Raw genomic sequence first — 85728 nt, forward strand, 5'->3', positions numbered from 1 at the left:
CGGAAGGCGGGCACGTCGTGCAATGCTTCTTCCATGGCCGGGTCGCTGAGCTTGAACCACTGTTGCATGAAGTGGATGCGCAGCAGCGTCTGCACCGCAAAGGGCTGCTGGCCACGGCGGCCACTCTCGGGCGCGTGGGGCTCGATCAGCGAAACCAGCTCGCCCCAGGGAACCACCAGTTCCATCGCATCAAGGAACTCGCGCTTGCGGGTCCGCTTGATGGTGTTGCCCAGGCCCAGGCTGCTTTGCTTCATGCGCGTATTGTCTCGGCTTCAGGATTGCGCACGCACATCCCGATGGGATTCGTGCAGAGAATCCCTAACGGTATTTATTTGGGCAACAGGGCATACGTGCAGTATTTACTGGGCAAGCCTCAGCAGGCCGAGGATGATTTCTGCGCTGCGCTACAAATCCCCGAAGGAGGCGATCGAGATTTGTACGAGGCTACGCTCAAAGACCTGGATATACACCCTATTCCTGAAGACCAGGGCATGCGGAAACTGGTGGAGCGGGCATGGACGAATTACCAAGGCAAGCGCGTCAGTCCTCGCGGTGTGACGTGATACTGCGGATTCCAGGCAGGTGCTCACTGTCAGCGCCTCAGCATGAAAAATGAAAAGCTCGCCCGCCCGGCAAAAGCGCACACTGATTTGGATGGGTTTTCCACCGCCGTGAAACTGTTGCGCCATCCGAGCCCGAACAGTTTCCTGTTCGGGCTCTTTCATTGACAAAGCGCTGAATGCTTACTTCTTCTGCGGCGGCACATCCGTGCAGGAGCCGTGCGCGATCTCCGCCGCCATGCCGATGCTCTCGCCCAGCGTGGGATGGGGATGGATGGTCTTGCCGATATCCACCGCGTCCGCGCCCATCTCGATCGCCAGGGCGATCTCGCCGATCATGTCGCCGGCATGGGTGCCCACGATGCCGCCGCCCAGGATCTTGCCGTGGCCATGGGCCTCGGGCGAATCGTCGAACAGCAGCTTGGTCACGCCCTCGTCGCGGCCGTTGGCGATGGCGCGGCCCGAGGCCGTCCAGGGGAACAGGCCCTTCTTGACCTTGATGCCCTGGGCCTTGGCCTGGTCTTCCGTCAGGCCCACCCAGGCCACCTCGGGGTCGGTGTAGGCGACGCTCGGGATCACGCGGGCATTGAAGGCGGCGGAGGCCAGTTCCTTGTTGCCCTGCAGTTCGCCCGCGATCACCTCGGCCGCCACGTGCGCCTCGTGCACCGCCTTGTGCGCCAGCATGGGCTGGCCCACGATGTCGCCGATGGCGAAGATGTGCGGCACGTTGGTGCGCATCTGGATGTCGACGTTGATGAAGCCCCGGTCCGTCACGGCCACGCCGGCCTTCTCGGCGGCGATCTTCCTGCCGTTGGGGGTACGGCCCACGGCCTGCAGCACGAGGTCGTAGACCTGCGGCTCGGGGGCCGTGCCGCCCTCTTCCGCGGCGGCGAAGCTGACCTTGATGCCTTCCGGCGTGGCTTCGGCGCCCACGGTCTTGGTCTTCAACATGATGTTGTCGAAGCGCTTGGCGTTCATCTTCTGCCAGATCTTGACGAGGTCGCGATCGGCGCCCTGCATCAGGCCGTCCATCATCTCCACCACATCGAGGCGCGCGCCCAGCGTGGAATAGACGGTGCCCATCTCCAGGCCGATGATGCCGCCGCCCAGGATCAGCATGCGCTTGGGGACCTCCTTCAGCGCCAGGGCACCGGTGGAATCGACCACGCGCGGATCGTCGGGCATGAACGGCAGGCGCACGGCCTGCGAGCCGGCGGCGATGATGGCGCGCTGGAAGGCCACGACCTTCTTCGCGCCGGTCTTCTCCTGGCCGGTGGTGCCGGTGGTCTCCTCCACCTCCAGGTGGTGGGCACCGACGAACTGGCCGACACCGCGCACGGTGGTCACCTTGCGCATCTTGGCCATGGCGGCCAGGCCGCCGGTCAGCTTGGAGATGACCTTTTCCTTGTGGCCGCGCAGGGTATCGATGTTCACCTGCGGGGCACCGAAGTCGATGCCGGCCGCCTTCAGGTGGCTCACCTCGTCGATCACCGCCGCCACGTGCAGCAGCGCCTTGGACGGGATGCAGCCCACGTTCAGGCACACGCCGCCCAGGGTGGCGTAGCGCTCGACGATGACGACCTTCAGGCCCAGGTCGGCCGCGCGGAAGGCGGCCGAGTAGCCGCCGGGGCCGCCGCCCAGCACGAGCACGTCGCACTCCAGGTCGGCGTTGCCGCCGAAGCTCGCCGCCTCGATCCGGGGCGCCGCCTGCGCGGGCGCCGCAGGGGCGGGAGCCGCACCGGCCGCGGGTGCGGCAGGCGCAGGGGCCGGCGCGGCCGCCGCGCCGGAAGCCTCCAGCGTGAGCACCACCGAGCCTTCGGCCACCTTGTCGCCGATCTTCACCTTCACCTCTTTGACCACGCCCGCGTGGCTCGACGGAATCTCCATCGATGCCTTGTCGGATTCGACGGTGATGAGGCTCTGCTCCACCTTCACGGTGTCGCCGGGCTTCACCAGCACTTCGATCACGCCCACTTCGGCGAAGTCGCCGATGTCGGGAACCTTGATGTCCATGATTGCCATGTTCCGGTTCCTTTGCTTACAGCAGCACGCGGCGGAAGTCGCCCAGGATCTGGCCCAGGTACGCGTTGAAGCGCGCGGCGGCGGCCCCGTCGATGACGCGATGGTCCCAGGTCAGCGACAGCGGCAGCATCAGGCGCGGCTGGAAGGCCTTGCCGTCCCACACGGGCTCCATCTGGCTCTTGCAGACGCCCAGGATGGCGACTTCCGGCGCGTTGATGATGGGCGTGAAGTAGCGGCCACCGATGCCGCCCAGGCTGGAGATGGTGAACGTGGCGCCGCTCATGTCGGCCGGACCGAGCTTGCCGTCGCGGGCCTTCTTGGCGAGTTCGCCCATTTCCTGGCTGATCTGCAGCACGCCCTTCTTGTCGGCGTCCTTGATCACGGGCACCACCAGGCCGTTGGGCGTGTCGGCCGCGAAGCCGATGTGGTAGTACTGCTTATAGACCAGCGCATCGCCGTCGAGCGAGCTGTTGAACTCGGGGAACTTCTTGAGCGCGGCCACCGAGGCCTTGATCAGGAAGGCCAGCATGGTGACCTTGACGCCGCTCTTCTCGTTTTCCTTGTTGGTCGAGACGCGGAAGGCCTCCAGGTCGGTGATGTCGGCGTCGTCGTGGTTGGTGACGGCCGGGATCACGATGGCGTTGCGCGTCAGGTTGGCACCGCTGATCTTCTTGATGCGGCCCAGTTCCTTGCGCTCGATGGGGCCGAACTTGGCGAAGTCCACCTTCGGCCAGGGCAGCAGGTCCAGGCCCACGCCCGAGCCGCCACCACCGGCGGGCGCCTTGGCGGCCTGTGCCTGGGTCTGCACGGCACCGGCCATCACCTGCCGGGTGAAGCCCTGCACGTCGTCCTGGGTGATGCGGCCCTTGGGGCCCGTGCCCTTGATCTCTTCGAGCGGCACGCCGAGTTCGCGGGCGAACTTGCGCACGGAGGGGCTGGCATGCGGCAGGCCGGCGGTGGGCGTGCCGGGCTGGTGCGCAGGCATGGCGGCGGGGGCCGCCGCAGGGGCCGGTGCAGAAGCGGCAGCAGGCGCAGCCTGGGCGGCAGGGGCCGCGGCCTGTGTGGGGGCTGCCGCTGCGGGGGCCGGCGCGGAGGCGCCCGCGGCGCCCTCCAGCAGGGCCACGAGGTCGCCCACGTTGACCTTGTCGCCGATCTTCACCTTCAGCTCCTTCACCACGCCGGCGGCGGGCGACGGGATCTCCATCGAGGCTTTGTCGGACTCGACGGTGAAGAGCGATTGCTCGACCTTCACCGTGTCGCCCGGCTTCACGAGCAACTCGATGACGGCCACGTCCTTGAAGTCGCCGATGTCGGGCACGCGCACTTCGAGCGGGCCGGCGGGGGCGGCTGCCGGCGCCGGCGCCGGCGCAGCAGCTTCAGTTTTGATAGCAGAAGATGCAGGCGCGGCGGCGACCTGGGAGCCCTGGGGCTCGGACTTCTGCTCCGGGGCGACCTCGCCGGCCGTTTCCAGCACGACGATGGCGGAGCCCTCGCTCACCTTGTCGCCGATCTTGACCTTGATCTCCTTAACCACGCCAGCGTGGCTGGAGGGGATCTCCATGGAAGCCTTGTCGGATTCCACGGTGATGAGCGACTGCTCGGCCTTCACCGTGTCGCCCGGCTTCACGAGCAGCTCGATCACGCCGACGGTGTCGAAATCCCCGATGTCCGGGACCTTGATGTCTATCAGTGCCATGTTGTTGTCTCCGGTGGGGTCAGGCGTGCAGCGGGTTCACCTTGTCGGCCTGGATGCCGTACTTCTGGATGGCCTCGGCCACCGTCTTCGCGGGCAGCGTGCCGTCCTCGGCCAGGGCCTTGAGCGCGGCCACCACGATGTAGTGGCGGTCCACCTCGAAGTGCTCGCGCAGCTTGCGGCGGAAATCGCTGCGGCCGAAGCCGTCGGTGCCCAGCACCTTGTAGGTGCGGCCCTTGGGGATGTAGGGGCGGATCTGCTCGGTGTAGGCCTTCATGTAGTCGGTGGATGCCACCACGGGGCCCTCGGTCTTGGCGAGCTGCTGTTCCACGAAGGACACGCGCGGCGTCTCCGTGGGGTGCAGCAGGTTCCAGCGGTCGGCCTCCTGGCCGTCGCGGGTCAGCTCGTTGAAGCTCGGGCAGCTCCACACGGAGGCGGCCACGCCCCAGTCCTTCTCCAGCAGCTCCTGGGCGAAGAACGATTCGCGCAGGATGGTGCCGCTGCCCAGCAGCTGCACCGCCGGGGCGCCCTTCTTGAGCGCCGGGGCTTGCTTGCAGAGGTACATGCCCTTGAGGATCTGCTCCTCGGTGCCGGGCTGCAGGCCGGGCATGGCGTAGTTCTCGTTGAGCAGGGTGAGGTAGTAGAAGACGTTCTCCTGGCGCTCGACCATGCGCTTCAGGCCCTCGTGCATGATCACCGCCACTTCGTGCGCGAAGGTGGGGTCGTAGCTCACGCAGTTGGGGATGGTGTTGGCCAGGATGTGGCTGTGGCCGTCCTCGTGCTGCAGGCCCTCGCCGTTGAGCGTGGTGCGGCCCGAGGTGCCGCCCAGCAGGAAGCCGCGCGCCTGCATGTCGCCGGCCGCCCAGGCCAGGTCGCCGATGCGCTGGAAGCCGAACATCGAGTAGTACACGTAGAACGGCACCATGATGCGGTTGTTCGTGCTGTACGACGTGGCGGCCGCGATCCAGCTCGACATGCCGCCGGCCTCGTTGATGCCTTCCTGCAGGATCTGGCCGGCCTTGTCTTCCTTGTAGTACATGACCTGGTCTTTATCGACCGGGGTGTACTGCTGGCCATGCGGGTTGTAGATGCCGACCTGGCGGAACAGGCCTTCCATGCCGAAGGTGCGTGCCTCGTCCACCAGGATGGGCACCACGCGCGGCCCCAGGGCCTGGTCGCGCAGCAGCTGCGTGAGGAAGCGCACATAGGCCTGCGTGGTGGAGATCTCGCGGCCCTCGGGCGTGGGCTCCAGGATGGCCTTGAAGGTGTCCAGCGTGGGCACGGTGAAGCTCTCGTCGGCCTTGGTGCGGCGGTGCGGCAGGTAGCCGCCCAGGGCCTTGCGGCGCTCGTGCAGGTACTTCATCTCCGGGGTGTCGTCGGCCGGCTTGTAGAACGGCAGGTCGGCGATCTGGCTGTCGGGGATCGGGATGTTGAAGCGGTCGCGGAAGGCCTTGATGTCCTCGTCGCCGAGCTTTTTGGTCTGGTGGACGGTGTTCTTGCCCTCGCCGATCTTGCCCATGCCGAAGCCCTTGACGGTCTTGACGAGCAGCACCGTGGGCTGGCCCTTGTGGGTGTTGGCGGCGGCGAAGGCGGCATACACCTTCTGCGAGTCGTGGCCGCCGCGGCGCAGGTTCCAGATCTCGTCGTCGCTCATGTGCTCGACCATCTTGAGCGTGCGCGGGTCGCGGCCGAAGAAGTGCTTGCGCACGTAGGCGCCGTCATTGGCCTTGAACGACTGGTAGTCGCCGTCGTTGCACTCCATCATGATCTTGCGCAGCGCGCCGTCCTTGTCGCGCGCGAGCAGGCCGTCCCAGCCCTTGCCCCACAGCAGCTTGATGACGTTCCAGCCGGAGCCGCGGAACTCGCCCTCCAGCTCCTGAATGATCTTGCCGTTGCCGCGCACCGGGCCGTCCAGGCGCTGCAGGTTGCAGTTGATGACGAAGACCAGGTTGTCGAGGTTCTCGCGCGCGGCCAGGCCGATGGCGCCCAGCGACTCCACCTCGTCCATCTCGCCGTCGCCGCAGAACACCCAGACCTTGCGATTCTCGGTGTTGGCGATGCCGCGGGCGTGCAGGTACTTGAGGAAGCGCGCCTGGTAGATCGCCATCAGCGGCCCCAGGCCCATCGACACCGTGGGGAACTGCCAGAACTCGGGCATCAGCTTGGGGTGGGGATAGCTGGAGAGGCCCTTGCCGTCCACTTCCTGGCGGAAATTGAGCAGCTGCTCTTCGGTCAGGCGGCCTTCGAGGTAGGCGCGGGCGTAGATGCCCGGGGAGACGTGGCCCTGCACGTAGATCAGGTCGCCGCCGTGGTTCTCGCTCTCGGCGTGCCAGAAGTGGTTGAAGCCGGCGCCGAACATGTTGGCCAGCGATGCGAAGGAGCCGATGTGGCCGCCCAGGTCGCCGCCCTCGGGCGGATGGTGGCGGTTGGCCTTGACCACCATCGCCATGGCGTTCCAGCGCATGTAGGCGCGCAGGCGGCCTTCGATTTCGAGGTTGCCGGGGCAGCGCGCCTCCTGGCTGGTCTCGATGGTGTTCACGTAGCCGGTGTTGGCCGAGAACGGCATGTCGATGCTGCTCTGGCGGGCATGCTCCAGCAACTGCTCCAGCAGGAAGTGGGCCCGTTCAGCGCCCTCGCGGTCGATCACGGCCGACAGCGCATCCATCCACTCGCGGGTTTCCTGCTGGTCGGTGTCGGGGGTGGGCGAAGCGGTTTTTCCGGCCTGAGGGTCGGTCTGAGCGGTCATGCCTGTCTCCTTTTTGAGTCGCTGGCGTTGGGGATAAATCCAGTCGAGTTTCGCACACTTTTTCGGCATTTCAAATGGCGCCCAACAACACCACAATATGAAAAAATGCTGCAACCGCACATAGGCCCGGCAAAGGGCTAACGAGGCCACCAGGGCCCTCCCCTACACTCGCGGCATGGACCACCCCTCCCCCGCGCCCGCCGTTGCCGCGGAGCCTTCCGTGGTGATCGCGCCCGCCCGCTGGTGGCGCACCTGGTGGCGCAGCCTCTCGCCCACCCGGCAGGACCGCTTCGCGGCCCTGGCCCCGCTCGCCGCCGTGCTGATGTTCCTCGCCGCCATCATGGCGGCGTTCTGGTACCTGCGCGCCGAGGAGGCCGAGCGCGAACAGGAGGCCCTGCGGCGCGACGTGGAGTACGCCCAGCAGCGGGTGCGCCTGCGCCTGCTGGAGCGGCAGGAGCAGATCATGCGTGTCGCACGCGATCTCTCGAACCAGGACCTGGAGCGCACCGACTTCGTCTCCCGCGCGGAAGGGCTCATCAGCCAGTACCCCGAGCTGCAGGCCATCACCTGGATCGACGATCGCCGCCGCATCCGCGCCAGCCACGCGGCGCCCACCGTGCCCAGCGGCCAGTTGCGCGTGGCCGGCGAGGTGCTCAAGAGCGGCGACACGGCCGACACCTTCGGCATCGCGCGCGACCTGCAGCAGCCCGTCTATGCGCAGCCGCTCGCCAGCCCGGGCGACGGCGAGGCCACGCCGCTGCTGCAATTGCAGGTGCCGCTGGTGGCGCAGGGCCGCTTCACGGGCGTGGTGCTGGCCGAATACTCGGTGGACAGCCTGCTGCGCTACGGCACGCCCACCGAGGTGCTGGCGCGCTACGCGGTCACCATGCTGGACGGCAAGGAGCAACTGCTGGCCGGCACGCCGCTCGCCCCCCGGGGCCGGACCTCCGACCTGCTGCCCTGGGCCGCGCGCCCGAACCAGTACGAGGTGTTCGTCTCGCCCGTGGGCAACGGCCTCGTGCTGCGCGCGCAGGCCTATCGCACCTCGCTCGGCGTGGTGGGCAGCGGCCTGTTCTGGCTGGTGGGCACCCTCAGCGCCATGACGGCCTGGATGCTCATCGCCAACTGGCGCCACACGCGGCGGCGCCTGCGCACCCAGGAAGCGCTCGTGGCCGAGACCAACTTCCGCCGCGCGATGGAGAACTCCATGGTCACCGGCATGCGCGCGCTCGACATGAACGGCCGCATGACGTACGTGAACGCGGCCTTCTGCCAGATGACCGGCTGGAGCGCCGAGGAGCTGATCGGCCAGTCGCCGCCCTACACCTACTGGCCCGAGAACGAGCACGAGGCCCTGCACGCCAAGCTGCGCGACGAGCTGAGCGGCAAGCAGACCGTGGGCGGCTTCCAGGTGCGGGTCCGGCGCAGGAACGGCTCCCTGTTCGACGCGCGCCTCTATGTCTCGCCCCTCATCGACGCCCACGGCCAGCAGACCGGCTGGATGACCTCGATGACCGACATCACCGAGCCCAACCGCGTGCGCGAGCAGCTCACCGCCTCGCACGAGCGCTTCACCATCGTGCTGGAATCGCTCGATGCCTCGGTCTCGGTGGCGCCGCTGGGCAGCGAGGAGCTGCTCTTCGCCAACAAGCTCTACCGCCAGTGGTTCGGCTCGCAGACCGGCGGCCACCTGCAGCTCGTCGCCCAGGCCGGCGTGCTGCCCGCCAGCCCCCCCAGCTCGGGCAGCATGGACGACGAGGACGCGCTCATGGGCCTGCCCACCGACTCCCTCACCGACGCGCGCTCCGAGAACGCCGAGATCTACCTGCCCGACCTCGGCAAGTGGCTGGAGGTGCGCTCGCGCTACCTCAACTGGGTGGACGGGCGCCTCGCGCAGATGGTGATCGCCACCGACATCACCCCGCGCCGCCAGGCCGAGGAACAGGCCGCCCGGCAGGCCGAGCGCGCGCAGTCGGTGAGCCGCCTCATCACCATGGGCGAGATGGCCTCCAGCGTGGCGCACGAGCTCAACCAGCCGCTCACCGCCATCAGCAACTACTGCAGCGGCATGGTCTCGCGCATCAAGAGCCAGCAGATCACCGAGGAGGCGCTGCTCTCCGCGCTGGAGAAGACGGCCCACCAGGCCCAGCGCGCCGGCCAGATCATCCAGCGCATCCGCGCCTTCGTGAAAAAGAGCGAGCCCAACCGCACCCTGGCCGACGTGCAGAGCATGGTGAGCGAGGCGGTGGAACTGGCCGACATCGAACTGCGCCGCAACAACGTGCGCCTGACCCACTACGTGGCCGCGCGCCTGCCGCCCGTGATGGCCGACACCATCCTCATCGAGCAGGTGCTCATCAACCTGATGAAGAACGGCGCCGAATCGATCCAGAACGCCGCCCGCCCGCCCGCCCGCCGCAGCGTGGAGCTGCGCGTCGTGCCCCGCCAGCTCGAAGGGCGGGACGGCATCGAGTTCGCCGTGCAGGACACCGGCCGGGGGCTGGCGCCCGAGGTGCTGGAACACCTCTTCGAGGCCTTCTTCTCCACCAAGCAGGAGGGCATGGGCATCGGCCTCAACCTGTGCCGCAGCATCGTGGAGTCGCACCAGGGCCGGATGCAGGCGGAGAACCTCTACAATGGTCCGGAGGTCACCGGATGCCGCTTCTCCTTCTGGCTTCCGCTTGCCCAGCCTACGGATGACACTACCAATTCTGTAGCAAAAGCATCTATCCCAAGGACTCCCGCATGAGCTTGATCCCCAAAAAAGGCACCGTCTATGTCGTGGATGACGACGAGGCGGTCCGAGATTCGCTGCAATGGCTTCTGGAGGGCAAGGATTACCGCGTCCGCTGCTTCGATTCCGCCGAGTCCTTCCTCTCGCGCTACGACCCGCGCGAGGTGGCCTGCCTGATCGTGGACATCCGCATGGGCGGCATGTCGGGGCTGGAGCTGCAGGACCGGCTCCTGGAGCGCAAGTCCCCCCTGCCCGTGGTCTTCATCACGGGCCACGGCGACGTGCCGATGGCCGTGAACACCATGAAGAAGGGCGCGCTCGACTTCATCCAGAAGCCCTTCAACGAGGAAGAACTCGTCAGCCTCGTAGACCGCATGCTCGACCGCGCCCGCGAATCCTTCGCCGGCCACCAGCAGGCCGCCAGCCGCGACGCCCTGCTCTCCAAGCTCACCGGGCGCGAGGCCCAGGTGCTCGAGCGCATCGTCGCCGGCCGCCTCAACAAGCAGATCGCCGACGACCTGGGCATCAGCATCAAGACCGTGGAGGCGCACCGCGCCAACATCATGGAAAAGCTCAACGCCAACACCGTGGCCGACCTGCTCAAGATCGCCCTGGGCCAGAACGCCCCGAAAGCCTGATCGCTATCATTTCAGTAGCTGCCAACCCAGGCGATACGCCGACATGGCGGCTGTTTCATTCACAAACCCTTCTCACGCAGCCTTTTTCCGCCCCATGACCGCCCAACTGATCGACGGCAACGCCCTCTCCCGCCAACTCCGCGCCGACGTCTCGCGCCGCGCCGCCCTCCTGCGGGAACGCGGCACCACGCCGGGGCTGGCCGTGGTGCTCGTGGGCGACAACCCGGCGAGCCAGGTGTACGTGCGCAACAAGGTCAAGGCCTGCGAGGAAAGCGGCCTGCACTCGGTGCTGGAGAAATACGACGCCGCGATGACCGAGGCCGAGCTGCTCGCCCGCGTGGAAGCCCTCAACCAGGACCCGGCCATCCACGGCATCCTGGTGCAGCTGCCCCTGCCCGCGCACATCGACGCCACGCGCGTGATCGAGGCCATCTCGCCCGCCAAGGACGTGGACGGCTTCCACATCGCCAGCGCCGGCGCGCTCATGACCGGCACCGCGGGCTTCTGGCCCTGCACGCCCTACGGCTGCATGAAGATGCTCGAATCCATCGGCTACGACCTCAAGGGCAAGCACGCCGTGGTCATCGGCCGCAGCAACATCGTGGGCAAGCCCATGGCGCTGATGCTGCTGCAGAAGAACGCCACCGTCACGATCTGCCACAGCGCCACGCAGGACCTCAAGGCCCAGACGCTGCAGGCCGACGTGATCGTCGCCGCCGTGGGCAAGCGCAACGTGCTCACGGCCGACATGGTCAAGCCCGGCGCGGTCGTCATCGACGTGGGCATGAACCGCAACGACGAGGGCAAGCTCTGCGGCGACGTCGATTTCGACGGCGTGCGGCAGGTCGCCGGCCACATCACGCCCGTGCCCGGCGGCGTGGGCCCGATGACCATCACCATGCTGCTCGTCAACACCCTCGAAGCGGCCGAGCGCGCCACGGGCTGATCGATATCGATACAGTCGGGCTATCGAAGAGATTGCGCACGCCGCTTGAACCCTATCATTCCGCCGCCATCTGAACGCGCATGAGCAATCCCCTCCTCGACTTCCAAGACCTCCCCCTGTTCGACCGCATCGCGCCCGCCCACGTGGCGCCAGCGGTGGACACCCTGTTGGAACGCGCGAACGCCGCGCTGGAGACCGTCACCGCGCCCGGATTCCCCGCGCGCTGGGATGCCATCGCCAAGGTGCTGGACGTCGCCACCGAGGAGCTGGGCCGTGCCTGGGGCGCCGTGAGCCACCTCAACAGCGTGGCCGACACGCCCGAGCTGCGCGCCGCCTACAACGAGGCCCTGCCCCGCGTGACCGAGTTCTGGACGCGCCTGGGCGCCGACGAGCGGCTCTACGCCAAGTACAAGGCCATCGATCCGGCCACGCTCAATGCCGAGCAGCTCCAGGCCTGGAAGAACGCCGTGCGCAATTTCGTGCTCTCCGGCGCGGAGTTGCAGGGCGCGGCCCGGGAGCGCTTCGCCCAGATCCAGGAGCGCCAGGCCGAGCTGTCGCAGAAGTTCAGCGAGAACGCGCTGGATGCGACGGACGCCTTCGCCTACTACGCCCGCGAGGACGAACTCGACGGCCTGCCGGGCGACGTGAAGCAGGCCGCGCGCTCCGCCGCCCAGGCCGAGGGCCGGGAAGGCTTCAAGCTCACGCTCAAGATGCCGTGCTACCTGCCGGTGATGCAGTTCGCGAGCAGTTCCGCCCTGCGCGAGATGCTCTACCGCGCCTACGTCACCCGCGCCTCCGACCAAGCCGAAGGCGACGCCCGCCGCTTCGACAACACGCAACTCGTCCGCGAGATCCTCGCGCTGCGCCAGGAAGAGGCCCGGCTGCTGGGCTATTCCAGCTTCGGTGAGGTCTCCGTGGTGGCCAAGATGGCCGAGTCGCCCCGGGAGGTCATCGACTTCCTGCGCGACCTCGCCCGCCGCGCCCGGCCCTACGCCGAAAAGGACGTGGCCGATCTGCGCGCCTTCGCGGCCGAGCACCTGGGCCTGTCCGACCCGCAGTCCTGGGACTGGCCCTACATCTCCGAAAAGCTCAAGGAAGCGCGCTACGCCTTCAGCGAGCAGGAGGTCAAGCAGTACTTCACGGCGCCCAAGGTGCTGGCCGGGCTCTTCAAGATCGTCGAGACGCTGTTCGACGTCGCCATCCGCCGCGACGCGGCTCCGGCCTGGAATCCCGCCGTGGAGTTCTACCGCATCGAGCGCGGCACCGAGCTCGTCGGCCAGTTCTACCTGGACCAGCCCGCGCGCACCGGCAAGCGCGGCGGGGCCTGGATGGACGACGTGCGCACGCGCTGGCTGCGCCCCGACACCGGCCGCCTGCAGACGCCCGTGGCCCACCTCGTGTGCAACTTCGCCGATGGCGTCGATGGCAAGCCACCGCTGCTCACGCACGACGACGTGATCACCCTCTTCCACGAATTCGGCCATGGCCTGCACCACATGCTCACGCAGGTCAACGAGCGCGACGTCTCGGGCATCAGCGGCGTCGAATGGGACGCCGTGGAGCTGCCCAGCCAGTTCATGGAGAACTTCTGCTGGGAATGGGACGTGCTGCGGCACATGACGGCGCACGTGGACACCGGCGCCCCCCTGCCCCGCGAGCTGTTCGACAAGATGATCGCCGCCAAGAACTTCCAGAGCGGCATGGGCACGCTGCGGCAGATCGAGTTCGCGCTCTTCGACATGCTGCTGCACACCGAACATGACCCCGCGCGGGACTTCATGCCCCTGCTCGACCAGGTCCGCCAGGAAGTCGCCGTGCTGCAGCCGCCGGCCTTCAGCCGCAGCGCGCACACCTTCAGCCACATCTTCGCGGGGGGATACGCCGCCGGCTACTACAGCTACAAGTGGGCCGAAGTGCTCAGCGCCGATGCCTACGCCGCCTTCGAGGAAACCGCCGGCGCCGACGGCCAGCCCAGTGCCGAAACCGGGCGGCGCTACCGCCAGGCCATCCTGGAAGCCGGCGGCAGCCGGCCGGCCATGGAATCGTTCAAGGCCTTCCGCGGACGGGCGCCGACCCTCGACGCCCTGCTGCGCCACCAGGGCATGTCCCAGCCTACCGCCTGAGCCGGTACAGGGCGGCCGCCATCCCCACTCCGTCATCCATGCCAGGAGACCATCGCATGAAGCCCACCCCCATCGCCGCCGCCCACCTCGCCGCGGCGCTGTGCCTGGCCGGGGCCGCGGCCCTGCCGGCCGGTGCCCAGACCGTCTATCGCATTGTCGGCCCTGACGGCAAGGTCACGTTCTCCGACCGCGCGCCCGACACCAAGACGGCCCCCGCGCAGGTCGGCGGCACCCAGGGCTCCAGCGGCCCGGCCCTGCCCTATGAACTGCAGCAGATCGTGAACCGCTTTCCCGTCACGCTCTACACCAGCAACGACTGCGCGCCGTGCACCAGCGCCCGCAACCTGCTGACGGGCCGCGGCGTTCCCTTCACCGAGCGCACCGTCAGCACCAATGAGGACATCGAGGCGCTGCAGCGGCTGAACGGCTCCGCCAGCCTGCCGTTCGGCACCATCGGCTCGCAGCAGCTCAGCGGATTCTCCGACGCCGAGTGGACGCAGTACCTGGATGCCGCCGGCTACCCCAAGCAGTCGCAATTGCCGCCCGGATACCGCCGGCCGGCGGCCGCGCCCCTGGTGGCCGCCAAGCCCGTGGCACCGGCTCCCGCGCCATCCGCCGCGCCGCGGGCCGCGCCCGCAAGACCCGCGCCGGCTCCCGCTCCATCGCCCAGCAATCCGGCCGGTATCCAGTTCTGATACAGCGCGGCGCCCTCCACCGGGGGCGCCATGGAATGCGGGCTCAATAGCGGAGGGTGCGCACACCCTCCGGCGCCCCGATCAGGGCCACGTGGGCCTTCTGGTGCGCGAAGACGCCCACCGTCACCACGCCCGGCCACTGGTTCACCTCCGATTCGAATGCCAGGGGATCGGTGATCGAGAGCCCGCGCACGTCGAGGATGTGCTGCTGGTTGTCGGTGACCAGCGGATGGCCCTGGGCATCGCGGCGCAGCGTGGCTTCGCCCCCCTGGGCCGCGAAACGGCGTGCGATCTGCTGCGCCGCCATCGGGATCACCTCCACGGGCAGCGGAAAGCGGCCCAGCGCCTCCACGAGCTTGGATGCATCGGCGATGCAGACGAACTGCCGCGCCAGCGCCGCCACGATCTTCTCGCGCGTGAGGGCCGCACCGCCGCCCTTGACCATGTGGCCGCGCCCGTCGATCTCATCCGCCCCGTCGATGTACACCGACAGCGACTCGACCTCGTTCGCATCGAACACCTTGATGCCCAGTGCCTGCAGGCGCTGCGTGCTGGCCTCCGAGCTGGAGACCGCGCCGCGGATCTTGTCCTTCATCCCGCCCAGCGCCTGGATGAACTGGTTGACCGTGGAGCCCGTGCCCACCCCCACGATGTCGCCCGGCACCACGTATTGCAGCGCGGCCCGGCCGACCAGGGCCTTGAGTTCGTCTTGGGAGAGGAGGGAAGAAGTGGTCATGGGAGAGAATCGGAGTGAATCCCGAATTATCCCCATGTCCCTGATTCCCTACGCCCTCACCCGCCCGTTTCTCTTCGGCATGGACGCCGAAGCCGCCCACGAATTCACCATGGACATGCTGGCGCGCGGCCAGCGCACGCCACTGCAGTGGGCCTGGTGCAGCGAAACCGTGTCCGACCCGATCGAACTGGCCGGGCTCGCGTTCCCCAACCGCGTCGGCCTGGCCGCCGGGCTCGACAAGAACGCCCGCTGCATCGATGCGCTGGGCGCGATGGGCTTCGGCTTCGTCGAAGTCGGCACGGTGACGCCCAAGGCCCAGCCCGGGAACCCCAAGCCGCGCATGTTCCGGCTGCCCGAGGCGCGCGCCCTCATCAACCGGCTGGGCTTCAACAATGAAGGCCTGGACGCCTTCCTGCACAACGTGCAGCAGTCGCGCCTGCGGGGCCAACCCCGCGAGCAGCGGATGCTGCTGGGCCTGAACATCGGCAAGAACGCCGCCACGCCCATCGAGAACGCAACCAGCGACTACCTCCTGTGCCTGGACGGCGTGTACCCGCATGCCGACTACGTCACGGTGAACATCAGCTCTCCGAACACGCAGAACCTGCGGGCCCTGCAAAGCGACGCGGCCCTGGATGGCCTGCTGGGCGCCATCGCCGAGCGGCGCGAGGCCCTGGCGGACCGGCAGGGCCGCCGCGTGCCGGTCTTCGTGAAGATCGCCCCCGACCTGGACGAGGAACAGGTTTCCGTGATTGCCGCGACCCTCCAGCGCCACGGCATGGACGGCGTCATCGCCACCAATACGACCATCTCGCGCGATGCCGTCCAAGGCCTGCGCCACGCGCAAGAAACCGGGGGCCTCAGCGGTGCGCCGGTGCTGGAAGCCAGCAACCGGGTGATCCGCCAACTGCGGCAGGCCCTGGGCACGGGCTTTCCCATCATCGGCGTGGGTGGCATCCTCAGCGCCCAGGACGCGGTCAGCAAGATCCAGGCGGGCGCGGATGTGGTCCAGATCTATACGGGGCTGATCTACCAGGGGCCGGCCCTGGTCAGCCAGGCCGCGCGGGTGATCCGCGCCCTGCGCTGACCCCAGCCTTCCAAGCCCCTGCGAAAAAGGCTCCCGAAGGAGCCTTATCCGATGCCGAACGCGCAGTCCGTCAGCGCCTCATCTTCATCACAAGCGGCATCAGCATGCCCACCCACCGGATGATGCGCGAAGGCCCCGCCGCCACGGCCACCCCGGCCGCCACCACCACCGCGATCGGATGCTGGCGCGCAAACCACAGGAGGCGCGCCGACCACGGAGCATCCGGATCGCCCGGTGCGGAGCCGTCTTCGCGGGCCTGCGCCCGAAGTTGCGCCGCCTGCGCGTGCGCGGCCCGGCGGCTTCGCACCCGCTCGCGCTGCACGGCGATGCGGTCCAGGATTCTCTGCTGCTCAAGTGTCGGGACGATATGCGGCCCAGTGGCCGGAAGGCCGGGCTTGCGAGGAGACGTTGGAGGGTGGGCCATGGTGGGCTCAAAGCCTTTCCTTGATCTGGCGCCAGTCCTCGCCCAACTCGCGGCGGGTGAGAACGAACGCATTGCCGGCCTGGCGAGCCGTGGTGATGAGGCTCATCAGGGCGACTGCCCAGAGGGCCAGCCATGCCCCCGCCACGATCCAGGCCACCATCGCGCGATGGGGGGAATCCCAGAAATGCACCAGCACGGCCATGGACAGCAGCACCAGGGCCACGACGGTCAACCCCCCCACCGCCACGACCAGCACGACGATGCGCGCCAGCCTGCGTTTCTCTTCGGCCCATTCGAGGCGCGCAAGATCCCATCGGTCTTCGGCGGCGATGGCACTTTCGATGGCGGCCGCGCGCATGCGCGCGAACCAGCCCTCCAATCCCAGCAGCGCCAACCAATTCATGCGAGCCTTTCGTGTCGTTGTAGTGTGCTTCAGCCTCCCCTCCCTATCTTGCGGATGCCGCAGAGGGAGGCTGAATGGGCCGGCTCAGCGGCGGGCCAGCAGGAAGCCCACGAGCGCGCCGGCGGCCAGCGCGGCCGTGGCCACACGCCAGGGCTCATCGTGGGCATAGCGGTCTGCGGCGCGCGCAGCTTCCTTGGCTTGATAGGCGGCCTCCTGGGCCGCACGAACCGCGGAATCTCTCACCGTGTGGATGCCTTCGTCCAGGCGTTTGCGCAGCTGGCGGATTTCAGGAACGCTGTCCAGATCCTTGCTGGCGAGCAGTCCGCGCAGATCGGTGACCAGCTTTTCGAGTTCTTGTTGCGCGTTGGAGAGAGGTTCGGATGCAGAGGTCATAAAACAAGCCTTTCATAGCAAGGAACAAAGGTAATCTGCCGCCTGCGCACCCACTGTAGGCGGATGTCCCATATTACCGGCATGGGCTTCGGCATGGCGGATGACCATGCAAACGGCCAGTGCAAGCACCTGCGCCACGGTCACGTTTTCAATGCGTCCTTGACGCTTTCGGCGATGGCCAGCGCGCTCGTGAGCCCTGGCGACTCGATGCCGAACAGATGCACCAGGCCGGCGATACCGTGCACGGCCGGCCCATGGATGGCGAAGTCGGCCGCGGGCTCCTGGGGGCCATGGATCTTCGGGCGGATGCCCGCATAAGCCGGCTGCAATGCACCATCGCGCAGCGCGGGCCAATACTTGCGCACTTCCGCATAGAACGCGGCGCCCCGCGCTTCGTCCACGGCGAGATCGGACGGATCGTCCACCCATTGCACATCGGGGCCGAATTTGGCCTGCCCGCCCAGGTCCAGGGTCAGATGGACCCCCAGCCCTGCCGCTTCCGGCACGGGGTACACCAGCCGGGAAAATGGCGCCTTGCCCGACAGCGAGAAGTACTGGCCCTTGGCGAACCAGGCCCTCGGGAGCGCCGCGTATTCCGCACCCCTGAACCGGCGCGCCAGGTCCAGCGCCTCCAGCCCCGCCGCATTGACGACGCAGCGCGCCTGCAGCCGCGTGCCGTCCATTGCTTCCAAAAAGATAGCGCCCTGCGTATATTCCGCGGCGACAAGGGAGGTATTGAGCGCCACGATGCCGCCCGCATGCTCCAGATCGCCCTGCAGCGCCAGCATCAGCGCATGGCTGTCGACGATGCCCGTGCCAGGAGAGAGCAACGCGGCCACGCACTCCAGCGCGGGCTCCAGGCCAAGGGCCTCCGCGCGCGACAGGCGCTGCAGGTCGTGCACGCCATTGGCGCGCGCCCGTGCCTCGATGCCCTCCAGTGCCCCGACCTGCCCCGCAGACGTCGCCACGATGAGCTTGCCGCAGCGGCGATGCGGCACGCCACGGGCCTCGCAGTACGCATACAGCATCTCCTTGCCCTGGACACACAGCCGGGCCTTCAGCGAACCCTCGGGGTAGTAGATGCCCGCATGGATCACTTCGCTGTTGCGGGAGCTGGTGCCGGTGCCGATGGCAGACGCGGACTCCACCACCAGAACCTCGCGCCCCTCCAGCGCCAGCGCGCGCGCCACCGCCAGCCCCACCACGCCCGCGCCGATGACGACGCACTCCACGGAATCGCTCATGCCGGAACGCCTCCTGCGCTTGCCTCTGTAGCGCCCTGCTCGAAGCCTTCGAGCACGTTGACGGCATTCACGCCGAGTTCCGCGGCAGCGTATCCCCCCTCCAGCACGAACACCGTCGGCAGGCCGAGGCGGGACAGGCGCGCACCCATCCGGAGGAAATCGGCCGATGCCAGCGTGAAGCGGGAGATGGGATCACCCTCGAACGTGTCGAGCCCGAGGGACACCACCAGCGCCTGCGCGCCACACGCCCCGATCCGCGCGCAGGCGGCATCGAGCGCAGCGCCCCACGCCGGAAAATCCGTTCCGGCGGGCAGCGGCAGATTGAGGTTGAAGCCCACTCCCTCGCCTTTGCCGGTCTCGTCGGCATGCCCCAGGTAGAACGGGTATTCGGTGCGCGGATCGCCATGGATGCTGATGAACATCACGTCCGAGCGCTCGTAGAAGATGCTCTGCGTGCCATTGCCATGGTGGTAGTCCACGTCCAGCACCGCCACGCGCGTGGCTGTGCCGCGGTCCAGCAGCAGTTGCGCCGCCACCGCCGCGTTGTTGAGAAAGCAATAGCCGCCCATGAAATCCGGGCCGGCATGGTGGCCCGGGGGACGGGTGCTGCAGAACGCGGCCCTTGCGCCCGCAGCCACCGCGGCAGCAGCGCTTGCGGCCGCATCCGCACCGGCCTTCACGGCTGCCCAGGTGCCTTCCGCCATGGGCGTTCCGTTGTCCATGGAATAGAGCCCCAGGCGTGCGGTGAAATTGTCAGGCTCCACATCGTCGCGCAGCGTGCGGACCGGCCAGACCGAGGGAAAAGGCTGCAGATGCGCATTGGCATGGTCCAGGGCCACCCACTGCTGCCAGGCACTTTGCAGGAACGACAGGTAGCGTGGCGCGTGGACACGGGCGAGCAACGGAGCGCTGTCGACATCCGGATCGCGCAGATCATGGCCCTGCTGCTTCAACCGCGCTTCGACGTAGTCGGCGCGGTCAGGCTTCTCGAAGCACGGCACGCGCTCCCCCCGGAAGAATTCATGCGCGGGGGCGTGCGAGCGATGCAGGGGGTTGTGGAAGACGATCATGGGGCCGGCAGATGGACAAGGGAAAAGCCGATTGTGGCCGAGCCCCATGCCCGGAAGCGGGCCCATTTCCACGGCCCAACCGAAAAGCCGATACCAAAGACAAAAGCCCTTGCAGGCAGAACCTGCAAGGGCTGTGTTGGTGGGTGATACATGGATCGAACATGTGACCCCTGCCGTGTGAAGGCAGTGCTCTACCGCTGAGCTAATCACCCTCAAGAAATGCTTTTATCGGAAAGCATCTCTCAAGAACATGGTGGGTGATACATGGATCGAACATGTGACCCCTGCCGTGTGAAGGCAGTGCTCTACCGCTGAGCTAATCACCCATGTCGTTGTTGCGACAGCCTATGATTATGGCACAGCTTTTCAGCCGGCCAGAGAGTTTTTCCAAATAGTTTTCCCGCCGCTGGCCTTGTCGATCTGGGCCAGGACATCCTCGTGGGCCGCCAGCTCCTGTTCGCTGGGCACAAGCACGGGCAGCGTGAACGCGGACAAATCCACGGACGCCATCCGCGCTGTGCCGCCCTCTCCCTCCTGCGCGTCGTCGGAGATGAGCAGCGCATCCTGGCCACGGGTGAGGTTGATGTACACATCGGCCAGCAGTTCGGCATCGAGCAACGCGCCGTGCAGCGTGCGGCCCGAGTTGTCCACCTCCAGCCGGTCGCACAGCGCATCGAGCGAATTGCGCTTGCCGGGGTACATCTCCTTGGCCATCGCCAGGGTGTCGGTCACGCTGGCAACCCAGGTCTTGAACGGCGCCCGGCCGGTCAGCTCCAGTTCCTTGTTCAGGAAGCCCACGTCGAACGCGGCGTTGTGGATGATGATCTCGGCGCCCTGCAGGTACTGCAGGATGTCTTCCACCACTTCCGCGAACTTGGGTTTGTCCTTCAGGAACTCGTTGCTGATGCCGTGCACCTTGAGGGCATCCTCATGGCTGTCGCGCTCAGGATTGAAGTAGAGGTGCAGGTTGTTGCCGGTCAGCTTGCGGTTCAGCAGCTCGACGCAGCCGAGTTCGATGATGCGGTCCCCGCCTTCGGCCGACAGGCCGGTGGTTTCGGTATCGAGAACGATCTGGCGCGTCATGCCCCGCTCCAACGGTGCGATCCACACACGCGCTCAGCGCCGCCGGCGAGGGCATTGCGGCACCCTCGGCTTTTCATGTCCTGGCGCATCAGTGGTTCTCCTTGGCGTGGTTGATCGTGTACTTGGGGATCTCGACGGTCACATCGCTCTGCGCGAGGATCGCCTGGCACGACAGTCGCGACTGGGGCTCCAGCCCCCACGCGCGGTCGAGGAGATCCTCTTCCTCTTCCTCCGCCTCGTTGAGCGACTCGTAGCCCTTCCGCACGATCACATGGCAGGTGGTGCATGCGCAGCTCATGTCGCACGCATGTTCGATCTTGATGCCGTTGTCCAGCAAGGCCTCGCAGATCGAAGTACCCACAGGCACCGTGACCTCGGTGCCGGCTGGACAGTATTCGGGATGGGGCAGGATCTTGATGACTGGCATGGGGTCGGCTTGCTTCAAAAGGGATGTCGGGATCAAAGGCTCTGCACGTTCTTGCCGGCCAGGGCCTGCTGGATACCGCGGTTCATGCGCCGGGCCGCGAAGGCTTCCGTCCCCTTGGCAAGGGCGTCGGTGGCGGCCTCGATGGTCGCGGCCTCTTCCTGTTCCCGCGCACCGCGCAGGGCCCGCATCAGCGCATCGATGGCGGCCCGTTCCTCGGGCTCCAACACGTCTGCGTCCGCCTCCAGCGCAGTCTGGGTCGCCATGAGCATGCGGTCGGCATCGACACGCGCCTCCACCACGGCACGGGCACGCATGTCCTCGGCCGCAGTGGCAAAGCCTTCCTGGAGCATGCGGGTGATCTGCTCGTCGGACAGACCGTAGGAGGGTTTCACATCGATGCGCGCCTCAACGCCCGTGCTCTGCTCGCGGGCACCGACACTGAGCAATCCATCCGCGTCCACCGTGAACGTCACCCGGATGCGCGCGGCACCGGCCGCCATGGGTGGGATGCCGCGCAACTCGAACCGGGCCAGGCTGCGGCAGTCGGCGACCAGGTCGCGCTCGCCCTGGACCACGTGGATGGCAAGAGCGGTCTGTCCGTCCTTGTAGGTGGTGAAATCCTGCGCCTTGGCGGAAGGAATGGTCTCGTTGCGCGAGATGATGCGCTCCACGAGCCCTCCCATGGTCTCGATCCCCAGGGAAAGCGGAATCACGTCCAGCAGCAGCATGTCCCCTTCCGGGTCGTTTCCGGCGAGCTGATTGGCCTGGATGGCGGCACCCAGCGCCACCACCTCGTCCGGGTTCAGGTTGTTCAAGGGGGAAGTGCCGAAGAACTCGGCCACGGCGCGCTGGATTTGCGGCATGCGGGTCGAGCCCCCCACCATCACCACCCCCTTCACATCGTCACGCGACAAACGGGCATCGCGCAGGGCGCGCTTGACCGCCGCCATGGACCGGGCCGTCAGCGCCGCGGTTTCCGACTCGAACGCTTCCCGCGCCACGTCCAGGCGCACATCGGCGCCCGCGATAGGGGCCGCAAACACCGCCTGCTCCGCTCCGGTCAGCGCCTCTTTGCAGGCACGCGCCGCCATGCGCGCCGCGGCCTTGTCCTGCGCGGAATGGGCCACCACGCCCAGGCGCTGCAGCGCCCATTCGGCCAGGGCCGCATCGTAGTCGTCGCCACCCAGCGCCGAATCTCCGCCTGTTGCGATGACTTCGAAAACCCCCCGGGTCAGGCGCAGAATCGAAATGTCGAACGTGCCTCCCCCCAGGTCGTACACCGCGTAGACGCCCTCGCTCGCGTTGTCGAGGCCGTAGGCGATGGCTGCCGCCGTCGGCTCGTTGATGAGCCGCAGCAGATTCAACCCCGCCAGGCGCGCGGCATCTTTGGTGGCCTGCCGCTGCGCGTCATCGAAGTAAGCGGGAACGGTGATCACTACGCCGTAGAGGTCGTCATTGAAGGTGTCTTCGGCCCGGTAACGCAGCGTCGCCAGGATCTCCGCGCTCACCTCGACCGGGGACTTCGCTCCGTCCACGGTCTGCAACGCCACCATGCCTTCCCCTTCGGCGGGCAGGAATGCATAGGGGAGCCGCTCGGGATGGTCGATATCCTTCAGGCCACGCCCCATGAACCGCTTGACGGAGGCCAGGGTGTTCGCCGCGTCCTGCGCCTGCGATGCCAGCGCCTCATGGCCGATCTGCCGGCGGCCCTGCGGCAGGTAGCGCACCACGGAGGGCAACAGAATCCGCCCAGCGTCGTCGGGCAGGCATTCCGGCATGCCATTGCGCACCGCGGCGACCAGCGAGTGCGTGGTGCCCAGGTCGATCCCGACGGCGATCCGCCGCTGGTGGGGATCGGGAGACTGGCCGGGTTCGGAAATCTGCAAAAGCGCCATGATCGTCGTCGTGGATGGAAACGGAACGCCATCGGCCCACAGGGAGCCCATGGCTCTCGTTCCCTCACAGGAAAAAAGAATCAGAAAGAAAGCGGAACAGCCGCGCGGAACCCGCTATTGTCCCAGCAGCTCGCGACGGCGCTCTATGTCCATGACAAAGCGCTCAATGAACATGAGGCTTCTGACCACGCCAACCGCCGCCACGGGGTCTTGCCGCACATCGAGCAAATCGCCGCAGCCCTCCAGCATCTCCCTGCGGGTGGCTTGGACCTCTTGATCCAGGCGATCGATCGCGCCTTCACCATCCGCATCGTCAAGCGCCTCGCGCCATTCCATCTGCTGCATCAGGAACGCTGCCGGCATGGCTGTGTTGTCTTCCGCCTGAATGGGAACGCCCTGCAGTTCGCAGAGATAGGCAGCCCGGCGGAGTGGGTCCTTGAGGCGCTGATAGGCTTCATTGATGCGCACAGACCATTGCATGGCCGTGCGCTGGGCGGCAGGCCCTTGCGCCGCGAAGCGATCGGGATGGGCCTCGCGCTGCAGGGCCTTCCATCGGGCATCGATCGCGGCCCGGTCCTGGGCAAAGCGGCGCGGCAGGTCAAAGAGTTCGAAGTCGTCGGATTGCAGATTCATGTCAAGAAAAAACCGCCAGCACACATGCGATGGCGGTTCCTCGTTGGCAACCGGAGGAGTCCGGTCGGATGGCCAGCAACGGCATGGGCATCAGACGCGGAAGCTCTCTCCACAGCCGCAGCGGTCACGCTCATTGGGGTTGTTGAAACGGAAGCCCTCGTTCAGGCCTTCGCGCACGAAATCCAACTGCGTACCATCGATGTAGGCCAGGCTCTTGGGATCGATGAGCACCTTCACGCCGTGGTCCTCGAAAATCACATCCTCGGGCTCCGGCGCGTCCACGTACTCGAGCTTGTAGGCCAGGCCGGAGCAGCCCGTGGTCTTCACCCCCAGGCGCACCCCCAGGCCCTTGCCCCTGCGGGTAAGGTATCGACTGACGTGCCGCGCGGCGGCTTCCGTGAGCGTGATCGCCATGTATGTCTATCTCAGACGCTCGCGAGCGCAGCGTGCTTGGCCTTGTAATCCTGTACGGCGGCCTTGATCGCATCCTCCGCGAGGATCGAGCAATGGATCTTGACCGGGGGCAGAGCCAGCTCCTGCGCGATGTCCGCGTTCTTGAGCGAGGCGGCTTCATCAAGCGTCTTGCCCTTGACCCATTCCGTCACCAGGGACGACGAGGCAATGGCCGAGCCACACCCGTAGGTCTTGAAGCGTGCGTCCTCGATCACACCCGTCTCCGGATTCACCTTGATCTGCAGCTTCATCACATCGCCGCATGCCGGGGCGCCCACCATGCCGGTGCCGACGGAATCGTCACCCTTGTCGAAAGAGCCCACATTGCGCGGATTCTCGTAATGGTCGATGACCTTGTCCGAATAAGCCATGATTTCCTACCTGCCTTTCGCTTCTTCTCGCGGCCTGCACTGCGTGGTCAGTGAGCCGCCCACTGGATGGTGCTGATGTCCACGCCATCCTTGTACATTTCCCACAACGGGCTCAATTCGCGCAGCTTGGCCACGTTGTGGCGGATCGAAGTGATCGCGTAGTCGATCTCTTCTTCGGTCGTGAAACGGCCGATCGTCATGCGCAGGCTGCTGTGCGCCAACTCGTCGCTGCGGCCCAGCGCCCGCAGCACGTAGCTGGGCTCCAGGCTGGCCGAGGTACAGGCCGAGCCCGAAGACACCGCCAGCCCCTTGATGCCCATGATGAGCGACTCGCCCTCGACATAGTTGAAGCTGATGTTGAGGTTGTGGGGCACGCGGCGCTCCAGGTCGCCATTGACGAACACCTGTTCGACATCTGCCAGACCGTCGAGCAGGCGCTTCTGCAGGACACGCGCCTTGGCCAGATCCTGTGCCATTTCTTCCCGCGCGATGCGGAAAGCCTCGCCCATGCCCACGATCTGGTGCGTGGGCAGCGTACCCGAACGCATGCCGCGCTCATGCCCGCCGCCATGCATCTGGGCCTCCAGGCGCACGCGGGGCTTGCGCCGCACGTAAAGCGCGCCGATGCCCTTGGGACCATACGTCTTGTGGGACGCCAGGCTCATCAGGTCGACCGGCAGGGTCTGCAGATCGATGTCCAGCTTGCCGGTGGCCTGCGCCGCATCGACGTGGAAGATCACGCCCTTCTCGCGGCACAACGCGCCAATCGCGGGAATGTCCTGGATGACGCCGATCTCGTTGTTCACGAACATGACGCTCAGGAGAATGGTGTCCGGACGGATCGCCGCCTTCAACACTTCGAAATCCAGCAGCCCGTCGTCCTGCACATCCAGGTACGTCACCTCGAAACCCTGGCGCTCCATTTCGCGCATGGTGTCGAGCACGGCCTTGTGCTCCGTCTTCACCGTGATGAGGTGCTTGCCCTTGCCCTTGTAGAACTGGCCCGCTCCCTTGATGGCGAGGTTGTTGGACTCAGTCGCGCCGCTGGTCCAGACGATTTCGCGCGGATCCGCGTTGATCAGGCGCGCCACTTCGCCGCGCGCTTTCTCGACGGCTTCCTCAGCCTCCCAGCCCCAGGCGTGGCTGCGCGACGCCGGGTTGCCGAAATGTTCGCGCAACCAGGGAATCATGGCATCCACGACGCGCGGATCCACCGGCGTCGTGGCACCGTAGTCCAGGTAAATAGGGAAATGGGGTGTCATGTCCATGGCTGGCTCAGTAGATATCTGGCTGGCGATTCATCCGGTCGACGGGATCGCCCGCAGGAAGCGGGCGACCGTGCCCCGGCGTCGCCGGGCCCGGGATTCAGGATTTGGCGAAGGCGTTACCGAGCGCGAAGACGGAGTTCGGCGCATTCACGCGGATCGGCTTGACCACCGGCGTGGTGGAGATGGCGCGGCGCACCACGGGCTTGTCTTCGATCTGCACGCCCTTGGCGATCTGGTCATCGACCAGCTTCTGCAGCGTGACGGAGTCCAGGAACTCCACCATGCGCTGGTTCAGCGAAGCCCAGAGTTCGTGCGTCATGCAGCGCCCGGCTTCACCCAGGCAGTTTTCCTTGCCGCCGCACTGGGTGGCGTCGATGGGCTCATCCACCGACACGATGATGTCGGCCACCGTGATGTCCGCCGCCTTGCGCGCCAGCGTATAGCCGCCGCCCGGACCGCGGGTGGACTCGACCAGTTCGTGGCGGCGCAGCTTGCCGAACAGCTGCTCCAGATAAGAGAGCGAAATCTGCTGGCGCTGGCTGATGGCCGCCAGCGTAACGGGACCGTTGTTCTGGCGCAGGGCCAGATCGATCATGGCGGTGACCGCAAAACGGCCTTTGGTAGTGAGACGCATCGCAAGCTCCTTTGCTAGCTTGTTCGTTATGGAAATGCCCGAACCGACCTGCCGATGAAGCATCCGCATGGTTCGCGGCCCGTCTCCGCCCTTCACCCCCACTGGCCGATCCGCCTGGGCGGATGTGTGGGAGCCCTTCTTCGTGGGCTGTTTTGTTGAGTATTTCGCCCGAGTATAGCACAAATCCCTATTGTTTTTGTCGGGTAACATAACTCGACAGTCGCGGTTTCTCCGTAACCGTCGCGCCCTGGAAGTCACGCAGCGGCACTGTCTCCGCCGCCTGCCGCGCCGAAAGCCTGGGCCTTGAGCCGATTCAACTGGTCGCGCACCCGCGCCGCCTGCTCGAACTCCAGATTGCGCGCGTGTTCCAGCATCTGCTTTTCCAGCCGCTTGATCTCGCGCGCGATGTCTTTCTCCGACATGTCCTCGACCTGCGCTCGGCGCATGGCGTCCTGTTCGAGCCGCTCGGCTTCCCTGCCCGTCTTCTCGCTGTAGACGCCATCGATGAGATCGCGCACCTGTTTGACGATGCTGCGCGGCGTGATGCCCATGGCTTCGTTGTGTGCGATCTGTTTGGCGCGGCGGCGTTCCGTTTCGCCGATGGCTTTTTTCATCGATTCGGTGATCCGGTCCGCATACAGGATCGCCCGACCGTTCAGGTTGCGCGCGGCCCGGCCGATGGTCTGGATCAGGCTGCGCTCGGCCCGCAGGAAGCCTTCCTTGTCGGCGTCGAGGATCGCGACCAGCGACACCTCGGGAATGTCCAGCCCCTCGCGCAGCAGGTTGATGCCCACGAGCACGTCGAAGGCCCCCAGCCGCAGGTCGCGGATGATCTCCACTCGCTCCACGGTGTCGATGTCGGAGTGCAGGTAACGAACCTTCACCCCGTTGTCGGTGAGGTAGTCGGTCAGCTGCTCGGCCATGCGCTTGGTGAGGGTGGTGATCAGCACCCTCTCCTGGCCCTCGACCCGCACGCGGATCTCCTGCAGCACGTCGTCCACCTGGTGGGTGGCGGGCCGCACTTCGACGACCGGGTCCACGAGGCCCGTGGGCCGCACCACCTGGTCCACGATCTGGCCGGAGTGGGTTTTCTCGTAGTCGGCCGGGGTGGCCGAGACGAAGACCACCTGCCGCATGCGGCGCTCGAACTCCTCGAACTTCAGGGGCCGGTTGTCCAGGGCCGAGGGCAGCCGGAAGCCGTATTCCACCAGCGTGGTCTTGCGGGCACGGTCGCCGTTGTACATGGCGGAGAGCTGGCCGATCATCTGGTGGCTCTCGTCGAGGAACATCAGCGCGTCGGGCGGCAGGTAGTCGGTGAGCGTCGGGGGCGGGTCCCCGGGCGCCGCGCCGGAGAGATGGCGCGTGTAGTTCTCGATGCCCTTGCAGTGGCCGACCTCGCTGAGCATCTCGAGATCGAAGCGCGTGCGCTGCTCCAGGCGCTGGGCCTCCACCAGCTTGCCCTCGGCCACGAACTGGCCGAGGCGCTCGTTCAACTCCTGCTTGATGGTCTCGACCGCGGCCAGCACCTTGTCGCGCGGCGTCACGTAGTGGCTGCTCGGGTAGATGGTGAAGCGCGGGATCTTCTGCCGCACGCGGCCCGTGAGCGGATCGAAGAGCGAGAGGGTCTCGATCTCGTCGTCGAACAGGTCGATGCGGATGGCCAGTTCGCTGTGCTCCGAGGGGAACACGTCGATGGTGTCGCCGCGCACCCGGAAGGTGCCGCGCGAGAAATCCTGCTCGTTGCGCGTGTATTGCATGCGGATGAGCCGCGCGATCACGTCGCGCTGGCTGATCTCGTCGCCCACGCGCATGATGAAGCGCATCTGGGTGTAGTCCTCGGGCGCGCCGATGCCGTAGATGGCGCTCACCGTGGCCACGATCACCACGTCGCGCCGCTCCAGCACGCTCTTGGTGGCCGAGAGGCGCATCTGCTCGATGTGCTCGTTGATGGCCGAGTCCTTTTCGATGAACAGGTCGCGCTGGGGGACGTAGGCCTCGGGCTGGTAGTAGTCGTAGTAGCTCACGAAGTACTCGACCGCGTTGTTCGGGAAGAACTCGCGGAACTCGCTGTAGAGCTGCGCGGCCAGGGTCTTGTTGGGCGCGAAGACGATGGCCGGTCGCCCCATGCGCGCGATGACGTTGGCCATGGTGAAGGTCTTGCCCGAGCCGGTCACGCCCAGCAGGGTCTGGAACACCTCGCCGTCGCGCACGCCCTCGACCAGTTGCTCGATGGCCGCCGGCTGGTCGCCCGCGGGCGGATACGGCTGGAAGAGTTCGAAGGGCGAATCGGCGAAGCGAACGAAGGAGCCCTCTTGCACCGCCGGCATGGGTTCGATGGGTTTTGGCATGGGTTCGCGAAAAATGGTGCCCTTAAAATCAGGGCGGCCCGGCAGAGTACAACAGGCCCGGTCCCCTGCTCCGACATCCATCGTCGATATCCCCCCAAGGAAACTTCATGTCTCTCTTCACCGCCGTCGAAATGGCACCGCGCGACCCGATCCTGGGTCTGAACGAGCAGTACGCTGCCGACACCAATCCCAGCAAGGTCAACCTGGGCGTGGGCGTGTATTTCGACGACAACGGCAAGCTGCCCCTGCTGCAGTGCGTGCAGGCCGCCGAAAAGGCCATGATGGAGAAGCCCTCGGCACGCGGCTACCTGCCCATCGACGGCATCGTCGCCTACGACAATGCCGTGAAGGGCCTGGTCTTCGGCGTGGACAGCGAGCCCGTCACCTCCGGCCGCGTGGCCACAGTGCAGGCCATCGGCGGCACCGGCGGCCTGAAGATCGGCGCCGACTTCCTCAAGAAGGTGAGCCCCGACGCCAAGGTGCTGATCTCCGACCCGAGCTGGGAGAACCACCGCGCCCTGTTCACCAGCGCGGGCTTCGCGGTCGATACCTACGCCTATTACGACGCGGCCAAGCGCGGCGTGAACTTCGAAGGCATGCTCGCCAGCCTGAACGCCGCCGCGCCCGGCACCATCGTCGTGCTGCATGCCTGCTGCCACAACCCCACGGGCTACGACATCACGCCCGCGCAGTGGGACCAGGTGGTGGCCGCCGTCAAGGCCAAGGGCCTGACGGCCTTCCTCGACATGGCCTACCAGGGCTTCGGCCACGGCATCGCCGAGGACGGCGCGGTGATCGGCAAGTTCGTGGCCGCCGGCCTGAGCTTCTTCGTGTCCACCTCGTTCTCCAAGAGCTTCAGCCTGTATGGCGAGCGCGTGGGCGGGCTGTCGGTGCTGTGCGCCGACAAGGAAGAGGCCGGCCGCGTGCTGAGCCAGCTCAAGATCGTGATCCGCACCAACTATTCCAACCCGCCCACGCACGGCGGCGCCGTGGTGGCGGCCGTGCTCGGCAACCCCGAGCTGCGCGCCCTGTGGGAGAAGGAGCTGGCCGAGATGCGCGTGCGCATCAAGGCCATGCGCCAGAAGCTCGTCGATGGCCTCAAGGCCGCCGGCGTGAAGCAGGACATGGACTTCATCACGAGCCAGATCGGCATGTTCAGCTACTCCGGCCTCACCAAGGACCAGATGGTTCGCCTGCGCTCCGAGTTCGGCGTGTACGGCACCGACACGGGCCGCATGTGCGTGGCCGCGCTCAACAGCAAGAACATCGACTACGTGTGCCAGTCGATCGCCAAGGTGGTCTGAGTCCCGCCCGGCGCCTTGCGCGCAGGAAGTGAAGAAACCGCCTTCGGGCGGTTTTTTTCATGCGCGGCCGCCGGCCCCGGCGGCGCCATACTGCACGCATGTCCCCATCACCCGCCCCGGCACTGCCGCATGCCCGCATCCTCAGCGTCGCGCTGAATCTCCCGGGCCCCGCCGCGCTGGCCCGCTGCCGCGACTGGGGCGCCGCCTGCACGAAGCTGGAGCCCCCCGCGCCGCAAGGCATGGCCAGCGCCGATCCGATGGCGCGCTACTGCCCCCGCGCCTATGCCGAGCTGCACGAGGGCATCCGCGTGGTGCGCGCGGACCTCAAGAGCCCGGCGGGCCAGGCGCTGCTGCACGCCGAGCTGGCCGCCACGGACGTGCTCATCACGTCGTTCCGCCCCTCGGCGCTGCGCAAGCTCGGCCTGGAATGGAGCGCACTCCAGGCGCGCCATCCCGCGCTGTCGCTGGTGCGGATCGTCGGCGCGCCGGGCGCGGGGGCCGAGGAGCCCGGCCACGACCTCACCTACCAGGCAGCGGCGGGGCTGCTGCCGGCGGGCACCACCCTGCCCGCCACGCTGCATGCCGACATGGCCGGCGCGCTGCAGGCCAGCGAGGCGGTGCTGCGCGCCCTGCTGGCCCGGCAGGCGACGGGCGCGGGCAGCCTGCAGGAAGTGGCCCTGGCGGAAGCCGCGCACTGGCTCGCCCGGCCGCGTGCGTGGGGGCTGACGCAGCCCTCGGGCGACGTGGGGGGAGCGCATGCGGGCTACCGCGTCTATGCCTGCGCCGATGGCCGGGCGGCGGTGGCCGCCCTGGAGCCGTACTTCATGGCGCGGCTGTGCGCCGCCGCCGGATTGCCCGCCGACGCCGATCCCAGGGCCGCGCCCACGCATTCGGGCATCGCGGCCTTCTTCCAGCCGCGCCGCCGCGCGGACCTGGAGGCCTGGGCCCTGCGCGAGGACCTGCCGGTGCACCTGCTCGACTGAGCGGATCGGCGCCCACGGGCCGATCCTCCGATTACTCCTTATTTGATAGCAAACAATGTAGCAATATCGGCGACATGGAGGCTGTTTCACCGTAAATCCATGCCACGCCCCCACCCGAGGGCTCCAGGCCGCATCCGGCGGTCCGCACCGTCCCTGCCCTCTCACGGCCTGGCTCCGGTGCTGGACCGCCGTGCCCACCTCTTCCACAATAGGCCGCAGCACCCGCTACGTCCTGCGCATCGCCGGCGCCGGGCGGCGGGGACGCACTGTCACGCGACCTTCCGCCAACGCATGAAGTCCACCCCTCCGCCTCCCCCGCCCGGCCGGATCTGGCCCTTCGTGGCGATCGTGGTCCTGCAGGTCCTGCTGGCTTCGGGCAGCATCTACCTGCTGTCCGCGGTGCGCGCCTTCGTGGCGGGCGAGAGCCAGTGGTCCAAGGCGCAGAAGGACGCGATCTGGCAACTCGACCGCTACATCGTCTCTGGCGACCGCCACGGGTACGACCGCTTCAAGGAGGCGATGCAGACACCGCAGGCCGACGAGGAGGCCCGGGTGCTGCTGGAGAGCGCCGACCCCGACATGGACCGGGTCTTCAACGCCGTCGTGCGGGGCGGCAACCACCCTGCCGACGCGGGAGCGCTGATGTGGATATGGCGCACCTTCCAGCACCACGCCCTGCTGAGCGAGCCCCTGCGGCACTGGAAGATCGGCGACAGCTACCTGCGCCAGCTGTCGCAGCTGGCCGAGGAGGTGCGCGAGCGCCACGAGAGCGGCATCCCGCCGGACGCACCCACCGTGCTGCGCTGGCAGCGGGCCCTGCAGGACATCGATGCCGGGGCCAGCCCCGCGGCCTCGGATTTCAGCGAGGCCATGGGCGAGAGTTCCCGGCGCATCGTCGCCAGCCTTTTCTGGCTGAACGGGGTGGGCGCCATCCTGCTCATGGCCCTGGCCGTGCTGTACACCCGGCGCATGAACCTGCAGCGGCGCCATGCCGCCAGCACCCTGGCGCAGGAGCGAACCCAGGCCGAGGCCACGCTCGCGGCGATCGAGGAACCCATCCTGCAGGTCGATGCGCAGGGAAAGGTCGAGGCGGTGAACACGGCGGCCGAGCGGCTGCTCGGCCAGGACGGCGCGGCCCTGCGGGGCCGGGCGCTGTCGGACCTGCTGGTGTTCGAGGAGGCCAAGGACGCGCCGCACGAACCCACCCGGATCGCGGACCAGTGGCTGGCGCGGGCGCTGCAGGGCGTTCCCTCGGTGGCGCTGGACCGCATCCACCCGCTGCGGCTGCCCGGCGGCCAGCGCCTGCCCGTGCGGTTGCGCGGCGGGCCGCTGATCCACGAGGGCGGGCCTGCCGGCGCGGTGCTGATGCTGCACGAGGCCGGCGGCGAACAGCGCTGCCACGAGCAGCTCGCCTGGCATTCCACCCACGACGGGCTCACGGGCCTCGCCGACCGGCAGACCTTCATCCGCCAGATCGCGGCCACGCTGGAGCAGCCCCGCTCCGCCGAGTCCGCCGGCGCGCTGCTGCAACTGCACCTGGATCTGCTGGGCGCCATCAACGATGCGCACGGCTACGCCGCGGGCGACGCCCTGCTGCGCGCGATGGCACGGGGCCTGGAAGCCTGCCTGGGCGGGCAAGGCACGCTGGCCCGCCTGGGCGGCGCAACCTTCGGGGCGCTGATTCCGCACTGCTCGCGGCAGGCCGCGCAGGATGCGGCCGAGCGCCTGCTGGGCCACGCGCGGGCGCTGGAACTGCCCTGGCCGCCGGGGCCGCTCGCCACCCCGCTCAGCATCGGCCTGGTGGCCCTCACCGCCGATCTGGCAACGCTGGAGGAAGCCCTGCGCGCCGCCCACCAGGCCTGCGGGGAAGCGCGCCAGCAGGGCGGCGACCGCCTTTGCGCCCACGCGCCGCCCGGGTAGCCGGCGCCACGGGCCAGGGCCGCGGAACGCTACCGGCCCTTGCGCGGGCCGGAGCGCGCGAAGGCGCCGCCGCCCTTGGGCGTGGCGGCCAGCGCGGCAGAGGCCTTCGCACCGGGCCGGCCCGCCGGCACGCCGGGCCGTGGCGGCAGGCCCGTGTGCTGCGTGAGCAGCTTGCCGGGCGCGGGGCCCTTGCCCTGCGCGCCCGTGCTGTTCTTTCGGCGGGCGCTCTGGTAGCTGCCGTCGGTGGCCGGCTGGAAGGTCGGGATCAGGTGGTGCTTGCCATTGCCGATCAGGTCGGCGCGGCCCATGGCCTTGAGCGCATCGCGCAGCAGGGGCCAGTTGTTGGGGTCGTGGTAGCGCAGGAAGGCCTTGTGCAGGCGGCGGCGCTTTTCGCCGCGCACGATGTCCACCGACTCGCTGTCGCGGCCGATCCTGCGCAGCGGGTTCTTGCCCGAGTGGTACATCGCGGTGGCCGTGGCCATGGGGCTGGGGTAGAAGGTCTGCACCTGGTCGGCGCGGAAGCCGTTCTTCTTGAGCCAGATGGCGAGGTTCATCATGTCCTCGTCGCTCGTGCCGGGGTGCGCGGCGATGAAGTACGGGATGAGGAACTGCTTCTTGCCCGCCTCGGCGCTGAACTGCTCGAACATCTGCTTGAAGCGGTCGTAGCTGCCGATGCCGGGCTTCATCATCTTCGAGAGCGGCCCCTGCTCGGTGTGCTCGGGCGCGATCTTGAGATAGCCGCCCACGTGGTGCTGCACCAGCTCCTTCACGTATTCGGGCGACTTCACGGCGAGGTCGTAGCGCAGGCCGGAGCCGATGAGGATCTTCTTGACGCCCTTGAGCGCCCGCGCGCGGCGGTAGATCTTGATGAGCGGGCCGTGGTCGGTGGTGAGGTTCTGGCAGATGCCCGGATAGACGCAGCTGGGCTTGCGGCAGGCCGCCTCGATCTCGGGGCTGCGGCAGCCCAGGCGGTACATGTTGGCCGTGGGGCCGCCCAGGTCGGAGATGGTGCCGGTGAAGCCCTTGACCTTGTCGCGGATCTCCTCGACCTCCTGGATGATGGAGTCCTCCGAGCGGCTCTGGATGATGCGCCCCTCGTGCTCGGTGATCGAGCAGAAGGTGCAGCCGCCGAAGCAGCCGCGCATGATGTTCACGCTGAAGCGGATCATCTCCCAGGCGGGGATCTTGGTGGCGCCGTCGTGGCTGCCGTTCTCGTCCGCATAGGCGGGATGCGGGCTGCGCGCATAGGTCAGGCCGAATGCCCAGTCCATCTCGGCGGTGGTGAGCGGGATGGGGGGCGGGTTGATCCACACGTCGCGCGCGGTCGTGCCCTCGCCGTGGGCCTGCACCAGCGCCCGGGCGTTGCCGGGGTTGGTCTCCAGGTGCAGCACGCGGTTGGCGTGGGCATAGAGCACCGGGTCGCCGCGGACCTGCTCGTAGGCCGGCAGGCGGATTACGCTGCGCTCGCGCGGCGGCACCTTGAGCCGCGAGCGCGTGGCCGGGTTCGGCACGAACCGCAGGGGCTGGATGGCGGCGGCGGCCGGGGTCGGGGCTGTTTGGGGTTCTTTCAGCGCCGATGTCGCCGTGTCTGCTGCATTGTTCGCTACATTTTCAGTAGCATCCTGCGAATCCTGGTCCTTGCTGCACGAGCCCCCCTGGGCCGCGGCCTGCTCGCTGGTCGTGAGGTAGGGGTTCACGTGGGCCTCCACGCGGCCCGGCTCGTCCACCGTGGTGGAGTCGATCTCGAACCAGCCCCGGCCGCTCTCGTCGTCCGGGCGGCGCACGAAGGCCGTGCCGCGCACGTCGGTGATGCGCGCGACCGGCTCGCGGGCGGCCAGGCGGTGCGCCACCTCGACCAGCGCGCGTTCGGCGTTGCCATAGAGCAGCAGGTCGCATTTGGCGTCCACCACGATGGAGCGGCGCACCTTGTCGCTCCAGTAGTCGTAGTGGGCGATGCGCCGCAGGCTGCCCTCGATGCCGCCCAGGATGATGGGCACGTCCTTGTAGGCCTCGCGGCAGCGCTGGCTGTAGACGACCGAGGCCCGGTCGGGCCGCTTTCCGCCCACGTCGCCCGGGGTGTAGGCATCGTCGCTGCGGATCTTCCGGTCGGCGGTGTACCGGTTGATCATCGAATCCATGTTGCCCGCCGTCACGCCCCAGAACAGGTTGGGCCGCCCCAGCGCCTTGAAGGGCTCGCAGCTCTGCCAGTCGGGCTGCGCGATGATCCCCACGCGAAAGCCCTGGGCCTCCAGCACGCGGCCGATCACCGCCATGCCGAAGCTGGGGTGGTCCACGTAGGCATCGCCCGTGACGAGGATGACGTCGCAGCTGTCCCAGCCGAGCCGCTCCATCTCGGCGCGGCTCATGGGCAGGAACGGCGCGGTGCCGAAGCGCTTCGCCCAGTAGGGGCGGTAGCTCGTCAGCGGCTTGGCGGCGCGCGCGAAAAAGGAAACGTCAACGGGGGCGTTCATGGAATGCAGGCGTGGGGAGGGCCGCCGATTTTAGGCGGTCGGCCGTCGCCACCCTGCAGGCAGGGGCTCTCGGCGGCACGGGCTCCCCGGGGCGGATGCCTGCACGGCGCCCCCCGGTGCGTGGTCGCGGCTCCCGGGAGGTGCTTTCATCCCAATAAAAAAGGGCCCCCACGCTCTCCCGCTTCGCGTGGTCGCTGCCCCCGAGGGGGTGTTTTTCATCCTGGGGCGGCCCGGCGATGAAAAAGGGCTCCACGCTCCCTCGCTGCGCGTGGTTGCTGCCTACCAAGGGGAGCTTTTCATCCTGAGGCGGCCCGGCGATGAAAAAGGGCCGCGACAGCGGCCCTTGCGGAAGACACGGCGCCCTGCGGCCCCCTGTCGCTGATGCCTACCACTCCCCGGAGGCGCGCACCCGCTGGTCCAGGTCGTGGGCGGGCGATTCGTAGGGCGAGTGCAGCTCCTCATGGGGCGCCGCACCGGCCGGAGCGCCCTGCGCATTCCGACACACCACGGCCCCCGCATCGGCGGGAAGCACCTGCGGCGCAAACAGGGCGCTGAACGTCTGGGTCAAGGCATTGGCGAACATGGCGTCTCCTCTGGCAGTGGGTGCATGGCAGGAACCCGCCAAGCGTAGGGGCCGTTCATGACGCATCCGTGTAGGAGTTCGCCGTCTCGCACGACCGGCCTTCAGGCTGTGTGATCGCCGCCACAGTGGCGGCCACCTGCCGCCAGTGCCGCCCTCACTTCGCCAGTGCGAGCGTGCCTTTCATGAGGGCCGCATGGCCCGGGAAGGAGCAGAAATACGCGTAGGTCTCGCCGGCCTTGAGCGCGCTGGTCGCGAAGGTCACCGCATCGGCCTCGCCGCCGCCCACCACCTTGGTGTGGGCCAGCACGCGCTTGTCGCCCGCCGCGACGTATTCCTTGGCCGCGCCCGCGGCGATGCCGTCGGTCACCACGCCCTGCTGGTCGGCGGCCTTGGACAGCACCCAGTTGTGGCCCATGGCGGCCTTGGGCAGCTTGCCCACATGCTTGAGCTTGACGGTGAACTGCTTGCAGCTCGCGGGCACGGCGATGGTGCTCTTGTTGAACTGCATCGCATCGTTGCCCTCGATCTCGACCGCGCAATCGGCGGCCCAGACGGGGGCCATGCCAGCGCACAGGGCGATCATCGCCAGGGATTTCCAGATTCTTGCCATTGTTCTCACCTTTCAGAAAGAGGCGGAGCCCGCTGGCCTGGCCATGGCGGGCTCCATGGCTGCATTCTTCAAGAGGAACGGTTTTCGCCATTTGATGCTCATCAATTTGGCGGAAATCAAGGCCCGGGACGGGGCCGTGCCGGGACGTCAGGCGGGATGCACCGCCTCGCCCAGGTTGAGCATGAGCCGGTTGGCCCAGGCGAAGATGGCGATCGCGTGGACCAGGTCCAGCACTTCCAGGCGCGTCAAGCCTGCCGCCAGCACCGCCTGCAGCCGTGCGGCCCCGAAAGCGGCCGGCTCGCGCGTGAGGTCGATCGCCACCTGGACGATGGCCCGCTCGCGCGCGTTCGTCCCCGCGCCCCGTGGCTCGGTGAACACCTGGTGGATCACGTCGTTGCGCTTGGTCAACTGCTCGAAGCGCTGGGCATGCACCGAGGCGCAGTACACGCAGCCGTTGACGCGCGAGACCACGGCGCTGGCCAGTTCGCGCTCCGCCCGCGACAGCCCGCCCGGCGCATACATGATGGCGTTGAAGGCGACCGAGCGCTGCTGCAGGATGCGCGGTTGGTGGATCAGCGTCAGGTAGTAGTCCGAGGTCTTGGCCTTGGGATGGCTCTCCTCCAGCACGGCCAACTGCTCCGGCGTGGCCTGGCCCAGGTCGAGCACGGGCAGCCAGGCCTTCCATCCGAGCGTCTCGCTCGTGTAGCCGTTCACCCGCACGGGTTCGCCCGGCTGGGGCAGATGGGCGGGATGCACGAACGGTGCGCCCGCGGCTTCCACGGCTGCGGCGCTGGCCGCCGGCACGGTGCCCTCGGGCGGCAGCGCCGCCAGCGCCCGCAGGCCCACCACCACCCGCACCTGGTAGGCGACGAAGGCGATCAACTGGGCCAGCGCCACCACCTCGGGCGTGGACAAACCCGCCCCCGGCAGCGTCAGCAACGCGGCCTTGTCCCCTTCGACGGGCCGGTCCGCCAGCGTGTCGGCGAACGCTAGGATGGCGCCGAGCCGGGCATCCGCCGCGGCGACATCGGCCCGGGGAGCCCCTTCCAGCGCCGCAGCCTGCGCGGCGGTGAGCACCGCCAGCGCCTGCAGCCGGCCACGGTAATGCGCCGCGAGGGCCTCGCTGCCCGCCTTGCGGGCGATATGCAAGGCGGCGAGCAGGCGCTCGGCCAGAGCCGGGCCCGCAAGCGCCGGGTCGAGCAAGCCGTCATGGCTGCCCTGCGTGGCCTGCACGACCTTGTCGCGCTGACGGCGCAGCGCGTGCAGCGCATCGCCGGGGGCCAGCGAGGCGGCTTGATCGACCACGTCGGTGGTGGCGGTGGAAGGAAGGGATTGCGACATGGGAACAGGTCTCCAGCAAAAGGATGCGGCGGCGCGTCAGGCCGGCGGGTGGGGGGTGTCGTCGGTCTCTCTCGCACCTTGCGTGCGCACGGCACGCTCCAGGAACCGCAGCACGCCCGCCCAGGAGGCTTCATCGGCCTGCGCGTTGGGCAGGGCGGCGCCGCCGGTCGTGCTCTGCCGGCGCGACACCGGATGGGCATACACCAGCTGCGTGGTCGGCAGATAGGGAAACAGGATGGAATGCCCCGCCCCCTCGAAATCCAGATGCTCGACCGCGTGCGGATGCCGGTGGCGCGCGAGCCGGTCCGCCACCATGCGGCTGTACAGGCTCGACGGCCACGAACCGTCGTCCGTGGCGGACAGCAGCAGCACCGGCCCCCGGATGCGCTCCACGGCGATGGCCGCGCGCTCCACCGCCTCGGGGTCCTGCAGCGCCGTCAGTAGCGCGTGGGCATGGCGGCGCGGCTGCGGGCCGTCGTCCCAGGGCTTCCAGGTGGCCGTGCGGTTGTTCTCCCAGAGGTGCGGCAATGCCTGGCCACGGTAGAGCCACGCCGGGCCCTCGCGCCCCGTGGCCGGGTCGCAGGCGTTCTGCGCGCTGTGCACCACCGCCCCCGGCACATAGCCGATGACGGCGGACACGAGCGAGGGGAACATCGAACCGAGCAGCAGCACCAGTTCGCCGCCGCGCGACTGGCCGCTGAGTGCCACGAATCCACGGCGCGGGCGCAGCGTGCGGTGCACCCATTCCAGCGCCGTCTCGAAGTATTCGAGGGGGGTGTTGGAGATGTAGTCCGGGCGCCCCGGCGCCTTGAAGTAGCCCAGGGCCAACGCGGCGTAGCCGTGCGAGGCATACAGCGCCGCGCGCGGCTCGTTCATGCCGCCGCCCGAGCCATTGAGCACGACCACCACGGGATGGCCTTGCCCGTCCGCCCGCGCGGGCGGCGTGTAGAGCACGGCGGTCAGGCCGTCCTCGCGCACCTCCCGGCGCGCGACGCCTTCGGCGGCCAGCCGCTGCACCACGTCCGCTTCCCATGCCTGCGCCCCGCCCCGCCGCATCGTGATGCGCGTGGTGAGCGCCGCCGCCGGCTCGGCGGAGAACAGCTCGCGCGCCGCCGCGCCCTCATCGGGCACCTGGGACCACCACAGTCCCATGGGCGAGATGCCGCCGTAGCTGCCCGCCACGGGGGCATCGCGCGCGAGGTCCACGCTGCCCCGCGCGTCGGCGGCGAAGGTGGCCGCCGCGCGCCATGCCACGCCGGGGCCCCGCACCGTGGCGCTGTGGAGGGTGACCTGTTCACCGGCCGCCAGCCCGGTGACACGCACGTGGCGGGGAACGTCGATCAGCGCATCGGCGGGCGTGATGTGCAGCATGCCGGGCTCCACGCGGCCTTACTTCGCCACCCGGGTGACCTGCAGCGCCGTGGTGCGGTCGCTCAGCAGCGGCACGACCTTCAGGCCCTTCCTGGAGGCCCAGATGTTCTGGTAGTGGAAGAGCGGGATCTGGCCCACGTCGTCGGTCACCAGCTTGGCGGCATGGCGGAACACGGCCTCGCGGCGCTGGCTATTGAACTCCACCGTGGCGGCGTCCAGCGCCTTGTCCACGGCCTCGTTGCTGTAGCGCCCCCAGTTGTTGGAGCCCCGGCCGCGCTGGGCGTCGTTGGTGGCCAGTGTCTGCAGCAGGCCATAGCCGGCCTCGCCCGTGCCGTTGCCCCAGGCGATCACGCTCACCGCGAACTCGTTCTTGTTGGCGCGGCTCGAATAGACGGCCCATGGCACGACCTCGACCTTGGTCTTCACGCCCACGCGGCTCCAGAACTGGGCCACGGCCTGCACGGTCTCGGGCGCCTGGGGGTAGCGGTCGCCCGGCACGTGGATGGTGAGCTGGAAGCCCTGCGGAAAGCCGGCCTCGGCCAGCAGCTTCCTGGCCTGGTCCGGGCTGTAGGCGATGTCCTTGACGTCGGGGTTGTAGCCGAAGCTGCCCTTGGGCATCCACTGGTTGGCTTCCGTCACGGTGCCCTGCAGCACGCGGTCGGTGATGGCCTTGCGGTGGATGGCCACCGACAGCGCCTGCCGCACGCGCACGTCGCGCAGCGGGTTCTCCGCCAGCGGCTTGCCCGCGTTGTCGGTAATGAACTCGTTCTGGCCGGGCCGGAAGCTGGGCTGCAGCAGCAGCACGCGCAGGCCCGGATACGTGTACACGCTCACGCTGGGCGTCTTGCGCAGCTTCTCCACGTCGGTGACGGCCACCTTGTCGATCACGTCCACGTCGCCCGCCAGCAGCGCGGCCGTACGGGCGGCGCCGTTGTTGATGAAGCGGTAGTTGACCTTCTCCCACAGCGGCTTGTCACCGTAGTAGCTGCTGCTGCGCTCGAACACCGTGCGGTCGCCCGGCACGTACGAGACGAATTTGTAGGGGCCGGTGCCCACCACGGCGCGGCCGGCGTTGTAGTCCTCGGTCCTGGATTTCTCGCCCACGTGCTTGCTCACGATGTAGATCGACGCGATCTCCAGCGGCAGCATGGGGTTGGGCGTATGGGTCTTGACGATCACCGTGTGCGGGCCCTTGGCGGTGGTGGATTCCACCGTGCGCAGCGCCCCGGAGTACGACGCCACGCTGCCCGGCACGCTGCGCGCGCGCTGGAACGAGTAGACGATGTCGTCGGCCGTGAAGGGCACGCCGTCCTGCCACTTCACGTCCGTGCGCAGCTTGAACTCCCAGGTCTTGTCGTCCAGCACCTTCCAGCTGGTGGCCAGGCCCGGCTCCAGCTTGCCGCCGTCGCGCGAGTTCACCAGCGAGTCCCAGAAATGCAGCGCCAGCGAACGGTCGCCCGCGTGGTTGTTGAGCTGCGGATCGACGGACGAGACCGGGTCGGCGAAGCCGATGGAGAGGGTCTGCGCGGAAACGCCGGCGGCGCCGGCCCACAGGGCGGCGGCCAGGACGGCGGCGGAAGGTCGGATCTGCATGGAGGATTCCTTTGGAAAACAGGCGAACGAGAGGGAAACGGCCGTCAGGACATTTCGTTGAGATGGCAGGCGCTTTCGTGGCGCACGGCGATGCCGCGCAGCCGCGGCACCTCGGTGCTGCAGCGCGGCATCGCTTGCGGACACCGCGGGTGGAAGTGGCAGCCGGACGGCGGCGCGATCGGGCTCGGGATCTCGCCCCGGATGGCACCAAAGCGCGTGCCCCGCGCGCCGATGCGGGGAATCTCCGCCAGCAGCGCCTTCGTATAGGGGTGGCTGGGGCGCGCGAACAGCTCCTCGACCGGCGCGCTCTCCACCACCCGGCCCAGGTACATCACGGCCACGCGGTCGCACAGGTGCTCGATCACGCCCAGGTCGTGGCTGATGAACAGATAGGCCAGGCCCAAATCGTCGCGCAGGTCCATGAACAGGTTCAGGATCTGCGCCTGGATCGACACGTCCAGCGCGGCCACCGCCTCGTCGCACACCAGCAGCGCGGGCTGCACGGCCAGCGCGCGGGTGATGCCGATGCGCTGGCGCTGGCCTCCGCTGAACTGGTGCGGGTAGCGGTGGCGCAGCGCCGGATCGAGTCCGGCGCGTTCGAGCTGGGCGCTCACGTAGTCGTCCTCGCCCGCGGCATCGGTGAGCCCGTGCAGGCGCGCCGCCTCGCCCACGATGCGCGAAACGCGCAGGCGCGGGTTCAGGCTGGCGAACGGGTCCTGGAACACCATCTGCGTGCGCAGCCGGGCGGCCAGGCGCTGCGGGCCTGCCAGGGACTGCAAGGGCCGGCCTTCGACCAGTACCCGCCCCTGCGTCGGCTCCAGCAGCCCGGCCGCGATGCGGCCCAGGGTGGACTTGCCGCAGCCCGATTCGCCGACCAGGCCCACGACCTCGCCGGGGCGCACCTGCAGGTCCACGCCGTCCACCGCATGGGTCACGACCGGCGGCCTGGACACGCCCAGGCGCTGCAGCGCCCGCCCCAGCCGGCCCGGCGCGGGCCGGGCGCCGAAGCGCTTGGCCACGCCCTGCAGTTCCACCAGCGGGGCGGCTTGCCTGTCGGCCTGCGCGCTCATGCCGCCACCTCCCGCGCCACCGCGGGGCCCGGCCCCGGATGGAAGCAGCGCACCTCATGCTGCGGCGCCTCGGGGCGCGGGCGGGTGATCTCCGGCCGCGCCGCGCAGGCGGCGCTGGCACGGTCGCAGCGCGCCGCAAAGGCACAGCCCTGCGGCATCTGCAGCAGGTTGGGCGCCATGCCGGGAATCTGCCGCAACCGCTCGCCGCGCCGGTTGGCGCTCGGCAGGCTGCCGATCAGCCCCTGGGTGTAGGGATGCTGCGGATGGTCGATCACCTCGTCCACCGTGCCGCGCTCGACGATGCGCCCGGCGTACATCACGGCGACCTGGTCGGCCAGTCCCGCCACCACCGACAGGTCGTGGCTGATCCAGATCAACGAGGTGCCGCGCTCGCGCACCAGCTTCTGCACCTCGGAGAGGATCTGCGCCTGGATGGTCACGTCCAGCGCCGTCGTGGGCTCGTCGGCAATGATGAGGTCCGGCCCGTGGAGCATGGCGATGGCGATGGCCACGCGCTGGCGCATGCCCCCCGACAGCTGGTGCGGATAGGCCTTGAGGCGTTCCCCGGGGGCGGGGATGCCCACCAGTGCCAGCGCGTCGGCCGCGCGCGTGCGCGCCTGGGTTGTTGAGACGCGGCTGTGCGCGCGCACCGCCTCGATCATCTGCGTGTCCACCCGCAGCACCGGGTTGAGCGTGGCCATGGGGTCCTGGAAGATCATCGCGATGCGGTTGCCCCGCAGCGCGCGGCGCGCGGCCGGCGGCAGCCGGGTGATGTCCCGGCCCTGGAACAGCACCTCGCCCTCCTCCACCCGCCCGGGCGGATCGACCAGACCCATGATGGAAAAGCCGGTGACCGACTTGCCCGAGCCGGACTCGCCCACCAGGCCCAGGACCTGGCCGCGCCCCAGCGCGAAGGAGACGCCATCGACCACCGGCAGCACGCCCGCCCGCGTATGGAAGCGCGTGTGCAGGTTGCGCACCTCCAGGGTCGGAAGATCAGGAGCCTCGCTCATTTCTGCAGCCTCGGGTTGAGCACATCGCGCAGTTGGTCGCCCACGAGATTGATCGCGACGATGGTGGCCAGCAGCGCCAGGCCGGGAAAGAAGCTGATCCAGTACTCGTTGGACAGCAGGTACTGGTAGCCGTTGGAGATCAGCAGGCCCAGCGATGGCTCGGTGATCGGCACGCCCAGGCCCAGGAACGACAGCGTGGCCTCCAGCGTGATGGCGCGCGCCACCTGCAGCGCGCCGATCACGAGCAGCGGCGGCAGGCAGTTGGGCAGGATGTGGCCGGTGAGGATGCGCCAGGGCGGAATGCCCTGCCCGCGCGCCGCCTCCACGTACTCGCGCCGCGCCTCCACCAGCGCCTGGCCGCGCGCGGTGCGCGCGTAGTAGGCCCATTCGAGCAGCACCAGCGTAAGCACCACGTTGCCGATGCCCTTGCCCATGTACGCCAGGATCATGAGCGCCATGAGGATGGTGGGGAACGACAGCAACAGGTCCACCAGCCGCATCAGCAAGGCATCCACCCGGCCGCCGGCATAGGCCGCCACGAGCCCGACGAGCGTGCCCAGCACGGCCGCGACCACGGCGGAGCCCACGCCCACCAGCAGGCTGATGCGCAGCCCGTAGAGGATGGCCGAGTACAGGTCGCGTCCCTGGCCGTCGGTGCCGAGCCAGTAGGTGTGCGTGCCCTCGCCGTTGAGCGATCCGGGCTTGAGGCGCGCATCCAGCACGTCCAGTTGCGTCAGGTCATAGGGGTTCTGCGGCGTGATCCACGGCGCGCACAGGGCCGCCAGCGCGAGCAGCACGAGCACGGCCAGGCCGGCCAGCGCCACGCGCGACTGCAAAAAGTCTGCCCCCACGCGCCACCACAGCGAGCGCTCGTCGAAAGTGCGGGCCGCGCTCATCGGGCGGCCTCCAGGCGCACGCGCGGGTCGAGCAGCCGGTAGGCCAGGTCCACCAGCAGGTTCAACACCACGAAGATCAGCACCACCACCATCAGGTAGGCCACCACCACGGGGCGGTCCAGCGCGTTGATGCTGTCCAGGATCAGCTTGCCCGCACCCGGCCAGGCGAAGATCGACTCGGTCACCACGGCATAGGCGATGGTCGATCCCAGTTCCAGCCCCAGCACCGTGACCAGGGGAATCATGGTGTTGCGGAGCACGTGCATGAGCACCACGCGCAGCGGCGACAGGCCCTTGGCCCGAGCGAACTTCACGAAATCCTGCGGCAGCACCTCGCGCACGCCGGCGCGGGTGAGGCGCAGCACCAGCGAAATCTTGAACAGCGCCAGATTGAACGCGGGCAGCAGCAGGTGGTGCCAGCCGTCCAGCGTGAGCCAGGACCATTGCACGCCCAGCCACTCGCGCGTGGCGCCGCGCCCGCTGGCCGGCATCCAGCCCAGCTGCACGCTGAACACCATGATCAGCATGAGCGCGACCCAGAAGGCCGGCAGGGAAAAGCCCACGATGCTGACAGACATGAGCAGCTTCGAGGCGGGATGGTCCGGCTTCATCCCGGCGAACAGGCCCAGCGGCACGCCCAGCAGCACGGCCATCAGCAAGGCGGCCACGGCCAGCTCCAGCGTGGCGGGCAGCCGGCCCAGAATCAGGCGCACCGCGTCTTCCTGGTAGACGAAGCTCTTGCCCAGATGCCCCTGCAGCGCGCCTTCCACGAAGGCGACGTACTGCTGCCACAGCGGCTTGTCGAGGCCCAGCCGGGCGATCGCCGCGAGGCGCTCCTGCTGGTTCATGTCGTCGCCGATCAGGATGTCCACCGGGTTGCCGATGGAATGCAGGCCCACGAAGACGATCACCGTCATCGCGGCCACGACCAGCGCCGCCTGGGCCAGCCGGCGCAGCAGCCAACCCGTCATGAAGCCACCCGCTCGGCAGGCGGATCGGCGGCCGGGCTGGCGGCCACGTCCTCGTAGGCGGGGAACTCCGCGGCCACCCATTCGGTGCCGTCCAGCTCCGGCTCGCTGAAGCGGCCCATCGCCGCATAGTGGTGCCCGACGTCCTCGGCCAGCAGTTGAGCGGCCAGGCCGCGTGCCAGGCGCTGCGCGCCATCGGTGATCTGGGGAATGTCCCCCGCGCCGGCACCGTGCGACAGCGCGGCGGCATAGTTGAAGCAGTGCACGCGCTCCAGGCCGGGCAGCGCGCCCGGCACCTTCGGCTGGAACTCGAAGAGAGGGCCCAGATCGGGCGACTCGGCCAGCTCCAGGTCGTCCTCGCCCGGCACCGGCGCGAACCGATCCCGCCAGACGCGCACATGCGGCGCGAGGCGGGCGAATTCGGGGCGCTGCGCCCAGTCGGTGCGAAAGCCCGTGCAGAAAATCACGAAGTCGGCCGCAAGCGGCCCCTTGCCCGTCTCCAGGCGCAAAGCGCCATCGCTGCGCACGCTGGCCGAGGCCACCGGGGTCTGCAGGTGGAAATGCGCGTTGGCGTGGCGCGAGACGCGCAGCGTGCTGCCATGGGGCGGCGGCACCTGCTGCACGTTGATGTAGTGGCGAAAGCGCCATTTCCACTCGTCGGGCAAGGCATGGAAGCCCTGGGACATGCCGGGGTTGCCGGCGCCCTTGCCCTTGTTCACGCGCGGCAGGTCGCCGCGGCGGATCAGCAGATCGGCCCGCGCCGCTCCCGCCTCCAGCGCCGTGGCTGCGGCATCCATGGCCGATGCGCCGCCGCCGATGACGGCCACGCGCAAGCCCCGCAGCGACTCGCCCGCCCATGCATGGGAGGAATGCGCCCAGCGGTCGCGGGGCAGTTGCGAGGCCCAGTCCGGCACCCAGGGGCCGCCCAGCCCGTCGCGCCCGGTGGCCAGCACCACATGGCGGGCGAGCACCTCGTACGGAGCACCGCCGCCCGCCTCGTCCACGAGGCCCAGCTGCACCAGGCCGTCGGCCCGCGGCAGCACGTCGCGCACGTGCTGCCGGTTGCGCACGTCCAGGCCCAGCACCTGCCGGTACCAGCGCAGATAGTCCATCCACTGCAGGCGCGGAATCTTGTCCAGCGCCTCCCAGGCCGCCCCGCCGAACTGCGCCTCGAACCAGGCGCGGAAGGTGAGCGCCGGCAGGCCCAGCGCCGGCCCCGTCAGCTCCTTGGGCGAGCGCAGGGTCTCCATGCGCGCCGTGGTCGCCCATGGCCCTTCGAAGCCCGCCGGAGAACGGTCGAAGATCCGCACCTGCACGCCCAGGTGCGTGAGCGACGCGGCCAGCGTGAGCCCGGCCATGCCACCGCCCACGATGGCGACGTCCAGCACGGCCGCGCCGTCCTGGGTGCGCTCGGGCACCCAGCGCCTCGCCGGCTGGCACAGCCACTGCAGGTCCTGCCGCAGCCGGGCTTCCAGGGCCGGCAGGCCGGCTCCGGGGATCAGCGGGGAAACGGGAGTGGGATTCATCGGGAGACCTTTCGAGCGGCCCTGGCGGGCTGCTCCTCATGGGGGGTGCGGGCTTGCAGCAGCTGCGCGTGCGCGCCCACGTCGTGTTGCACGAAACCGGGCACGGCGCGCGCGGCCTCCAGCAGCGCATCGGCCACGGCGGTCACGTGCGCCGTCGGCGGGCGCGCCTGCGGCACCACCACGCCGAAGAAAAAAGGGATGTGCACGTCCAGCGGCCGCACCGCCAGGCCATCGTCCGGCGCGGCCCGCGCCGTCAACGGCTCCAGCACGGCCACGCCCAGGCCGGCACGCACCAGGGCCTGGGCATTGATGGAGGCATTGGTTTCGATCAGCGCCTCGCGGGCGCCGCCCTCGCCCGCAGCACCCGCAGGCAGGCCCGCATCGAGGCGCTGGCGCAGCCGGTACGGGTTGCTCATCGTGATCAGCCGGCGCTCGGCCAGTGCGGCCATGGGCACCACGGCATGCCGCGCCAATGGGTCTCCGGCCGGCAACACCGCCACGCACGGCACCTCGCCGATCCAGAGCACCTGCAGGCCCCGGTGTTCCAGCGGCAGGCTGCTGGCGCCGAGCTGCACGGTGCCGGACACCACGGCATGCACCACCTGCTCGGGCGATGCCGATCGCAGCCGCAGCGCGCCCGCGCCGAACCGGGCCTCGACCCCGCCCAGCGCCTGTGGCAGCAGGCCGACGGCCAGCGCCGAGGTGGCGGCCAGCACCAGCGGCGCGACGCCCCCGCCCCGGGCGATTTCCGCCGCGCGCTCATGGATGTGGCGCAGCCCGCCCAGGGCCCGCTCCACGTCGTCGTAGAGAAGAAAGCCCTGCTCCGTCGGGGTGACGCGCGGGCCGTTGCGCTCGAACAGGGCATAGCCGATCTCGGCCTCCAGCTCCTGCACCAGGCGCGTGATGGCAGGCTGCGAGCGCGACAGAAGGCGCGCCGCCGCCGTCACGCTGCCCGCCGACATGACGGCGGCAAACGCTTCAAGCTGCCGTATTTCCATGGAATTCATTCATTCGCATAACGCATCATGCAACCGTAAGAATCCATTTCACAAATAATAAAACCGCATTTGTACATACCCCTCCGGGCAGCCCTGCTTTGACCTCGCACAGGAAAGAGCGGCATGGCAGGCGTGGGCGCCACCCCGCCGTCCTACACTCGGCGACCCATGCCACACACCCTTGCCGCGCCTGCGCACAGCGAACTCGTCATCAAGAAAAGCCGCTTCATCGGCTGCGTGCAGCCGATGTCCGACCGGGCATCCGCCCAGGCCGTGGTGGATGCCCTGTGGAAGCAGCACCCTGGCGCGGCCCACGTCTGCTGGGCGCTGCTGGCGGGCGGCCAGTCGGCGGCCGTGGATGACGGCGAGCCCGGCGGCACGGCCGGGCGCCCGATGCTCGACGTGCTGCGCCACCAGGACCTGGAGGGCGTGCTGGCCACGGTCGTGCGCTATTTCGGCGGTGTCAAGCTGGGCGCGGGCGGGCTGGTGCGCGCCTACACGGACACCATCGCCCAGGCGCTCCTGAAGGCCGACAAGGTGACCCTGCAGCGCATGGCCACGCTGCAGTGCGAGGTGCCGTATGCCCTGGAGGGCCTGCTGCGCCGCCACATCGAAGCCGCGGGCGCGGAGCTGCTGCAGGTGCGGCACGGCTCGCAGGTCCACCTGCAGATGCGCCTGCCGCAGGCGCAGGCCGAGGCGTTCAGGGAGCAGGTCAGCGAGGCGGGCCAGGGGCGCATCGGGTGGTCGGCCGCCGCCTGAGAACGCGTTCACGATCCAAGCACGATCCTTTTCGCGCAGGCACAAGGCCTGCGCACCTACACGCGCCGCCCGCACCGCCCACGACACTCGGGGCTTTCATGCAACGAAGGGAGGTGCCATGGGCGAATCGCTCGATGTCGTCATCATCGGGGGCGGGTCCGCGGGCCTGGCGGCGCTGCGCGAAGTGCGCAAGCGCACCGACCGCTACCTGCTCGTCAACGACGGCCCCTGGGGCACCACCTGCGCCCGCGTGGGCTGCATGCCCTCCAAGATGCTCATCGAGGCGGCCAACGCCTTCCATGCCCGGCACAAGCTCCAGGCCTTCGGCATCCACGGTGGCGACCAGCTCACCGCCGAGCTTCCCGCCGTGCTGGCGCGCGTGCGGAAGCTGCGCGACGAATTCGTGGCCGGCACGCTGAAATCGACCGACGGGGATGCGCGCGCCATCTCGGGCCGCGGGCGCCTGCTGGACGCGCACCGTGTGGACGTGGGCGGAAAGGTGCACCGCGCGCGCAGCATCATCATCGCCACGGGCTCCCGCCCCCGGGTCCCGGAGCCCTGGCTGGCCTTCGACGACCGCATCCTCACCACCGACACGCTGTTCGAGCAGCCCACGCTCGGCCCCCGCATGGCCGTGGTCGGCCTGGGGCCGCTGGGCGTGGAGATGGCCCAGGCGCTCTCGCGGCTCGGGATTGAGGTCACGGCATTCGGCACGCGGGAGACCGTTGCCGGCCTGACCGATCCGGAGGTCAACGCCGCCTTGCGGGAACGGCTCGAAGGCGAATTCACGGTCCACGTCGGCGGCGACGTCGAACTGCGCGAAGTGGCCGGTGGCATCGAGGTCGACAACGGCACCGCCACCGTCGTGGTGGACCAGGTGCTGGCCGCCATGGGCCGCCAGCCGAACATGGAGCATCTGGGGCTCGACACCCTGGGCGTGGATCTGGACGACACAGGCCTGCCGCCGATCGACCCGCGCTCGCTGCAGGTGGGCGACCTGCCTGTCTTCGTGGCGGGTGATGCCGATGGCGACCGCCCGTTGCTGCACGAGGCCGCGGACGAAGGCCACATCGCCGGACTGAACGCGCTGGCGCGCAAGCCGCGCGGGTTCCAGAGGCGCACGCGCCTCTCCATCGTCTTCAGCCAGCCGAATGCCGCCGTGATCGGCCACCGCCATGCGGCGCTGAAAGACCAGGAGGTGGTGACCGGCCACGTGGACTTCGCACGCCAGGGCCGCGCCCGCGTGGCGCAGTGCGACCACGGGCGGCTGCACGTATATGCCGGGCGCGACACCGGCCGGCTGCTGGGCGCCGAGCTGTGCGCGCCCTCGGGCGAGCACATGGCCCACCTGCTGGCCCTGGCCGTCGATCGCGAACTGACCGTGCAGGACCTGCTGCGCATGCCCTTCTACCACCCGGTGCTGGAGGAAGGCCTGCGGACCGCGCTGCGGGACGCCGCCGCGCAGCTGCCGCGCACCAGCGACTCCGACCTTTCCGCATGCAGCGCCTACGGGGCGAGCGCCCTGGACTGAAATAGTCCTCAAGCTCTCCGCCGGCGTGCCGATAGAGCAGGTACTTTTGCCATCGGCCTGCCGCGCGGAGGCCACACCAGGAGCCCCCCATGGATGTCAGCCTCTCCCAGTCCGTCGTCAACACCGCAACGGCCCTGGCCAGCCAGAAGACCTCGGACGCCGTGAACATCACCGTGCTCAAGAAGGCGATCGACATCCAGAAAACATCGGCCGCCCAACTGCTGGAGGCGCTGCCCCAGCCCCAGCTCGCCACCTCGGGCAGCCTGGGCACCCAGGTCAATACCTTCGCCTGACCGCCTGACCGGCGGCGGGCCCTCCCGCCGCCCCCCGTCCTGCGCCGCCTAGCGGATGCGCGCCGGCGACAGCCCCGCCACGTCCACGCCCTGCCGCTCCAGGGCAGCATCGGGCGGCTCGCGCAGCAGCAGCCCCCGCGCCAGCAGCGAGGCGCCGGCGGCGCTCTGGATGCCATAGCCGCCCTGTCCCGCGAGCCAGAAAAAGCCCTCGACGTGGTTGTCCCAGCCGATGACCATGTCGCCATCCGCCACGAAGGACCGCAGCCCCGCCCAGGTGTGCGAGGGCCGCCGGATCTGGAAGGTGGTCATCTGCTCGATGTTCCAGATGCCCGTGGCCACGTCCAGCTCCTCCGGCACCACGTCGTGCGGATGCGTGGGGTCGGCGTTGGCCGGCGAGCCCAGCAGTTGCCCGGCATCGGGCTTGAAGTAGAAGCTTTCATCGATCCCCACCACCGCCGGCCAGCGCGCCGCATCCATGCCGGGCGGCACGGGGAAGGTGAAGGCGGTGCGCCGCCGGGGCTCCAGGCCGATGGCGGGCACGCCGGCCATGGCGGCCACCGCATCGGCCCAGGCGCCCGCGGCATTGACGATGGCGCCGGCGTGCAGCACCTCGCCCGAGGCGAGGCCGACGCGCCAGCCCCCCGCCTCCCGTGCGATGGAGCTCACCCCGGCCTCCGTGCGCAGCTGGCCGCCGCGCTGGCGCATGCCCCGCAGGTAGCCCTGGTGGAGCGCATGGACGTCGATGTCGGCGGCCCCCGGCTCGCTCATGCCGCAGGCCACGGCCTCGGGGCGCAGGCAGGGCAGCCACTCCAGCAGCCGTTCGCGGGACACCTTCTCCACGTTCGGAGAGTGCGCCAGGGCCTGCGCGTAGGCCTCCTCCAGCAGATCCAGCTGGTCGGGCCCGGCCACGTACACCACGCCGCGCGGCGAGAGCAGCGGCTCGTCGCCGCAGAAGCCGGCGGGCGGCTGCTCGTAGAACGCCCGGCTGGCGCGCGTCAGCGCCTGGATGTTGGGCGTGCCGTAGGTCTCCATGTAGAGCGCGGCGGAGCGGCCGGTGGTGTGGTAGCCCGGCTGCGACTCGCGCTCCAGCACCAGCACGCCCGGGCCGGACGCCGCATGCGCGAGCTGCCAGCCGATGGAGGCGCCCGCGATGCCGGCGCCGATGACGAGAAAGTCCACGGAATCGCCCATGCCCTGTGCCCTTTCTTCCGTCAGACGGCCGATGCCTGGGCCGAGCCGTGGCGGGCGGAGCCGTCGGCACGCGGCAGGCCCTTCGCGTCGCACGGGTCGGGCGCCGTGGTGACGATGGAGTCCAGCGCCGGCTCCACGGGGGCGAGCCGGTCCAGCGCGGGACGCGGCCGCCGCAGCCCGTCGATGCCCGCGAAGGCCTGCTCCATGGCGCGGCCGACGGCCAGGGTGCCGAGGTCGTCCCGGAAGCGCCCCACCACCTGCAGGCCGAAGGGCATGCCGCAGCCGTCGCGGCCGCAGGGCAGGCTGAGCGCGGGGTGCGTGGTGAGCGTGGTCACGTAGGTCAGCGCCAGCCAGCGGTAGTAGTTGGCCTGGGGCTCGCCGTTGATGTGGCTGGCGTACAGATCGGTCCAGGGGAACGGCGATACCGGCGTGGTCGGCGCGAGGATCACGTCGAACTCTTCGAAGGCCCGCTGGAAGCGCGCGAGGATGCGCGTCTGCTCGGCCTGCGCCCAGGCGCTGTCGAGCAGCGTCATGGTCGCGCCCATCTCGTAGTTGGCGCGGGTGTTGGGCCCCAGGCTGGCGGGGTCGCGCTCGTAGGCCTCGCGGGTGCCGGCCACGAAGGCCTCGGCGCGCAGCACGTCGAAGCAGCGGTGCACGTCGCCCAGGTCCAGCGAAAGGGCATCGCAGCTCTGGAACAGGTGGCGCATGGCGGCGATCTTCTGGCGGAAGACGGCACGGATGCCCTCGTCCACGGCGCAGGCGCCGAAGTCCTCGGTGTAGCCCACGCGCAGCCGGGACAGGTCCACCTCGGGCAGCGCCAGGAAGGCGCCGGGGTCCAGCGGGTAGCTGAGAGGGTCGCCGGCCGACATGCCCGCCGTGGCCGCGAGCTGCAGGCAGGCCTCTTCCACGGTGCGCCCCATGGGGCCCACGACGGAGATGGGCGTCCAGCCCAGCAGCTTGCGCGAGCTGGGCACCACGCCCGGCGAGGGCCGGAAGCCCACCACGCCGCACTTGGCGGCGGGAATGCGCAGCGAGCCGCCCGTGTCGGAGCCGGTGCACACGGGCAGCATGTCGCAGGCCAGCGCCGCCGCCGATCCGCCCGAGGAGCCGCCCGCGTTCAGGCGCGGATCGAAAGGGTTGCCGGTGGCACCCCAGACGGTATTGCGCGAATTGGCCCCCGCGCCCATCTCGGGGATGTTGGTCTTGCCCGTGACGATGGCGCCGGCCCGGCGCAGGCGCGCCACGAGCACGTTGTCCTCGGCGGGGATGTGCTCGCGGTAGATCTGCGAGCCGTAGGTGGTGAGCAGGCCCGCCGTGGCCTCCAGGTCCTTCACGCCCAGCGGCAGGCCGTGCAGCAGGCCCAGGGCGTCGCCACGCAGCACGGCCTGCTCGGCCGTGCGCGCCTCGGCGCGCGCGCGGTCGTAGCAGGTGGCGGTGATGGCGTTCACGTACGGGTTCACCGCCTCGATGCGGGCGATGCATGCCTCCAGCAGTTCGACGGGCGATATCTGGCGGGCGCCGATGCGGCGGCGCAGTTCGGGGGCGGTCAACTCGACCAGCGAGGAGGTGGCGGCAGAGGTCATGGCGGGCGCCGTGCGGGGCGGCGTTGTCTCGGAATGGGAAGGCAGGAGGCCGGGCGCGCACGGCGCCCGGCCACGGCGGTCAGTCCGCCGTGATGGAGGCGCGCTGGGCCACGGCGCGCATGAGCGGCAATTCCTTGTCGATCAGCGCGGCCAGGGCCTTGGAGGAACCATACGCGGGCTCGAAGCCGTTGGCCAGCAGCTTGTCGCGGGTTTCCGGGTCGGCCACCACCTGGGCCAGGGTGAGCTCCAGCCGCGACTTCACGCCCGGCGGCAGGCCGGCGGGGGCGACCACCGCGAGCCAGGTGTCCATGTCCATGCCGGGATAGCCGCTCTCGGCCAGCGTGGGCACGTTGGGCAGCAGGGCCGAGCGCTTGGCCGTGGTGACGGCGATGGCCTTGATCTTTCCGTCGCGCAGCTGCGGCAGCGCGGCCGACACGGTATCGACCGTGAACGGGATCTGCCCGCCCATCAGGTCCACCATGGCTGGCGCGCTGCCCTTGTAGGGCACGTGCTGGATCTTCAGGCCCGCCGCATTGAAGAACGCCTCGCCGGCGAACTGCGACGTGGTGCCGGCGCCGAAGGAGCCGTAGGAGTACTTGTTCGGCTCCGCCTTCACGAGCGAGACGAACTGCTTCACGTCCTTGGCCGGCGCGTCCTTGTTGGCCAGCAGGATCAGCCCCGTGCGGCCGGTGATGCCGATGGGCTCGAAGCTCTTGACCGGGTCGTAGGGCAGCTTGGGGCGCACGGCCGGGTTGACGGTGAAGGTCGTGCCCGAGCTCATGAGCAGCGTGTAGCCGTCCGGCGGGGCCTTGGCGACGTAGGTGGCGCCGATCACGGTGCCCGCGCCGGCGCGGTTGTCGATGACCACGCTCTGGCCGAGCTTGTCGCCCAGCTTCTTGCCGATGAGACGGCCCAGCACGTCGGTGGCGCCACCCGGAGGGAACGGGATCACCAGCGTGATGGGTTTGCTGGGGTAGACATCCTCCGCGAACGCCGGGGCGAGCGCGGCGGCTCCCAGGCTGCAGGCAATGGCGGACAACATCATCCTCTTGGCGCGGTTCATGGCGATCTCTCCGGGAGTGGCGAAAGGGTCAAAGGGTCGGTGGTGGAAAACGCGCGGTCACCCGCTGGCGAGCATCGTACGGCCACGCTGCTCGAAACGGGCATGCTCGGCATCGGGCACGAACAGCCCGCCGGTGGTCCACACCAGATGGGTGGACCGGGCCAGATGGCGCTCCAGCCCGTGGGCGCGCAGCCAGGCGCGGCCCGCGTCCGTGCCGGTGAGCAGGGCCGGGCCGCCGAAGCCCGCCGCGGCCGAGGGCTCGATGCGCTCGCCCGTGGCATCGAGCATGCGCACGAGGTGCTCGAAGAGCGTGTCGTCGTGCACGGTGAACACCCCCGACAGCAGCGGCTTCATGAGCCGCGCGGCCAGCAGCGAGGCGCGCGGCACGGCCAGCCCGTCCGCCTCGGTGCGGTTGGTGAGGCCATGCTCATAGACGGAGGGGTGCGTGCCCTCGGGGGCCCGCATCTGCACCAGGAAGCACGGCGACTGCACGGGCTCCGCGAAGAAACAATGCACGTGCGGCCCCAGCAACTGCCGCAGGCCGAAGGCAATGCCCGCCGGCGCGCCGCCCACGCCGCAGGGCAGGTACACGAAGAGCGGGTGCTCCGCGTCCACGGCGATGCGCTGCTGCGCGAACTGCTCCTGCAGGCGCAGCGCCGCGGCGCTGTAGCCCAGCAGCAGCGAGAGGGAGCGCTCGTCGTCCACGAAATGGCAGAACGGGTCCGCCGCCGCCTGCTGCCGGCCGGCCGCCACGGCACGCTCGTAGTCGCCCGCGTGCTCGACCACCTCCACGCCCCGGCGGCGCAGGCGCTCTTTTTTCCATCCCTTGGCGTCGGCGGACATGTGCACGACCGCCCGGAAGCCCAGGGCCGACGCCGCCACGCCGATGCTCAGGCCCAGGTTGCCCGTGGAGCCCACGGCCACCTGGTAGCGGCCGAACACCGCGCGGGCCGCGGGCTTGGCCAGCACGCGGTAATCGCCCCCGGGGACCACCAGCCCCTCGCGCAGGGCCAGCGCCTCGGCGAACTCCAGCACCTCGTGGATGCCGCCCCGCGCCTTGATGGAACCCGCCACCGGCAGGCCGTGGTCCGCCTTGATCCAGAGCCGGCCCCGCCCCGGCGGCAACCCCAGCGCCCCCGCCATGGCCTCGCCCGTCAGGATGGGTGACTCGATGGTGCCGCCCGTGCCCCGCAGTTCCGGAAACAGGTGGGCCAGCAGCCCCGCGAAGCGGCTGAAACGCGCCGCGGCCCCGTGCGTATCATCCAGACTAATGGTAATGGTGCGGCCCTCCGCCTCCATCGCCGGCGGCACCTCGGCCCGGCGCTGCGGGTTGAACCACAGGCAGGGCTCGGCCCGGCGCAGGGCGGTGTCCAGCGGAGATTCCTCGCGGGGCAGATCGATGAGAGGGAGCTGCAGGGTGTCTGACATAGCGTGGGGTGCAGGGTCTTTGGCTGCATTCTTGCCGCGCCCCCGTCCACCGCACAACGCATTTATATTGACGCCAGCATTAGTTTCAATAATGGATTCACGACTCTCCAATTCCGTGCTGGCCTGGCTGCGCTGTTTTGATGCGGCGGCCCGCCAGGGCAGCTTCACGCGGGCGGCGGCCGAGCTGTGCATCACCCAGGGCGCGGTGAGCCAGCAGGTCAAGCAGCTCGAACAATGGCTCGGCCGCCCGCTCTTTCTGCGCACGCCCCGCACCCTGGTGCCCACGCCCGAGGGCAAATGGCTCTCGGTGGTGCTGCGCGAGAGCTTCGATGCCATCGAGAGCACGTTGGCGCAGATGCGCCTGTCGGCCGATGCCCGGTCCGCGGCGACGCTGAGCTGCTCGCCCTCGTTCGCCATGCAGTGGCTCACGCCCCGGCTGGGGGGCTTCTTCCGCCAGCACCCCGACATCGGCCTGCGGGTGTTCGGCGAATTCCACCGCCTGGACCGCACCCGCATGGTGCGCGACGGCATCGAGGCCGCCGTGCGCTTCGACCCCGGCGGCTACACCGACCTGGACGCCACCCCCTTCCTCGACGAGTGGCTGATCCCCGTGGCCAGCCCCGGCTTCCTCGCGGCCCATCCGGACCTGCGGGAGCCCGCCGGGCTGCGGGCCGAATGGCTGCTGCACGACGGCAGCGCCTGGGAAGGCGCCGACACCTTCGAGGAATGGCAGCACTGGTTCGGCGCACTGCGGGTTCCGCCGCCGGCCTGGAGCGCGGGCCAGCAGTTCAACCTCTCTCAGTTGGCGGTCAGCGCCGCCGCCGCCGGCCAGGGCATCGCCATGGGCCGCGCGGCGCTGGTGCTGGAGGACGTGGCCGCCGGCCGGCTCGTGCCGCTCTTCGACCACAGCGTGCTCTCCCGCGCTGCGTACTCGTTCGTCACCGCCCCCCGGCCGGGCCCGGCCATGCAGCAGGTGCGCGACTGGCTGCTGGAGGAAGGCCGGCGTTTCCGGGAGCAGCGCAATGCCGTGCTGCCCGCGCCACTGCCTGCATAATCCAGCCCGCAGGACAAAAAGCATCAATCAATACTCTTTTTTAAGAAGAAGAGTATAAATATCATCATGACCACGCCCTTGATCCACACCCTGGCTACCGCGCGCAAGGCCCGGGGCATGACCCAGGCCGAGCTGGCCGAGCGCGCCGGCCTCTCCCGCATGACCGTGCAGCGCACCGAGGGCGGCGACCTCGACCCGCGCTTTTCCACCCTGGCGGAAATGGCCCGCGTGCTGGGGCTGGAGGTGATCGCCGTCCCGGCCGCCCTGCGCGCCGAACTCGACGCCTTCGTCCAGTCCGGCGGCCGGTTCCTGGCGCAGCCCGCCGGCGCGGACGCCCCGCCCTCCATCGTGGACGGGCTGGGCCGCGACCCCGCCTGAGCGGCCGCCACCGGACGCGACGGAGCCCGCGATGCCCACCCCCGCCTCCACCGCCATCCGCTACCTGCGGCTCTACATGCACCTGCCCGCGCAGCCCGGCGGCGCGCCGGGGCCGCGCCGGGGCATCGGCTACCTGTCGCAGTACGGGGACATCCTGCGCATGTCGTTCGATGCCGACTACATCGCCGATCCGCAGCGGCCCCTGCTGTCGCTGAGCTACCAGGGCGAGAGCGAGGCGGCCACGCGCCAGATCCTGCAGTCGGCGCGCGATGCACGCCTCGTGCGCACCGATGGCCGCTGGCCGGCGTATTTCCAGAACCTGCTGCCCGAAGGCCACAACCGCGAGCGCCTGGCCCGCGAGCGCGGCTGCGGCCCCGACGACGAGTTCGAGCTGCTGGCCGCCGCCGGCCACGACCTCATGGGCGCACTGGAGGTCGAGCCCATGCCGCCACACGAGGGCGTGCCCGACGTGGTGCGCCACTGGCACACCACCCAGGGCCTGGACGTGCTGGAGCCCGGCTTCGTCGAATACCCCGTGGAGGACGCCGCCTCCCTGCCCGGCGTGGTGACCAAGTTCAGCGCGGTGCAGGACGGCCGGCGCTACACGGTGCACCGCAAGGGCCGCGCCGGCAGCGTGATCCTGAAGCTGCCCACCAGCACGCACCCCGATCTCGTCGCCAACGAGGCCACGGGCTACCGCCTGTGCGCCGCCCTCGGGCTGCACTGCGCCGAGGCCCGCGTGATCACCCGCGCCGAGGCCGACCTGCCCGGGCACGTGCCTTTCGACGAGATCCTGGCCGTGCAGCGCTTCGACCACCTGCCCGGCGGCGGGCGCATCCACATGGAGGAGTTCAACCAGGCGCTCGGCTACGCGCCGCGCCAGAAGTACGGCCGCGGCATCGCACACGACTGGGCCACCATGCTGCGCGTGCTCGACCGCCTGAGCGCCGATCCCGTGCGAGACACGCGCGAGTTCCTGGCCCGCATGGTGGCCTTCATCCTCATGGGCAACACCGACGCCCACCTCAAGAACTGGGCCCTGCTCTACCCCGACGGCCGCACGCCCCGGCTCGCGCCGCTCTACGACCCGGTGTGCGTAGCGGCCTTCTTCGACGGCCTGCCCGAGCACCAGTACGCGGTGAACCGCGCCATCGACCGCACCCAGAGGGCCTTCACCTGGGACGACCTGCGCGCGCTGCTGGCCTCGGCCGGCCTGCTGCGCGTGCCGCGGCACGTGGCGCTGCTCAAGGAACGGGTGGCCGAGGCGCAGGCCGGGTGGCCGGCGCTCCTGGAGGCCGCGCCGGCCCCGGTGCGCACGAGCGTGCTGGAACGCCTGCGGGGCGGCGTGGCACTGGCCGCCGGGCATTGAGGCGCCCGGCCGGCCCTCTCGCGAAGGCCGGCACAGAAAGATACAACTGCGCTCCGGCGCCCTTCCTAGAATCGCGACCGCCCCGATTCCGGGCCAGCCCATGCACCCGGTGCCACTCGGCACCGCCCCTCTCTCCCCTCTCCCCCCGTCTCCCCGCCCATGCCCTACGTCTACGACAAGCCCAAGACCCTGGAAGACCTGCCCACGGTAGGCAACAAGCAATGCGTTGCCCTCGTCAAGATGTATGCCAAGGCCCCACCCTCGTCGCTCTGGAAGGAAGGCGCCGCCGTCAAGGGCAACACGCTGCTGCGCGAGGGAACCGCCATCGCCACCTTCGTCAATGGCCGCTATCCCAACCAGGCCTCCGGCAACCACGCGGCGCTGTACGTGGGGCAGGACGCCAGCGGCATCTTCGTGATCGACCAGTGGTCCAAGAGCGGCAAGATCCAGTCGCGCAAGCTGCCGTTCCTCGGCAAGGGCAAGAACGGGAACTGGGTCGATCCCAGCAACAACGGCGACGCCTTTTCCGTCGTGGAGTGACCATGCCCCTGCCCCTCCTTCCCCCCCGTGCGCGCTCCCTCCATCGGCCAGGCGTGCTCGCCGCAGCCGCCCTGGGCATGGCACTGTCCGCCCAGGCCTCCCTGGCTTCAGTGGGGGCCGGGCCCGCCCTGGAATGCCCCGCGCAACTGCAAGTGCAGCAGATCGCGGAGCCGGCCACCGATGGCTGGCAGTCGAGCGGGAGCCGGAAAGCCCATCCCCTGGTGGGCCTGGCCTTCTTCGCGGGGCCGCCCGAGCAGAAGGCGCAACTCGCCCCCACCCGGGAGCGGGCCAAAGGCAAGACCCCCAGCGCCACCTGGGTGCTCGAACGCCGGGACGAGCCCTACTGGGTGGCCTGCGAATACGGCGGCACGACGGCCATCGCCGCGCGCGCGCTCGCTCAGAACGTCACCGCCTGCACCGTGGAATACGACCCCCGTTTCTCGACCCCCGTGCTGAAACGGTGGAGCTGCCAGTACGGCACCCCGTGAGCCGCGGAGGACGGCGCGAAATCCGACCAGGATGGTTCGCCGCTCGATTGCTTCGAAAAAGATAGCAAACTCTCCAGAAAATACAGCGACATGGATCGGCTTTCATCCTGAAAACCGATCCGGTGGCGAAACCAGCGCCTGCCCAGGCCCTCCAGGCCTGCCTGCGGCCGCGCGGGCGGCGCTCGGGGCAGGGATCAGCCCTTGCACGCACTCCAGCCGCGGCGCGCCCAGACCCGTGGCGCCCAGCCGCACCACGTCGCCCGCCCGCAGGAAGCGCGGCCCGGCCTTGCGGCCCAGGCCCACGCCGATCGGGATGAAGGGATGCCGCGGATGCGCCGCATGGGCTGGTGCCCATGGCGACCGCCGGGGCGTCCCATCGCCCGATTCCACGCCACCCTGGAGGGCAAGGGCCTTTTCGCCAAGGGCCGCGCAGGAACGTCCCCGGGAGCGTTGCCGACCGGTACGATGCGCGGCAGCCCCATGCCCGGCCCTGGCCTGGCCCATGCCGCTATGTTTTCAGGAGCAATGTATGCAGCATTTGCGACGACATGCGGCGGTTTTTCTTTCCATTGCGCTCTCCACACCGTTTCCATGCCTGCCACACCGCCCTCCGCCCCGCGCCCCCGCCCCCGGGACTGCGCCGACCTGTTCTGGTCCTTCACCTGGCTGGCCCTGCAGGGCTTCGGGGGCGTGCTGGCCGTGGTGCAGCGCGAGATGGTGGACCGGAAGGGCTGGCTCACCAACGAGGAGTTCATCGAGGACTGGGCCGTCGCGCAGATCCTGCCCGGGCCGAACGTGGTGAACCTCGCGGTGATGATCGGCGACCGCCATTTCGGCTGGCGTGGCGCACTCTCGGCCCTGGCCGGCATGCTGCTGTTGCCGCTGCTGCTGGTGCTGGGGCTGGCGCTGGTGTATGCCCGCTTCTCGGTGCACCCGGCCGTGGCCGGCGCGCTGCGCGGCATGGGCGCGGTGGCCGCCGGGCTGGTGGCCGGCGTGGCGCTGCGCATGGCGGTGGCGCTGCGCGCGCACCCGCTGGGATTCTGGGGCAGCGCGCTGCTGGCGGGCCTCACCTTCGGGGCCATGGCGCTGCTGCGCTGGCCGCTCGCGGCGGTGCTGCTGGTGGTGGGCGGCGCGGCCTGCGCGCTCACGTGGCGGAAGCTGCCGGCATGACGGCGGCGCTCGACATCGCGCTGCAGCCCGCCGACTGGCTGCACCTGTTCGCGTACTACCTGTCGATCTCGCTGCTGTCGGTGGGCGGCGCCATCGCCACCGCGCCGGACATGCACCGCTTCCTCGTGGGCCGCCAGGGCTGGCTCACCGATCCGCAGTTCAACGCCTCCATCGCCATCGCCCAGGCCGCGCCCGGGCCCAACGTGCTCTTCATCGGCCTGCTGGGCTGGAACGTGGGCATGAACGCCGGCGGCTGGGCCACCGGCCTGCTGGGCATGGCGCTGACCCTCGTGGCCGCGATGCTGCCCAGCAGCCTGCTCACCTGGCTGGCCACCCGCTGGGGCCACCGCAACCGGCACCGCCGGGGCGTGCGCGCCTTCAAGCAGGGCATGGCGCCGGTGGTGGTCGGGCTGCTGCTGGCCACGGCCTTCGTGCTGGGCAGCGCGCATGGCGGCTTTGCGCAGAGCTGGCGGCTATGGGCCGTCTCGGCCGTCTGCATGCTCGTCGTCTGGCGCACGCGCATCCACCTGCTGTGGCTGCTGGGCGCGGGCGCGCTGCTGGGCGCGCTCGGCTGGGTTTGAACGGGCACGCGGCCACTGCGTTCGCGCAGCCGCCGGCGTGGCGGGGTTCAAAGCTCGGTATGGTGCGGGGCCTTGCCGGCGCCACCTGCCGTGGCGGCACCGGCGGCCTCCAAGCGCCGTTCCGCCTGGATGCTCTTGACCACATCGAACAGCTCATGGGCCGTGATGCCGTCCAGGCGGCTCGCGTATTCCTGCTTTTGTTCGGCCGTCAATCCTCGCGGCGGGAGGACGTACGTGGGGAATCCGGCTTCGCTGTCCTCGGGTGCATAAACCCACTGTTTCCCATCGCCATGGAGCGCCGCCAGTTCGGCGACGTTGTCTTCGAAGGTCGGGTGCACCATGAGCACGATCCATCCATCGGGGTCCGTGATGCGGTGCATTTCCGCCACGCTGTGGTCGTACAGGGGAGACCCCTCCATCAGGGTGAGGTTCGAGAACCCGTCGGCGAAGGGAAAGGTGATCGGTGGATCGGCGCGCGAGGGCCAGTCTTGCGCGGGCCTGATCAGGTTCGGTATGTGGCCGGAGAGGATGGGGATGGCGGGTTCGCCGGGCGCGAGCGTGATGTCCAGCGGAACCGAGGAAATTTCGGTCTGGGCATTCAGGTTGATCGCATGGGCGTTGCCCGTCTTCAACGTGCCGGAGAACCCGGTGCCGGTTTTCTGCCCTTCGCCGCCGATGTCGATCATGGCGATGTCCTCGGGCCCGAATCCCAATTGTTCGCGGGTGGCCAATACGCTGCCCGGCGATGCGAGCACTTTCGCCTGCCATTGCTGCTGAAACCGGCTCGCGGCCGTCCCTGCCTTGGTGGGGCTGTTCTGTGCCGGCAGCCACTCCTGCAGCACGGGTTGCCTGCGGTTTTTCGATGGGGGCAGCACGCCCAGCTTGCGAAGCCGTACACCGTGAGCCGCCATCTCGTGCTGGCTCAATTTCGGCGGCCGGCCCAGCAAGGCGGCCTGGGAAGCATCGTCCTGGAACACCTGGGCCGAAGACGAATTGCCGACGGCATGGGTCACCGGCGTCGTGTGGTTGAATGCTGCGGGCGCGATTCGGGCAATGAACGTCATGGTGCTTCCGGAAGCTGTCGGAGGCGGCAGGAGGCCTCTGGCGAATTCCATCCCATCCGCGCCCCGCGGCACCCGCCCGATGCGAAGCGATCGGTGCGCATCCGCAGGCACTGCGCGGGCGGTGGCGGAAAGACATTGAACCGGCTCTTAGAACGTGTTCACGATCTCGCAGGGGTCGCGTTGGAGCGCAATCGGGATGAGTGGACGCCTCGGATGCGCCGCATGGGCTCATGCCCATGCAAGCATCGGAGGCGTCCAATCGCCCGATTTCGCTCCAACCCGAAGGGCAGTGGCGTGTGCGGGCGGTCTGCGGCGTTGCGGCGCTGGCCCATAGCCGGGCTATGGGCGGCGCACCGCGCCTTGCATCCCGCCCGCACACGCCACTGCGCGACCCCTGGGAGATCGTGAACACGTTCTAACAACTGTGTCGGCGGGAAAGCCCCGGAGCGCCGCAACAATCGGTCATGGGCCGCCGCGCCCATGCTCCGCTTCGCGCACGCCCCCTGCCCTGGCCCGGCTGCCCTTTGCCCCGCGTCCATTCAAGGAGACTTTCCATGCAATCGCGCCCCCTCGGCCGCTCGGGCCTGCTGGTGTCGCCGCTGTGCTTCGGTGGCAACGTGTTCGGCTGGACGGTGGATGAGCCCACCGCGTTCTCCCTGCTCGATGCCTGGGTGGACGCGGGCTTCAACTTCATCGACACGGCGGACGTCTATTCGCGCTGGGTGCCCGGGCACGCCGGCGGCGAATCCGAGACCCTGATCGGCCGGTGGCTGCAGCGCAGCGGCCGGCGCGACCGCATCGTGCTGGCCACCAAGGTGGGCAAGGACATGGGCGATGGCAAGGCGGGCCTGAAGCCCGCCTACCTCCGCCGCGCGGTCGAGGATTCGCTGCGCCGCCTGCGCACCGACGTGATCGACCTCTACCAGTCGCACGACGACGAAGCCACCACCCCGCTGGAGGACACGCTGGGCGCCTACGCCGACCTGATCCGCGAGGGCAAGGTGCGGGCCATCGGCGCCTCCAACAACACGGCGGCGCGCCTGGCCGAGGCACTCGCGGTGAGCGCGCGCCTGGGCCTGCCGCGCTACGAATCGCTGCAGCCGCTCTACAACCTCTGCGACCGCGCCGTGTTCGAGGCCGAGCTGCAGCCGCTGTGCCTGGAGCACGGCGTGGGCGTCATCAACTTCTACGCGCTGGCGGCGGGCTTCCTCACGGGCAAGTACCGCAGCGAAGCCGACGCGTCCAAGAGCCCGCGCGGCGCCAGGACCGTACAGACCTACCTCCACCCGCGCGGGCTGCGCATCCTGGCCGAACTCGACACGGTGGCCGAGCGCTACGAGGCCACGCCCGCCCAGGTGGCGATCGCGTGGCAGATGGCGCAGCCCGGCATCACCGCGCCCATCGCCAGCGCCACCTCGCTGGAGCAACTGCGCGAGCTGACCGGTGCCGCGCACCTGCAGCTGGATGCCGATGCGCTGGAGACGCTGAGCCAGGCGAGCGAGGAGACACCGGCGACCTGATGGCCTCAGCCCAGCACAAGAGGGAGCGCCCGCGCCGCCGTCCCGGCCGGCACCAGGATGCGCGGCGCCCCGGCCACCCACGCGCGCACGGTGGCCAACGCCGCGCCGTCCAGGCTCAGCCCCCGCGCTGGCGCAGGGCTTCGTAGAGGCACACGCCGCTGGCCACCGACACGTTCAGGCTCTCGACCGCGCCCCTCATGGGGATGGAGACCAGCTCGTCGCAGGTCTTGCGCGTGAGCTGGCGCATGCCCGCGCCCTCGGCGCCCAGCACCAGCGCCACGGGCCCCTTCAGGTCCACCTCGTAGAGCGTGCGCGGCGCGTCGTCGCTGGTGCCGATGCACCAGATGTTGCGCTCCTTGAGCTCGCCCAGCGTGCGCGCGAGGTTGGTCACCATGAAGTACGGCATGGTCTCGGCCGCGCCGCTCGCCACCTTGGCCACGGTGGCGTTGATGCCCACGGCGTGGTCCTTGGGCGCGATCACCGCGTGCGCGCCCGCGCCGTCGGCCACGCGCAGGCAGGCGCCGAGGTTGTGCGGATCGGTCACGCCGTCGAGCACCAGCAGCAGCGGCTTCTCGACCCCGTCGGCCTCAAGCTGTTCGAGCAATTCGTCGAGCGAATGGATCTGGGCCACGGCCTCCACGCGCGCGGCCACGCCCTGGTGGCCGTGGCTGCCCGCGAGCTTGGCGATGCGCGGCGCATCGGCCTCGATGAGGCGCGCGCCGGCCTCCCGGGCGCGGTCGAGGAACTGCCGCATGCGCGCATCGCGCCGCGTGGCCTCGTAGTAGATCTCGATGATGGATTTCGGCGCGGTCTTCAGGCGCACGCCGACGGCGTGGAAGCCGAAAAGCACTTTGGGGCTGGAGGACATGCGGGCGATTATCCGCGCCTGGGGGCATGCACCCGATTGCTATTCTTTCAATAGCACAATAATCAATGAATACGGCGACATGGAGCCCGAAACCCTTCCACCCCTGCCCGGCACCGCCCCAGGGCCCCTCAACCGTCGTGCGCGATCCGGCCGGCGTCGATGGTGATGCGGCGGTCGCACTGCGCGGCGATGCCCCGGTCGTGGGTGACCAGCACCAGCGTGGTGCCCAGCTCGCGGTTGAGGTCGAACATCAGGCGCATGATGGTCTCGCCGGTGGCGAAGTCCAGGCTGCCCGTGGGCTCGTCGGCCAGCAGCACGTCGGGCTGCACGACGAAGGCGCGCGCCAGCGCCACGCGCTGCTGCTCGCCGCCCGAGAGCACCTTGGGATAGTGCGCGAGGCGCTGGCCCAGGCCCACGCGGCCCAGCATCTCGGTGGCCAGTTGGCGCGCATCGCGGCGCTGCGCCAGCTCCAGCGGCAGCATCACGTTCTCCAGCGCCGTGAGGTTGCCCATGAGCTGGAAGCTCTGGAACACGAAGCCCATGCGCCGCGCGCGCAGGGCGGCGCGGTCGTCCTCGTCGAGCGCGAACAGGTCCTCGCCCGCCAGCCGCACCGTGCCGCGCGTGGGCGTGTCCAGCCCCGCGATGATGGACAGCAGCGTGCTCTTGCCCGAGCCCGACGCGCCGACGATGGCGGCGGTGTCCCTCGGGGCCAGCCGGAAATCGATATCCCGCAGAATGTCGAGCGTGCCGGTCGAGTCCGTCACCGATTTGTGCACGTGTTCCACGGCGATGATGGGAGCGGCGGTCTGGGGCGATGTTTCCGGCAAGGTTTCCGACATGAAAGGGGCTCAGAGAGTGGTTCGAATGAATGGATCCCGGCGTGACTTTATCGTGGCGGCCGCCGGAGCCGCAGCCCTGGGGATTTATGCCCCCGCAGCGGGAGCGCAGCCCGCCGGCGCGGGCGGCGGCAAGCCGGTGATCCTCGTGGTGGGCGATTCGCTGAGCGCCGAATACGGCCTGGCGCGCGGCACCGGCTGGGTGGCGCTGCTGGAGAAGAAGCTGGCCGCCGAGAAGATCGCGGCCACCGTGGTGAACGCCAGCGTGAGCGGCGACACCACCGCCGGCGGCCGCTCGCGCCTGCCGGGCCTGCTGGCCCAGCACCGCCCCACCCACGTCATCCTGGAGCTGGGCGGCAACGACGCGCTGCGCGGCCTGCCGCTGCAGGGCACCGAGGCCAACCTGCAGGCCATGGCCCAGGCCGCGCGCAAGGCGGGTGCCAAGGTGCTGATCGTGGGCATGCAGGTGCCGCCCAACTATGGCACCGACTACACCCGGCGCTTCGAGGGCCTGTTCGCGTCGGTGGCCCGGGACACGCAGTCGGCGCTGGTGCCGTTCCTGCTCAAGGGCGTGGCCGACGGCCCCGATGCGGCCGCGATGTTCCAGCCCGACCGCATCCATCCGCGCGCCGAGGCGCACCCGATCATGCTGGCCAACGTCTGGCCGGAGCTGCGCAAGCTCTTGCGCTGACGCACAGGCCGCGCGCGGGGCCCGCGCGATCGCCGCGCCGGCCCTGACGGGGCCGCCCCAGCCGGGGAATTCAGTCGGCGCCGTTCCCTGCTTCGCCGGCTGCACCCGGGGCCCCGGCGCCGGGCTGCCCGCCCGCGTCTTCGTCCTGCGCCGAGTCCGGGGCGCCTTCTCCGCTCTTGCGTTGCGCACGTGCCTGGGCTTTCTCGTCCTTTTTCTTCTTCTTGGCGAGTTCGCGCTGGCGTTTTTCGTATCCGTAGTTGGGTGTTGCCAAGATAAGGTTCCTTGCTGCTGTGTGAGTAGTCAATGTAACAGTACGCCCTCCTGCGCACGCATCCGCCGCCCAGGAGATCGGCACGCTGGCGCCCCCGGCCGCTTCCCGCCCCGGAAGCCCACGGGCATCAACCCCATTGCCAGCGCTGTTATGGGGGTTGTCAGGCGGCCGGAAACGCGGCGGCCAGCGCCTGGGCCAGGTCGGCGCGCAGGTCGCCCTCGCCCTCCAGGCCGATGGAAAAGCGCACCACGATCCCCTCGCGCAGGTGCGGCGTGGGCCGCACCCGCATGGTGCGCAGCTCGTAGGGCACGACCAGGCTCATCGGCCCGCCCCAGCTGTAGCCGATCTTGAACAGCCGCAGCCCGTCGCAGAACGCATCCACGCGCTCCTGCCGGTGGCGGGGGTCGATCACCACGCTGAACAGCCCGGCGGCCGCGCCCTCGCCGCCCTCCCGGGCGCACAAGGCCGCCCAGTGGGCATGGCCGGGGGCGCCGGCCAGGGCCGGGTGCAGCACCTGGACCACGGCGGGCTGCTGCGCCATCCAGCGCGCCAGGGAACGCGCCACGGCGTCGTGCGCCTGGTAGCGCAGGCCCACGCTCGGCAGCGAGCGCAGCACGGCCTCCACGTCGTTCGCGGCCACGCCCAGGCCCAGCCGCATGTGCGTGAGCTTGATGCGCAGGTGCAGCCCCGGATCGCGCGTGATGGCGCTGCCCATGAGCACGTCGCCGCCGCCGCTGGGGTACTTGGTGAGGGCGTGCACCGACACGTCCACGCCCAGTTGCCCGTCGCCGAGCAGATCGAAGGGCTTGAAGGCGATGCCCGCGCCCCAGGTGTTGTCCAGCGCCGTGGCCACGCCCCGGGCGCGGCAGATGCGCACCTGCTCCACCAGATCGGGGAACTCCAGCGTGACGGAGCCCGGAGCCTCCAGCCACACCAGCCGCGTGGCGCCGGTGATCCGGGCCGCCAGGTCGGCGGGGTCGGTGGGGTCGTAGTACGCGTGGCGGATGCCGTAGTGGGCCAGTTCCACCTCGGCCAGGGCCTTGTTGGGGCCGTAGGCGTTGTCGGGGATCAGCACCTCGTCGCCCGCGCGCAGCAGCGCCAGCGCCACGTTGGCGATGGCTGCGAGGCCGCTGGGCACGAGCACGCACTGCAGGCCGCCCTCCAGCTCGCACAGGCGCTCTTCCAGCAGGTAGCTGGTGGGCGTGCCGTGCAGGCCGTAGGTGTAGCTGGTCTTGTCCTTCCACTCGCGCGAGCGCATCGCCGCGACGTTGGGGAAGATGACGGTGGAGGCCTTGTGGACGGCGGGCTGGGGCGCGGCGAAGCCCTCCGGCGGCACGTAGGCGTGGTGGATGATGCGGGTGGCGGGGTCGGTGCCCGGCGTGGCGTCGGAGGCGGAGGAAAAGGTCATGCGGCGATGGTATCGCCGCGAGGGGGCGGGTCGCGGGAGAAGCCGGGGAGAGGCCGCCCCGCGTGCCCGTCAGCCCGTGGCGCCGGGGGCGATGACCAGCTGGTTGACGACCGAGTTCACGCCCTTCACGCCCTGCGCGATGCGGGTGGCCCGCTCGCGCGCGACTTCGTTCCTCACGGGCCCCATCAGCGTCACGATGCCGTTGCGGGTGTCCACGTCGATCTTGATCGCGCTCAGCTCGGTGTCCTGCGCCAGCCCCGCGGTCACCTTGGCGGAGATGCCCGCGTCGTCCATGACCTCGGCCGCGCGCGCGGCGGCCTGGCGGGACGCCTGGCTGGCCTCGGTGGCCGCGGCCTCCATGCGGCGCTGCGCATCGGACGCCATCTGCCCGGTGCGCTCGATGGTGGAGTCGATCTTCTGCCCCACGGTCTGGTCCTCGGCGCGGTTGCAGGCGGCCAGGCCGAATGCCAGCGCGGTGGCCGACAGGATGGCAAGCGCGCGCGGCGTGGCGCGGGCGATGGAACGGGCTTCGTGCGTCATGCGGGTCTCCTTCGGGGCGTCCGGGGGACGGTGTGGGGCCACTTTAGGCGTGAGCCCCGTCCCTCTCCGGTCGGACAAGGCCGAAGCTTGCGTAGGACGGCCGAGCAGCCCCGCGGCGCAGCGGGCGCGCGCGCCGCCTCGGGAGACAATCGCGGCTCCATGCCCGCTCCCTCCCCCAACCCCGCTCCCGCGGCCCCGCCGCCAGGCACACCATCCTCGCGGCCGGCCCTCCATCGGTGGCTGCCCTTCCTCGCCTGGCCCCGGCCGGATGCGGCGCTGCTGCGCGGCGAGTTCTGGGCCGGCATGACCGTGGGCCTGATGCTGGTGCCGCAAGGGGTGGCCTACGCGGCCCTGGCCGGAATGCCCCTGGTCACGGGCATCTACGCCTCGCTCGTGCCCGCGCTCGTCGCGGTGCTCTGGAGCTCCTCCACGCGCCTGGGCGTGGGGCCCACGGCCCTCACCAGCCTGCTCATCGGCGCCTCGCTCACGGGCATGGCGGAGCCGGGCAGCGCGCAGTGGGTGGCGCTCGCCGCCTGGATGGCGCTGCTCTCGGGGCTGGTGCAGATGGTGCTGGGCGTGGCACGCTTCGGGTGGCTGCTCAACCTCGTCACCTCGCCCGTGCTCAACGGCTTCACGCAGGGCGCCGCGCTGCTGATCCTCGCCTCGCAGTTGCCGGCCCTGCTGGGGCTGCGCACCACCTGGCACGCCCTGGCGGCCTCGCCCTCCATCCACCACTTCGACGGCACGGCGGCCGCCTTCGGGCTGGGCAGCCTGGGCCTGCTGGTGCTCGCGCGGCGCTGGCGCCCGGGTTTCCCGTCCGCCATCATCGTGGTGGCGCTGGCCGCGCTGGCCAGCTGGGCGCTGGGCTACGCCGACCACGACGGCGCGGTGGTGGGCCACCTGCCCTCGGGCCTGCCCGCCCCCTACTGGCCCGACTGGCCGGGCTGGGAGGCACTCGGCCAGCTCGTCATGCCCGTGCTGGTGGTGACGCTGGTGAGCTTCCTGGAGACGGCCTCCTCCGCCAAGGTCGAGCACCAGCACGGCGGCACGCGCTGGAACGAGAACCAGGACCTGATCGCCCACGGCATGGCGAAGATGAGTTCCGGCCTGTGTGGCAGTTTCGCCACGAGCGCATCGTTCTCCCGCTCCGCGATCAACCTCTATGCCGGGGCCCGCAGCGGCTGGGCCACCCTGTTCTCGCTGGCGCTGGTGCTCGCGGTGCTGCTGTGGCTCACGCCCGCGCTCTACCACGTGCCGCAGTCGGTGCTCGCGGCCGTGGTGGTGGCCGCCGTGACCAGCCTCGTCAAGCCGGCGGTGCTGCTGCGGCTCTGGCGCATCTCGCGGGTGGAGGCGGTCATCGGCGGCACCACGTTCTTCCTCACGATCGCGACGTCGCCCCGCATGTACTGGGGCGTGCTGGCCGGGCTGACGATGAACCTCTGCCACTTCCTGTACCAGCGGCTGCACCCGCGCATCATCGAGGTGGGCCAGCATCCGGACGGCAGCCTGCGCGACCGCCACCTGTGGCTGCTGCCCCCGCTGGCGCCGGCGCTCTTCGCGGTGCGCATGGATGCCGAGCTGGACTTCGCCTCGGCCGCGGCGCTGGAGCGGCACATCTCCGAGCACCTGGCCTCGCACCCCGGCACGCGCCACGTGTGCCTGTTCGCCCTGCCGGTCAACCGCATCGACGTGACCGGCGTGGAGTGCTTCGGCCGGCTGCGCGCGCTCGCCGAGGCCCGGGGCGGCACGCTGCACGTGAGCGGCATGAAACTGCCGGTGGAACAGGTGCTGCGGCGCGCCGGCCTGCTGGGCAGCGGCCCCGGCCTGGTGCTCTACCGCACCGACGCGGAAGCCCTGGTGGCGTTGCAACGGTTACCCCTGTAGCTACCTATGGAAGCATGGTCGCTGATACACTTCGTGAACACTGTTTGTTGCATTTTGTGTCTGAATCTGCGACCCCACCCTCCGTGAACCTGCGCGACCTGCGCCTGACGACAGCGCATGCACTGGTTGCCCAGGCGCTGGGCTCGGAAGCGGCCATACCGAACGACACGCCCCTGCACTACCTGCAGGGCCTGATCGACGGCTTGTGCGAGCTGTCGCTGAAAGACCCGCTCACCGGCCTCGCCAACCGCCGGCATTTCCGCACGGTGCTGGAGCGCGAGATCGACCGCGTGACACGCGCGGGCGAAGCGGCGCTGCTGCTGATGCTCGACATCGACAACTTCAAGCGCGTCAACGACACCCACGGCCATCTGGCCGGCGACATCGTGCTGCAGTCGGTCGCGCGCACGTTGAACGGCTGCGTCCGGCCCATGGACACCCTCTCGCGCTACGGAGGAGAAGAATTCGCGGTGGTGCTGCCGGCCTGCCAGGCCGGCTTCGGCCGCGTGGTGGCGGAACGCATCCGCCGCGCGGTGGAACGCACGCCGATCCGCATCTCGCCCGCGGTCGAGCTGAACGTCACGGTCAGCATCGGCGGCGCCTTCGCGCTCCAGTGGATCCGCAGCACCACGCTGCTGTGGACCGAGCGCGCGGACAGCCAGCTCTACAAGGCCAAGATGGCAGGGCGCAACCGCGTCAGCATCGAGGACCAGCCCGACAGCACCGTGAGTGCCGAAGAGAAGAGTTTGCTTTTCGGTCCGCTGTACACTCCTTCGGGTTGGGGCGACCTTCCCCCGCCCTTGGATTCCACAGGCAGCGCCTATTGAAAGCACAGAGATGACCGACGCGCTGTCACCCCGCTCCACCCCGCCGACCCCCGCCGCAGCGGCCACGGGCCGGCCCTCCGCCTCCGCGCCGGCGGGCGCCCGCATCATCGCCATCACCAGTGGCAAGGGCGGCGTGGGCAAGACCTTCGTATCCGCCAACCTGGCGGCCGCACTCACCCGCCGCGGGCACCGCGTGCTGGTGCTCGACGCCGACCTGGGCCTCGCCAACCTCGACGTGGTGCTCAACCTGCACCCCAAGGTCACGCTGCACGACGTGTTCACCGGCAAGGCCGACCTGGAAGACGCCGTGATCGACGCGCCCGGCGGCTTCTCCGTCGTCCTGGCCGGCTCGGGCATGGTCGAGTATTCACGGCTCACGCCCGAGGTGCGCAGCGAGTTCCTCAACGTGATGCAGACGCTCGCACCGCGCTTCGACGTGGTGCTGCTCGACACCGGCGCGGGCATCTCCGACGTGGTGCTGTTCTCGGTCTCGCTCGCGTCCGAGGTGCTCATCGTGGCCACGCCCGAGCCCACCTCGCTCACCGACGCCTACGCGGCCATCAAGGTGCTGGCCACCCAGCAGAAGCGCCAGTACGTGCGCATGGTGGTCAACCAGGCCGCCCGCCCGGGCGACGGCCGCGCCATCACGAGCCAGCTGCAGCAGGTGCTGGACCGCTTCGTCAGCACCGAGTCGGGCCGCCCGATGCGCCTGCTGCACATGGGCGACATCCCCGCCGACACATCGGTGCGCGATGCCGTCATGCGGCGCCAGCTGCTGCTGATGCAGATGCCCGGCTGCCCCGCGGCGCTGGCCATCGCCCAGCTGGCCAACAAGATCGACTCCACGCTGCTCACGCCCACGGCCTGACGGCCGGCGCGTGGCGCGCAGGGGCCGGCCGGCACGCGCCGCGGCCCCGTCAATGCGACCCATCCCGTGATGAACCACGACGTCCTCAACATCTCCTGCTATCTGTTCGTGCCGCTGCCCGACGCCGAGGCCCTGCGCGAGCGGCTGCACGCGCGGGCCACGGCGGACGGCCTCAAGGGCACCATCCTGCTGGCCGAGGAAGGCATCAACATGTTCCTGGCCGGCCCCGGCCCGGTGGTGCGCGGCTTCGTGGCGTGGCTGCAGGACACCGACCCGCGCTTCGCGGCGCTGGCGCCCAAGGAGAGCTGGTCCGCCACGCAGCCCTTCCGCAAGATGCTCGTGAAGGCCAAGCGCGAGATCATCCGCATGGACCACCCGGCGATCCGTCCCGCCGACGGCCGGGCCCCCTCGGTGGCCCCCGCCACGCTGCGCCGCTGGCTCGGCCAGGGCCACGACGACGCGGGCCGGCCGGTGGTCACGCTCGACACGCGCAATGCCTTCGAGGTGGACCACGGCACCTTCGAGGGCGCCATCGACTGGCGCATCGCCAAGTTCACCGAGTTCCCGCCCGCGCTGCGCGCGCACAAGGCCGAGCTGCAGGGCAAGACCGTGGTGAGCTTCTGCACCGGCGGCATCCGCTGCGAGAAGGCCGCCATCCTCATGCACGAGGAAGGCATCGAGCACGTCTACCAGCTCGAAGGCGGCATCCTCAAGTACTTCGAGGAAACCGACGGCGCCCACTACCAGGGCGGCTGCTTCGTGTTCGACGAACGCGAGGTGTTGGCGGCAGATCTCTCGGCCGCCCAAAATGCTCCTGAAAAGTGAGCAAGCCAGATAGCAAATACAACGACATGAACGCCCCCGGGCCTGTAGAACCGCCCCCGGGCGGCCCCGTCAGGGCTTGAAGCGCCGCTCGGGCAGCGGGATGCGTTCCGGGTCGCCGGGCACCTGCCCCATGCGCTGCGCGTCCCAGTCGTCCGCCGCCTGGACGATGCGCTCCTTGCGGCTCGACACGAAGTTCCACCAGATGTGGCGCGGGCCGTCGAGCGAGGCGCCGCCGATCACCATGCAGCGCGCATCGCCCTCCCGCGCGTGCACGCGGACCGCGCCGCCGCCCTCGGGCAGCACGGCCAGCGTGCCGGCCGGCTGGTGCAGGGCCTCGCCGCCGGCGCCTTCCAGCCACAGATCCGACCGCACCGCGTAGATCGCCATCTCCGGCGCCAGGGCGGGCAGCGTCCAGCCGCCACCCGCGGGCAACTGAACGTCCAGGTAGAGCGTGGGCGAGAGCGTCGCCACGGGCGAGGTGTGGCCGCATGCGCTGCCGATGAGCACGCGCACGCAGGCCCCGCCGCTCTCGCGTATTTCGGGGATCGCATCGGCGGGGGTGTGGACGAAGGCCGGCTCAGCGTCCTCGTGGCCCGCAGGCAGCGCCGCCCAGAGCTGGATGCCGTGGTTCACGTAGGCGGCGTGCCGCAGGCGCTCGGGCCGCCGCTCGGAATGCACGATGCCCCGGCCCGCCGTCATCCAGTTGATGGCGCCCGGGATGATCTCCTGGTGGGAGCCGAGGCTGTCGCGGTGCAGGATCGCGCCCTCGAAGAGATAGGTGACCGTCGCCAGCCCGATGTGCGGGTGCGGGCGCACGTCGTATTGCGACGCGGGCAGCACCGTCACCGGGCCGAAATGGTCGAAGAACACGAACGGCCCGACCGATCGCCGCTGCAGCGCGGGCAGCAGGCGCCGCACGGTGAAGCCGCCCCCCAGGTCCCGGGCATGGCCGTTCAGCAGCAGGATGGGCGACGGCGGGGTGCCGGCAGAGGCGGTCTCGGTCATGGCGGGGCGCTCCGGTTTCTTGCGCCCCCGGGCCGGGGGCATGGACGGGCAGTATGCAGGGCCGCCGCGCCCCCCGGCAACGTCAGCCGCGCAGGCGGGCCGTGATGGCCGCCACGCGCGTGCCGTAGGCCCGGCCGGTGTCCAGGTCGCCCTGCGACATTTCCTGCACGCTGGCATCGGAGGGCGACTGGGCCAGCACACCCACGGAGCCGCCGAGGTTGTTCACGTCGCTGCGCGTCGCGCCCTTGCTGTTGCTGGGCAGCAGGCCCAGGCTCACCCAGATCCCGCCGTGCTGGGAGGCCAGCGTCTGCAGCGCGATCAGGGTCACCTGCTTGTCGCCGTTGAAGCTGGCGCTGTTGGTGAAGCCGCCGAACACCTTGTCCTGCCACGCGCGGCCGAACCAGGCCTTGGAGGAGGCATCGGCGAACTTCTTGAACTGCCAGCTCGGGCCGCCCATGTAGGTGGGCGTGCCGAAGATGATGCCGTCGGCCGCGGCCAGTGCGTCCCAGCCGCCTTCGGGCAGGTTGCCGTCGGCATCGATGGCGATGAGTTGCGCGCCGGCACCTTCGGCGACGGCCTGCGCGAGGCGTTGCGTATGGCCGTAGCCCGAGTGGTAGACAACCACGATGTTTGCCATGGGTAAGCTCCTTGAAGCGTTGGAAGAAAAACGTGAAACAGAAAATGGACAGGGGCCGTCAGGCCGCGAGATCGAGGACCAGCACCTCGGCGGCGCTGCCGCCGGACACGCTCAGCAGGCTCTCCTGCTCCATGAAGACCGCGTCGCCGTGCGAGAGCGGATGGCCGTTGACGACGAGCGCCCCGCGCACCATGTGCACATAGCACTTCCTGGCCGGATCGAGCGTCAGCTCGGCCGCATCCTCGCCGTCGAACAAGCCGGCGTGGATGCGGGCATCGGCATTGAGCGTGAGCGCGCCCGGCACGGCCCGCGGCGCGGCCAGGATGTGCAGCCGGCCGCGCTTGTCGCTGTCGGGCACGTGCACCTGTTCGAGCTGCGGCTCCACGCCCAGCCGGCACGGCGCGATCCGGATCTGCAGGAAGTGCGCGGCCTGCGCCGCGCCCTCGTTGACCTCGCCGTGCGAGATCCCGGTGCCCGCGCCGATGCGCAGCACGTCCCCGGCGGGGATGGAGCGCGCATGGCCCCGGCAGTCCCGGTAGGCCAGCCGGCCGGAGAGCATGTAGCTGACGATCTCCACGTCGCGGTCGCGGTGCATGCCGAACCCGGTGCCCGGGGCGATCCAGTCCTCGTTCAGCACCCGCAGGTTACCGAACCCCATGTAGCGCGCGTCGCGGTATCCGGCAAAGGAGAAGCTGTGGCACGACCGCAGCCAGCCGTGGTCGGCATGGCCCCGGTCGCAGGATTTTCGGACGGTGAGCATGGGCGGGCGGTGGATCGGATGCCCGCCACTTTAGAAGCCGCTCCCCGCTTGCGGGCGCAGCATGATTGAAGGCATCATTCAAAACCTTTGAACAACAACCCCGCCATGCAATCCACCGCGCGCGACGCCCTCACGCCCGACACCCTGTCCATGCTCCAGGTCATCGCGGAGACCGGCAGCTTCGCGGCGGCGGCGCGGCAGCTCGGGCTGGTGCCCAGCGCCCTCACCTACCGCGTGCGGCAGGTCGAGGAGGCGCTGGACGTGCTGCTCTTCGACCGCAGCGCCCGGCAGGCCCGCCCCACCGAGGCCGGCAGCGAGCTGCTGCGCGAAGGCACGCGCCTGCTCGAAGAGATGGAGGCCGTGGCGCACCGCGTGCGCCGGGTGGCCACGGGCTGGGAGCCGCAGCTCACCATCGCGGTGGATGGAGTCATCTCCCCCACGACGATGCTGGAGCTGGTGGAGGCGTTCTACGCGCAGTCGCCGCCGACGCGGCTCAAGCTGCGCGAGGACATCCTCTCCGGCACGCTGGAGGCCCTCACATCCGGCCGGGCCGACCTGGCGCTCGGCGTGGCGGTGAACGCCTGCAACGCGCCCGGCCTGCAGGGCGCGGTGATGGGCGATCTGCTCTTCATTTTCACGGTGGCGCCGCACCATCCGCTGGCCACCGCGCCCGAACCGCTCACCGACTCGGTCCTGCGCCAGCACCGCGCCATCGCCGTGGCGGACACCGCGCAGCGCGGCGGCATGACGATGGGCCTGCTGGGCGGCCAGGACGTGCTCACGGTGGACAGCATGCAGACCAAGCTGCAGGCACAGCTGCGCGGCCTGGGCGGGGGCTTCCTGCCCGAACCCATGGTGCGCGCCTACGTGGAGGCGGGCCGCCTCGTCACCCGCCAGGTGGCGCGCCCCGCACGCCGCGTGCCCCTGCACTACGCCTGGCGCGGCACGGGGCACGCGCCGCCCGGCCGGGCCTTGCAATGGTGGCTCCAGCAGCTGGAGAGCCCGGCCACCCGCAAGGCGCTGCTCGAAAACCACCACATCTTCTGACCCCTCCATTCCTCTCCATTGCACGAAAGGCCGGACATGACCCCTCCCCGCACCCGCGCTCGCGCGCCCTCCCCGCGCCCCGCCCCCCCGCAGACTCCGCCGGCGAAGCGCTTCGCCGTGATCGGCGCCGGCATGGCGGGCATCGCCTGCGCGCGCACGCTCGCGCAGGCCGGCCACGGGGTGGTGGTCTTCGAGCAGGCCGCCGGGCCCGGCGGGCGCACCGCGACCGTGGATTCGCCCTTCGGCGGCTTCGATGCCGGCGCGCAGTACTTCACCGTACGGGACGCACGCTTCGCACGGGCGCTGGAAACCGTCTCCGGCCTGTGCCGCCCCTGGAGCGCCAGCACGGTGCGCGTGCTGGACGCGAACGGCCGCGTGGCGGCGGCCGCGCCGCCCCCGCGCGAGCCCCACTGGGTCGCCACGCCCGGCATGCAATCCCTCGCCGCCGCGTGGGCCGAGCCGCTGGCGCAGTCTGGACGGCTGCTGGCGGGCCTGCGCGTGGCGCGCATCGAGGCCGATCCGATGCATCCCGCACGCTGGCAGCTGCGCACCCAGGCGCAGGATGGCGCCACCCCGGTGCATGCCGGCTTCGACGGCGTGCTGCTGGCGGTGCCCGTGGCCGAGGCCCGCGCGCTGCTCGGGGCCTCGGCCATCGCGCCGGCCCTTGCACAGCCCCTGGCCGGCGTCCAGGTGGCGCCGTGCTGGACGCTGATGCTCGCCTACCCCCATGCGGTGCAGCCCGGTGTGACCACGCTGGGGCCCCAGTGGAATGCCGCGCGCAGCACGCACCACCGCATCGCCTGGCTGGCACGGGAATCCTCCAAGCCGGGCCGCTCGTCCGTGGAGCGCTGGACCGTGCAGGCCAGCCCCGCATGGTCCGAGGAGCACCTGGAGGACACCCCCGCGCGCGTACAGGCCAAGCTCATCAAGGCCTTCGCCGAAGTGACGGGCCTGCGCGCGGCCCCCGTTCATGCGGAGGTGCTGCGCTGGCGCGAGGCGCAGACCCTGCAGCCGCTGGGCCGCAGCCACCTCTGGGACGCGGCCGCCGGCATCGGCATCGCCGGCGACTGGTGCCTGGGCCACCGCCTGGAGGATGCCTTCGTGTCGGGGCTGGAACTCGCGCTCGCCGTGGCATGAGCCGGCCCTACGTCGGCCGCTTCGCGCCCTCGCCCACCGGCCCGCTGCATGCCGGCTCGCTCGTCGCCGCGCTGGCGAGCTGGCTGGACGCGCGCGCCGCGCACGGCGGGCGCGGTGGCCAATGGCTGGTGCGCATCGAGGACGTGGACGGGCCGCGCTGCCAGCCCGGCGCGGCCGAGGCCATCCTCGGCCAGCTCGCGGACTGCGGGCTGCGGCCGGATGGCGCGGTGCTCTGGCAGTCCGCGCGCGGCGCCCGGTACGCCGAGGTCCTGGATCACCTCGTGCAAGCGCATCGTGCCTACCCCTGCGCCTGCACGCGCGCCGACATCGAGCGCGCGCATGCCGCGCAACACGGCGAGCGCCACCGCCATGCCGAGCTGCCCTACCCCGGAACCTGCCGGGACGGCCTCGGAGGGCGCCCACCGCGCGCCTGGAGATTCCGATCCACGGAAATACAGAAAAGACTTGGCCCGGCCACCAGCGCGCCGGAGGCCTGCGGCCCGCCTCCGGGCACCGTACTCGACACGCATGGAGTGGCCTGGACCGACCGTCGCCTGGGCCCCCAGTGCCAGGACGTGGCCGCGGCCGTGGGCGATTTCGTGCTGCGCCGCGCCGACGGGCTCTGGGCCTATCAGCTCGCCGTGGTCGTGGACGATGCGGACCAGGGCGTCACGCATGTGGTGCGCGGGGAGGATCTCTCGGACAACACGCCCCGGCAGTTGCTGCTGCAGCATGCGCTCGGGCTTCCCATGCCCGCCTATCTGCACACGCCGCTGGTGCGTGCGCCCGATGGCGAGAAGCTCTCCAAGCAGCACGGCGCCCCGGCCGTGGACACGCGCGAGCCGCTGCCGGCGCTGTCCCGCGCGGCACAGGCGCTGGGGCTTCCCGCCCTGCGGCATCCGCACGACAGCACGGTTTCCGAGGCTTTGTCCTATTGGTCGCAGGCGTGGTCCCGAATCTACAATCCGTCATCGTGACCGCAACGCAATCCCTCCTGGCCCCCCTCGGCCCCGCATCCCCGCCAGCCCCGCGCGGCGAAGGCGCTCCGCCCGCCGACGTGGCCTTTCCCAAAGCCATCAAGACCTACGTGCGGCGCGCCGGCCGCACCACCACCGGCCAGGCCAAGGCCCTCGAAACCTGGGGGTCGCAGTTCGTGCTCGACTACGCGCCCCAGCCCCTGGATGCCCCCGCCGCCTTCGGCCGCAGCGCCCCGCTGATCCTGGAGATCGGCTTCGGCATGGGCGAGGCTACGGCGCACATCGCGCGCGTGCGCCCGCAGGACAACTTCCTCTGCTGCGAGGTGCACGAGCCCGGCGTGGGTGCGCTGGTCAAGCGCATCGGCGAGCAGGAGCTCGCCAACATCCGCATCCTGCAGCACGACGCGATCGAGGTCATCGACCACATGCTGCCGGAGGCATCGCTGCACGGCGTGCACATCTTCTTCCCCGACCCCTGGCACAAGAAGCGCCACAACAAGCGCCGCCTGATCCAGCCGCCGCTGGTCGAGAAGCTGGCCCGGCGGCTGCGCCCCGGCGGCTACCTGCATTGCGCGACCGACTGGCAGCCCTATGCCGAGCAGATGCTCGAGGTGCTGTCCGCCGAGCCGCTGCTCTCGAATACGGCCGAGGGCTACGCGCCCCAGCCCGACTACCGCCCACTCACCAAGTTCGAAAACCGGGGCCTGCGCCTGGGCCACGGGGTGTGGGATCTCGTGTTCAAGCGCCAGCCCTGAGCCCGCGCCCACCGCACGCAACGCCAAGCCCCACGCCTCCATGAAGCCCATCCTGGACAACCTGGTCGAGATGACCGGCCACCGCGACCACCTGCGGCTGGAGGTATCGGTGCTTTCGACGCTGCAGAAGCTGCCCTCCATCAAAACGGTGCGGGCGCTGGAGATGTTCCAGTCCGGCGGCGAGTCCTGGGTGCGCCCGCGCACCTGGAGCGAAAACGGCACGATGGTGAGCAGCAACTGGGAGGCCCCGGCCGATCCGCGCCGGCAACCCCTCTCGGCCTACGGCGCCCTGCAGGAATGCATCGCGCGCAGGGAGCCGCGCGCGCTGCACTCGCCGCGGCGCGGCGAACACACGCTCTGGCTCCCCGTCTGGCTGCACGACCAGGTCCATGCCTGCATCGAAGTCACGCAGTCGCGGCCGTTCGCCGCGCACAAGCTCGACGTGATCCAGAGCGTGTTCTTCGTCTACCAGAACTACCAGAGCCTGCTGGATTACAGCGAGCGCGATGCGCTCACGGGCCTCTTCAACCGCAAGACCTTCGATGAGCAGTTCGCGCGGCGCGCCGGCGTTCCCGCCGGGGCCCTGCCTGCCGAGGCCAGCGAGGCACCGTCCGACCAGGACGAGCCGCTTCAGCACTGGATCGCGGTGGTGGACATCGACCATTTCAAGCAGGTCAACGACCGCTTCGGCCACCTCTACGGCGACGAGGTGCTGATCCTGATCGCCAACCTCCTGCGCAACTCCTTCCGCAGCCACGACCGCATCTTCCGCTTCGGCGGCGAGGAATTCGTGGTCCTGCTGCGCTCCACCACCCTGAGCACCGCCCACAAGGCGTTCAACCGCTTCCGCACCACGGTGCAGGAGTACCAGTTCCCGCAGGTCGGGCAGGTGACGGTGAGCCTGGGCTTCGCCAGCACCGAGCGCGGTGCGCCCGTGGAGATCCTGGGCCAGGCCGACCAGGCGCTGTATTTCGCGAAGGAGCACGGGCGCAACCGCGTCTGCTACTACGACGACCTCGTGCGCGAAGGCCATCTGCACGCCAAGGTGGCCAACGACGACGTGGAGCTGTTTTAAGGAACCGGCTGCGCGCGGGCCAACCCCGGGCGCAGGAAGGCCGCGCGGCCATGGCACGCACCATGCCCTTATGAAGGCCGCCTCGCTCTGGGCAGAATTTAATCTCTCGACACGGCCAAGAATCTCTATTCGCCCCCAGGTCAGACGCGATTCGAGCTTCTGGCCCGGCTACATGTTGTCTGTGCCGGGAGTCGAATGGGAGCCGACAGAGCGAGCGGAATGCTCCGTTGCGGCCGGCACTGAGAAACTGAAACTCGCACCCGACCCTGGCGTATCGCGCAAGGTGATGCGCCTGCCGTGCAAGGCCAGCATCTGGTGGACGATGCGCAAGCCGAGCCCGCCGCCGCGACGCGCGCCGCCCACGGTGAACGGCCGCTGGAACAGCCCTTCTCGCAGTTCCTCCGAAATGCCTGGTCCCGTATCGCCGACCGTCACGTCCAGACCTTCGGCGGAGGACGAAATCCCGACTTCGATGCGTCCACCCTCGGGCGTGTGGCGCAAGGCATTGTCCAGCAGGTTGCCAAGCACCCGCTCGATCATGCCCAGGTCCGCATCTGCCATCGGCAGGACCTGCGGAAACACCGCGGTCATGGCGATGCGCTTCGACTCGGCCCGCAGCTCGAACTTCTGGAACACGTCCTGCACGAGGTCGGTCATCGAGAACGGTTCGGGCTCCGGCTGGACGAACCCGTACTCCAGCCGCGCCAACTCGAACAGGCTTTGCGCCAGGGCACCGACCTTTCGGCTCTGGTCGAGCGCGATGCCCAGGTAGCGCCTGCGTTCCGGCGGGTCCAGCACGGCATCCTTGAGCAGCAGCGTTTCCAGGTAGCCGTGCAGGGACGAGAGCGGCGTGCGCAGGTCGTGCGAGACATTCGCGATCAGTTCGCGCCGCTCCTGATCCTGGCGGGTCAAGGCCTTCCACTGCTCGCCGATGCGAGCGACCATCTGCCGGAACGCTGCATCCAGCACGGCGATCTCATCACGGCTGTTGCCGCTTGCCGCCGGCACGCGGGCCGGCGGCTCGGGCGGTACGCCATCGATGTCGAACTGGCGCACCGATTCGGTCAGCCGGCGCAACGGCCTCGTGATCAGGGTGAAAGCCACCAGTCCGGCCGCCAGGCACAGCAGCGCTACCAGGCCGATCGACCACAGGGCCGTCTTGAGCACGGCATTGGCCGAGCCACGGGCCGCCAGCAGGTCGTGCGCCTCGCCCAGCAACACGACGTAGATAAAGCCTACGTCGCGGCCATCCACCCGCAGCGGCGCCGCACTGAAGACCTTTCGGCCGTCGGCGCTGCGGGGATCGTCACCCAGAACGGGCAGCATCGCGCCAGCCAGAAAGCGGCGTACGGGCTCCAGGTCCACGCGGTCGCGGCGCAGTCGGCCTGCAGGCGCGGCATGCCCGGCGATGCGGCCGTCGGGTTCGAGCAGGTAGACCTCCACGCTGGGGTTGACGACCATCAACTGGCTGAACAGGTTGCGCACGGCCCCCGGCATCAGCCCGTTGGCGTCGGTGAGCTGGGCATCGCGCGCAATGCTCTCGGCCAGGTCGCGCGACAGTCCCTGCACCACTTCCTGCTCGTGCATGCGGTTCGAGCGCAGTTGCAACCAGACCGACGTGCCGCTGCACACCAGCAGCAGCAATGCGAAGACCAGGGACAGCCGCTGCGTCAGCGTCAGGTTCATGCACCATCCCCGGGTTCGGCGAACTTGTAGCCGCGTCCCCACACCGTCAGGATGCGCCGGGGATTGGCCGGATCGGCCTCCACCTTGGAGCGCAGCCGGTTGATGTGCGTGTTGACCGTGTGCTCGTAGCCCTCGTGCTGGTAGCCCCAGACCGCGTTGAGCAGGTCCAGGCGCGAGAACACCTTGCCCGGCTGGCGCGCGAAGAAGTGCAGCAGCTCGAACTCTCGCGGCGTCAGCTCCAGCCGCGTGCCGTCCAGGCGGGCATCGCGCGCCACCGGATCGATGGCGAGGCCGCCGACGGCCAGGCTGCCCGCGTCCAGACGAGCGTTCTGTGCCAGCGCGTCGATGCGGCGCAGCAGGGCCTTGACCCGCGCCACGAGTTCCAGCACCGAGAACGGCTTGGCCAGGTAGTCGTCCGCCCCGATCTCCAGGCCCAGGATACGGTGCACCTCGCTGGCCCGCGCACTGATGATGATGATCGGCGTGTAGCGCGTCATGCCGCGGGCCCGACGGCAAATCTCCAGCCCGTCCACGCCGGGCAGCATCAGATCCAGCACCAGCGCGTCCCAGCCACCGCGTTCGAGTTGCTGCAGCCCCTCGTCACCGCGAGCGCAATGCACCACCTCCAGCCCCTCGTCGCGCAGGTGCAGCGCGAGCAGGTCGGCGATGTGGGCGTCGTCCTCGACGAGAAGAATGCGGCGGGCGGAAGTCATGTGCAAGAGGGCCGGGCATGCCACCGTGACGCGAAGGGATGACGCGTCCAGCCTGCCCGCCCCGCATTGTGCGCAATCCGCCGATCCGGAGTTATCACGAATATTTGAACTCTTCGTGAGGACTGCGGGACCTCGGCTTCCTATGCTTGCCCACATCGCTTTCCGAATCCATCTTGTCGAAGGGCCCGCCATGAGCACTCGCCGCCATCTGCTGTCCACCGGAACCGCCGCTCTGGCAGTTCTGGCCGCCGGCCTCGTCCCACGCCGCGCGCCCGCAGCCGGTACCGGCGAGGTCTTCGAGGTCCGCTACACCGACGCCGAATGGCGCGCGCGGCTCTCGCCGCAGCAGTTCGCCGTGCTCCGGCAAGAGGGTACGGAGCGCCCCGGCGCGAGTCCCCTGAACAGCGAAAAGCGTCCGGGCACCTATGCCTGCGCCGGCTGTGCCTTGCCCTTGTTCTCGTCCAAGACCAAGTTCGAAAGCGGCACGGGTTGGCCGAGCTTCTGGCAGCCGCTGGACAAGGCGGTCGGCACGCGCAAGGACCGCTCGTACGGCATGGTGCGCACCGAAGTGCACTGCCGGCGCTGCGGCGGGCACCTGGGCCACGTGTTCGACGACGGCCCGCCGCCCACCGGACTGCGCTATTGCATGAACGGCGTGTCGCTGACCTTTCTGCCGCAACCCGCCTGAACGGAAGCGCCCCATGCTGCTGATCCTGCTGGCCTACCTGGGCGGCGTGCTGACCATCGTCAGCCCGTGCATCCTGCCCGTGCTGCCCTTCGTTTTCTCGCGCACGGGCGAGCCATTCGCCCGCAGCGGCCTTCCACTGCTTGCGGGCATGGCGCTGAGCTTCACGCTGGTGGCCTCGCTGGCTGCCGTCGGGGGCGGCTGGGTGGTGGCGGCAAACCAGTACGGCCGCTGGCTGGCCCTTGCCCTGATGGCCGTGTTCGCGCTCGCGCTGCTGTGGCCCGGCCTGTCCGAGCGGCTGGCACGGCCGCTGGTGGCCGCCGGTGCGCGCCTGTCGCAGCGGGCGCACGCCGATGGCCGGCCGCGCCCCGGCGGATCGTTCCTGCTCGGGATCGCCACCGGACTGCTGTGGGCGCCCTGTGCGGGGCCGATCCTCGGCCTGATACTGGCCGGTGCGGCGCTGCAAGGGGCGAGCACCGCATCCACGCTGATGCTGCTGGCCTATGCCGCGGGGGCCGCGACGTCCATGGCCGCCGCGCTGTTGCTCGGCGGCAAGGTGTTCGCCGCACTCAAGCGTTCGCTGGGCACGGGTGAATGGCTGCGGCGCGGCCTGGGCGGAGCCATGCTGGTGGCCGTGGTCGCGATCACCCTGGGGCTGGATACGGGCCTGCTGGCGCGGCTGTCGCTCGCCTCCACCGGCGGCATCGAGCAGAAGCTCCTGGACCGGCTCGCCGGCCGGCAAGAGGCACCCATGGCCATGGATGGCGGGCCGTCCATGATGATGATGCAAGGTCCGGCCATGGCCCCCGCACCAGATGCCGGTCCGGCGATGATGGCCACCGGCAGCGCCATGCGCATGGCCGGTCCGGGCGGTGCAGGAGCCGCTCCATTGCCCGACGAAGGCAAGGCGCCGGCGCTGGACGGCGCCACGCAGTGGCTCAATTCGGCGCCGCTGACGGCCGGGCAGTTGCGCGGCAAGGTGGTGCTGGTCGACTTCTGGACCTATTCCTGCATCAACTGCCTGCGCGCGCTGCCCTACGTGAAGGCCTGGGAGCAGAAGTACCGCGACCAGGGGCTGGTGGTGGTGGGCGTGCACGCCCCGGAATTCGCGTTCGAGCGCGACATCGGCAACGTCACCAGGGCCATGAAGGATCTCGGCATCACCTACCCGGTGGCCGTGGACAACCAGTACGCCATCTGGCGAGCCTTCCGCAACCAGTACTGGCCTGCGCACTACCTCATCGACGCGCAGGGGCGGCTGCGCCACCACCATTTCGGGGAAGGCAACTACGGCGAGACCGAGCGCGTGGTCCAGCAACTGCTGCAGGAGGCGGGCGCGGCCCGCGTGGCCCCAGGCCTGATCGAGGTGAACGCCCAGGGCGTGCAACAGGCCGCCGACATGGATGCCGTGCGCTCGCACGAAACGTACGTGGGCTACGCGCGCAGCGAGAATTTCGCGTCCACCCCGAAGACCGCGCGTGACCAGGCCACCACCTACGCAGCCCCGGCACAGCCCGCACTCAATGCCTGGGGACTGGACGGCCGCTGGAACGTGGGCTCCGAACACGCAACGCTGGCCGGCGCTTCCGGACGGATCGTCTACCGCTTCCAGGCCCGCGACCTGCACCTCGTGCTGGGCCCCGGGCCCGACGGCAGGCCCGTACGCTTCCGGGTCCGGATCGACGGCCAGCCGCCCGGTGCGTCCCGCGGCATGGACGTGGCCGAGGACGGCTCGGGCACGGTGACCGGGCAGCGGCTCTACCAGCTGGTCCGCCAGACCGGCGAGATCACGCCGCGCACCTTCAGCATCGAGTTCCTCGACCCGGCCGTCTCGGCCTACGCTTTCACCTTCGGGTGAATGGCTCTCCATCGTTCACACAGGATCGCACCATGCCTGCTACCGCATCCGTCTCGAATCCGATCCGCCGCCGTGCGGCGCTGCGCTGCCTCGCTGGCGGCAGCTTGCTGCTCGCTGGCGGCCTCGCCTGGCAAACGGCGGCACGGGCCGCCGCCGAAGAGGCCGTGAAGATCCCGCCGCCCGCGTTGGAGGTGCCGCCCTCCGGCCAAGGGCTGCAGAAGGCGATCTTCGCGGGCGGCTGCTTCTGGGGCGTGCAAGGCGTCTACCAGCATGTGAAGGGGGTGCAGCGCGCGGTGTCGGGCTACAGCGGCGGCACCGCGCCGACCGCAGCCTATGAGCTCGTCAGCCGGGGCGATACGGGCCACGCGGAATCCGTCGAGATCACCTACGACCCGGCGCAAGTGAGCTACGGCACGCTGCTGCAGATTTTCTTCTCGGTCGCGCACGATCCAACACAGCTCAACCGCCAGGGACCGGACGTCGGCACGCAGTACCGCTCGGCCATCTTCGCCACGAGCCCCGACCAGCTCAAGGCGGCAAAGGCCTACATCGCCCAACTCGACGCCACGAAGTTGTTCGGCAAGCCCATCGTGACGCAACTGGCGGACAAGCCCAGTTTCTTCCCCGCCGAGACCTACCACCAGGACTACATGACCGAGAACCCGCGCAACCCCTATATCGTCGTCAACGACCTGCCCAAGGTGGACAACCTCAAGCGGCTGTTTGCCGACCGGTACCGCAGCGAGCCCGTGCTGGTGAAGGGGCCACGCTAAGAACGTGTTTACGATCTTCTGAGTAGCAGAGCCAGAAACGCCAAGTGGACGAACTGTAAGCTGGTGTTGAGCCATCGCTCACAGTTCTTCCATAGCCGCCGATTCTTGTCCAGCCAAGCAAAGCTGCGCTCAACCACCCAGCGCTTGGGCATGACCTTGAAGGTGTGCAACTCGCTTCTCTTGGCGATCTGCACCGTCACATGCTCACCCAGGATGTCCTTGACGCCTTGCGCGAAGGGCTCGCCTGTGTAACCGCTGTCCGTCAGCACACTTTGCACCCGCCCCAGCGAGCGCTTGCAGCGCTTGAAGGCCGCAAG

The 85728-nt window shown here is 69.5% G+C and carries 82 protein-coding genes and 2 tRNA genes; 35 read left to right on the forward strand and 49 right to left on the reverse strand.

Annotated features, from left to right (window positions below):
* The coding region (locus tag AX018_RS10415) for a transposase (protein ID WP_146749282.1) at positions 1 to 254 on the reverse strand (254 nt) is incomplete at its 3' end.
* 42 nt (positions 255 to 296) lie between these two features.
* On the opposite strand from AX018_RS10415, the gene AX018_RS24750 reads away from it, so the two are divergent.
* Both AX018_RS24750 and AX018_RS25915 read left to right on the forward strand, forming a co-directional pair.
* Positions 297 to 563, forward strand: coding sequence for a hypothetical protein (locus AX018_RS24750; protein WP_146749283.1), 267 nt, complete (start codon positions 297 to 299; stop codon positions 561 to 563).
* A 42-nt stretch (positions 564 to 605) separates the two neighbouring features.
* Positions 606 to 728: a hypothetical protein gene (locus AX018_RS25915; protein WP_281269550.1), complete on the forward strand. Its 123-nt coding sequence runs from the start codon at positions 606 to 608 to the stop codon at positions 726 to 728.
* A gap of 15 nt (positions 729 to 743) precedes the next feature.
* On the opposite strand, the gene lpdA is transcribed toward AX018_RS25915, so the two are convergent.
* Genes lpdA through aceE form a run of 3 tightly spaced genes read right to left on the reverse strand, consistent with a single transcriptional unit; the run spans position 744 to position 7021 of the window.
* Positions 744 to 2582: a dihydrolipoyl dehydrogenase gene (lpdA, locus tag AX018_RS10425; RefSeq protein ID WP_111877223.1), complete on the reverse strand. Its 1839-nt coding sequence runs from the start codon at positions 2580 to 2582 to the stop codon at positions 744 to 746.
* Positions 2583 to 2598: 16 nt separating this feature from the next.
* Entirely contained in the window at positions 2599 to 4278 is a 1680-nt protein-coding gene (gene aceF / locus AX018_RS10430; protein WP_111877224.1) for a dihydrolipoyllysine-residue acetyltransferase, read from the reverse strand.
* A gap of 19 nt (positions 4279 to 4297) precedes the next feature.
* Complete coding sequence (aceE, locus tag AX018_RS10435) at positions 4298 to 7021, reverse strand: pyruvate dehydrogenase (acetyl-transferring), homodimeric type (RefSeq protein WP_111877225.1); 2724 nt, start codon at positions 7019 to 7021, stop codon at positions 4298 to 4300.
* Positions 7022 to 7196: 175 nt separating this feature from the next.
* Between aceE and AX018_RS10440 the strand changes: the two genes are divergently transcribed.
* The 5 genes from AX018_RS10440 (at position 7197) to AX018_RS10460 (ending at position 14157) form a co-directional block, all read left to right on the forward strand.
* Positions 7197 to 9770, forward strand: coding sequence for a PAS domain-containing sensor histidine kinase (locus tag AX018_RS10440; RefSeq protein ID WP_111877226.1), 2574 nt, complete (start codon positions 7197 to 7199; stop codon positions 9768 to 9770).
* Entirely contained in the window at positions 9767 to 10393 is a 627-nt protein-coding gene (locus AX018_RS10445; RefSeq protein ID WP_111877227.1) for a response regulator transcription factor, read from the forward strand. The genes AX018_RS10440 and AX018_RS10445 overlap by 4 nt, the downstream gene beginning before the upstream one ends.
* A gap of 94 nt (positions 10394 to 10487) precedes the next feature.
* Positions 10488 to 11339: a bifunctional methylenetetrahydrofolate dehydrogenase/methenyltetrahydrofolate cyclohydrolase FolD gene (gene folD / locus AX018_RS10450; protein ID WP_111877228.1), complete on the forward strand. Its 852-nt coding sequence runs from the start codon at positions 10488 to 10490 to the stop codon at positions 11337 to 11339.
* Positions 11340 to 11419: 80 nt separating this feature from the next.
* Positions 11420 to 13462, forward strand: coding sequence for a M3 family metallopeptidase (locus tag AX018_RS10455; RefSeq protein ID WP_111877229.1), 2043 nt, complete (start codon positions 11420 to 11422; stop codon positions 13460 to 13462).
* A 56-nt stretch (positions 13463 to 13518) separates the two neighbouring features.
* Positions 13519 to 14157: a glutaredoxin family protein gene (locus AX018_RS10460; protein ID WP_111877230.1), complete on the forward strand. Its 639-nt coding sequence runs from the start codon at positions 13519 to 13521 to the stop codon at positions 14155 to 14157.
* A gap of 43 nt (positions 14158 to 14200) precedes the next feature.
* On the opposite strand, the gene rpiA is transcribed toward AX018_RS10460, so the two are convergent.
* The gene (rpiA, locus tag AX018_RS10465) at positions 14201 to 14893 is read right to left on the reverse strand and encodes a ribose-5-phosphate isomerase RpiA (protein WP_111877231.1); all 693 of its coding nucleotides are present in this window, start codon (positions 14891 to 14893) and stop codon (positions 14201 to 14203) included.
* A gap of 34 nt (positions 14894 to 14927) precedes the next feature.
* Between rpiA and AX018_RS10470 the strand changes: the two genes are divergently transcribed.
* Positions 14928 to 15980: a quinone-dependent dihydroorotate dehydrogenase gene (locus tag AX018_RS10470; protein WP_111877232.1), complete on the forward strand. Its 1053-nt coding sequence runs from the start codon at positions 14928 to 14930 to the stop codon at positions 15978 to 15980.
* 70 nt (positions 15981 to 16050) lie between these two features.
* Here AX018_RS10470 and AX018_RS10475 read toward each other — a convergent pair whose 3' ends face one another.
* From AX018_RS10475 to uvrB, 16 genes are all read right to left on the reverse strand, one after another.
* Positions 16051 to 16404: a hypothetical protein gene (locus tag AX018_RS10475; RefSeq protein WP_111877233.1), complete on the reverse strand. Its 354-nt coding sequence runs from the start codon at positions 16402 to 16404 to the stop codon at positions 16051 to 16053.
* A gap of 7 nt (positions 16405 to 16411) precedes the next feature.
* Positions 16412 to 16807, reverse strand: a complete 396-nt coding sequence (locus AX018_RS10480) for a phage holin family protein (RefSeq protein ID WP_111877234.1) — start codon at positions 16805 to 16807, stop codon at positions 16412 to 16414.
* 84 nt (positions 16808 to 16891) lie between these two features.
* Positions 16892 to 17200, reverse strand: a complete 309-nt coding sequence (locus AX018_RS10485) for an ElaB/YgaM/YqjD family protein (RefSeq protein WP_111877235.1) — start codon at positions 17198 to 17200, stop codon at positions 16892 to 16894.
* Between the two features lie 140 nt (positions 17201 to 17340).
* Complete coding sequence (locus AX018_RS10490; protein ID WP_111877236.1) at positions 17341 to 18444, reverse strand: NAD(P)/FAD-dependent oxidoreductase; 1104 nt, start codon at positions 18442 to 18444, stop codon at positions 17341 to 17343.
* Positions 18441 to 19514: a histone deacetylase family protein gene (locus tag AX018_RS10495; protein WP_111877237.1), complete on the reverse strand. Its 1074-nt coding sequence runs from the start codon at positions 19512 to 19514 to the stop codon at positions 18441 to 18443. The genes AX018_RS10490 and AX018_RS10495 overlap by 4 nt, the downstream gene beginning before the upstream one ends.
* A gap of 137 nt (positions 19515 to 19651) precedes the next feature.
* Positions 19652 to 19726 (reverse strand) — tRNA-Val (locus AX018_RS10500).
* Between the two features lie 39 nt (positions 19727 to 19765).
* Positions 19766 to 19840 (reverse strand) — tRNA-Val (locus AX018_RS10505).
* Positions 19841 to 19880: 40 nt separating this feature from the next.
* Positions 19881 to 20597 carry a DNA polymerase III subunit epsilon gene (dnaQ, locus tag AX018_RS10510; RefSeq protein WP_111877238.1) on the reverse strand — a complete coding sequence of 239 codons (717 nt, stop codon included), beginning with the start codon at positions 20595 to 20597 and terminating at the stop codon, positions 19881 to 19883.
* Positions 20598 to 20685: 88 nt separating this feature from the next.
* The gene (gene fdx / locus AX018_RS10515) at positions 20686 to 21024 is read right to left on the reverse strand and encodes an ISC system 2Fe-2S type ferredoxin (RefSeq protein WP_111877239.1); all 339 of its coding nucleotides are present in this window, start codon (positions 21022 to 21024) and stop codon (positions 20686 to 20688) included.
* A 32-nt stretch (positions 21025 to 21056) separates the two neighbouring features.
* Positions 21057 to 22919 (reverse strand): Fe-S protein assembly chaperone HscA, encoded by a 1863-nt coding sequence (hscA, locus tag AX018_RS10520; RefSeq protein ID WP_111877294.1) that lies wholly within the window; start codon positions 22917 to 22919, stop codon positions 21057 to 21059.
* 114 nt (positions 22920 to 23033) lie between these two features.
* Positions 23034 to 23552, reverse strand: a complete 519-nt coding sequence (gene hscB, locus AX018_RS10525; protein WP_111877240.1) for a Fe-S protein assembly co-chaperone HscB — start codon at positions 23550 to 23552, stop codon at positions 23034 to 23036.
* 90 nt (positions 23553 to 23642) lie between these two features.
* Positions 23643 to 23966, reverse strand: coding sequence for an iron-sulfur cluster assembly protein IscA (iscA, locus tag AX018_RS10530; protein WP_111877241.1), 324 nt, complete (start codon positions 23964 to 23966; stop codon positions 23643 to 23645).
* Positions 23967 to 23977: 11 nt separating this feature from the next.
* Complete coding sequence (iscU, locus tag AX018_RS10535) at positions 23978 to 24376, reverse strand: Fe-S cluster assembly scaffold IscU (protein ID WP_111877242.1); 399 nt, start codon at positions 24374 to 24376, stop codon at positions 23978 to 23980.
* 47 nt (positions 24377 to 24423) lie between these two features.
* Complete coding sequence (locus tag AX018_RS10540) at positions 24424 to 25644, reverse strand: IscS subfamily cysteine desulfurase (protein ID WP_111877243.1); 1221 nt, start codon at positions 25642 to 25644, stop codon at positions 24424 to 24426.
* Between the two features lie 97 nt (positions 25645 to 25741).
* Positions 25742 to 26278 carry a Fe-S cluster assembly transcriptional regulator IscR gene (gene iscR / locus AX018_RS10545; RefSeq protein ID WP_011795546.1) on the reverse strand — a complete coding sequence of 179 codons (537 nt, stop codon included), beginning with the start codon at positions 26276 to 26278 and terminating at the stop codon, positions 25742 to 25744.
* Positions 26279 to 26532: 254 nt separating this feature from the next.
* Positions 26533 to 28626, reverse strand: a complete 2094-nt coding sequence (gene uvrB / locus AX018_RS10550) for an excinuclease ABC subunit UvrB (RefSeq protein ID WP_111877244.1) — start codon at positions 28624 to 28626, stop codon at positions 26533 to 26535.
* 107 nt (positions 28627 to 28733) lie between these two features.
* On the opposite strand from uvrB, the gene AX018_RS10555 reads away from it, so the two are divergent.
* The 3 genes from AX018_RS10555 (at position 28734) to AX018_RS10565 (ending at position 32833) form a co-directional block, all read left to right on the forward strand.
* Positions 28734 to 29930 (forward strand): amino acid aminotransferase, encoded by a 1197-nt coding sequence (locus AX018_RS10555; protein WP_111877245.1) that lies wholly within the window; start codon positions 28734 to 28736, stop codon positions 29928 to 29930.
* 98 nt (positions 29931 to 30028) lie between these two features.
* A complete protein-coding gene (locus AX018_RS10560) occupies positions 30029 to 30913 on the forward strand; it encodes a CoA transferase (protein WP_111877246.1) in 885 nt (294 codons plus the stop codon).
* A gap of 291 nt (positions 30914 to 31204) precedes the next feature.
* Positions 31205 to 32833, forward strand: coding sequence for a sensor domain-containing diguanylate cyclase (locus tag AX018_RS10565; RefSeq protein WP_170146227.1), 1629 nt, complete (start codon positions 31205 to 31207; stop codon positions 32831 to 32833).
* Between the two features lie 29 nt (positions 32834 to 32862).
* Here the strand turns inward: AX018_RS10565 and AX018_RS10570 are convergent, their stop codons facing one another.
* From AX018_RS10570 to AX018_RS10625, 12 genes are all read right to left on the reverse strand, one after another.
* Entirely contained in the window at positions 32863 to 35304 is a 2442-nt protein-coding gene (locus tag AX018_RS10570) for a YgiQ family radical SAM protein (RefSeq protein WP_111877248.1), read from the reverse strand.
* A 385-nt stretch (positions 35305 to 35689) separates the two neighbouring features.
* The gene (locus tag AX018_RS10575; protein WP_111877249.1) at positions 35690 to 35887 is read right to left on the reverse strand and encodes a hypothetical protein; all 198 of its coding nucleotides are present in this window, start codon (positions 35885 to 35887) and stop codon (positions 35690 to 35692) included.
* A gap of 154 nt (positions 35888 to 36041) precedes the next feature.
* Positions 36042 to 36497: an azurin gene (gene azu / locus AX018_RS10580; RefSeq protein WP_111877250.1), complete on the reverse strand. Its 456-nt coding sequence runs from the start codon at positions 36495 to 36497 to the stop codon at positions 36042 to 36044.
* A 147-nt stretch (positions 36498 to 36644) separates the two neighbouring features.
* On the reverse strand, positions 36645 to 37838 hold the full coding sequence (locus AX018_RS25645) for a CMD domain-containing protein (RefSeq protein ID WP_111877251.1): 1194 nt from the start codon (positions 37836 to 37838) through the stop codon (positions 36645 to 36647).
* 36 nt (positions 37839 to 37874) lie between these two features.
* A complete protein-coding gene (locus tag AX018_RS25650; RefSeq protein ID WP_245951508.1) occupies positions 37875 to 39209 on the reverse strand; it encodes an acyl-CoA thioesterase/bile acid-CoA:amino acid N-acyltransferase family protein in 1335 nt (444 codons plus the stop codon).
* A gap of 18 nt (positions 39210 to 39227) precedes the next feature.
* Positions 39228 to 40802, reverse strand: coding sequence for an ABC transporter substrate-binding protein (locus tag AX018_RS10595; protein WP_111877253.1), 1575 nt, complete (start codon positions 40800 to 40802; stop codon positions 39228 to 39230).
* Between the two features lie 44 nt (positions 40803 to 40846).
* Positions 40847 to 41872, reverse strand: coding sequence for an ABC transporter ATP-binding protein (locus AX018_RS10600; protein WP_111877254.1), 1026 nt, complete (start codon positions 41870 to 41872; stop codon positions 40847 to 40849).
* Positions 41869 to 42885, reverse strand: a complete 1017-nt coding sequence (locus tag AX018_RS10605) for an ABC transporter ATP-binding protein (RefSeq protein ID WP_111877255.1) — start codon at positions 42883 to 42885, stop codon at positions 41869 to 41871. The genes AX018_RS10600 and AX018_RS10605 overlap by 4 nt, the downstream gene beginning before the upstream one ends.
* Positions 42882 to 43781, reverse strand: coding sequence for an ABC transporter permease (locus AX018_RS10610; protein ID WP_111877256.1), 900 nt, complete (start codon positions 43779 to 43781; stop codon positions 42882 to 42884). Before AX018_RS10610 ends, AX018_RS10605 begins: the two co-directional genes overlap by 4 nt.
* Entirely contained in the window at positions 43778 to 44752 is a 975-nt protein-coding gene (locus AX018_RS10615; RefSeq protein ID WP_111877257.1) for an ABC transporter permease, read from the reverse strand. The genes AX018_RS10610 and AX018_RS10615 overlap by 4 nt, the downstream gene beginning before the upstream one ends.
* Positions 44749 to 46275, reverse strand: a complete 1527-nt coding sequence (locus tag AX018_RS10620) for an FAD/NAD(P)-binding protein (protein ID WP_111877258.1) — start codon at positions 46273 to 46275, stop codon at positions 44749 to 44751. Before AX018_RS10620 ends, AX018_RS10615 begins: the two co-directional genes overlap by 4 nt.
* On the reverse strand, positions 46272 to 47273 hold the full coding sequence (locus AX018_RS10625) for a LysR family transcriptional regulator (protein WP_111877295.1): 1002 nt from the start codon (positions 47271 to 47273) through the stop codon (positions 46272 to 46274). Before AX018_RS10625 ends, AX018_RS10620 begins: the two co-directional genes overlap by 4 nt.
* Positions 47274 to 47441: 168 nt before the next feature.
* Between AX018_RS10625 and AX018_RS10630 the strand changes: the two genes are divergently transcribed.
* The 3 genes from AX018_RS10630 (at position 47442) to AX018_RS10640 (ending at position 49856) form a co-directional block, all read left to right on the forward strand.
* Positions 47442 to 48032: an IMPACT family protein gene (locus AX018_RS10630; protein ID WP_111877259.1), complete on the forward strand. Its 591-nt coding sequence runs from the start codon at positions 47442 to 47444 to the stop codon at positions 48030 to 48032.
* Positions 48033 to 48150: 118 nt separating this feature from the next.
* Positions 48151 to 49563, forward strand: coding sequence for a dihydrolipoyl dehydrogenase (locus tag AX018_RS10635; protein WP_111877260.1), 1413 nt, complete (start codon positions 48151 to 48153; stop codon positions 49561 to 49563).
* A gap of 89 nt (positions 49564 to 49652) precedes the next feature.
* Positions 49653 to 49856: a YjfB family protein gene (locus AX018_RS10640; protein ID WP_111877261.1), complete on the forward strand. Its 204-nt coding sequence runs from the start codon at positions 49653 to 49655 to the stop codon at positions 49854 to 49856.
* A gap of 48 nt (positions 49857 to 49904) precedes the next feature.
* On the opposite strand, the gene AX018_RS10645 is transcribed toward AX018_RS10640, so the two are convergent.
* From AX018_RS10645 to dsdA, 4 genes are all read right to left on the reverse strand, one after another.
* On the reverse strand, positions 49905 to 51047 hold the full coding sequence (locus AX018_RS10645) for an NAD(P)/FAD-dependent oxidoreductase (RefSeq protein ID WP_111877262.1): 1143 nt from the start codon (positions 51045 to 51047) through the stop codon (positions 49905 to 49907).
* Between the two features lie 20 nt (positions 51048 to 51067).
* The gene (locus AX018_RS10650) at positions 51068 to 52630 is read right to left on the reverse strand and encodes an amidase (protein ID WP_111877263.1); all 1563 of its coding nucleotides are present in this window, start codon (positions 52628 to 52630) and stop codon (positions 51068 to 51070) included.
* Between the two features lie 79 nt (positions 52631 to 52709).
* The gene (locus AX018_RS10655) at positions 52710 to 53693 is read right to left on the reverse strand and encodes a Bug family tripartite tricarboxylate transporter substrate binding protein (protein WP_111877264.1); all 984 of its coding nucleotides are present in this window, start codon (positions 53691 to 53693) and stop codon (positions 52710 to 52712) included.
* Between the two features lie 57 nt (positions 53694 to 53750).
* Entirely contained in the window at positions 53751 to 55121 is a 1371-nt protein-coding gene (gene dsdA / locus AX018_RS10660) for a D-serine ammonia-lyase (protein ID WP_111877265.1), read from the reverse strand.
* Positions 55122 to 55212: 91 nt separating this feature from the next.
* Here dsdA and AX018_RS10665 point away from each other — a divergent pair, with 91 nt between their 5' ends.
* The 7 genes from AX018_RS10665 to AX018_RS10700 all read left to right on the forward strand — a co-directional run bounded on the left by AX018_RS10665 (position 55213) and on the right by AX018_RS10700 (position 60701).
* The gene (locus AX018_RS10665; protein ID WP_111877266.1) at positions 55213 to 56175 is read left to right on the forward strand and encodes a LysR substrate-binding domain-containing protein; all 963 of its coding nucleotides are present in this window, start codon (positions 55213 to 55215) and stop codon (positions 56173 to 56175) included.
* A 66-nt stretch (positions 56176 to 56241) separates the two neighbouring features.
* Positions 56242 to 56553, forward strand: a complete 312-nt coding sequence (locus tag AX018_RS10670; protein ID WP_111877267.1) for a helix-turn-helix transcriptional regulator — start codon at positions 56242 to 56244, stop codon at positions 56551 to 56553.
* 31 nt (positions 56554 to 56584) lie between these two features.
* On the forward strand, positions 56585 to 57922 hold the full coding sequence (locus AX018_RS10675) for a type II toxin-antitoxin system HipA family toxin (protein WP_111877268.1): 1338 nt from the start codon (positions 56585 to 56587) through the stop codon (positions 57920 to 57922).
* A gap of 159 nt (positions 57923 to 58081) precedes the next feature.
* Entirely contained in the window at positions 58082 to 58462 is a 381-nt protein-coding gene (locus tag AX018_RS10680; RefSeq protein ID WP_170146228.1) for a BPSL0067 family protein, read from the forward strand.
* Between the two features lie 2 nt (positions 58463 to 58464).
* Positions 58465 to 58950 carry an STY0301 family protein gene (locus AX018_RS10685; protein ID WP_245951509.1) on the forward strand — a complete coding sequence of 162 codons (486 nt, stop codon included), beginning with the start codon at positions 58465 to 58467 and terminating at the stop codon, positions 58948 to 58950.
* 591 nt (positions 58951 to 59541) lie between these two features.
* On the forward strand, positions 59542 to 60120 hold the full coding sequence (locus AX018_RS10695) for a chromate transporter (RefSeq protein WP_111877269.1): 579 nt from the start codon (positions 59542 to 59544) through the stop codon (positions 60118 to 60120).
* Positions 60117 to 60701 carry a chromate transporter gene (locus tag AX018_RS10700; protein ID WP_111877270.1) on the forward strand — a complete coding sequence of 195 codons (585 nt, stop codon included), beginning with the start codon at positions 60117 to 60119 and terminating at the stop codon, positions 60699 to 60701. Before AX018_RS10695 ends, AX018_RS10700 begins: the two co-directional genes overlap by 4 nt.
* Positions 60702 to 60748: 47 nt before the next feature.
* Here the strand turns inward: AX018_RS10700 and AX018_RS10705 are convergent, their stop codons facing one another.
* Positions 60749 to 61765 carry a hypothetical protein gene (locus tag AX018_RS10705; RefSeq protein ID WP_111877271.1) on the reverse strand — a complete coding sequence of 339 codons (1017 nt, stop codon included), beginning with the start codon at positions 61763 to 61765 and terminating at the stop codon, positions 60749 to 60751.
* A 554-nt stretch (positions 61766 to 62319) separates the two neighbouring features.
* Between AX018_RS10705 and AX018_RS10710 the strand changes: the two genes are divergently transcribed.
* A complete protein-coding gene (locus AX018_RS10710) occupies positions 62320 to 63285 on the forward strand; it encodes an aldo/keto reductase (RefSeq protein WP_111877272.1) in 966 nt (321 codons plus the stop codon).
* Between the two features lie 115 nt (positions 63286 to 63400).
* Here AX018_RS10710 and rlmB read toward each other — a convergent pair whose 3' ends face one another.
* Both rlmB and AX018_RS10720 read right to left on the reverse strand, forming a co-directional pair.
* Complete coding sequence (rlmB, locus tag AX018_RS10715) at positions 63401 to 64153, reverse strand: 23S rRNA (guanosine(2251)-2'-O)-methyltransferase RlmB (RefSeq protein ID WP_111877273.1); 753 nt, start codon at positions 64151 to 64153, stop codon at positions 63401 to 63403.
* A gap of 128 nt (positions 64154 to 64281) precedes the next feature.
* Positions 64282 to 64992 carry an ABC transporter ATP-binding protein gene (locus AX018_RS10720; protein ID WP_111877274.1) on the reverse strand — a complete coding sequence of 237 codons (711 nt, stop codon included), beginning with the start codon at positions 64990 to 64992 and terminating at the stop codon, positions 64282 to 64284.
* 25 nt (positions 64993 to 65017) lie between these two features.
* Here AX018_RS10720 and AX018_RS10725 point away from each other — a divergent pair, with 25 nt between their 5' ends.
* Positions 65018 to 65680, forward strand: a complete 663-nt coding sequence (locus tag AX018_RS10725; protein WP_170146229.1) for an arylesterase — start codon at positions 65018 to 65020, stop codon at positions 65678 to 65680.
* Between the two features lie 70 nt (positions 65681 to 65750).
* Here the strand turns inward: AX018_RS10725 and AX018_RS10730 are convergent, their stop codons facing one another.
* From AX018_RS10730 to AX018_RS10740, 3 genes are all read right to left on the reverse strand, one after another.
* Positions 65751 to 65951, reverse strand: coding sequence for a hypothetical protein (locus AX018_RS10730; RefSeq protein WP_111877276.1), 201 nt, complete (start codon positions 65949 to 65951; stop codon positions 65751 to 65753).
* 160 nt (positions 65952 to 66111) lie between these two features.
* A complete protein-coding gene (locus tag AX018_RS10735; RefSeq protein ID WP_111877277.1) occupies positions 66112 to 67359 on the reverse strand; it encodes a PLP-dependent transferase in 1248 nt (415 codons plus the stop codon).
* A 69-nt stretch (positions 67360 to 67428) separates the two neighbouring features.
* The gene (locus AX018_RS10740) at positions 67429 to 67899 is read right to left on the reverse strand and encodes a BON domain-containing protein (protein ID WP_111877278.1); all 471 of its coding nucleotides are present in this window, start codon (positions 67897 to 67899) and stop codon (positions 67429 to 67431) included.
* Between the two features lie 159 nt (positions 67900 to 68058).
* On the opposite strand from AX018_RS10740, the gene AX018_RS10745 reads away from it, so the two are divergent.
* The 4 genes from AX018_RS10745 (at position 68059) to AX018_RS10760 (ending at position 72303) form a co-directional block, all read left to right on the forward strand.
* Positions 68059 to 69783: a SulP family inorganic anion transporter gene (locus AX018_RS10745; RefSeq protein ID WP_111877279.1), complete on the forward strand. Its 1725-nt coding sequence runs from the start codon at positions 68059 to 68061 to the stop codon at positions 69781 to 69783.
* An 83-nt stretch (positions 69784 to 69866) separates the two neighbouring features.
* Positions 69867 to 70610 carry a GGDEF domain-containing protein gene (locus AX018_RS10750; protein WP_415842218.1) on the forward strand — a complete coding sequence of 248 codons (744 nt, stop codon included), beginning with the start codon at positions 69867 to 69869 and terminating at the stop codon, positions 70608 to 70610.
* 10 nt (positions 70611 to 70620) lie between these two features.
* On the forward strand, positions 70621 to 71478 hold the full coding sequence (locus tag AX018_RS10755; protein ID WP_111877281.1) for a MinD/ParA family protein: 858 nt from the start codon (positions 70621 to 70623) through the stop codon (positions 71476 to 71478).
* 69 nt (positions 71479 to 71547) lie between these two features.
* Complete coding sequence (locus AX018_RS10760) at positions 71548 to 72303, forward strand: sulfurtransferase (protein ID WP_111877282.1); 756 nt, start codon at positions 71548 to 71550, stop codon at positions 72301 to 72303.
* 69 nt (positions 72304 to 72372) lie between these two features.
* On the opposite strand, the gene AX018_RS10765 is transcribed toward AX018_RS10760, so the two are convergent.
* The 3 genes from AX018_RS10765 to AX018_RS10775 all read right to left on the reverse strand — a co-directional run bounded on the left by AX018_RS10765 (position 72373) and on the right by AX018_RS10775 (position 74705).
* Positions 72373 to 73308, reverse strand: coding sequence for a pirin family protein (locus AX018_RS10765; RefSeq protein WP_111877298.1), 936 nt, complete (start codon positions 73306 to 73308; stop codon positions 72373 to 72375).
* 82 nt (positions 73309 to 73390) lie between these two features.
* Complete coding sequence (locus AX018_RS10770) at positions 73391 to 73945, reverse strand: flavodoxin family protein (protein ID WP_111877283.1); 555 nt, start codon at positions 73943 to 73945, stop codon at positions 73391 to 73393.
* A gap of 58 nt (positions 73946 to 74003) precedes the next feature.
* Positions 74004 to 74705, reverse strand: a complete 702-nt coding sequence (locus tag AX018_RS10775) for a pirin family protein (RefSeq protein WP_111877284.1) — start codon at positions 74703 to 74705, stop codon at positions 74004 to 74006.
* A 105-nt stretch (positions 74706 to 74810) separates the two neighbouring features.
* Here AX018_RS10775 and AX018_RS10780 point away from each other — a divergent pair, with 105 nt between their 5' ends.
* From AX018_RS10780 to AX018_RS10800, 5 genes are read left to right on the forward strand one after another with little or no spacing between them, the layout of a single operon-like run.
* Complete coding sequence (locus AX018_RS10780) at positions 74811 to 75752, forward strand: LysR family transcriptional regulator (RefSeq protein WP_111877299.1); 942 nt, start codon at positions 74811 to 74813, stop codon at positions 75750 to 75752.
* A 36-nt stretch (positions 75753 to 75788) separates the two neighbouring features.
* Positions 75789 to 76889 (forward strand): NAD(P)/FAD-dependent oxidoreductase, encoded by a 1101-nt coding sequence (locus tag AX018_RS10785; RefSeq protein ID WP_111877285.1) that lies wholly within the window; start codon positions 75789 to 75791, stop codon positions 76887 to 76889.
* Entirely contained in the window at positions 76886 to 77866 is a 981-nt protein-coding gene (gene gluQRS / locus AX018_RS10790) for a tRNA glutamyl-Q(34) synthetase GluQRS (RefSeq protein ID WP_111877286.1), read from the forward strand. Before AX018_RS10785 ends, gluQRS begins: the two co-directional genes overlap by 4 nt.
* A 17-nt stretch (positions 77867 to 77883) precedes the next feature.
* Positions 77884 to 78621 carry a tRNA (guanosine(46)-N7)-methyltransferase TrmB gene (gene trmB, locus AX018_RS10795; protein ID WP_245951510.1) on the forward strand — a complete coding sequence of 246 codons (738 nt, stop codon included), beginning with the start codon at positions 77884 to 77886 and terminating at the stop codon, positions 78619 to 78621.
* A gap of 40 nt (positions 78622 to 78661) precedes the next feature.
* A complete protein-coding gene (locus AX018_RS10800; RefSeq protein ID WP_111877288.1) occupies positions 78662 to 79696 on the forward strand; it encodes a GGDEF domain-containing protein in 1035 nt (344 codons plus the stop codon).
* 168 nt (positions 79697 to 79864) lie between these two features.
* Here AX018_RS10800 and AX018_RS10805 read toward each other — a convergent pair whose 3' ends face one another.
* Together AX018_RS10805 and AX018_RS10810 are read right to left on the reverse strand one after the other, a co-directional pair.
* A complete protein-coding gene (locus AX018_RS10805; protein WP_111877289.1) occupies positions 79865 to 81382 on the reverse strand; it encodes a HAMP domain-containing sensor histidine kinase in 1518 nt (505 codons plus the stop codon).
* The gene (locus AX018_RS10810) at positions 81379 to 82095 is read right to left on the reverse strand and encodes a winged helix-turn-helix domain-containing protein (protein WP_111877290.1); all 717 of its coding nucleotides are present in this window, start codon (positions 82093 to 82095) and stop codon (positions 81379 to 81381) included. The genes AX018_RS10805 and AX018_RS10810 overlap by 4 nt, the downstream gene beginning before the upstream one ends.
* Positions 82096 to 82285: 190 nt before the next feature.
* Here AX018_RS10810 and msrB point away from each other — a divergent pair, with 190 nt between their 5' ends.
* From msrB to msrA, 3 genes are read left to right on the forward strand one after another with little or no spacing between them, the layout of a single operon-like run.
* Positions 82286 to 82783 (forward strand): peptide-methionine (R)-S-oxide reductase MsrB, encoded by a 498-nt coding sequence (gene msrB, locus AX018_RS10815; RefSeq protein WP_111877291.1) that lies wholly within the window; start codon positions 82286 to 82288, stop codon positions 82781 to 82783.
* Between the two features lie 13 nt (positions 82784 to 82796).
* Entirely contained in the window at positions 82797 to 84638 is a 1842-nt protein-coding gene (locus AX018_RS10820) for a cytochrome c biogenesis protein DipZ (RefSeq protein WP_111877292.1), read from the forward strand.
* 32 nt (positions 84639 to 84670) lie between these two features.
* The gene (gene msrA / locus AX018_RS10825) at positions 84671 to 85411 is read left to right on the forward strand and encodes a peptide-methionine (S)-S-oxide reductase MsrA (protein ID WP_111877293.1); all 741 of its coding nucleotides are present in this window, start codon (positions 84671 to 84673) and stop codon (positions 85409 to 85411) included.
* A gap of 8 nt (positions 85412 to 85419) precedes the next feature.
* Here msrA and AX018_RS10830 read toward each other — a convergent pair.
* On the reverse strand, positions 85420 to 85728 hold a 309-nt coding region (locus AX018_RS10830; protein ID WP_146749284.1), incomplete at its 5' end, for a transposase.

It is taken from the genome of Paracidovorax anthurii (assembly GCF_003269065.1).
Taxonomy (GTDB): Bacteria; Pseudomonadota; Gammaproteobacteria; order Burkholderiales; family Burkholderiaceae_C; genus Paracidovorax; species Paracidovorax anthurii.

What these genes read in the sequence shown, in the direction of transcription:
- AX018_RS24750 (WP_146749283.1), top strand. Translation starts at nt 297, where the DNA reads ATGGGATTCGTGCAGAGAATCCCTAACGGTATTTATTTGGGCAACAGG.
- AX018_RS25915 (WP_281269550.1), top strand. Translation starts at nt 606, where the DNA reads ATGAAAAATGAAAAGCTCGCCCGCCCGGCAAAAGCGCACACTGATTTG.
- lpdA (WP_111877223.1), bottom strand. Translation starts at nt 2,582, where the DNA reads ATGGCAATCATGGACATCAAGGTTCCCGACATCGGCGACTTCGCCGAA.
- aceF (WP_111877224.1), bottom strand. Translation starts at nt 4,278, where the DNA reads ATGGCACTGATAGACATCAAGGTCCCGGACATCGGGGATTTCGACACC.
- aceE (WP_111877225.1), bottom strand. Translation starts at nt 7,021, where the DNA reads ATGACCGCTCAGACCGACCCTCAGGCCGGAAAAACCGCTTCGCCCACC.
- AX018_RS10440 (WP_111877226.1), top strand. Translation starts at nt 7,197, where the DNA reads ATGGACCACCCCTCCCCCGCGCCCGCCGTTGCCGCGGAGCCTTCCGTG.
- AX018_RS10445 (WP_111877227.1), top strand. Translation starts at nt 9,767, where the DNA reads ATGAGCTTGATCCCCAAAAAAGGCACCGTCTATGTCGTGGATGACGAC.
- folD (WP_111877228.1), top strand. Translation starts at nt 10,488, where the DNA reads ATGACCGCCCAACTGATCGACGGCAACGCCCTCTCCCGCCAACTCCGC.
- AX018_RS10455 (WP_111877229.1), top strand. Translation starts at nt 11,420, where the DNA reads ATGAGCAATCCCCTCCTCGACTTCCAAGACCTCCCCCTGTTCGACCGC.
- AX018_RS10460 (WP_111877230.1), top strand. Translation starts at nt 13,519, where the DNA reads ATGAAGCCCACCCCCATCGCCGCCGCCCACCTCGCCGCGGCGCTGTGC.
- rpiA (WP_111877231.1), bottom strand. Translation starts at nt 14,893, where the DNA reads ATGACCACTTCTTCCCTCCTCTCCCAAGACGAACTCAAGGCCCTGGTC.
- AX018_RS10470 (WP_111877232.1), top strand. Translation starts at nt 14,928, where the DNA reads ATGTCCCTGATTCCCTACGCCCTCACCCGCCCGTTTCTCTTCGGCATG.
- AX018_RS10475 (WP_111877233.1), bottom strand. Translation starts at nt 16,404, where the DNA reads ATGGCCCACCCTCCAACGTCTCCTCGCAAGCCCGGCCTTCCGGCCACT.
- AX018_RS10480 (WP_111877234.1), bottom strand. Translation starts at nt 16,807, where the DNA reads ATGAATTGGTTGGCGCTGCTGGGATTGGAGGGCTGGTTCGCGCGCATG.
- AX018_RS10485 (WP_111877235.1), bottom strand. Translation starts at nt 17,200, where the DNA reads ATGACCTCTGCATCCGAACCTCTCTCCAACGCGCAACAAGAACTCGAA.
- AX018_RS10490 (WP_111877236.1), bottom strand. Translation starts at nt 18,444, where the DNA reads ATGAGCGATTCCGTGGAGTGCGTCGTCATCGGCGCGGGCGTGGTGGGG.
- AX018_RS10495 (WP_111877237.1), bottom strand. Translation starts at nt 19,514, where the DNA reads ATGATCGTCTTCCACAACCCCCTGCATCGCTCGCACGCCCCCGCGCAT.
- dnaQ (WP_111877238.1), bottom strand. Translation starts at nt 20,597, where the DNA reads ATGACGCGCCAGATCGTTCTCGATACCGAAACCACCGGCCTGTCGGCC.
- fdx (WP_111877239.1), bottom strand. Translation starts at nt 21,024, where the DNA reads ATGCCAGTCATCAAGATCCTGCCCCATCCCGAATACTGTCCAGCCGGC.
- hscA (WP_111877294.1), bottom strand. Translation starts at nt 22,919, where the DNA reads ATGGCGCTTTTGCAGATTTCCGAACCCGGCCAGTCTCCCGATCCCCAC.
- hscB (WP_111877240.1), bottom strand. Translation starts at nt 23,552, where the DNA reads ATGAATCTGCAATCCGACGACTTCGAACTCTTTGACCTGCCGCGCCGC.
- iscA (WP_111877241.1), bottom strand. Translation starts at nt 23,966, where the DNA reads ATGGCGATCACGCTCACGGAAGCCGCCGCGCGGCACGTCAGTCGATAC.
- iscU (WP_111877242.1), bottom strand. Translation starts at nt 24,376, where the DNA reads ATGGCTTATTCGGACAAGGTCATCGACCATTACGAGAATCCGCGCAAT.
- AX018_RS10540 (WP_111877243.1), bottom strand. Translation starts at nt 25,644, where the DNA reads ATGGACATGACACCCCATTTCCCTATTTACCTGGACTACGGTGCCACG.
- iscR (WP_011795546.1), bottom strand. Translation starts at nt 26,278, where the DNA reads ATGCGTCTCACTACCAAAGGCCGTTTTGCGGTCACCGCCATGATCGAT.
- uvrB (WP_111877244.1), bottom strand. Translation starts at nt 28,626, where the DNA reads ATGCCAAAACCCATCGAACCCATGCCGGCGGTGCAAGAGGGCTCCTTC.
- AX018_RS10555 (WP_111877245.1), top strand. Translation starts at nt 28,734, where the DNA reads ATGTCTCTCTTCACCGCCGTCGAAATGGCACCGCGCGACCCGATCCTG.
- AX018_RS10560 (WP_111877246.1), top strand. Translation starts at nt 30,029, where the DNA reads ATGTCCCCATCACCCGCCCCGGCACTGCCGCATGCCCGCATCCTCAGC.
- AX018_RS10565 (WP_170146227.1), top strand. Translation starts at nt 31,205, where the DNA reads ATGAAGTCCACCCCTCCGCCTCCCCCGCCCGGCCGGATCTGGCCCTTC.
- AX018_RS10570 (WP_111877248.1), bottom strand. Translation starts at nt 35,304, where the DNA reads ATGAACGCCCCCGTTGACGTTTCCTTTTTCGCGCGCGCCGCCAAGCCG.
- AX018_RS10575 (WP_111877249.1), bottom strand. Translation starts at nt 35,887, where the DNA reads ATGTTCGCCAATGCCTTGACCCAGACGTTCAGCGCCCTGTTTGCGCCG.
- azu (WP_111877250.1), bottom strand. Translation starts at nt 36,497, where the DNA reads ATGGCAAGAATCTGGAAATCCCTGGCGATGATCGCCCTGTGCGCTGGC.
- AX018_RS25645 (WP_111877251.1), bottom strand. Translation starts at nt 37,838, where the DNA reads ATGTCGCAATCCCTTCCTTCCACCGCCACCACCGACGTGGTCGATCAA.
- AX018_RS25650 (WP_245951508.1), bottom strand. Translation starts at nt 39,209, where the DNA reads ATGCTGCACATCACGCCCGCCGATGCGCTGATCGACGTTCCCCGCCAC.
- AX018_RS10595 (WP_111877253.1), bottom strand. Translation starts at nt 40,802, where the DNA reads ATGCAGATCCGACCTTCCGCCGCCGTCCTGGCCGCCGCCCTGTGGGCC.
- AX018_RS10600 (WP_111877254.1), bottom strand. Translation starts at nt 41,872, where the DNA reads ATGAGCGCGCAGGCCGACAGGCAAGCCGCCCCGCTGGTGGAACTGCAG.
- AX018_RS10605 (WP_111877255.1), bottom strand. Translation starts at nt 42,885, where the DNA reads ATGAGCGAGGCTCCTGATCTTCCGACCCTGGAGGTGCGCAACCTGCAC.
- AX018_RS10610 (WP_111877256.1), bottom strand. Translation starts at nt 43,781, where the DNA reads ATGAGCGCGGCCCGCACTTTCGACGAGCGCTCGCTGTGGTGGCGCGTG.
- AX018_RS10615 (WP_111877257.1), bottom strand. Translation starts at nt 44,752, where the DNA reads ATGACGGGTTGGCTGCTGCGCCGGCTGGCCCAGGCGGCGCTGGTCGTG.
- AX018_RS10620 (WP_111877258.1), bottom strand. Translation starts at nt 46,275, where the DNA reads ATGAATCCCACTCCCGTTTCCCCGCTGATCCCCGGAGCCGGCCTGCCG.
- AX018_RS10625 (WP_111877295.1), bottom strand. Translation starts at nt 47,273, where the DNA reads ATGGAAATACGGCAGCTTGAAGCGTTTGCCGCCGTCATGTCGGCGGGC.
- AX018_RS10630 (WP_111877259.1), top strand. Translation starts at nt 47,442, where the DNA reads ATGCCACACACCCTTGCCGCGCCTGCGCACAGCGAACTCGTCATCAAG.
- AX018_RS10635 (WP_111877260.1), top strand. Translation starts at nt 48,151, where the DNA reads ATGGGCGAATCGCTCGATGTCGTCATCATCGGGGGCGGGTCCGCGGGC.
- AX018_RS10640 (WP_111877261.1), top strand. Translation starts at nt 49,653, where the DNA reads ATGGATGTCAGCCTCTCCCAGTCCGTCGTCAACACCGCAACGGCCCTG.
- AX018_RS10645 (WP_111877262.1), bottom strand. Translation starts at nt 51,047, where the DNA reads ATGGGCGATTCCGTGGACTTTCTCGTCATCGGCGCCGGCATCGCGGGC.
- AX018_RS10650 (WP_111877263.1), bottom strand. Translation starts at nt 52,630, where the DNA reads ATGACCTCTGCCGCCACCTCCTCGCTGGTCGAGTTGACCGCCCCCGAA.
- AX018_RS10655 (WP_111877264.1), bottom strand. Translation starts at nt 53,693, where the DNA reads ATGAACCGCGCCAAGAGGATGATGTTGTCCGCCATTGCCTGCAGCCTG.
- dsdA (WP_111877265.1), bottom strand. Translation starts at nt 55,121, where the DNA reads ATGTCAGACACCCTGCAGCTCCCTCTCATCGATCTGCCCCGCGAGGAA.
- AX018_RS10665 (WP_111877266.1), top strand. Translation starts at nt 55,213, where the DNA reads ATGGATTCACGACTCTCCAATTCCGTGCTGGCCTGGCTGCGCTGTTTT.
- AX018_RS10670 (WP_111877267.1), top strand. Translation starts at nt 56,242, where the DNA reads ATGACCACGCCCTTGATCCACACCCTGGCTACCGCGCGCAAGGCCCGG.
- AX018_RS10675 (WP_111877268.1), top strand. Translation starts at nt 56,585, where the DNA reads ATGCCCACCCCCGCCTCCACCGCCATCCGCTACCTGCGGCTCTACATG.
- AX018_RS10680 (WP_170146228.1), top strand. Translation starts at nt 58,082, where the DNA reads ATGCCCTACGTCTACGACAAGCCCAAGACCCTGGAAGACCTGCCCACG.
- AX018_RS10685 (WP_245951509.1), top strand. Translation starts at nt 58,465, where the DNA reads ATGCCCCTGCCCCTCCTTCCCCCCCGTGCGCGCTCCCTCCATCGGCCA.
- AX018_RS10695 (WP_111877269.1), top strand. Translation starts at nt 59,542, where the DNA reads ATGCCTGCCACACCGCCCTCCGCCCCGCGCCCCCGCCCCCGGGACTGC.
- AX018_RS10700 (WP_111877270.1), top strand. Translation starts at nt 60,117, where the DNA reads ATGACGGCGGCGCTCGACATCGCGCTGCAGCCCGCCGACTGGCTGCAC.
- AX018_RS10705 (WP_111877271.1), bottom strand. Translation starts at nt 61,765, where the DNA reads ATGACGTTCATTGCCCGAATCGCGCCCGCAGCATTCAACCACACGACG.
- AX018_RS10710 (WP_111877272.1), top strand. Translation starts at nt 62,320, where the DNA reads ATGCAATCGCGCCCCCTCGGCCGCTCGGGCCTGCTGGTGTCGCCGCTG.
- rlmB (WP_111877273.1), bottom strand. Translation starts at nt 64,153, where the DNA reads ATGTCCTCCAGCCCCAAAGTGCTTTTCGGCTTCCACGCCGTCGGCGTG.
- AX018_RS10720 (WP_111877274.1), bottom strand. Translation starts at nt 64,992, where the DNA reads ATGTCGGAAACCTTGCCGGAAACATCGCCCCAGACCGCCGCTCCCATC.
- AX018_RS10725 (WP_170146229.1), top strand. Translation starts at nt 65,018, where the DNA reads ATGAATGGATCCCGGCGTGACTTTATCGTGGCGGCCGCCGGAGCCGCA.
- AX018_RS10735 (WP_111877277.1), bottom strand. Translation starts at nt 67,359, where the DNA reads ATGACCTTTTCCTCCGCCTCCGACGCCACGCCGGGCACCGACCCCGCC.
- AX018_RS10740 (WP_111877278.1), bottom strand. Translation starts at nt 67,899, where the DNA reads ATGACGCACGAAGCCCGTTCCATCGCCCGCGCCACGCCGCGCGCGCTT.
- AX018_RS10745 (WP_111877279.1), top strand. Translation starts at nt 68,059, where the DNA reads ATGCCCGCTCCCTCCCCCAACCCCGCTCCCGCGGCCCCGCCGCCAGGC.
- AX018_RS10755 (WP_111877281.1), top strand. Translation starts at nt 70,621, where the DNA reads ATGACCGACGCGCTGTCACCCCGCTCCACCCCGCCGACCCCCGCCGCA.
- AX018_RS10760 (WP_111877282.1), top strand. Translation starts at nt 71,548, where the DNA reads ATGAACCACGACGTCCTCAACATCTCCTGCTATCTGTTCGTGCCGCTG.
- AX018_RS10765 (WP_111877298.1), bottom strand. Translation starts at nt 73,308, where the DNA reads ATGACCGAGACCGCCTCTGCCGGCACCCCGCCGTCGCCCATCCTGCTG.
- AX018_RS10770 (WP_111877283.1), bottom strand. Translation starts at nt 73,945, where the DNA reads ATGGCAAACATCGTGGTTGTCTACCACTCGGGCTACGGCCATACGCAA.
- AX018_RS10775 (WP_111877284.1), bottom strand. Translation starts at nt 74,705, where the DNA reads ATGCTCACCGTCCGAAAATCCTGCGACCGGGGCCATGCCGACCACGGC.
- AX018_RS10780 (WP_111877299.1), top strand. Translation starts at nt 74,811, where the DNA reads ATGCAATCCACCGCGCGCGACGCCCTCACGCCCGACACCCTGTCCATG.
- AX018_RS10785 (WP_111877285.1), top strand. Translation starts at nt 75,789, where the DNA reads ATGACCCCTCCCCGCACCCGCGCTCGCGCGCCCTCCCCGCGCCCCGCC.
- gluQRS (WP_111877286.1), top strand. Translation starts at nt 76,886, where the DNA reads ATGAGCCGGCCCTACGTCGGCCGCTTCGCGCCCTCGCCCACCGGCCCG.
- AX018_RS10800 (WP_111877288.1), top strand. Translation starts at nt 78,662, where the DNA reads ATGAAGCCCATCCTGGACAACCTGGTCGAGATGACCGGCCACCGCGAC.
- AX018_RS10805 (WP_111877289.1), bottom strand. Translation starts at nt 81,382, where the DNA reads ATGAACCTGACGCTGACGCAGCGGCTGTCCCTGGTCTTCGCATTGCTG.
- AX018_RS10810 (WP_111877290.1), bottom strand. Translation starts at nt 82,095, where the DNA reads ATGACTTCCGCCCGCCGCATTCTTCTCGTCGAGGACGACGCCCACATC.
- msrB (WP_111877291.1), top strand. Translation starts at nt 82,286, where the DNA reads ATGAGCACTCGCCGCCATCTGCTGTCCACCGGAACCGCCGCTCTGGCA.
- AX018_RS10820 (WP_111877292.1), top strand. Translation starts at nt 82,797, where the DNA reads ATGCTGCTGATCCTGCTGGCCTACCTGGGCGGCGTGCTGACCATCGTC.
- msrA (WP_111877293.1), top strand. Translation starts at nt 84,671, where the DNA reads ATGCCTGCTACCGCATCCGTCTCGAATCCGATCCGCCGCCGTGCGGCG.